This window comes from Streptomyces cyaneochromogenes, from assembly GCF_003963535.1.
GTDB classification, from domain to species: Bacteria; Actinomycetota; Actinomycetes; order Streptomycetales; family Streptomycetaceae; genus Streptomyces; species Streptomyces shaanxiensis.
On record NZ_CP034539.1, the window covers coordinates 1597937 to 1712246 of the forward strand.

General features: G+C 71.0%; 102 protein-coding genes and 3 pseudogenes (1 of these 105 only partly in view). 38 read left to right on the forward strand and 67 right to left on the reverse strand.

Annotated elements, in window-relative coordinates; all coding sequences use genetic code 11:
* The first annotated feature begins 114 nt into the window (after nucleotides 1-114).
* From EJ357_RS06895 to EJ357_RS06910, 4 genes are all read left to right on the forward strand, one after another.
* Nucleotides 115-1689 carry an alkaline phosphatase D family protein gene (locus tag EJ357_RS06895; protein ID WP_126389680.1) on the forward strand — a complete coding sequence of 525 codons (1575 nt, stop codon included), beginning with the start codon at nucleotides 115-117 and terminating at the stop codon, nucleotides 1687-1689.
* A gap of 143 nt (nucleotides 1690-1832) precedes the next feature.
* Complete coding sequence (locus EJ357_RS06900; RefSeq protein WP_126389683.1) at nucleotides 1833-3242, forward strand: SWIM zinc finger domain-containing protein; 1410 nt, start codon at nucleotides 1833-1835, stop codon at nucleotides 3240-3242.
* Nucleotides 3239-5878, forward strand: coding sequence for a DUF6493 family protein (locus tag EJ357_RS06905; RefSeq protein WP_126389685.1), 2640 nt, complete (start codon nucleotides 3239-3241; stop codon nucleotides 5876-5878). Before EJ357_RS06900 ends, EJ357_RS06905 begins: the two co-directional genes overlap by 4 nt.
* Before the next feature lie 130 nt (nucleotides 5879-6008).
* Nucleotides 6009-7442, forward strand: coding sequence for a GNAT family N-acetyltransferase (locus EJ357_RS06910; RefSeq protein ID WP_126389688.1), 1434 nt, complete (start codon nucleotides 6009-6011; stop codon nucleotides 7440-7442).
* 12 nt (nucleotides 7443-7454) lie between these two features.
* On the opposite strand, the gene EJ357_RS06915 is transcribed toward EJ357_RS06910, so the two are convergent.
* A complete protein-coding gene (locus EJ357_RS06915) occupies nucleotides 7455-8687 on the reverse strand; it encodes a trans-sulfuration enzyme family protein (protein WP_126399260.1) in 1233 nt (410 codons plus the stop codon).
* A gap of 92 nt (nucleotides 8688-8779) precedes the next feature.
* Here EJ357_RS06915 and EJ357_RS06920 point away from each other — a divergent pair, with 92 nt between their 5' ends.
* The gene (locus EJ357_RS06920; RefSeq protein ID WP_126389691.1) at nucleotides 8780-9286 is read left to right on the forward strand and encodes an Lrp/AsnC family transcriptional regulator; all 507 of its coding nucleotides are present in this window, start codon (nucleotides 8780-8782) and stop codon (nucleotides 9284-9286) included.
* 63 nt (nucleotides 9287-9349) lie between these two features.
* Nucleotides 9350-11038: a DUF885 domain-containing protein gene (locus tag EJ357_RS06925; protein WP_126389693.1), complete on the forward strand. Its 1689-nt coding sequence runs from the start codon at nucleotides 9350-9352 to the stop codon at nucleotides 11036-11038.
* Between the two features lie 27 nt (nucleotides 11039-11065).
* Here the strand turns inward: EJ357_RS06925 and EJ357_RS06930 are convergent, their stop codons facing one another.
* From EJ357_RS06930 to EJ357_RS06940, 3 genes and pseudogenes are all read right to left on the reverse strand, one after another.
* Nucleotides 11066-11899, reverse strand: a complete 834-nt coding sequence (locus EJ357_RS06930; RefSeq protein ID WP_126389695.1) for an SDR family oxidoreductase — start codon at nucleotides 11897-11899, stop codon at nucleotides 11066-11068.
* Between the two features lie 93 nt (nucleotides 11900-11992).
* The gene (locus tag EJ357_RS06935) at nucleotides 11993-12508 is read right to left on the reverse strand and encodes an immunity 21 family protein (RefSeq protein ID WP_126389697.1); all 516 of its coding nucleotides are present in this window, start codon (nucleotides 12506-12508) and stop codon (nucleotides 11993-11995) included.
* Nucleotides 12509-12565: 57 nt separating this feature from the next.
* Nucleotides 12566-13052: pseudogene (locus EJ357_RS06940) on the reverse strand (rhodanese-like domain-containing protein).
* A gap of 94 nt (nucleotides 13053-13146) precedes the next feature.
* Between EJ357_RS06940 and EJ357_RS06945 the strand changes: the two are divergent.
* The 3 genes from EJ357_RS06945 to EJ357_RS50175 all read left to right on the forward strand — a co-directional run bounded on the left by EJ357_RS06945 (nucleotide 13147) and on the right by EJ357_RS50175 (nucleotide 17494).
* Nucleotides 13147-13593 (forward strand): Lrp/AsnC family transcriptional regulator, encoded by a 447-nt coding sequence (locus EJ357_RS06945; RefSeq protein ID WP_126389699.1) that lies wholly within the window; start codon nucleotides 13147-13149, stop codon nucleotides 13591-13593.
* A 104-nt stretch (nucleotides 13594-13697) separates the two neighbouring features.
* Nucleotides 13698-14114 carry a hypothetical protein gene (locus tag EJ357_RS06950; protein WP_126389701.1) on the forward strand — a complete coding sequence of 139 codons (417 nt, stop codon included), beginning with the start codon at nucleotides 13698-13700 and terminating at the stop codon, nucleotides 14112-14114.
* 11 nt (nucleotides 14115-14125) lie between these two features.
* On the forward strand, nucleotides 14126-17494 hold the full coding sequence (locus EJ357_RS50175) for a tetratricopeptide repeat protein (protein WP_126389703.1): 3369 nt from the start codon (nucleotides 14126-14128) through the stop codon (nucleotides 17492-17494).
* Between the two features lie 61 nt (nucleotides 17495-17555).
* On the opposite strand, the gene EJ357_RS06960 is transcribed toward EJ357_RS50175, so the two are convergent.
* Together EJ357_RS06960 and EJ357_RS06965 are read right to left on the reverse strand one after the other, a co-directional pair.
* Entirely contained in the window at nucleotides 17556-20546 is a 2991-nt protein-coding gene (locus EJ357_RS06960) for an AAA family ATPase (RefSeq protein ID WP_126389705.1), read from the reverse strand.
* Nucleotides 20543-21706 carry an exonuclease SbcCD subunit D gene (locus EJ357_RS06965; RefSeq protein WP_126389707.1) on the reverse strand — a complete coding sequence of 388 codons (1164 nt, stop codon included), beginning with the start codon at nucleotides 21704-21706 and terminating at the stop codon, nucleotides 20543-20545. Before EJ357_RS06965 ends, EJ357_RS06960 begins: the two co-directional genes overlap by 4 nt.
* Before the next feature lie 935 nt (nucleotides 21707-22641).
* On the opposite strand from EJ357_RS06965, the gene EJ357_RS06975 reads away from it, so the two are divergent.
* From EJ357_RS06975 to EJ357_RS06985, 3 genes are all read left to right on the forward strand, one after another.
* Nucleotides 22642-23133 carry a DUF6174 domain-containing protein gene (locus EJ357_RS06975; protein ID WP_126389712.1) on the forward strand — a complete coding sequence of 164 codons (492 nt, stop codon included), beginning with the start codon at nucleotides 22642-22644 and terminating at the stop codon, nucleotides 23131-23133.
* Between the two features lie 319 nt (nucleotides 23134-23452).
* Complete coding sequence (locus tag EJ357_RS06980) at nucleotides 23453-23986, forward strand: zinc metalloprotease (RefSeq protein ID WP_126389714.1); 534 nt, start codon at nucleotides 23453-23455, stop codon at nucleotides 23984-23986.
* Nucleotides 23987-24264: 278 nt separating this feature from the next.
* The gene (locus tag EJ357_RS06985) at nucleotides 24265-24618 is read left to right on the forward strand and encodes a hypothetical protein (protein ID WP_126389717.1); all 354 of its coding nucleotides are present in this window, start codon (nucleotides 24265-24267) and stop codon (nucleotides 24616-24618) included.
* A 521-nt stretch (nucleotides 24619-25139) separates the two neighbouring features.
* Here the strand turns inward: EJ357_RS06985 and EJ357_RS06990 are convergent.
* From EJ357_RS06990 to EJ357_RS07005, 4 genes and pseudogenes are all read right to left on the reverse strand, one after another.
* Nucleotides 25140-25911 (reverse strand): annotated as a pseudogene (locus EJ357_RS06990) (IS5 family transposase).
* A 258-nt stretch (nucleotides 25912-26169) separates the two neighbouring features.
* Nucleotides 26170-27492, reverse strand: coding sequence for a helix-turn-helix domain-containing protein (locus EJ357_RS06995; protein WP_126389719.1), 1323 nt, complete (start codon nucleotides 27490-27492; stop codon nucleotides 26170-26172).
* 65 nt (nucleotides 27493-27557) lie between these two features.
* Nucleotides 27558-28148 carry an RNA polymerase sigma factor gene (locus tag EJ357_RS07000; protein WP_126389721.1) on the reverse strand — a complete coding sequence of 197 codons (591 nt, stop codon included), beginning with the start codon at nucleotides 28146-28148 and terminating at the stop codon, nucleotides 27558-27560.
* Complete coding sequence (locus EJ357_RS07005) at nucleotides 28145-28402, reverse strand: hypothetical protein (protein ID WP_126389723.1); 258 nt, start codon at nucleotides 28400-28402, stop codon at nucleotides 28145-28147. Before EJ357_RS07005 ends, EJ357_RS07000 begins: the two co-directional genes overlap by 4 nt.
* A 225-nt stretch (nucleotides 28403-28627) precedes the next feature.
* Here EJ357_RS07005 and EJ357_RS07010 point away from each other — a divergent pair, with 225 nt between their 5' ends.
* Nucleotides 28628-28861, forward strand: coding sequence for a KUP/HAK/KT family potassium transporter (locus tag EJ357_RS07010; protein WP_228473000.1), 234 nt, complete (start codon nucleotides 28628-28630; stop codon nucleotides 28859-28861).
* A gap of 1095 nt (nucleotides 28862-29956) precedes the next feature.
* Here EJ357_RS07010 and EJ357_RS07015 read toward each other — a convergent pair.
* From EJ357_RS07015 to EJ357_RS07060, 10 genes are all read right to left on the reverse strand, one after another.
* Nucleotides 29957-30583, reverse strand: a complete 627-nt coding sequence (locus EJ357_RS07015) for a YigZ family protein (RefSeq protein ID WP_126389725.1) — start codon at nucleotides 30581-30583, stop codon at nucleotides 29957-29959.
* Between the two features lie 47 nt (nucleotides 30584-30630).
* On the reverse strand, nucleotides 30631-31176 hold the full coding sequence (locus tag EJ357_RS07020; RefSeq protein ID WP_126389727.1) for a SixA phosphatase family protein: 546 nt from the start codon (nucleotides 31174-31176) through the stop codon (nucleotides 30631-30633).
* Nucleotides 31173-31931 carry a hypothetical protein gene (locus EJ357_RS07025; protein WP_126389729.1) on the reverse strand — a complete coding sequence of 253 codons (759 nt, stop codon included), beginning with the start codon at nucleotides 31929-31931 and terminating at the stop codon, nucleotides 31173-31175. The genes EJ357_RS07020 and EJ357_RS07025 overlap by 4 nt, the downstream gene beginning before the upstream one ends.
* Before the next feature lie 187 nt (nucleotides 31932-32118).
* A complete protein-coding gene (locus EJ357_RS07030; protein ID WP_228473001.1) occupies nucleotides 32119-33387 on the reverse strand; it encodes a glycosyltransferase in 1269 nt (422 codons plus the stop codon).
* Nucleotides 33384-34244: a formate dehydrogenase accessory sulfurtransferase FdhD gene (gene fdhD, locus EJ357_RS07035; RefSeq protein WP_126389731.1), complete on the reverse strand. Its 861-nt coding sequence runs from the start codon at nucleotides 34242-34244 to the stop codon at nucleotides 33384-33386. The genes EJ357_RS07030 and fdhD overlap by 4 nt, the downstream gene beginning before the upstream one ends.
* A 27-nt stretch (nucleotides 34245-34271) precedes the next feature.
* Entirely contained in the window at nucleotides 34272-35654 is a 1383-nt protein-coding gene (locus tag EJ357_RS07040) for an L-serine ammonia-lyase (protein ID WP_126389733.1), read from the reverse strand.
* 68 nt (nucleotides 35655-35722) lie between these two features.
* Nucleotides 35723-36997 (reverse strand): serine hydroxymethyltransferase, encoded by a 1275-nt coding sequence (glyA, locus tag EJ357_RS07045; protein WP_126389735.1) that lies wholly within the window; start codon nucleotides 36995-36997, stop codon nucleotides 35723-35725.
* Entirely contained in the window at nucleotides 36994-37431 is a 438-nt protein-coding gene (gene gcvH, locus EJ357_RS07050) for a glycine cleavage system protein GcvH (protein ID WP_126389737.1), read from the reverse strand. Before gcvH ends, glyA begins: the two co-directional genes overlap by 4 nt.
* A complete protein-coding gene (locus tag EJ357_RS07055; protein WP_126389739.1) occupies nucleotides 37428-38609 on the reverse strand; it encodes an NAD(P)/FAD-dependent oxidoreductase in 1182 nt (393 codons plus the stop codon). Before EJ357_RS07055 ends, gcvH begins: the two co-directional genes overlap by 4 nt.
* Nucleotides 38610-38764: 155 nt before the next feature.
* Complete coding sequence (locus tag EJ357_RS07060) at nucleotides 38765-39898, reverse strand: aromatic ring-hydroxylating oxygenase subunit alpha (protein WP_126389741.1); 1134 nt, start codon at nucleotides 39896-39898, stop codon at nucleotides 38765-38767.
* Nucleotides 39899-40366: 468 nt separating this feature from the next.
* On the opposite strand from EJ357_RS07060, the gene EJ357_RS07065 reads away from it, so the two are divergent.
* Nucleotides 40367-41164 (forward strand): IclR family transcriptional regulator, encoded by a 798-nt coding sequence (locus tag EJ357_RS07065; protein WP_126389743.1) that lies wholly within the window; start codon nucleotides 40367-40369, stop codon nucleotides 41162-41164.
* A gap of 178 nt (nucleotides 41165-41342) precedes the next feature.
* Here the strand turns inward: EJ357_RS07065 and EJ357_RS07070 are convergent, their stop codons facing one another.
* The 9 genes from EJ357_RS07070 to EJ357_RS07110 all read right to left on the reverse strand — a co-directional run bounded on the left by EJ357_RS07070 (nucleotide 41343) and on the right by EJ357_RS07110 (nucleotide 55615).
* A complete protein-coding gene (locus tag EJ357_RS07070) occupies nucleotides 41343-41945 on the reverse strand; it encodes a sarcosine oxidase subunit gamma (protein ID WP_126389745.1) in 603 nt (200 codons plus the stop codon).
* Nucleotides 41938-45183, reverse strand: coding sequence for a sarcosine oxidase subunit alpha family protein (locus tag EJ357_RS07075; RefSeq protein ID WP_126389747.1), 3246 nt, complete (start codon nucleotides 45181-45183; stop codon nucleotides 41938-41940). The genes EJ357_RS07070 and EJ357_RS07075 overlap by 8 nt, the downstream gene beginning before the upstream one ends.
* 28 nt (nucleotides 45184-45211) lie before the next feature.
* Entirely contained in the window at nucleotides 45212-46444 is a 1233-nt protein-coding gene (locus tag EJ357_RS07080; protein WP_126389750.1) for a sarcosine oxidase subunit beta family protein, read from the reverse strand.
* A 31-nt stretch (nucleotides 46445-46475) separates the two neighbouring features.
* Nucleotides 46476-47336 (reverse strand): bifunctional methylenetetrahydrofolate dehydrogenase/methenyltetrahydrofolate cyclohydrolase, encoded by an 861-nt coding sequence (locus tag EJ357_RS07085; RefSeq protein WP_126389752.1) that lies wholly within the window; start codon nucleotides 47334-47336, stop codon nucleotides 46476-46478.
* Between the two features lie 36 nt (nucleotides 47337-47372).
* Nucleotides 47373-49811: a GcvT family protein gene (locus EJ357_RS07090; protein ID WP_126389754.1), complete on the reverse strand. Its 2439-nt coding sequence runs from the start codon at nucleotides 49809-49811 to the stop codon at nucleotides 47373-47375.
* Nucleotides 49812-50038: 227 nt separating this feature from the next.
* Nucleotides 50039-51001, reverse strand: coding sequence for an ABC transporter substrate-binding protein (locus EJ357_RS07095; RefSeq protein WP_126389756.1), 963 nt, complete (start codon nucleotides 50999-51001; stop codon nucleotides 50039-50041).
* Nucleotides 51002-51012: 11 nt separating this feature from the next.
* A complete protein-coding gene (locus EJ357_RS07100; RefSeq protein WP_126389758.1) occupies nucleotides 51013-53040 on the reverse strand; it encodes an ABC transporter permease in 2028 nt (675 codons plus the stop codon).
* On the reverse strand, nucleotides 53040-54125 hold the full coding sequence (locus EJ357_RS07105) for a quaternary amine ABC transporter ATP-binding protein (RefSeq protein ID WP_126389760.1): 1086 nt from the start codon (nucleotides 54123-54125) through the stop codon (nucleotides 53040-53042). Before EJ357_RS07105 ends, EJ357_RS07100 begins: the two co-directional genes overlap by 1 nt.
* 20 nt (nucleotides 54126-54145) lie before the next feature.
* On the reverse strand, nucleotides 54146-55615 hold the full coding sequence (locus tag EJ357_RS07110) for an aldehyde dehydrogenase family protein (RefSeq protein ID WP_126389762.1): 1470 nt from the start codon (nucleotides 55613-55615) through the stop codon (nucleotides 54146-54148).
* 218 nt (nucleotides 55616-55833) lie between these two features.
* Here EJ357_RS07110 and purU point away from each other — a divergent pair, with 218 nt between their 5' ends.
* Nucleotides 55834-56706: a formyltetrahydrofolate deformylase gene (purU, locus tag EJ357_RS07115; RefSeq protein ID WP_126389764.1), complete on the forward strand. Its 873-nt coding sequence runs from the start codon at nucleotides 55834-55836 to the stop codon at nucleotides 56704-56706.
* Between the two features lie 94 nt (nucleotides 56707-56800).
* Here purU and EJ357_RS07120 read toward each other — a convergent pair whose 3' ends face one another.
* Genes EJ357_RS07120 through betA form a run of 3 tightly spaced genes read right to left on the reverse strand, consistent with a single transcriptional unit; the run spans nucleotide 56801 to nucleotide 60166 of the window.
* Nucleotides 56801-57643: an alpha/beta fold hydrolase gene (locus tag EJ357_RS07120; protein ID WP_126389766.1), complete on the reverse strand. Its 843-nt coding sequence runs from the start codon at nucleotides 57641-57643 to the stop codon at nucleotides 56801-56803.
* Nucleotides 57644-57655: 12 nt separating this feature from the next.
* Nucleotides 57656-58492 (reverse strand): methylenetetrahydrofolate reductase, encoded by an 837-nt coding sequence (locus EJ357_RS07125; protein WP_126389768.1) that lies wholly within the window; start codon nucleotides 58490-58492, stop codon nucleotides 57656-57658.
* A 3-nt stretch (nucleotides 58493-58495) separates the two neighbouring features.
* Nucleotides 58496-60166, reverse strand: a complete 1671-nt coding sequence (betA, locus tag EJ357_RS07130; protein ID WP_126389770.1) for a choline dehydrogenase — start codon at nucleotides 60164-60166, stop codon at nucleotides 58496-58498.
* A 150-nt stretch (nucleotides 60167-60316) separates the two neighbouring features.
* Here betA and EJ357_RS07135 point away from each other — a divergent pair, with 150 nt between their 5' ends.
* On the forward strand, nucleotides 60317-61114 hold the full coding sequence (locus EJ357_RS07135; RefSeq protein ID WP_175647327.1) for an IclR family transcriptional regulator: 798 nt from the start codon (nucleotides 60317-60319) through the stop codon (nucleotides 61112-61114).
* Nucleotide 61115: 1 nt separating this feature from the next.
* Here the strand turns inward: EJ357_RS07135 and EJ357_RS07140 are convergent, their stop codons facing one another.
* From EJ357_RS07140 to EJ357_RS07165, 6 genes and pseudogenes are all read right to left on the reverse strand, one after another.
* Nucleotides 61116-62246 (reverse strand): aromatic ring-hydroxylating oxygenase subunit alpha, encoded by a 1131-nt coding sequence (locus tag EJ357_RS07140; RefSeq protein ID WP_126389772.1) that lies wholly within the window; start codon nucleotides 62244-62246, stop codon nucleotides 61116-61118.
* A 148-nt stretch (nucleotides 62247-62394) separates the two neighbouring features.
* Nucleotides 62395-63558, reverse strand: a complete 1164-nt coding sequence (locus tag EJ357_RS07145) for an NAD(P)/FAD-dependent oxidoreductase (RefSeq protein WP_126389775.1) — start codon at nucleotides 63556-63558, stop codon at nucleotides 62395-62397.
* Nucleotides 63555-63917, reverse strand: coding sequence for a bifunctional 3-phenylpropionate/cinnamic acid dioxygenase ferredoxin subunit (locus tag EJ357_RS07150; protein ID WP_126389777.1), 363 nt, complete (start codon nucleotides 63915-63917; stop codon nucleotides 63555-63557). Before EJ357_RS07150 ends, EJ357_RS07145 begins: the two co-directional genes overlap by 4 nt.
* A 214-nt stretch (nucleotides 63918-64131) precedes the next feature.
* Entirely contained in the window at nucleotides 64132-64761 is a 630-nt protein-coding gene (locus tag EJ357_RS07155; RefSeq protein ID WP_126389778.1) for an MBL fold metallo-hydrolase, read from the reverse strand.
* A complete protein-coding gene (locus tag EJ357_RS07160) occupies nucleotides 64761-65846 on the reverse strand; it encodes an S-(hydroxymethyl)mycothiol dehydrogenase (RefSeq protein ID WP_126389780.1) in 1086 nt (361 codons plus the stop codon). The genes EJ357_RS07155 and EJ357_RS07160 overlap by 1 nt, the downstream gene beginning before the upstream one ends.
* Before the next feature lie 222 nt (nucleotides 65847-66068).
* Nucleotides 66069-67254 (reverse strand): annotated as a pseudogene (locus EJ357_RS07165) (BCCT family transporter); the annotation flags it as partial.
* 135 nt (nucleotides 67255-67389) lie between these two features.
* On the opposite strand from EJ357_RS07165, the gene EJ357_RS07170 reads away from it, so the two are divergent.
* The 3 genes from EJ357_RS07170 to EJ357_RS07180 all read left to right on the forward strand — a co-directional run bounded on the left by EJ357_RS07170 (nucleotide 67390) and on the right by EJ357_RS07180 (nucleotide 70405).
* Entirely contained in the window at nucleotides 67390-67797 is a 408-nt protein-coding gene (locus EJ357_RS07170; protein WP_126389782.1) for a CoA-binding protein, read from the forward strand.
* A gap of 82 nt (nucleotides 67798-67879) precedes the next feature.
* Nucleotides 67880-69103, forward strand: a complete 1224-nt coding sequence (locus tag EJ357_RS07175) for a 4-hydroxybenzoate 3-monooxygenase (RefSeq protein ID WP_126389784.1) — start codon at nucleotides 67880-67882, stop codon at nucleotides 69101-69103.
* A gap of 159 nt (nucleotides 69104-69262) precedes the next feature.
* Nucleotides 69263-70405: a cation diffusion facilitator family transporter gene (locus tag EJ357_RS07180; RefSeq protein ID WP_126389786.1), complete on the forward strand. Its 1143-nt coding sequence runs from the start codon at nucleotides 69263-69265 to the stop codon at nucleotides 70403-70405.
* Nucleotides 70406-70415: 10 nt separating this feature from the next.
* On the opposite strand, the gene EJ357_RS07185 is transcribed toward EJ357_RS07180, so the two are convergent.
* The gene (locus tag EJ357_RS07185) at nucleotides 70416-70973 is read right to left on the reverse strand and encodes a YbaK/EbsC family protein (RefSeq protein WP_126389788.1); all 558 of its coding nucleotides are present in this window, start codon (nucleotides 70971-70973) and stop codon (nucleotides 70416-70418) included.
* 43 nt (nucleotides 70974-71016) lie between these two features.
* On the reverse strand, nucleotides 71017-71589 hold the full coding sequence (locus EJ357_RS07190) for a helix-turn-helix domain-containing protein (RefSeq protein WP_126389790.1): 573 nt from the start codon (nucleotides 71587-71589) through the stop codon (nucleotides 71017-71019).
* Nucleotides 71590-71696: 107 nt separating this feature from the next.
* Here EJ357_RS07190 and EJ357_RS07195 point away from each other — a divergent pair, with 107 nt between their 5' ends.
* Nucleotides 71697-72554, forward strand: a complete 858-nt coding sequence (locus EJ357_RS07195) for a DMT family transporter (RefSeq protein WP_126389792.1) — start codon at nucleotides 71697-71699, stop codon at nucleotides 72552-72554.
* Between the two features lie 8 nt (nucleotides 72555-72562).
* On the opposite strand, the gene EJ357_RS07200 is transcribed toward EJ357_RS07195, so the two are convergent.
* A complete protein-coding gene (locus EJ357_RS07200; RefSeq protein ID WP_126389794.1) occupies nucleotides 72563-73360 on the reverse strand; it encodes an acyltransferase in 798 nt (265 codons plus the stop codon).
* A gap of 110 nt (nucleotides 73361-73470) precedes the next feature.
* On the opposite strand from EJ357_RS07200, the gene EJ357_RS07205 reads away from it, so the two are divergent.
* On the forward strand, nucleotides 73471-74001 hold the full coding sequence (locus tag EJ357_RS07205; protein WP_126399267.1) for a gamma carbonic anhydrase family protein: 531 nt from the start codon (nucleotides 73471-73473) through the stop codon (nucleotides 73999-74001).
* A 36-nt stretch (nucleotides 74002-74037) separates the two neighbouring features.
* Here the strand turns inward: EJ357_RS07205 and EJ357_RS07210 are convergent, their stop codons facing one another.
* The 3 genes from EJ357_RS07210 to EJ357_RS07220 form a co-directional block, all read right to left on the reverse strand.
* Entirely contained in the window at nucleotides 74038-74682 is a 645-nt protein-coding gene (locus tag EJ357_RS07210) for a DedA family protein (RefSeq protein ID WP_126389796.1), read from the reverse strand.
* 74 nt (nucleotides 74683-74756) lie between these two features.
* Complete coding sequence (locus EJ357_RS07215) at nucleotides 74757-76337, reverse strand: carboxylesterase/lipase family protein (RefSeq protein WP_228473003.1); 1581 nt, start codon at nucleotides 76335-76337, stop codon at nucleotides 74757-74759.
* Between the two features lie 140 nt (nucleotides 76338-76477).
* Nucleotides 76478-78331: a ricin-type beta-trefoil lectin domain protein gene (locus tag EJ357_RS07220; protein WP_407698470.1), complete on the reverse strand. Its 1854-nt coding sequence runs from the start codon at nucleotides 78329-78331 to the stop codon at nucleotides 76478-76480.
* Nucleotides 78332-78693: 362 nt separating this feature from the next.
* Here EJ357_RS07220 and galU point away from each other — a divergent pair, with 362 nt between their 5' ends.
* Nucleotides 78694-79650 (forward strand): UTP--glucose-1-phosphate uridylyltransferase GalU, encoded by a 957-nt coding sequence (gene galU / locus EJ357_RS07225; protein ID WP_126389798.1) that lies wholly within the window; start codon nucleotides 78694-78696, stop codon nucleotides 79648-79650.
* Nucleotides 79651-79717: 67 nt separating this feature from the next.
* Here galU and EJ357_RS07230 read toward each other — a convergent pair whose 3' ends face one another.
* Nucleotides 79718-80170 (reverse strand): DUF4442 domain-containing protein, encoded by a 453-nt coding sequence (locus EJ357_RS07230; RefSeq protein WP_175647328.1) that lies wholly within the window; start codon nucleotides 80168-80170, stop codon nucleotides 79718-79720.
* Between the two features lie 174 nt (nucleotides 80171-80344).
* Between EJ357_RS07230 and EJ357_RS07235 the strand changes: the two genes are divergently transcribed.
* Complete coding sequence (locus EJ357_RS07235; RefSeq protein ID WP_175647329.1) at nucleotides 80345-81658, forward strand: MFS transporter; 1314 nt, start codon at nucleotides 80345-80347, stop codon at nucleotides 81656-81658.
* Here the strand turns inward: EJ357_RS07235 and EJ357_RS07240 are convergent.
* The 3 genes from EJ357_RS07240 to EJ357_RS07250 form a co-directional block, all read right to left on the reverse strand.
* Nucleotides 81620-82465 carry a spermidine synthase gene (locus tag EJ357_RS07240; protein ID WP_175647330.1) on the reverse strand — a complete coding sequence of 282 codons (846 nt, stop codon included), beginning with the start codon at nucleotides 82463-82465 and terminating at the stop codon, nucleotides 81620-81622. The two genes, EJ357_RS07235 and EJ357_RS07240, sit on opposite strands and share 39 nt — an antisense overlap.
* A gap of 114 nt (nucleotides 82466-82579) precedes the next feature.
* Complete coding sequence (gene tuf, locus EJ357_RS07245; RefSeq protein WP_126389802.1) at nucleotides 82580-83749, reverse strand: elongation factor Tu; 1170 nt, start codon at nucleotides 83747-83749, stop codon at nucleotides 82580-82582.
* A 317-nt stretch (nucleotides 83750-84066) separates the two neighbouring features.
* Nucleotides 84067-84789, reverse strand: coding sequence for a DNA alkylation repair protein (locus tag EJ357_RS07250; RefSeq protein ID WP_126389804.1), 723 nt, complete (start codon nucleotides 84787-84789; stop codon nucleotides 84067-84069).
* A gap of 49 nt (nucleotides 84790-84838) precedes the next feature.
* On the opposite strand from EJ357_RS07250, the gene EJ357_RS07255 reads away from it, so the two are divergent.
* Complete coding sequence (locus tag EJ357_RS07255) at nucleotides 84839-85618, forward strand: TVP38/TMEM64 family protein (RefSeq protein ID WP_126389806.1); 780 nt, start codon at nucleotides 84839-84841, stop codon at nucleotides 85616-85618.
* A gap of 49 nt (nucleotides 85619-85667) precedes the next feature.
* On the opposite strand, the gene EJ357_RS07260 is transcribed toward EJ357_RS07255, so the two are convergent.
* Nucleotides 85668-86837, reverse strand: a complete 1170-nt coding sequence (locus EJ357_RS07260; protein WP_126389808.1) for a thiolase family protein — start codon at nucleotides 86835-86837, stop codon at nucleotides 85668-85670.
* Between the two features lie 117 nt (nucleotides 86838-86954).
* Here EJ357_RS07260 and EJ357_RS07265 point away from each other — a divergent pair, with 117 nt between their 5' ends.
* Nucleotides 86955-87425, forward strand: coding sequence for a winged helix-turn-helix transcriptional regulator (locus EJ357_RS07265; protein ID WP_126389810.1), 471 nt, complete (start codon nucleotides 86955-86957; stop codon nucleotides 87423-87425).
* Nucleotides 87426-87452: 27 nt separating this feature from the next.
* Here the strand turns inward: EJ357_RS07265 and EJ357_RS07270 are convergent, their stop codons facing one another.
* Together EJ357_RS07270 and EJ357_RS07275 are read right to left on the reverse strand one after the other, a co-directional pair.
* Nucleotides 87453-88382 carry a DUF6807 domain-containing protein gene (locus EJ357_RS07270; RefSeq protein WP_126389812.1) on the reverse strand — a complete coding sequence of 310 codons (930 nt, stop codon included), beginning with the start codon at nucleotides 88380-88382 and terminating at the stop codon, nucleotides 87453-87455.
* Nucleotides 88379-89569 carry a Gfo/Idh/MocA family protein gene (locus EJ357_RS07275; RefSeq protein WP_126389814.1) on the reverse strand — a complete coding sequence of 397 codons (1191 nt, stop codon included), beginning with the start codon at nucleotides 89567-89569 and terminating at the stop codon, nucleotides 88379-88381. The genes EJ357_RS07270 and EJ357_RS07275 overlap by 4 nt, the downstream gene beginning before the upstream one ends.
* Before the next feature lie 257 nt (nucleotides 89570-89826).
* Between EJ357_RS07275 and EJ357_RS07280 the strand changes: the two genes are divergently transcribed.
* The 3 genes from EJ357_RS07280 (at nucleotide 89827) to EJ357_RS07295 (ending at nucleotide 91975) form a co-directional block, all read left to right on the forward strand.
* On the forward strand, nucleotides 89827-90702 hold the full coding sequence (locus EJ357_RS07280; protein ID WP_126389816.1) for an undecaprenyl-diphosphate phosphatase: 876 nt from the start codon (nucleotides 89827-89829) through the stop codon (nucleotides 90700-90702).
* A 443-nt stretch (nucleotides 90703-91145) separates the two neighbouring features.
* On the forward strand, nucleotides 91146-91325 hold the full coding sequence (locus EJ357_RS07290; RefSeq protein WP_126389818.1) for a hypothetical protein: 180 nt from the start codon (nucleotides 91146-91148) through the stop codon (nucleotides 91323-91325).
* Between the two features lie 50 nt (nucleotides 91326-91375).
* Nucleotides 91376-91975 (forward strand): chloramphenicol phosphotransferase CPT family protein, encoded by a 600-nt coding sequence (locus EJ357_RS07295; protein WP_126389820.1) that lies wholly within the window; start codon nucleotides 91376-91378, stop codon nucleotides 91973-91975.
* Here the strand turns inward: EJ357_RS07295 and EJ357_RS07300 are convergent.
* Nucleotides 91952-92593, reverse strand: coding sequence for a DUF4291 domain-containing protein (locus EJ357_RS07300; RefSeq protein WP_126389822.1), 642 nt, complete (start codon nucleotides 92591-92593; stop codon nucleotides 91952-91954). The genes EJ357_RS07295 and EJ357_RS07300 overlap by 24 nt on opposite strands.
* Nucleotides 92594-92694: 101 nt before the next feature.
* Here EJ357_RS07300 and EJ357_RS07305 point away from each other — a divergent pair, with 101 nt between their 5' ends.
* Nucleotides 92695-93180: a nuclear transport factor 2 family protein gene (locus EJ357_RS07305; RefSeq protein WP_126389824.1), complete on the forward strand. Its 486-nt coding sequence runs from the start codon at nucleotides 92695-92697 to the stop codon at nucleotides 93178-93180.
* A gap of 70 nt (nucleotides 93181-93250) precedes the next feature.
* Complete coding sequence (lnt, locus tag EJ357_RS07310) at nucleotides 93251-94831, forward strand: apolipoprotein N-acyltransferase (protein WP_126389826.1); 1581 nt, start codon at nucleotides 93251-93253, stop codon at nucleotides 94829-94831.
* Here the strand turns inward: lnt and EJ357_RS07315 are convergent.
* Both EJ357_RS07315 and EJ357_RS07320 read right to left on the reverse strand, forming a co-directional pair.
* Entirely contained in the window at nucleotides 94752-95660 is a 909-nt protein-coding gene (locus EJ357_RS07315; protein ID WP_126389828.1) for a Gfo/Idh/MocA family protein, read from the reverse strand. The genes lnt and EJ357_RS07315 overlap by 80 nt on opposite strands.
* The gene (locus EJ357_RS07320) at nucleotides 95632-96891 is read right to left on the reverse strand and encodes an FAD-dependent monooxygenase (protein WP_126389830.1); all 1260 of its coding nucleotides are present in this window, start codon (nucleotides 96889-96891) and stop codon (nucleotides 95632-95634) included. Before EJ357_RS07320 ends, EJ357_RS07315 begins: the two co-directional genes overlap by 29 nt.
* Before the next feature lie 109 nt (nucleotides 96892-97000).
* Between EJ357_RS07320 and EJ357_RS07325 the strand changes: the two genes are divergently transcribed.
* The 3 genes from EJ357_RS07325 to EJ357_RS07335 all read left to right on the forward strand — a co-directional run bounded on the left by EJ357_RS07325 (nucleotide 97001) and on the right by EJ357_RS07335 (nucleotide 98809).
* A complete protein-coding gene (locus EJ357_RS07325; protein WP_126389832.1) occupies nucleotides 97001-97594 on the forward strand; it encodes a TetR/AcrR family transcriptional regulator in 594 nt (197 codons plus the stop codon).
* Between the two features lie 83 nt (nucleotides 97595-97677).
* The gene (locus tag EJ357_RS07330; protein WP_126389834.1) at nucleotides 97678-98190 is read left to right on the forward strand and encodes a DinB family protein; all 513 of its coding nucleotides are present in this window, start codon (nucleotides 97678-97680) and stop codon (nucleotides 98188-98190) included.
* 112 nt (nucleotides 98191-98302) lie between these two features.
* Nucleotides 98303-98809, forward strand: coding sequence for a hypothetical protein (locus EJ357_RS07335; protein ID WP_126389836.1), 507 nt, complete (start codon nucleotides 98303-98305; stop codon nucleotides 98807-98809).
* A gap of 61 nt (nucleotides 98810-98870) precedes the next feature.
* On the opposite strand, the gene EJ357_RS07340 is transcribed toward EJ357_RS07335, so the two are convergent.
* The 7 genes from EJ357_RS07340 to EJ357_RS07370 all read right to left on the reverse strand — a co-directional run bounded on the left by EJ357_RS07340 (nucleotide 98871) and on the right by EJ357_RS07370 (nucleotide 104925).
* Nucleotides 98871-99326, reverse strand: a complete 456-nt coding sequence (locus EJ357_RS07340) for a hypothetical protein (protein ID WP_126389838.1) — start codon at nucleotides 99324-99326, stop codon at nucleotides 98871-98873.
* Between the two features lie 121 nt (nucleotides 99327-99447).
* Entirely contained in the window at nucleotides 99448-100131 is a 684-nt protein-coding gene (ung, locus tag EJ357_RS07345) for a uracil-DNA glycosylase (RefSeq protein WP_126389840.1), read from the reverse strand.
* Nucleotides 100132-100272: 141 nt separating this feature from the next.
* Complete coding sequence (locus tag EJ357_RS07350) at nucleotides 100273-101853, reverse strand: ABC transporter substrate-binding protein (RefSeq protein ID WP_126389842.1); 1581 nt, start codon at nucleotides 101851-101853, stop codon at nucleotides 100273-100275.
* Nucleotides 101854-102056: 203 nt separating this feature from the next.
* Nucleotides 102057-102818: an SDR family oxidoreductase gene (locus EJ357_RS07355; RefSeq protein ID WP_126389843.1), complete on the reverse strand. Its 762-nt coding sequence runs from the start codon at nucleotides 102816-102818 to the stop codon at nucleotides 102057-102059.
* A gap of 20 nt (nucleotides 102819-102838) precedes the next feature.
* Entirely contained in the window at nucleotides 102839-103600 is a 762-nt protein-coding gene (gene fabG, locus EJ357_RS07360; protein WP_126389845.1) for a 3-oxoacyl-ACP reductase FabG, read from the reverse strand.
* 114 nt (nucleotides 103601-103714) lie between these two features.
* Nucleotides 103715-104164: a DUF3037 domain-containing protein gene (locus EJ357_RS07365; protein WP_126389847.1), complete on the reverse strand. Its 450-nt coding sequence runs from the start codon at nucleotides 104162-104164 to the stop codon at nucleotides 103715-103717.
* Nucleotides 104161-104925: a HipA family kinase gene (locus EJ357_RS07370; protein WP_126389849.1), complete on the reverse strand. Its 765-nt coding sequence runs from the start codon at nucleotides 104923-104925 to the stop codon at nucleotides 104161-104163. The genes EJ357_RS07365 and EJ357_RS07370 overlap by 4 nt, the downstream gene beginning before the upstream one ends.
* Nucleotides 104926-105145: 220 nt before the next feature.
* Here EJ357_RS07370 and EJ357_RS07375 point away from each other — a divergent pair, with 220 nt between their 5' ends.
* Nucleotides 105146-105556 carry a Rieske (2Fe-2S) protein gene (locus tag EJ357_RS07375; protein WP_126389851.1) on the forward strand — a complete coding sequence of 137 codons (411 nt, stop codon included), beginning with the start codon at nucleotides 105146-105148 and terminating at the stop codon, nucleotides 105554-105556.
* A gap of 20 nt (nucleotides 105557-105576) precedes the next feature.
* On the opposite strand, the gene EJ357_RS07380 is transcribed toward EJ357_RS07375, so the two are convergent.
* Nucleotides 105577-106227, reverse strand: coding sequence for a cysteine hydrolase (locus EJ357_RS07380; protein ID WP_126389853.1), 651 nt, complete (start codon nucleotides 106225-106227; stop codon nucleotides 105577-105579).
* 160 nt (nucleotides 106228-106387) lie between these two features.
* Between EJ357_RS07380 and EJ357_RS07385 the strand changes: the two genes are divergently transcribed.
* Complete coding sequence (locus EJ357_RS07385) at nucleotides 106388-106855, forward strand: pyridoxamine 5'-phosphate oxidase family protein (protein WP_126389855.1); 468 nt, start codon at nucleotides 106388-106390, stop codon at nucleotides 106853-106855.
* A gap of 22 nt (nucleotides 106856-106877) precedes the next feature.
* On the opposite strand, the gene EJ357_RS07390 is transcribed toward EJ357_RS07385, so the two are convergent.
* On the reverse strand, nucleotides 106878-107780 hold the full coding sequence (locus EJ357_RS07390) for a LysR family transcriptional regulator (RefSeq protein WP_126389857.1): 903 nt from the start codon (nucleotides 107778-107780) through the stop codon (nucleotides 106878-106880).
* A 74-nt stretch (nucleotides 107781-107854) separates the two neighbouring features.
* On the opposite strand from EJ357_RS07390, the gene EJ357_RS07395 reads away from it, so the two are divergent.
* Nucleotides 107855-108793, forward strand: a complete 939-nt coding sequence (locus EJ357_RS07395) for a DMT family transporter (protein WP_407698471.1) — start codon at nucleotides 107855-107857, stop codon at nucleotides 108791-108793.
* A gap of 152 nt (nucleotides 108794-108945) precedes the next feature.
* Here EJ357_RS07395 and EJ357_RS07400 read toward each other — a convergent pair whose 3' ends face one another.
* The gene (locus tag EJ357_RS07400) at nucleotides 108946-110277 is read right to left on the reverse strand and encodes an aminotransferase class I/II-fold pyridoxal phosphate-dependent enzyme (RefSeq protein WP_126389861.1); all 1332 of its coding nucleotides are present in this window, start codon (nucleotides 110275-110277) and stop codon (nucleotides 108946-108948) included.
* 35 nt (nucleotides 110278-110312) lie between these two features.
* On the opposite strand from EJ357_RS07400, the gene EJ357_RS07405 reads away from it, so the two are divergent.
* A complete protein-coding gene (locus EJ357_RS07405; RefSeq protein WP_126389863.1) occupies nucleotides 110313-110996 on the forward strand; it encodes a pyridoxamine 5'-phosphate oxidase family protein in 684 nt (227 codons plus the stop codon).
* Nucleotides 110996-111628 (forward strand): FMN-binding negative transcriptional regulator, encoded by a 633-nt coding sequence (locus tag EJ357_RS07410; protein WP_126389864.1) that lies wholly within the window; start codon nucleotides 110996-110998, stop codon nucleotides 111626-111628. The genes EJ357_RS07405 and EJ357_RS07410 overlap by 1 nt, the downstream gene beginning before the upstream one ends.
* Nucleotides 111629-111668: 40 nt before the next feature.
* Here the strand turns inward: EJ357_RS07410 and EJ357_RS07415 are convergent, their stop codons facing one another.
* The 3 genes from EJ357_RS07415 to EJ357_RS07425 form a co-directional block, all read right to left on the reverse strand.
* Entirely contained in the window at nucleotides 111669-112613 is a 945-nt protein-coding gene (locus tag EJ357_RS07415; RefSeq protein WP_126389867.1) for a DMT family transporter, read from the reverse strand.
* 177 nt (nucleotides 112614-112790) lie between these two features.
* On the reverse strand, nucleotides 112791-113795 hold the full coding sequence (locus tag EJ357_RS07420; RefSeq protein WP_126389869.1) for an EamA family transporter: 1005 nt from the start codon (nucleotides 113793-113795) through the stop codon (nucleotides 112791-112793).
* A 132-nt stretch (nucleotides 113796-113927) separates the two neighbouring features.
* Nucleotides 113928-114310 carry the 3' portion of a Clp protease N-terminal domain-containing protein gene (locus EJ357_RS07425; RefSeq protein ID WP_126389872.1) on the reverse strand. Its footprint extends 175 nt past the window's final position, so the window shows 383 of its 558 coding nt (coding positions 176-558); its start codon lies beyond the right edge, outside the window; it ends in the stop codon at nucleotides 113928-113930.

The following is a 114310-nucleotide window of genomic DNA, read 5'->3' on the forward strand; positions in this document are numbered from 1 at the left end:
CACCAGTTCCCCCGCGGATGCGGTCAGTTGTTCACTTGTGGTTTCCGTGTGCGCTGCGGCGCCCCAGTAGTTGTGGCACTGCACACTGGCCGGATCCCGCCCCTGGAGGCCTCCATGTCACACCGTCCGTTCCCGGGTCGTCGCAGCGTGCTGCGCGGCTCGCTCGCCGCGTCGGCGGCCCTGACCCTGCCCACCGCCCTCGGCTCGGCACCGGCCTTCGCCCTGTCGGGGCGTCCCAAGGCGGGCTGGGGCGTGCAGACGGGGGACGTGACCTGCGACTCGGGGCTGGTGTGGGTGCGGTCCGACCGTCCGGCCCGGATGATCGTCGAGACGTCCGCGACCGAGTCGTTCCGGGGCGCGCGCAGATGGCAGGGCCCGCTGCTCGGCGCGGACACCGATTTCACCGGCACGACCCGGCTGCGCGGCCTGCCGTCCGGTGAGCAGATCCACTACCGCGTGCTGCTCGCCGACCCGGACGACCCGCGCCGCACCGGCGAGCCGGTCACCGGCACGTTCCGGACGGCCTCCGCACGGCGGCGCGACGGGGTGCGTTTCGTGTGGTCCGGCGACCTGGCCGGGCAGGGCTGGGGCATCAACCCGGACTTCGGCGGCTACCGGATCTACAACGCGATGGCCGCGCTGGACCCGGACTTCTTCATCTGCAGCGGCGACAACATCTACGCCGACGGACCGATCGCGGCCTCGGTCACCCTGCCCGACGGCAGCACCTGGCGGAACGTCACGACCGAGGAGAAGTCCAAGGTCGCCGAGACCCTGGCCGAGTTCCGCGGCAACTTCCGCTACAACCTGCTGGACGACAACCTCAAGCGGTTCAACGCCCAGGTGCCCTCGATCATCCAGTGGGACGACCACGAGGTGACCAACAACTGGTACCCGGGCGAGATCCTCGGCGACACCCGCTACACCGAGAAGAACGTCGACGTGCTGGCTGCACGCGCCCGGCAGGCCTTCTCGGAGTACTACCCGATCTCGACCCTGCGCCGCCCCGACGGACGGGTCTACCGGGTCGTCAACCACGGTCCGCTGCTGGACGTGTTCGTGCTGGACATGCGCACCTACCGCAACGCCAACTCCACGGACAACCAGCCCACCGACGCCCAGGGCATTCTCGGCGCCGAGCAGTTGGCGTGGCTCAAACGCGAGCTGGCCCGCTCCCGGGCGGTGTGGAAGGTGATCGCGTCGGACATGCCGCTCGGCCTGGTGGTGCCGGACACCGGCGACGGCAAGCCGAACATCGAGGCCGTGGCGCAGGGCGACCCCGGGGCACCGCTGGGGCGGGAGCTGCAGATCGCCGAGCTGCTGCGGTTCATCAAGCACCGCAGGATCACCGGCACGGTGTGGCTGACGGCCGACGTGCACTACACCTCGGCCCAGCACTACCAGCCGTCGCGGGCGGCCTTCACCGACTTCGAGCCGTTCTGGGAGTTCGTCTCCGGCCCGCTCAACGCGGGCGCGTTCCCGGCGAACACCCTGGACAACACCTTCGGCCCCGAGCGGGTGTTCATCAAGGCGCCGACGACGGCCAACGTCTCGCCCGCCGGCGGTTACCAGTTCTTCGGCGAGGTCGACATCGACGGTGACAGCGGCGAGCTGACGGTGCGGCTGCGCGAGTCGGACGGCACCGTCCTGTTCACACAGGTCCTGCAGCCGGGCCGGGTCGGCCAGTGATTCCCGTAGCCTGAGACGCGTGCCGCGTACCCGCGTCATCCCCGGGTACGCGGCACAGTCGCAGCCGCCGGGCGAACACCCTCCGGCAGAGGGCTTTTTTGCAGGTCAGCGCGATTGTCAGTGGTCGCCTCTACGGTTTTTCCATGACGCGATCTCTACAGGCCGTGGCCTATTGCCGACCCTCCGTGCTGGAGTCCGCAGCGAGCGGACAGCGCCTGGGACTCGAGACCTCACGGGGTGCGACGCCATCGGGTGTCGAGGACCATCCGCGGTTCTTCGCGGGCTTCCTGACGTCTCCTCAGGTGGCCTCCGCCGGGCTGCTCGCGGTGGCCGACGTGGCGGCCGCGCGCTACTACCAGCGGCAGCTGCGCGCCTCCCTCGACCCGGTGGTCACGGGCAACGGCGACCGCCTGCGGTTCGAGTCCTTCTCCGGCTGCGGCGGGGTGTACGCCCGCCTCGACGTGCTGGAGTCCGGCCTCGACGGCGGCGAGGTGGGCCACGGCACGACGAACGTCGACGTCAACAACCCCCTGCGCGAGGCGCTGTCCAGGATCGGCGCGGACGATCCGCTCCACCTGCGGGTGGGCCCCGAGGAGCTGGCCGTGACCACGCTGGACGGCCCGGTCGTGGAGAAGAAGGTGCCGCTTCCGGACCGCTGGCTGCGGGGCTTCGCCGAGGCGCAGGTGACAGCGGCCGGCTTCGATCTGCGGGCCGAGCTGCCGGCCGCGGAGGCCCTTCGGTTCCTGCGCGCTCTGCCGCGTAGCGGGGGGCGGGGTGCCTCGACAGGTCCGCGCTGGGTGGTGGCCTCGGGCAGCGGACTGCGGCCGACCACGCGCGCGGTGCGGGGCGCGGTGTGCCTGCCCGGCCCGGAGCGGCTGGTCGCGCTGCAGCGGGTGCTGCGGTTCGCCACGGCCCTGCGGGTGTACGGCCCCGGGGTCGTCGGCGGTTCGGCCGCCACGGCGAGTGCCTGGGAGGCGGTGCTGCCGGGCATGCGGCTGACGCTCACGCTGTCGCCGGACGCCTCGCGCGGCTTCTCCGGCGAGGGTGGCGTCCTCGACGCGCTCGCCACCGACGAGGCCGCCGAGGACGCCGAGTTGATCGCGGTGCTCCTCGCGTGGGAGCCCCGCATCGACGTCGGTGACCTGGCCGCCGCGTCGGGCCTCACGCCCGAGCGCGCCCGGGCGGCACTGATCCGCTTGGGGACGTCGGGGCGGGTCGGGTACGACACGGCGGAGGCCGCGTACTTCCACCGGGAGCTGCCGTACGACGCCGAGCGGGTGGAGCGCCACAATCCGCGGTTGCGTTCGGCCCGGGCGCTGGTGGCGGCGGGGGCGGTCGTGCTGGGCGGCGGCATCGGGACGGTGACGGCCGAGGACGGCCACGTGCACCGGGTGCGCGACGAGGCGGGGGTGTTCAGCTGCTCCTGTCTGTGGTGGGCGAAGTACCGGGGCGGGCGCGGGCCGTGCAAGCACGCGCTGGCGGTGCGGATGGTACGGCGAGGCGTCGCCGCGGCGGAGCGGGACTTGGCGGGGGTCGACGGGGGTGCGCGATGAGTTCGCTGATGGATGCGGTACGGGCGGGGCGGACGGCCGAGGTGGTGAGTCTGCTGGACGGGATGACGGACGCCGAACGACGGGCGTTCTTCCCGGAGTTGAGGGCCTTGCGCAAGGAGCTGAGGACGGATCAGTGGACCTCGGGGGCCCGCCGCGCCTACCCCGCCCTGCATGCCGCGGGGGCGGCGTGCCAGACCGGCGCGGCCGGTGTGGCGAGTTGGCTGGCCGCCTCCGACATGCGCTGGTGGCCGGCCTCGCCGGGTGTGCTGATCGATGTCCTGGGCGACCGGGCGCCGGGCTGGCTCGCCGATGTGGCGCACCGGATCGCCGAGCGGCCGGTCAACGCGCTTGTGCCGTATGAGCTGATGGCGGGTCTGGTGCGGCTGTCCGGCTGCCCGGTGCCGACGACCGAGGCCTACGTCCATGGGTGGGTGCAGCACATCGGCCACGTCTGGCAGCGCGGCGACACGGTCCTGGACCGACTGCGCAAGGACCCGCATCTCGCCCAGCTCACGGCGGCGCTCTTCGAGACGAACGACATCGGCGGCCGACTGGCCTGGTCCGCTGCCGAGGGTCCGGACAGCTGGGCCGACGCGCTCGCCCAGCTCACCGCCGAGGGCAGCCTGGACCGGAAGGCGACGGTCGGCGCGTGCCTGGCCCGGCTGCTGCGCGGCGGCCCGGCGGCCGATCACCGGGTGTTCCTGCGGATGCTGCAGGCGTTCGCCCTCACCCGGGACGAGCAGCGGGAGCACACGGCCGACTGGCTGGCACTGGCCTCCGACGCCGCTTCCGTCGTGGCCGGGCACGCCCAGTCGGTGCTCGGCTCGCTCGCCCTGGACGGTGAACTGACCACGCGCCAACTGGTCGAGATGTCGGGCGCGGTCCTCTTCCGTACCGAGAAGAAGCTGGTGCGTGCCCAGTTGGTCCTGCTGGGCAAGGTGCTCATTCGCGAGCCGTCCGCCGTGGAGGAGCTGCTGCCCGCCGCCACGCAGGCGTTCGGGCACGAGGACTCGGACGTACAGGAGCGGGCGCTCAAGCTGGTGGAACGGCATGTCGGCAAGGTCCGCAGCGTCCAGGTACGGGACGAACTCGCGTCGGCCGCCGCGCAGTTGATCCCGGTTCTGCGTGCGCGGGCGGTCCGGAGCCTGGGGGCCTCCCCCGCGTCCCCGGAGCAGATGACGTACGAGGAGGTCCTGCCGCCCGCGCCCGAGCCGGTGCGGCTGGCGGCCGCCCCGCGGTCGGTGGCCGAACTCGCGGAAGAGGTCGGAGCGTTGCTGGCGTCCGGCGCGGACGTGGCTACGTTCGAGCGCACCCTGGACGGGTTGGTGCGCCAGGCCCACGAGAACAAGGACGCGCTGGTGGAGGCACTCGCCCCCGTGGTGGCGCGCCTGTGGTGGGTCACCGCCGATTCCCCGCACATCCGGATGGACACCTACTTCGGCAACCGGCCGCACAGCCTGGAAATCGTCCTCGCGACGCTGCTGGACAAGGTGCCGACGGCCGATCTCCATGCCGCGGTCCAGCGCGGGACGTCGGGTTTCGAGTGCGTCCACGGAGCCCTCTCTCGTGCCGTCAACGCCCGTGTCTGGGAGGTGGCGTACCGGATCCGTACGGAACCGCTGCCGTTCCTGCTGTCCACGCCGACCTGGGGCACGGGCCTGCTGGAGCCTGACGAGCTCGTGGCCCGTCTCGACGAGTACCGGCGCCTGGGCGCCCGGGTCTCGGCGGCCGACTTCGCGCAGGCGCTGCTGCGGGTGCGCCGCGACGACCGTGCGACGGCCGAGGCTGCCGCGCTCCGGGCGGCCTCACTCGGCACCGCGGAAGGGGAACGCCTGGCCAAGTGGCTCACCGCGGCCGGCCCGGCCCTGTCGACGGCGAGGCGGCGGACCGCCGGCCGGCGCATCCTGCTGGAGTGCGGTGAACTCCTGGAGTTGCAGGAGGACTTCCCGAGCGAGTTCCGGCCCCTCGGCCGGCCGGTGAGCGTCTACGGCGAGCGCCGGTACTGCTACCACTGGGACGACGACATACGGCAGCACTGGCTAGCCGTCCTTCCCGAACGGCGTGAACTGATCGCGGTCAGGTTGCTGCACGACCTGTCCACGGTCGCCGTGGACGATTCCCGGGGGGCCGCCGCGATACTCCCGCTCCTCGCCGAGTCCGGCGGGGAGGCCGGTGAGGCCGTCCACCTGTCCGTGGCGTACGGGCTCGGTGCGCGGCACCCGGAGGACCGGCTCGCCGCCGTGGACGCTCTGCTGGTGCTGGCTGCGCGGGGGCAGCTCGACGCGGCCCGGCTGGGCGCGGATCTCGGGCAGCTGGTGCGGCGCGGGGCCGTGAAGCCGTCACGGCTGGTGGAGTCGGCGCGGACGGCGGCGGCCACGGGGGCGAACGCCACCGTCTGGGAGATGCTCCGGCACACCCTGCCCGTCCTGCTCGCCGACCTCGCGACGGGCGGGGCGGCCGCGCCGGCCCGGGGACTGGCGGACCTTCTGGCGGTCGCCGCGGAGTGCGCCGAGCGGACGGGGGCGCGCGAGGAACTGCCGCATCTGGCGGGGACGGCGGAGCGCCGTGGCTCGTCACGGCTCGTGACCCAGGCCCGGCGACTGCGCAGTGCACTGGCGGAGGGGGTGGCTGCCTGACTCGGGCTGCCCGACGGACTATCTGACCGGCTGGATCGCAAACCAGACATAATGGCTCTTTACCGCCCGGTCACAAAGCGTTCGTGATCACGCAACACCCTTCCTTCACAGTGGGTGTATGAGTCGAGACATGTCTGATGTGACGCGTGCAAAACATGGCCGTCCTGTACACCACTGGCGGCGCGACGTCGTCGAGCTCGCCGCGCTCTTCACGGCGGTGGCGGTGGCCGACGCCGTGGCCAACCTGATCGGGCACGGGCCCGACGGACCGACACTGCTGCTGGCCTCGGCGGCCGTGCTGGTCGGTACGGTGGGGTTCCACACATGGTGGGCACGCCGCCACGGTCACGCACCGCCGAAGAGCGATACCGGTGCCCGGCCGCGCTCCGAGGAGCAGGCCGGGCCGTCGGACCAGTCACGGGACGCGTCCGCGACGGTGTCCGAGGAGAGTGCGCTGTGGCGGATGCGGACGACGGTGAAGGACGAACCGGGGTCACTGGCAGCGCTGTGCGCGGCGCTCGCCGGGCTGCGGGTGGACATCCTGAGCCTGCAGACGCATCCGCTGGCCGAGGGCACGGTGGACGAGTTCCTGCTGCGAGCCCCGGGCGGGCTCGCGGCGGCCGACATCACCCGAGCGGTGTCGGTGGCCGGTGGCGCCGGCACCTGGATCGAGCGGGCGGACGCCCATGATCTGGTGGACGCGCCGACCCGGGTGCTCGGCCTCGCCACCCGCACCGCCCTGGACGCGGCGGAACTTCCGCTGGCGCTGCGGCAGTTGCTGGGCCGGTGCACCATCCGGTCACTGCCCGCCGTCCCGGCCGTGGGCAGCCGGGCTCCGGAGCCGGTGCCCGTGGAAGGGGCTCTCGAGGACACCGTGATGCGGCTGCGTGCGCCGGAAGGTGGAGTGATCACTGTGGAGCGGCCGCATCTGCCGTTCACGCCGACCGAGTTCGCGCGGGCACGGGCGCTGGTGGAGCTGGACGCCCGGCTGGGCCCGCGTGTGCCGCGCAGCCAGGACGTACTGACGCTGCCCGAGGGCAATGACATCATCGTGCGCCGGGCGGACATCGGTGATCTGGCGGCCGCGAAGGAGATGCACGAGCGGTGCTCGACGCGGACGCTCGGGATGCGGTACCACGGGCCGATCGGCGACGCGGACCGCTACCTCAACCATCTGCTGAGCCCCCGGTTCGGCCGCACGCTCGCCGTGCAGACCGCGTCGGGTCGCGTCGTCGCCCTCGGCCACCTGCTGTGGGACGGTGACGAGACCGAGGTCGCGCTGCTCATCGAGGACGCGTGGCAGCGGCGGGGCGTGGGCAGCGAGTTGCTCCGCAGGTTGGTGGGGATGGCGGTCGAGGCGGGCTGCGAGAGTGTGTACGCCGTGACGCAGTCGTCCAACACCGGAATGGTCGCCGCGATGCGGGGATTGGGGCTCCCCCTCGACTATCAGATCGAGGAGGGGACCCTGGTCATCACGGCGCGGCTGGCTCCGCCGGTTGAGCCGGGGGGCGCCGCGGGGGTTGCGGAGCGGCTGTCGAGCGCGGCTGAACTGGGGAAGGCCTGAGTGCCGTAAGAGCTACTGCGCGCCTGCGGCCGCAGGCGCGTTGTGGCTGGTCGCGCCCCGCGGCGGAGCCGCTTGTCGACACTGCCCCGCGCCCCTGACGGGGCGCTCCAGCGCACCGTCCAGATCAGCCCACAGGTCCTCCACGTCCTCCAGACCCACCGACATCCGCAGCAACCGGTCACTCACCCCGGCGTCCCGTCGGTCGTCCGCGTCCACGATGCGGTGGCTGATGGACGCCGGGTGCTGGATGAGCGTGTCGACGCTGCCCAGGCTGACGGCGGGGGTGATGAGGCGGACGCCGGCGATGACCTCGTGCGGGTCACCGTGGATCTCGAAGGCGATCATCGCGCCGCCGATGCGCGGGTAGTGGACGCGGGCGACGCGCGGGTCGGCCGCGAGACGGCGGGCGAGTTCGGCGGCGGTCGCGGAGGCGGCCCGGACCCGCACCGGAAGGGTGGACAGGCCGCGCAGCAGCAGGTATCCGGCGAGAGGGTGCAGGACGCCCCCTGTGGCGAAACGTATCTGCCGCAGCCGTCCGGCGAACTCCTCGTCGCAGGCGACGACTCCTGCCATCACGTCCCCGTGACCGCCGAGGTACTTGGTCGCGCTGTGCAGAACCAGCCGGGCCCCGTGTTCGGCGGGGCGCTGGAGCACCGGCGTGGCGAAGGTGTTGTCCGCGAGCAGCGGGACGGAGCCGCAGGCATGGGCCACCGCCCGCAGGTCCACCTCGGCGAGCGTGGGGTTGGCCGGGGACTCGACCATCACCAGGCCGGTGTCGGGGCGCAGGGCGTCCGCGATGCCCGCCGGATCGGTCCAGGTCACCTCCGAGCCCAGCAGTCCGGCGGTCAGCAGGTGGTCGCTGCAGCCGTACAGGGGGCGTACGGCGACGACGTGGCGCAGTCCCATCGAGGACCGTACGAGGAGGACCGCGCTCAGCGCCGCCATTCCGCTGGCGAAGGCGACCGCCGCCTCGGTGCCCTCCAGCTTGGCCAGGGCCGTCTCGAAACGGCCGACGGTCGGGTTGCCGAGCCGGCCGTAGACAGGCGGGCCGTCCGGCTCCGCGCCGGTCGTGGCGAACGCGTCGATGCGGGCGGCCTCGCCGCGGCTGTCGTAGGAGGGGTAGGTGGTGGACAGGTCTATCGGCGGGGCGTGCAGTCCCTGCCGGGCCAGGTCGTCCCGGCCCGCGTGCACGGCCTCGGTGGCGAGTGCTCTGGATGCGGTGCGTGCGTCGTCGTACCCGGGCATGCCGTCGTATGCCTCACTGCTCGCGATGTCCATGGCGGAAGGGTGAACATCGGCCGGGGTCCGAAGGCCATTCACCGTGTTACGTTCGACCAATGGCCGAATCTGTCGTACTGGACCCGGTCGATCTGCATCTGCTGCGGCTTCTGCAGAACGACGCCCGGGCCACCTACCGCGACCTCGCCGCACAGGTCGGGGTGGCGCCGTCGACGTGTCTGGACCGGGTGACCCGGCTGCGCCGCTCGGGCGTGATCCTCGGCCATCAGCTGCGGCTCGATCCGGCCAAGCTGGGCCGGGGGCTTCAGGCGCTGCTGTCCGTACAGGTCAGGCCGCATCGGCGGGAGCTGGTGGGGCCGTTCGTGGAGCGGATCCGGGCGTTGCCGGAGTCGCTGGCCGTCTTCCATCTCACCGGGCCGGACGACTACCTCGTGCATGTCGCGGTCGCGGACATGGCGGATCTGCAGCGGCTGGTGCTGGACGACTTCACCGCCCACCGCGAGGTGGCGCGGGTGGAGACTCGGCTGATCTTCCAGCAGTGGGACTGCGGGCCGCTGCTGCCACGCGGCGCGCCGGGAGACAAGCCCTCAGCGAAATCGGCCTGACGGGGACGGCGGCCGGTGGAACCGGGCTGACGCGGCGCCGGTCGCCGTATGAGGATGGACCGCATGTCACAGACCAAGAGCCCGCTGCCCCGTGAGGTCGCCGACGCCTATGTCGACGAGCTCATCGCCCTCGACCCGATCACCGGTACGTATCTCGGCGTGAAGGAGAGTTCCGGCAAGCTCCCCGACCTCTCGCCCGCGGGCCAGGAGGCGCTCGCGCAGCTCCAGCGGGCCACGCTCGCCCGGCTCGACGAGGCCGAGAGCCTGCCCGGCGCGGACAGTGACATCGAGCGCCGGTGCGCGCGCCTGCTGCGCGAGCGGCTCACCGCGGAGATCGCCGTGCACGAGGCCGAGGAGGGCCTGCGCACGGTCGGCAACATGGCCACGCCCGCCCACTCGGTGCGCGAGATCTTCACCGTCACGCCGAACCAGACCGACGAGGACTGGGCGGCGATCGCCGAGCGGCTGCGCGCGGTACCGGGTGCGTACGCGGGCTACCGCGAGTCCCTCGCGCTGGGTCTGGAGCGCAAGCTGCACGCGGCGCCGCGCCCGACCGCCACCTTCGTGGAGCAGCTCACCGAGTGGGCGGACACCGGTGAGGGACGCGGCTGGTTCGAGGACTTCGCGTCGGCCGGTCCCGAGGCGCTGCGCACGGAGCTGGACGAGGCCGCCCGCGCGGCGACGGCCGCCGTGGTGGAGCTGCGGGACTGGATGCGCGACGTGTACACGCCCGCGATCGAGGGCGCTCCGAACACGGTGGGCCGCGAGCGCTACGCCCGCTCTGCCCGCTACTTCAACGGCATCGACCTCGACCTCGACGAGGCGTACGCGTACGGCTGGTCCGAGTACCACCGGCTGCTCGGCGAGATGAAGAAGGAGGCCGAGAAGATCCTTCCCGGCGCCGCGACGCCATGGGTGGCGCTGGCGCACCTCGACGAGCACGGCAAGCACATCGAGGGCGTCGACGAGGTCCGCGACTGGCTCCAGGGCCTGATGGACGAGGCCATCGAGAAGCTGGACGGCACGCACTTCGAACTCGCCGAGCCGGTACGCAAGGTGGAGTCGTGCATCGCGCCGCCCGGCGGTGCGGCAGCGCCGTACTACACGCCCCCGACGGAGGACTTCTCGCGACCGGGCCGCACCTGGCTGCCGACGATGGGCCAGACCCGCTTCCCGGTCTACGACCTGGTCTCGACCTGGTACCACGAGGGCGTGCCGGGCCATCACCTGCAGCTCGCGCAGTGGACGTACGTCGCCGGGAACCTCTCCCGCTACCAGGCCACCATCGGCGGGGTCAGCGCCAACGCCGAGGGCTGGGCGCTGTACGCGGAGCGGCTCATGGACGAGCTCGGCTTCCTCACCGACCCGGAGCACCGGCTCGGCTACCTCGACGCGCAGATGATGCGGGCCGCCCGCGTCATCGTCGACATCGGCATGCACCTGGAGCTGGAGATCCCGGCCGACTCCCCGTTCCACCCGGGCGAGCGGTGGACTCCGGAACTGGCCCAGGAGTTCTTCGGCGCGCACAGCAGCCGTCCCGCGGACTTCGTGGAGAGCGAGCTGACCAGGTACCTGACGATCCCGGGCCAGGCCATCGGCTACAAGCTCGGCGAGCGGGCGTGGCTGCTGGGCCGTCAGAAGGCGAGCGAGCGGCACGGCGACGCCTTCGATCTCAAGGCCTGGCACATGGCGGCCCTGTCCCAGGGTTCGCTGGGCCTGGACGACCTGGTGGACGAGCTGGCCCGGCTCTGACGCGGCAGGGTCGTCGAACGCCACGCCTCAACGCCGGAACCCGCCCTCGGCGTTGATGACCTCACCGGTGATCCAGCCCGCCTCGTCCGTCGCCAGCCAGGCGATGAGGCGGGCCGGGTCGTCGGGCATCCCCCATCTGCCGACGGGGAAGCGGGCCGCCACGGCCTCGTACGCCTCACCGGTCAGGTAGTCCGTGTCCACGGGGCCGGGGTTGACGGTGTTCACCGTGATCCCCTGCTCGGCGAGCGTGGTCGACAGGGAGCGGGTGATGGAGGCGAGGGCGCCCTTCTGGAGGGCGTAGGCGATCTCGCCGGGCATGCCGCCGGCGATGTCCTGGCCGGAGGTCATCATCACGACCCGCCCGCCGGGCCCGGCCGGCCTCAGCCGGGCGTGGGCCTGGACGAGCAGCAGCACCGCACGGGTGTCCACCGCCCAGTGTGCGTCGAGCATGGCGGCGTCGATCTCGTCGAGGGTGCCGTCGGAGCCGCTCACCGCGTGGTTGGCGATCAGGATGTCGAGCCGCCCGCCGAGCGCCGAGGCGGCCGTGGCGACCAGCTCGGCGGGCGCGGCCGGGTCGGCGAGGTCGCCGGGACCCGCGAGGACCTGGCCATCCGGGTCGCCGAGCGCCTCACGCACGGAGGCGACGACGTCCTCGGGGCGGTCGGCTCCCCAGGGCATGGCAGCGTCGTGCGGCACATGGTGGTGCAGATAGACGCTCGCCCCGTAGGCGGCGAGCCGCCGGGCCACGGCATGACCGATGCCGGCCCGTCTGCTGGCCCCGGTCACCAGGGCGGTCCGGCCGCGCAGGGGCAGGGGGTCGCGACGCAGGTCTTCGGGGGCGGGGTGCGGGAGTCGGGGCATGGCAGTTCATGATGGGGAACGGCCGGGTCCGGCGCACCCGTTTATTCACGAGGGTCCCGGCTGTTCACGAAGGCCCTTCTGGCACTGAACCGTTCAGTGCGGCAGCCGTCGGAGCTGGACGAGCCCCAGCCAGGTCTCCGGCCCGGGCTGCACCCGTGCGGCGCGGACCGCGTACGCCCCCGGCTCCAGCTCCACCCGCAGATGCTCGGTCCGGTCCGTCTCCCGTCCCGGCCAGGCCGAGTCGAAGAGGATTACGGTTCCGGGCACCTTCCAGCGCACCTCGTGTCCCCAGTCCGCCGTGGCGAGGGCGGTCGGCACCCGGGCCAGCAGTTCCTCCTCGGAGTGGGCCGCGCACCACCGTACGAAGATGCCGTGGTCGGGCAGGTAAGAGGTGGACGCGGGCTCGTCACCGAGCACCAGCGCCGCGCTGTCCCCCACGGGCAGGAGTCCGACGAATCCGTCGACCTCGCAGGCCCGGTCGTAGTCGGACGCCGTCTCGTCGCCGTCGGCACCCGCCCAGAACGGCAGCACCGTCTCCGGCACCGCTATCAGCGGGCCGCCGCCCGACTCCACCCACTCCACCGCGCCCGGTTCCGCGTATCGCACCATGGCAGCAGAACCTACACGCCCCGGGACCTCACCAGGTCACCGTGGTCAACTCCTGCCTCAGCAGCCGCAGTTGTCGGCCCCGACCGGAGCGGTCAGCGGGTCGACGGGGATGTTCTCACGGCGCTGCCAGGTCTCGTACTCGAAGCCCTCCCGTGCCCAGTACTCGAAGCCGCCCAGCATCTCCTTGACCTGGTAGCCGAGTTCGGCGAGGGCGAGGGCGGCGCGGGCCGCGCCGTTGCAGCCAGGGCCCCAGCAGTACGTCACGACGGGCACCGACTTGTCGAGGAGCTGCTCGGCCTGCTCGGGGATGAGGGCGGTGGGGAGGTGGACCGCCCCGGGGATGTGGCCCTGGTCCCAGGACTCGGTGGAGCGGGAGTCCACGACGACGAACCCGGGGTCACCGCCGGAGGCGAGGGCCGCGGCGACGTCGGAGACGTCCGCGTGGAAGGCGAGGCTCGCCCGGAAGTAGGCGGCGGCCTCGGCCGGGGGGGGCGGGGGCGACGCGGAGAACGGGGTTGGCGGTGGTGGCTGCGGCAGTCGTCATGATCAGAAATCTACGGCCCGCGATCCGCTCCCTGAAGGGGAGATCCCCGGCGCCCCTCTTGATCCGCCGGGCATTCCCCTGCTATCCCTCGCCCATGACCGCGTTTTCCCCGGACGCCACCGACTGGCGCATCCTCGATGTCCTCCAGCGCGAGGGCCGCGCCAGCTTCGCCGAGCTCGCACGTGCCGTCTCCATGTCCGCGAGCGCGGTCACGGAACGGGTGCGGCGGCTGGAGGAGGCGGGTGTCATCCAGGGCTACGCGGCGGTCGTCGCCCCCGAGCGGCTGGGGCTGCCGATCCTGGCCTTCGTGCGCCTGCGCTACCCGAACGCCAACTACAAGCCCTTCCACGACCTGGTCGCCACCACGCCGGAGATCCTGGAGGCCCATCACGTCACCGGCGACGACTGCTTCGTCATCAAGGTCGCGGCCCGCTCGATGAGGCACTTGGAGGAGGTGTCCGGCAAGATCGGCACGCTGGGCTCGGTGACGACGAGTGTCGTCTACTCGTCACCACTGCCCCGCCGGCCGCTGGGCAACTGAGCCCCTGGGTAAATTACGGGACGTGGCCGACAACTGGCCTGGGGCTTACGGCAGTTGCCTGGGCGGTTGTGGGGCGGCATGCTGGCGGTGAGGAGGGGGCCACAGTGGAGCTTGAGTTACTGCTCGCCCAGACGGTGCCGGCGATCACCGCGGCGGTGGCACTGGACGGGGCGGATGTGCTGCGGCGCACCGAGGACGTCGCCGCGTCCGGCACCGCGCACCTGGGGCAGCGGCTGCTCGCCAGGCTGACAGGCAGTCGGCCGCAGGGCACCGACGGCGTGGCACGGGCCGTCACCGACCTGGCCGAGAGCAGGGGCGGCGAGGACGAACAGGCCGCGTTGCGCGTCGAGTTGCGCAAGCTGCTGCGGGACGACGAGGGCCTGCGGCGTGAACTCGCCCTGCTGCTGCCGCAGAACGCCGCCTACACGGCCTCGGGGGACCGCGCGGTCGCGGTCCAGCACAACGAGGGCATCATCTCCACCGGCGATGGCGCCCACAACGTCATCCGGCGGCAGGGGTGACACCCGAGCCGTTGCACATCGGGCAGAACGACGGGATCGTCTCCCTCGGCGATCACGCGGTCAACATGCTGTACCGCGCCGAGCGGATGACGGTCGTCCCCCCGGAGCTGCTGCGGCGGCCGGCCGAGGTGTCGCCGGTGGGCGGGGTGATCGGTCAGCCACCGCTCCCGGCACCGCTGTTCGTCGGCCGGGAGGCCGAACTGGCCGCGCTCGACGAGGCGCTCCGCGACGCCTCGGCCGGTCGTCGGCTGCACACGGTGTGCGGGCTCGACGGGCTCGGCAAGACGACCCTGACGGCGCGCTACGCGGCCACCCGCGGCGCGGAGTACGCCCAGGTCGGCTGGCTCCGCGCGGACAGCCCCGGCGCGGTCGAGGACGGGCTGAGCCGTATCGCGCTGGCCCTCGAACCACACCTCGCCGAGCTGCCGTCCGCCTTCCTGCGGGAGCGGGCGCTCAACTGGCTGAGCGCCCGCGGCGACTGGCTGCTGGTGCTCGACGAGGTCACCGACCGTGAGCACGTCTCCGAGCTTCTGGCCAGGGCGCCGGGTGGGGCCTTTCTGCTGACGACGGACAGCCGGTCGCTCGCGGCCGGCCTCGGCTCCTACTCCGCCCTGGGCCCGTTCCCCGCGGACACCGCGCAGTCGCTGCTCACCGCGCAGCTGCGCCAGGGCGGCCTGGCGGCCGAACCGTCCGTGCTCGCGGACATCTGCCGCGCACTGGGACACCTTCCCCTGGCCGTCGCGCAGGCCGGCGCCTTCCTCACCGAGACCAGGCTCGCGCCGGTCGAGTACCTGGCGAAACTGCGGTCGGATCCCCGCGGCGTCTACCACGAACCGGCGCCGGGAGCACCGGACAACCGGAGCCTCGTCACCGTCTGGCGCATGACCACCGAGCGGATCTCGGGCCATCCCCAGGCACTGCGCGTGCTGGCGTTCCTGTCCTGGCTCGCTCCCGAAGCGATCCCGCGGTGGCTGGTCGCGACCGCGGTCCCCAAGGAGGACGTCGACCCCGCCCTCGGAGTGCTGGCCGCGCACGGACTCATCGACCTGAGCCCCGAGACGATCTCCGTCCATCCGCTGCTGCAGGGCTGGTACCGCACCCGTACCCGGGCGGCCCGCCGAGGCGAGGAGCGGATCGACGAGGGGTTCACCGCCTGCTGTCTGGCCCTGGCGGCCACCCTGCCGCAGACCACGGATCCGGAGACCTGGCCGAGGTGGCGCGCGCTGCTGCCGCATGTCGAGGCCCTGCAGCGCAACGCACCGAGCCGACGCCACATGGCCATCGTGACCACCGCGAACAGCACGGGGGCCTATCTGACCGAACAGGGCGAGGTCGTCCGGTCCGTGGCCCTGCTGGAGCAGGCATGGGCCGACGCGTACACCTACTTCGGGATCGAGCACCCGTCCACCTACGTGGCGGAGCAGCAACTGGCCCAGGTCTACCAGGACGCCGGGCGGACCACCGACCTCCTCAAACTGCGCTCAAGGGTGCTCGGCGCGTGGGTGAACGCCAAGGGCAAGGAGGACGAGTTCACGCTCACCGCCATGGCGAACGTCGCCAAGGCCCACCTGCTCGACGGTGACCGTGAGAAGCCCACGGCCGTGTACCGGTTCGTGCTCGACACCCTGCTGCGCAAGCTCGGCCCGGACCACAAGCGGGTCCTGCGGGTCCGGGACGACCTGGCCGACGCCTACGACACGCTCGGTGACCTCCATGCCTGCCTCGCGGAGCTGGAGACCAACGCCGCCGCCTGGGTACGGGTACAGGGCCCCGCCCATCCGGAGTCCGTCCACTGCCGGCGTCACCTCGCCGACGTCCGGGCGTCGCTCGGGGACACGGCCGAGGCGGTGCGGATCCTCGAACAGCTCGTTCGGGACGTGGCGAAGGCCGAGGGGCACGATGCCCCGGGCACCCTCACGCTCCGCACGGATCTCGCCTTCGCCCGGCACCACGACAACGACCCGACCGGCGGCGTGGCCGAGCTGGATGCCGTGATCGCGGACAGCCGCCGGGTGCTCGGCGCCCGCCACCCCGACACGGTGTACCGGCGGCAACGGCTGGCCGACGCGTTGCTGGCCACCGGCGACACCGACCGGGGCGTCGCCGAGCATCGCCATGCGCATTCGGACCTGGAGGCCGAACTGGGTCCGGAACACCGCGACGTCCTGGAAGCCAAGGGTCTCGTAGGCGCCGCACTCGTGGTCGCGGGCGACTTCGACGCGGGCATCAGGACACTGGACGAGACGGTGGCCGAGCAGACGACCGCCCTCGGCGCCGATGACGAGGGCTCCCTGGACACCCGCGAGACGCTCGTCATGGCCCTGTTGGCAGCCGGGCAGGTCGACCGGGCACAGGACGCGGCCGCGTCGCTGGCCGCCGATTCCCACCGGGTCCTGGGACCCGGGCATCAACGGACACGGCATGCACAGGAGATGCTGGACGAGGCACGCGCCGGCCAGAAGACGGCCACGCCCCATCCCTCCTCCCCGCCGGCCCCTGCGGTCCCCCCTCCGGTCCCGCCGCACCCCTCAGTTCCCCTTCCGGCCCCGCCGCACCCCTCAGTCCCCCCTCCGATCCCGCCGCACCCCGCAGTCCCCCCTCCGGTCCCGCCGCCCCCTTCAGTACCTGCGGTCCCGCCTCTCCCTCCGATGCCACCCGGCCCGCCCCGGAGCGAGTCCCAGGCCCCGCACGGCGCCGTGACCGATCGGCTGGACGCCCTCTTCGAGCAGGCCGCGGCTCTGGAGACGGCCGGCGCACTGGCGGCGTCCGCGCCGCTGTGGCAGCAACTGATCACCGAGGGGACGAGTCACGTCGGCCCCGGCCACCCCAAAGTCGCCGGGTTCCGCCATCTGTTCGCACTCAACCGTTTCCATGCCGAGGACTACACGACGGCGATCGCGCTGCTCGTGGAGAACGACCCGTACAACACCGCCGCGTTCGGCGCGCTCCACCCGGAGACGCTCAAAGGACGGGTCCTCCTCGCCGGCGCGTATGTGGAGACCGGGCAGCCCGACCGTGGGATCCCCCTGTACGAGGCGGCCCTGCCCCACCTCGCGCCGGCCCTGGGCGAGGATCAGGTTGACACCTGGCGTGCGTTGTTCGGCCTGGGCACCGCGTACTCGCACACCGGCCGACACAACGAGGCCATCGCCCTCTACGAACGCTGCGTCGCCGCCCGCCCCCTCCCCGCACCCGGCGCCGCCCTCGCCATGACCTCCCTGGCCGTGGCCCACCACATGCTCGGCAACACCGGGCGAGCAGCCGACCTCTACACGCAGATCCTCCAGGCCCACCGCTCCCAGGGCCGCCCCGAGGACAACACCACCCGCAACCTCCGCCGTTACCTCAAGCGCGCCCAGAAGGGGCGCCCCCTCCCCTGAGACGTCGCTCTCGCGGAGCGGCCGCATCCGGTCCGGGCAGGCCTACGCAGGTTCGCGAGCCCTACGCGCCCCGCTGCCGCAGCACCGACCCCGATCTCCCCTTCACAACCTCCAACTGCGCATGGATCCGCCGCCGCAGATCGGCGACATGGCTGACGATCCCCACACTGCGGTCCCGCTCACGCAGTGAGTCGAGGACGTCGAGTACCTCGTCGAGGGTCTGGTCGTCGAGGCTGCCGAAGCCCTCGTCGATGAAGAGGGTGTCGAGCCGGACGCCGCCCGCCTCGTCGGTGACGACGTCCGCGAGGCCGAGGGCGAGGGCGAGGGAGGCGAAGAACGTCTCACCGCCCGACAGCGTCGCCGTGTCCCGCTCCCGCCCGGTCCAGGCATCGACCACGTGCAGCCCGAGCCCGCTGCGGCCACGGCCGGCCCGGTCGTCGGAGTGGACAAGGGTGTAGCGGCCTGACGACATGCGCTGCAGCCGTACGGTCGCGGCGGCGGCGACCTGTTCGAGGCGGGCCGCCAGCACGTAGGACTCCAGCCGCATCTTGCGTTCGTTGTCCGCCGAGGTGCCCGCGGCGAGCGCGGCGAGGCGGGCCACCCGGTCGTACTCGTCTCGCAGCGGGGCGAGTTGGCGTACGGCGGCGGCCACTCGGTGGGACAGCCGGTCGAGGTCGGTGCAGCGCCGGGCGGCGGCGTCGCGGGCGGACGCGGCGTCGCGGGCGCGCTGGGCGGCGGTCGAAGCGGTGCGCTCCGCGGACGCCGTGTCGGCGGTCGGTTGCTGGGCGGCGGCCGCGGTGTCGGCCTCGGCGAGGACGGCGCGTACGGCTGCCTCCTCGGACTGCCAGGCGTCCAGGCGTCGTTGGAGTTCGCGGTGGGCGGTGTCGTCGAGGAGAGCGGCGGCCGCGGCCTGCGGGGTGTCGAAGCCCGCACGGAAGGCGGCGTCGGCCAGACGGGCGTCTGCGTCCTTGAGCCGCTGGGCGGTGTCCTCGGCGGCGCGCGCGGTGTCGGCGGCCTCGGTGAGCAGCGCGACCTGCCGTTCCAGCTGCGCTGCCCGCGTGGCGACGCTGTCGGCGGCGCCGCGCGCTTGGGTCAGCTCCTCCTCCAGGACTGCTCTTTCCCGGTCGAGCCGCTCTCGATGGCCCACCCGGGAGGCCACTCTGACCGCCGCCTGCTGCCGGTCCGCGGTCCGCCGCTCGCGCTCCGCCTCGGCCCGGCGCAGCTCCTCGTGTGCCGGGTGCAGGGCGGACGCGTCCCGCCGGGCCTGTGCGTAGAGGCGCTCCAACTCGTCGCAATGCGCGGCGAGTTGCTCCGTCGGCGCGTCCCCGGCCTCGGCGGTGGCGGCGGCCAGTGCCTCGCGTACGACGCCCAGGTGCCGTTCCTTCTCCGTGTGCCGTTCCTCCGCCTGCTGGTAGGCGGCCAGGGCGCGCTCCTCCGCCTCCCGGTCCACGTGCCCGGCGTCCTTGCGGGCGGGGGCGGGGTGGTCGGTGGCCCCGCAGACCGCGCAGGGCTCTCCGTCCTCGAGCCGGGCGGCCAGTTCGGCGGCGATGCCGTTGAGGCGCTGCTCCTTGACGTCGAGCCAGTGCGCCTTGGCCTCGAGCACCTGTTCCTGTGCCAGGCGGGCCTGTTCGGCGGCCGCGTCCGTGTCACCGGCGAGCTGGTCGCGCATCCGCGCGGCACCGAGGCGCTGCTGCGCGGGCTCGCGCTGCACGGCGAGCTGCTCGGCGCGGGTCGCGGCCTCCTGGGCCGCGTCGATACGGCTCTGGAGCGCGCCGCGGCTCCCCTCCCACTCGGCGAGCCAGGCCTCTGCTTCCTGCAGCAGGCCCTCGTCGGCGCGTTCCTGACGGTCCAGCTCGTCACGCTCGTCGACCAGTGCGAGCAGCCGCTTCTCGGCGCGGCGGGCGGACTCCAGTCCGCCCAGTTCTTCGGCGGCCCGGCGCGCGGCGGTCGCGAGTCCGGCCGCGCCGGCCCCCACGAAGGCCTCCGGCAACACTCCACGCGCGCGTGCTTCGGCCGCGGCCGCCCGCCGGTGCTCCGCCTCGACCGCCTCACGCAGCTCCAGTGCGGGTGCCACGGCCTCCGCCTTGCGGGAGCGCTCCATCCTGACCTGCGCCTGCCGATAGCCGTCGGCCCGCTCCTCCAGCACCAGAGCCCGCTGCCGGGCTTCGGCGAACCGCCGCTGCAACCGGGCCACTTCGCGTACGTCGGCCAGGGCGCGGTCGGCGGCGGCCTGGGCGGACTCGGCGGCCAGGAGGCGGCAGTGGGCGACGGTCAGCTGTTCGCGGGCGGTGCTGCGGGCGACGGCAGCGGCATCCAGGATGGCCTCGGCCAGGCCCGGCTCGCCCGGTGCGAGGTCGGGCAACCGCATGGCGTCGTCCGCCGCCTGCTGCATCCGGTGCGCGTCGGCCAGCAGCGCGGCGTCGCCGTCCCGCACCTGCGCCTCGGCCGCCCGGCGGCGCTCGGTGAGGCGCTTCTCGACCTCGGCGAAGCGGTGGGTGTCGAAGAGCCGCCCCAGCAGCTTGCCGCGGGCCTCGGCGTCGGCGCGCAGGAAGCGGGCGAAGTCGCCCTGGGGCAACAGCACGACCTGGCAGAACTGCTCGCGGCTCATGCCGAGCAGCTGGGTGATCTCCTCGCCGATCTCCTGGTGCGAGCGGCTGAGGTCCTTCCAGGTCCCGGCCTGCGCGTCGTACTCGCGCAGCCAGCTCTGGGCCTTGTCGAGCGTCGTACCCGAACCGCGCTTCTTGGGGCGCTCCCAGGGTGGCTGCCGGGTGATCTCCAGCCGTCGCCCGGCGACGGTGAGTTCGAGGAGGACCTGCGTGCGCGTGCCGGCCGCGGCGTGGTCGCTGCGCAGGGTCATGCCCTGGCCGCTCTGCCGGGCGCCCGGCACGGAGCCGTAGAGGGCGTAGCAGACGGCGTCCAGGACGGAGGTCTTGCCGGCGCCGGTGGGGCCGTGCAGCAGGAAGAGCCCTGCGGTCGACAGCGCGTCGAAGTCGACGCTCTGGGAGCCGCCGAACGGCCCGAACGCCGTCACATCGAGGCGATGCAGCCTCACCGGGCCACCTCCCGCACCGCCTCGTCGGCCCGCACCGCGTCGAACGCGTCCCGCAGCACGCCCTGTTCGCGCTCGTCGGGCCCGGCCCCCCGCACATGCGCCACGAAGTCCTCCGCGATCTCCTGGTCGCTCCTGCCCGCGAGTCGCTGCGCATAGGACACGTCGGGGTCGTCCGGCGCCCGCTCGGGGTCGAAGACCAGGCTGAGCGTGTGCGGGAAGCGTTCGGCGAGGCGGGCCATGGGGTCCGCGGGGCGCACCGGGTCGGTGAGCGTCGCCTCGACCCACGCCTCCTCGTGCCGCGCGAGCCCCGGATCGGCGAGCAGTTCCTCCAGCGTCCCCCGGATCCGGGCCAGCGCACGGGGCACCGGGCAGTCGACGCGCTCGGCGGTGACCGCGCCGTCGGCGTCCAGGTCGACGAGCCACATGCTCTTGCGGTGGTCGGACTCCGAGAAGGAGTACGGCAGCGGCGAGCCCGAGTAGCGGACGCGCTCGGTGATGGTCTGGCAGCCGTGCAGATGGCCCAGGGCCGCGTAGTCGACGCCGTCGAAGACGCCGGCGGGCACCGCGGCCACCCCGCCGACGGTGATGTCCCGCTCGCTGTCGCTGGCCTCGCCCCCGGTGACGAAGGCGTGCGCGAGGACGACGGACCGTGTGCCCCCCGCGCGCGTGGCGAGGTCGGCGCGCACCCGGTCCATGGCGGCGGCGAGCACGGCCTCGTGCCCGGGCCTGTCCACCGCGAACTCGTCCTTCACCAGGGCGGGTTCGAGATAGGGCAGCCCGTAGAAGGCCACGTCACCGAAGTCGTCCCGGAGCACGACCGGCGTGCCGCACGCGGACGGCTCGGTGCGCAGATGGATGCCCGCCCGGCCGATCAGCCCGGCGCCGACGCCGAGCCGGCGTGCCGAGTCGTGGTTGCCGGAGATCATCACCGTGGGCACACCGAGGTCGGCGAGCCGGTGCAGGGCGTCGTCGAACAGCTCGACCGCGGCGAGCGGCGGGACCGCTCGGTCGTACACGTCTCCCGACACGACCACCGCGTCCACGCCGCGCTCACGCACGGTCGTGACGAGGTGGCCGATGAACTCGGCCTGTGCACCGAGCATGGCGACCCGGTGGAACGCCCGGCCGAGATGCCAGTCGGAAGTGTGCAGCAATTTCATAAAACGGCTCTGACCTGCATGTTTCTCTCGGTTACGCCCCAAAACCAGCACAAGCCAGCACGGGAATCCCGGGCTGGCACCCACCACGCTAGCGCCTGGGGGCACCTGATCCACCACGGACCTCATATTGCGGGCTCGCATCAGCCATCACGCCCAGAAAAATTGGTCGAGCAGACGCATAGTCGAAATGCTGAGCCCGACGAGTTCACGCTTCCCCTGCACTCCACGGAGTGGCAGTGCCTGACCGCACTGGTCCGCAACGCACAGCCCGCGGCGAGTTCGGCCGCCGTCACGCGCGTCGCTGCTTCGAGCGCGAGGGCCTGCAGACGAACCTTATGGGCGCCGAGTGGTCCGGCGCCTCCCCGGTTGTTGCCCCCCCCTTGGTATCCCACCACTCTTCCAGGTGGGCGTGGACGAGGTGCACGAGCTGCCCCAGTCGGTCGGGAGGGGGTGCGGGCGAGGTGAGCACATCCACCCAGGGCTTGTCGTCCCACGGGAAGGCGACCACCCAACATGCATCCGGGCGGCCTTGGCGGCCTACAGTCAGCCAGTACGTCAACCTCGCGCTGCCGTCCGGATGGTGCTCGACCGTCATTTTGGTGACGTCGGAACGGAGTCCGTCAGCCGTGGCGTACGAGCGGCTCAGGGCCTGCTCAGCTGGTGTCTGTTCCTCCACAGGGGCAACCACCCTTTCACCTCGGCCCATACCCCAACACCGCGTTTTAGCAACGAGCATCCCCGCGGCGGCCCGCTGATCGACCTTGCAGGTCGTCAGGAGGTTGCTGGTCCCGCGGGTACGTGAGCAGCTGCGACCTCAGGGAGGTTGAACGTCTGTGCGGCGTCTCGGTCGCCTAGGTGCTCGGGGACCGTGATCGCCTCGAACGTTCTGGGGAGGAGCGGCGTCATAGTCGTAACCGTTGAAGAAGGGGACCGCCATGGCTCTCGTACACTCCCGGGCCCGTTCCGTGCTCTCCGCTGCCGCGCTGATCGCGGGGATGGTGTGGGTGACCGCCGCCTGTGGCGGCGAGACGTCTCCAGAACCAGCCGAAGGGACTTCACCGAAGGGCACGACCACACAGAGCAACGCCACGTGGAACGAGCCTGCCTCCTACGTCTACACACTCACCTCGAACGAACAGGCCCTGGCGGGGAGCTTCCGGGTGACGGTCCGGGACGGCAAGGTGACCAAAGCGGTGGGCCTCGACGACAGCAGTCGGGAGGTGGTGGAGCGAGGACCTGGTCAGATCCCCAAGATCGGCGACCTGCTGGACAGGCTGGAGAAGGCCCGGCACGAGCAGGCGGACACGGCGGACGTGGAGTACGCCGCCGACGGGCATCCCTTGCGGATCATCCTGGACTGGGACGAGAACTCCATCGATGACGAAGCCAAGTACGTCATCAGCTCCTACGAACCGGCTGGCAGTTAGGTATCTCAACCCGTCGCCCCCGGCGCAGACGGACCGTACGTGGACCCGGACACCGTATGCCTGCCGACGAGCGCGGCCGGTCGAATGCGGAATTCGACCGGCCGAATAGTTCGACCGGACGAACGATCGGGATGAGACACCTGCGGTAAAGGCGCCCGTGCGCCAAAGAATGACTGAAAACCGGCCGGAATAAGTGGAACTCGTAATTCCAAAGAAAAACGTTGCGTCCATCCATTTCGGACACTTAGCATTCCTCAGGCACCACAGGAGGCACACAGGTTCCATGCCACGGCTCTTTCAGCCAGTGAGGAATGTAAGTATGCGCTCGATGCGTCCGGCCCGAAGCCTTGTCATCACGTCCCTGGCGACCGCTTGTACCATCGCGCTTTTCGCCGCACCCGCACACGGCACCTACTGGTCCGGAGGAATGCCCCGCGCTGATTTCTCGATAAGAACCTACTCCTATAACCCCACATGGCAGGGCCCGCTCGACAACGGAATTGTGAACTGGAACGGAACGCCCACTCCGGCGGCGATCGGCAAGCTGTCCAGCTCCCCCAACACCCTGACGGCGACGTCCTACTCTGACACCTGGTACGGCCTCTTCACCTCGTCTGGCCCGCGCGACAGCAGCCGCACTTTCACGATCAAGCTGAACAGCAGGACGATCTCCAGGGACGCCACAAACTTCAGCAACATGGTAACCCGCGTCTTCTCGCATGAGCTGGGCCACGGACTCAGCATGGCCGACAATCCGTCCACGTCCTCCTCGTCAATCATGAAATACACGGCGTGGAACACTCTGGTGAAACCAACGACGTACGACATCGCCGAAGTAAACCGAATCTACTGACGAGCGGGGGAAAAGTGAAGAAGAATCGGTTCCTCTCCCTGGCCTGCGCCGCAGGAATTCTTTCCTTAATTACGGCGTGTGGATCCGGAGCCAGTCAGTCGTCTACGCCCAACCAGGTCGCGTACCATGCCTCGTACCCCGATTTCTCCTCTTCCGAGGAGCTCTACGGAAAAGCAGACCTCGTCGTGCGAGCGGTAGTACAGCCGGGCACGGAAGTCCGAGAGCTTTCGTCCGGCGGAACGGACAGCGACGACCCCCGACTCAACCCTCAGGCCGGCGTGGACAGCGGCGAGCAGCCCGCCGAAGACCCCGTTGTGGTGACGGTCCGCAAGATCAAGATCACCAAGCTCCACAAGGGCGTCGGCAAGGTCGGGGACACCATCGAGGTCAAGGAACTCGGGGGCAACCTGGGCGGCACCGAGTACGTCTCCGACGAGTCCACGCCCCTCGTTCCCGGAAAGCCGTACTTGCTCTTCCTGACCACCTTCCCGGACCAGCCGGCCTCGGTAATCACGCCGGTGCAGGGCCAGTACCCCTTGGACGGCGCGGGAGAGCCGCAGTCCCTCCCCGACAACAAGCTCAAGATGACCACGAAGAATCTGGAGCAGCTCACCAGGGCGGCGAGCCAGTAGCCACCAGGGCGGGCACGCAAGAGCGGCCTGACAGACGGCTGCCAAGGCCAAGCCGCACTGCCTGACAGGCCGGGCGATCGGCGAGATACTCGGAGTACCGATACCGCCCCGCTCTAGGGAGAGTGCCCACCGTGGTCCTGGCGATGTCGCTGGCAGTCCTGTAGGGCTACTCCTTCACCTTGTTCGCGGTCCGCCGGGTCGGCTTGGACCTCAAGTCCGCGATCGAGCTGGCCCTCGCCACGCCGGTCAACAAGTGGATGATCGGCTGCGGCAAGAGCCGTCCCCCTACCACTGACAACCAACCCGACTGGTTCAAGGCCGGGGTACCCCGACACGACAGGGGTGCCCCGACCTCGTTTGCGTTGTGACGAGTGCCTGTGGCGTGAAGCAGTTACACGGCGCCGCTCGCCCCCTCGGGGAACTGCTCAACCTGAACATGCCCGGAGCGCCCGCGAAAGTCGGGTACCTGGCGTCTCGGTCGGTCCGCTTGCGTAGCGCCGGTGGCGCAGTAAGACCGTGTCCTACGTGGTGAGGCGGACGAGTCGCTTGTAGCAGCAGATGGCTGCGGCGAGCCCGAGAAAGGCCAGGTAGTTTCGGGGATGTCGCTCATAGCGGGGACTGAGCCTGCGGTAGCCCGACAGCCACGAGATGGTCCGCTCGATCACCCACCTGCGGCGACCCAGCCGTTCGCTGGACTCGATGCCCTTGCGCGCGATCCGCACTCCAATGCGCTTGCCGCGAAGCCATTTCCGCAGGTCGGGTCGGCCATACGCTTTGTCGGCGTGCAGGCGCTCGGGCTTGAAGTATCGGCCGCGGTGGGGGTCGTGTCTCGTTTTGGTGACCCCCCACCATCGGCTTCAAGCCCTCGCTGTCGTGGACGTTTGGCGGCCGAGATGCCGACGACCAGGGGCAGTCCGTTCGCGTCCGACAGGACGTGCATCTTGGAACCCGGCTTGCCGCGGTCCACGGGGCTCGGACCTGTGTGTTCGCCCCCTTTTTAGCCCTGACGTGGGCGGTGTCGAGGACGACGCGGGTGACGTCGATGAGGCCGGCGTCGTCGAGGCTGTGCAGCACGGCTTCGTGCAGACGGCCCCAGACACCGGCCCTCGACCAGATCACGAACCGACGGTGGGCGGTCGACTTCGACATGCCGAAGCAGGGCGGCAGTTGGCGCCAGGCGCATCCGCTGACCAGGACGTAGATGATGGCCGCGAAGAGCGTCTCATCAGGCGTGTCCTGCGTTCCGCCGCCTTGCGGCCGGACCTTCGACGGCGGGATGAGCGGCCTCGCGATCTCCTACAGCCCGTCCGGAACAATCCAACTCCACGCACCCCGCCCCATGTACGGCTCAACGTTCGCCTCACCACTTGGGACACGGTCTAAGCACATGCTCTATCGCTCACGACTCATTGCCCGCCTCGTGCGTGCCCGCGAGACCCTCGGCGCATGGACCGGCAGAAACATACGGTGCCCTTGCCTAATATCCTTCCCTCCCATTCGGAGAGGGGACGGTCAACGCCGCTGACGCGGCTCTTGTGCCCATCAACGTCCTCAGCTGCTGTTGGCGATGAGGCTGTCGAGGATCTCCTCCGTGCGGTTCGGGTGCGGAGCCTTGGCCGTGAGTCGTTCCATGAATCTTGTGTAGGCACCCGTGTCCGCGTCGGGCACGGTACTGCCTGGGGCCGTACCGGCGAGATCGAGGATTCGGCACAGGATGTCCGCGGTGCGGTGGGGCTTCTCGGCGGCAGTCGCCAGCTGATCCAACAGGCTCTGGTAACGGTTGCCGTCGTCCCACCTACTGAGGTATACGGCACCAGAGAGCTGTTCCAGGTAGACGACATCGGACAACACGGGTTCCGCGAATCGCAGGACGGTAACCGGCGCACCGATGTCCGCGGTAACAGCTTCTTGGAGCGGCAGAATTTGAAGCGCGATGTTAGGCAGGTTCGACATCCTCAAGAGGTGCTCTAGTTGCTCTCGCATTACATCTGATCCACCTACCGGCCGACGCAGGGCGCTCTCGTCCACTACAGCCCACAGCCTCGGCGCATCAGCGGTATGAAGCAGCTGCTGACGTTTCATGCGCAGCTGCACGCGGCGGTCAATGTCCTGTTCGGTGGCCGTCGGGTTTCCCATGCGGATGACCGCCCTTGCGTACTCCGGGGTCTGAAGCAGACCGGGTACGAACTGCACCTCGTAGGTCTTGATCAGGTCGGCGCTGCGTTCCAGGTCGAAGAACGTTTGCACCCATGAGGGCATGATGTCGCAGTACTCGTGCCACCAGCTCTTCTCCTTGGCCCCATGCCAAGCATCCAGAACGAAGCGTCGTTCCTCCGGCTTGTCGACCCCGTAGAGGGTGAGTAGTTGTTCCACCTCCTCCAAATTCGGCAGGACAGTCCCGCACTCCACTCGGCTGATTTTGCTCGCCGAGCAACGAATGGTCCGCGCGGAATGTTGGGACGTGAGCTGGCAGATCTGGCGCAGCTCCCGCAACCGAGCGCCCAGGACGATCCGTTGCGCGGCCGGGGTGAGGGGGGGGTGCTCGGGGCGGCGGACACCGGCCGGCGATGCCGCCGTAACGGCCGGTCGCCTGGGCTCGCAGACCACCCCTTCCCGCTCTCCTGCCTGGGGGTTTGCCGGTGCCCCTGCTTCGTCGTACACAACAGCGGACGTACCTCGGGGCCGCAGAGCCCGCTGCGCACCCGTCACGTGGTAGCGGGCCGCCGTGCGCAGCCAGCGCAGTGCCTGATCCCGGCGTCCAAGCTCGAGAAGTTCCAGGCCCAACGCATAAGCCTCATGGCCGAGTTCCGCCTGATCGGCCTGCAGGGCCACGGCGGCGCGCTCCTCGTCCGTGAGGCGGTCGATGCTGTCCATGACGGCGTCAAAGCCATCACCGCATCCAGCCGGGACAACGGACTGCCGACGCTGGTCCTCGGTGCTCACTTGTACACCCCCTCGCCCGTACCTTCTGGCCGATAGGCACTCAGAACAGCGGTATCGCGGAGCCGTTCCAGGGCCTTCTTCAGCAGCTTCTTGACTCCGTTCGAACCGATCCCCATGAGCACGGCTGTCTCGGCGATCGTCAGGCTGTCGATGTAGTGAAAATGCAGGGCCTCACGCTGCCTCGCGGGTAAACAGGCAAGCGCACGCCCGATGTCGACGCGGCGTTCGATGCCAGTGGGCAGGTCCGGCGCGATCGCATGGATCAGCAAGGTCACGTCCTCGCCTTCGAAAGGAACCTCTCGGGCGCGTCCGCGCCGCTGCCAGAGCTCTGCAATGCGGCACTTCGCGATCGCGTAGAGCACCTTCACTGGTTCGTCGTAGAACTCGACGTAGTGGTCGTATCTGCTGAAGAAGAGGCGCCAGACGTCCTGGCACAGATCCTCCGCCTCCGGCTTCCCCTCGACCCGCCGCGCCACGAACGCCATGAGCTTCGGGTGATGTGTCGTGTATACGGCCCGCATCTCATCGCGGCGCTCACGGCCCTCCGCAGCACGGGCGGAGGCATTGTCCTCCCGTGCCGGGCTCACCGGGCCTCTTCACCTTCTACCGCCCACCCGGAATGCACCGTGCGGCCGTCGGCGATGGTGCGGTCGGTGCCGATGTCGACGGACCACTTGGTCCCGGCGACCTGCTGACGCACGGTCACCGACCGGCCGGTGCCCCTGGCCGCGACGATCACGACGGCCATGGCTCGCCGCTGCTCCCGGGCGAGGGCCGTCCGTCCCCGGATCCGCAGCGCCGCGGCAGCCAGACCGCACAGACCTGAAATGACTGCGACCACTTCGCCGGGATTCACAGATTGCAGCACCGCGGGCGGGACCACCGGCCTTCACTCGATCAAAAACAGTGTCCCGTCTACATCCACGCACAGGGCGGTTTCGGGTACCCCCTGCGTCGTCGCGTTCGACTTTTCCTGGGAGGAGCGGATCGTCGTCGACCACCTCGGGTACGCCGACGACGGGATCATCCATGTCACCGCCCATTCGGCTACACGGAGACACCGGACGTGCCCGACACCCTGGCCATGCTCGACCCGGCCCGAACCGAAGGGCCGCTGCAACTCGACCAGACGTCCTATTTCCTGCCGAAGATCGAGCTCCGGCGCGGGAAGGCCCCGACGATGGCGCCCTGGCGCAAGCGACTGTTCATCGCCACCTCCTACATCACGGCCGATGCCGCCGAGCACTTCGGCCTGCCCCGCCACCGCACGGTCATCATGGGCTCGCACATCGAGGTGTAGCCGGGCCGGACGCCAAGGGCGAGTACGACACGGGCGACGCTCACACCCGTACGTACCTCGGCCGCCAGGGTGCGCCCATTCGGCTTGCGTGGACGGTCAGTTGCAGCAGGCGTAGCGAGCGCACACGGCAAGGTCACTGAGGTCGGGTACACGGCAGGCGACGCGGTCGGCGGCGGTCTTCTCCCTCCATTGCCGCGATCGCCGTCAAGGAAGGCCCCGACGCCTCGCAGGGCAAGGGCTGCTGATCGTGATCGCGACCGCCCCGACCGACAGCGCACCTACCTGCGACTGCGCGCGGAAACCCTCGCCATTCGCGCAGGTCAGCGGAGACCACCCACCCATCGCGGCAGCTCACGGCGTCGCCGGTCTCTTGCGAAACATCTCACCAGCAGGAGCCAGCGGCCCAGCGCACAACGTCGCCTGCCCTCGACACCCCACCGATACTGGCAACCTTGACCGGGCCTGACCTGCCCAACAGGACACCCGACCCCCATCAAAAACGAGCGTCAAATGAGCGTCACGAGCGTCATTTCGGCGTCAAGATATCGCCTGTAACGCCCACACCGCACATAATGCGCACTCGCAAAACCGCAGGTCAGGAGCCCTTTGCCACCGGCTCAAGGATGGCAACCCACTCCAAGTGATGCGTCATCGGAAACACGTGGAACCCCAGGTATCCGCACGAGAGCAAAGTCGGACCGATCCACTGCCCCGTTTGGTGATGGAGCGAGTGTGGCCGTCACCTTGTTCGCGAACTCGCAGCCCGCTCTACCCAGCACAGAACCAGCACGGGACAGGTCGCCAGGGATGGTGACGGATGCCCAGAGGTCAGCACCGAACCAGCACCGGCGCCACCGACGAACCCCTCATCAGCGAAATGACACCTGCCCTGACCTGCACCTTTGCCAAAATGGCCACAGTTATGACAGGAAGCGCCCCGAAAATGTGTGCAGCAGCCTCATGATCCCCGAGACTGACGGCCGGGTCTGACAGCACGGGCGGTTACTCCCGTATCGCCCCGTCATGACAGGCCCGCCATATGCCCGTTACGGACATTTCACCCGAGCCTGCCCGACGTGACCGCAGATCGGACCGTCACGCGTCCCCGTACGCCTCGCCCCCGAGCTCGAACCCCGCGGTCCCCGCCGTGACGTCCGCGAGCCACGCCCGGAACGCCTCCACCTCGGCGTCCGGCAGACCGACCTCGATGGTGACCGCCTCGGCGTACCGCACGTCGCGCACCTCGCGGCCGGTCGACCGCAGGTCGTTCTCCACCTTGCCGGCGCGCTGGTGGTCGACGGTGACCGTGGCCAGCCGGAAGCGCCGCCGCGTGAGCGTGCCGAGCGCGTCCAGGGCCTCGCCCACGGCTCCGCCGTACGCCCGGATGAGCCCGCCCGCGCCGAGCTTCACACCGCCGTAGTAGCGAGTGACGACGGCGACGACGTAGCGCATGTCGCGGCGCAGCAGCATCTGGAGCATGGGGACGCCGGCCGTGCCGCCCGGTTCGCCGTCGTCACTCGCCTTCTGGATCGCGGCGTCGGCGCCGATGACGTAGGCCCAGCAGTTGTGCGTGGCGTCCGCGTGCTCCTTGCGGACGGCGGCGAGGAACTCCTGGGCCTCCTGCTCGGTGGCGGCCGGGGCGAGCGCACAGATGAAGCGTGAGCGGTTGACCTCGGTCTCGTGCACGCCCGCGCGGGCGACTGTGCGGTACTCGTCCTGCATCGGGCCAGCCTATGCGCAGCGCCCACGCCCGCCCGCGCGGGAGGGGCTCACTTCTTCCTGCCCCGCGCCACCATCACGTCCGTCAGCAGCGCCGTGCCGGGCTCGAGGGCCCGCCAGGCGGCCCCGTGCCAGGCCAGTACGGCGATCGCCGACGTCGGGAACTTCGTGCGCACCTCGTCCAGGGTGTCGTCGAGACCGTCCCCGGCGAGGGCGAGGACGAGGTCCTCCAGGCCGGGGTTGTGCCCGACCAGCAGCAGTGTCTCGACCTCGGGGGGCACCTCGTGCACGACCTCCAGCAGGTCGGGTACGTCGGCCGCGTACAGCCGCCGGTCGTGGCGCACCGGCGGTGGGGTGCCCCACTCGGCTGACGCCAGTTCCCAGGTTGCACGCGCGCGTGCCGCGGTCGAGCACAGCGCGAGGTCCGGCAGGCAGTCGGCTTCGGCGAGCATCCGGCCCGCGACCGGGGCGTCCCGGCGGCCGCGCGGGGCGAGTGGGCGTTGGTGGTCGGCGACGCCCTCCGGCCACGCGGACTTGGCGTGCCGCAGGACGACCAGTCGGCGCAGCGGGCCGGCTCCGATGCGGGCGGCGGTCATGAGGAGGTTCCCAGGTCGTGGGTGAGGTCGAGGCCGAGGAGGCGGTCGGCATAGGCGTACGTCTCGAAGCGTGCGCCGTCCGGCAGGTCCGGCGCGCTCTCCACCCAGCGCAGGACTCCGAGGACCCCGGGCACGTCGAGATCGTCCTCCCAGGCGGTGCGCAGCTCTGTCCGCACCTCGTCGGGGATGGGCCGGGACGGCCGCTGCGCCCAGCCGGCGACGGCACGACGCCAGCGTACGAGGGTGTCGTGGGCGTCGGCGAGGGCGGCCGTGTCGAGCCGTACGGGCACGCTTCTGCGCCGGGAGAGCAGGGCGAGACGCAGCGCGGCGGGGTCGGCCTCGGCGGGGGGTGCCTCCGAGTGCACGGGCGCCACGGTGACCCGCACCCCGTCGGGCTCCGCGCCTCCCTCGCGCACGACATGGAGGACCTGCGCCTCGCCCAGTCCGGACGCGGCGTCCCGGCCGTCCTCGAAGGGCCGCACGCCCAGCGCCGCGGCGCCGGCCCGCAGTTCCGCCTGCTGCCGCTCCTCGTCGAGCAGCGCCCAGACCGGCGTACCGCCGAGCTCCAGGGCGCGCACGAGCAGATCGGCGACCAGCAGTATCCGCAGGGCGGTGACGTCGAAGCCCTCTGTATGCGCCTCGATGCGGGTCAGGCCCCGGCGGGCCGGGGCGGCGTCGACGGGCTCGCCGGTTCGGGCGTCGATGATGCGCAGCACGGAGCGAGCGTAGGCGGACGGTCCGCCCCGCGCAGCCATCCGACCCGCTTTCCGGACACCGTGGCGAGCCTCGGGTCTGCCGGGAGTCCGCTGGTCATCCATGGTTGTACGGCCCATCCACGCGCGCGACGCGCATGTCGTACCAGGACATCGCCACCCCCTGCCGTGCGCACTGCCCGCACGGTACTGCGCACCGGCCCGCCCGGACAGGAGTTCGGGGGCCGTGCTACCGGAGTCGTCCCTCGTGGAGCACGCCGGAACCGCTGCCCCGACGGAGCAGGGCCGCCGTGTACACGTCCGCGGCCGATGCCCAGCCGAAGGACCGGGCATGCCGGATGGCGGCCTCGCCCATCCGGGCCGAGCGGGCAGGGGTGTCGGCGAAGCCGTACAGGGCCCGCGCGTAGTCCGCCGGGTCGTGTCCGGGTACGAGAACGCCGCTCACCCCGTCCCGCACCGCCACCGGCAGGCCGCCGACCTGCGCGGCGATCACCGGGGTGCCGCAGGCCTGTGCCTCGACGGCGACCAGACCGAAGGACTCGCTGTGGGACGGCATGACCAGGACGGACGCCGCCCGGTACCAGTCGGCGAGCCGGTCCTGGCCGACCGGCGGCCGGAACAGCACGACATCCCCGATGCCCAGGCGGGCCGCCAGCTTCTGCAGCCCTTCCGGCTCGGCCAGGCCGCTGCCGCTGGGCCCGCCCACGACCGGCACCACGATCCGCTCACGCAGCCGCGGCCGCTCCGCCAGCAGCCGGGCCACCGCACGCAGCAGTACGTCCGGCGCCTTCAACGGCTGTATGCGGCCCACGAACAGGGGGATCAGCGCGTCCTGCGGGAGGCCGGGGCGGGACCGTGCCACGGCCCGTCCGGCCTCGACACCCCGGGCGTCGGACCGGAAGCGCTCCAGGTCGACACCGGGGTGGACGACGGCGACCCGGCCGGGGTCGGCGTCGTAGTGGCGGAGCAGGTCCTCCGCTTCCTTGCCGGTGTTCGCTGTCAACCGGTCGGCGGCCCGAACGACCTGGGTCTCGCCGAGCACGCGGGCCGCCGGTTCAGGGGTGTCGCCGTCGGCCAGGCCGGCGTTCTTGACCTTGGCCATGGTGTGCATGGCGTGGACGAGCGGGACGCCCCAACGCTCGGCGGCGAGCCGGCCGACGTGACCGGAGAGCCAGTAGTGGGAGTGGACCAGGTCGTAGTGGCCGGCCCAGCTGTGCGTCTTCACCCACGGCGTGACGCAGGCCTGGGCCGACCACCACCCCTCCACCTCTATGCCGAGGACGGCGAGGCGCTTGGCCAACTCGACGATGTAGACGTTCATTCCGCCCGCGTCGCCGGTACCGGGCTGGTGCAGCGGTGAGGTGTGCACGCTGAGCATCGCGACGCGGCGGGGGCGGTGGCGGGCGTCGGGTGGCCGCGACCGGGGTGGGCCGGCCGGCGTGCTGCCGTGGGCGCAGCCGTGCTGGAGCTCTTCGAGCCGGGTCCGGTACCGGCTCACCTCGCCGGCCCGCCCGCCATGGTCTCGGCCCGCAGGTCGAGGCGCTGCTCGCCCGCGTACACGTTCATGGAGCCGCCGCGCAGAAAGCCGACGAGCGTGAGCCCCGTCTCCGCCGCCAGGTCCACGGCGAGGGAGGACGGCGCCGAGACCGCCGCCAGCACCGGGATGCCCGCCATGACCGCTTTCTGCGCCAGCTCGAAGGACGCCCGCCCGGACACCAGCAGTATGTGCTGCGACAAGGGCAGTTGGCCGGACAGCAGCGCGCGGCCGATCAGCTTGTCGACGGCGTTGTGCCGGCCGACGTCCTCCTTCAGGTCCAGCGGCTGGCCCTCGGGCGAGAACAGTCCGGCGGCATGCAGGCCACCGGTGCGGTCGAACACCCGCTGCGCGGCGCGCAGTCGGTCCGGCAGGGTGGCCAGCAGTTCCGGGGTGACCCGGACCGGGGGTGTGTCGGCGATCGGCCAGCGCGTCGTGGTCCGTACGGCGTCGAGGCTTGCCTTGCCGCACAGGCCGCACGACGACGTGGTGTACACGTTCCGTTCGAGGGTGATGTCGGGCAGCGGTACGCCCGGGGCGAGTTGGATGTCGACGACGTTGTACGTGTTCGAACCGTCCTGGGTGGCACCGGCGCAGTACACGATGTTCGCCACGTCCTCGGCCCGGCTCACCCCCCCCTCGCTCACCAGGAATCCGACGGCGAGCGCGAAGTCGTCCCCGGGTGTGCGCATGGTGATCGCCAGCGGCTTGCCGCCGAGCCGTATCTCCAGTGGCTCCTCCGCCACCAGGGTGTCCGGGCGCGTGCTGCGCACACCGTCCCGGATGCGCACCACGCGGCGTCGTTCGGTGACCCGTCCCATGGCCTCACTCCCCGTTCTGTCGGCTCCTCAGCACTCGATGACGTTGACGGCGAGGCCGCCGCGGGCCGTCTCCTTGTACTTGACCTTCATGTCGGCACCGGTCTCCTTCATGGTCTTGATCACCTTGTCGAGGGAGACGTGGTGGCGGCCGTCGCCGCGCAGGGCCATCCGGGCCGCGGTCACGGCCTTGACCGCGGCCATGCCGTTGCGCTCGATGCAGGGGATCTGAACGAGGCCGCCGACGGGGTCGCAGGTGAGGCCCAGGTTGTGCTCCATGCCGATCTCGGCGGCGTTCTCGACCTGTTCGGGGCTGCCGCCGAGGACCTCGGCGAGACCTCCGGCGGCCATCGAGCAGGCGGAGCCGACCTCGCCCTGGCAGCCGACCTCGGCGCCGGAGATGGAGGCGTTCTCCTTGAAGAGCATGCCGATGGCCCCCGCCGCGAGGAGGAAGCGGACGATGCCGTCCTCGTCGGCGCCCGGCACGAAGTCGAGGAAGTACTGCAGGACGGCGGGGATGATGCCCGCCGCGCCGTTCGTCGGGGCGGTGACGACCCGGCCGCCCGCGGCGTTCTCCTCGTTGACCGCCATCGCGTACAGCGTCACCCACTCCATGGCGCGGCCCGCCGAGTCACCCTCGCTGCGCAGCGCCCTGGCCGCCGCCGCGGCCCGGCGACGGACCTTCAGACCGCCGGGGAGGATGCCCTCGCGGCCCAGCCCGCGTGCGACGCAGGCCTCCATGACCCGCCAGATCTCCAGCAGGCCCGCGCGGATCTCCTCCTCCGTGCGCCAGGCCTTCTCGTTCTCCAGCATCAGCGCGGAGATCGACAGGCCGGTCTCCTTCGTCAGCCGCAGCAGCTCGTCGCCGGTGCTGAACGGGTGGGCGAGCACCGTGTCGTCGGCCCTGATCCGGTCCGCGCCGACCGCGTCCTCGTCGACCACGAAGCCACCGCCCACCGAGTAGTACGTCTTCTCCAGCAACGGCAGACCGTCGGCGTCGTACGCGAAGAGGATCATGCCGTTGGCGTGGTACGGCAGCGAGCGTCGACGGTGCAGCACCAGCTGGGTCGAGGCGTCGAACTCGATCTCGTGGGCCGGACCGATCTCGGCACCGAGGAGGCGGATGCGCCCGGTGCCGCGGATCCGCTCGACGTCCAGGTCGGCCTGGGCGACATCGACCGTGTGCGGCTCGTGTCCCTCCAGGCCGAGCAGTACCGCTTTCGGTGTGCCGTGGCCGTGGCCGGTGGCGCCGAGCGAACCGAACAACTCCGCCCGTACCGCGGCGGTCTGGGCGAGCACGCCGTCCTGCTTCAGCCGGGCGACGAACATCCCGGCTGCGCGCATCGGGCCGACGGTGTGCGAGCTGGACGGGCCGATGCCTATGGAGAACAGGTCGAAGACGCTGATTGCCACGCCATACTCCGGGGGTTGGAGGGGCGTGCCGAGCAGTCACGGGCTCGCCCTTGCGGGAAGGTTGTCGGTTACAGACCGGGGTACAGCGGGTGCTTGTCGGCCAGTGCCTTGACGCGGGCCTTGAGTGCTGCGGCGTCGGCGGTCCCGAAGGGAGAGGGCGCCTTCAGCGTCTCGGCGATGACGTCGGCGACCTCGGTGAAGTCCTCGGCGGTGAAGCCGCGGGTGGCCAGTGCCGGGGTGCCGATGCGCAGGCCCGAGGTGACCATCGGCGGGCGCGGGTCGTTGGGGACCGCGTTGCGGTTGACCGTGATGCCGACCTCGTGCAGACGGTCCTCGGCCTGCTGCCCGTCCAGCTCGGACGCACGCAGGTCGACCAGGATCAGGTGCACGTCGGTGCCGCCGGACAGCACGTTCACGCCCGCCTCGCGCGCGTCGGTGGCGGTCAGACGCGCGGCGAGGATCTGCGCGCCCTCGACCGTGCGGCGCTGACGCTCCTTGAACTCCTCCGAGGCGGCGACCTTGAAGGAGACCGCCTTGGCCGCGATCACGTGCTCCAGGGGGCCGCCCTGGAAGCCCGGGAAGACGGAGGAGTTCAGCTTCTTCGCGAAGGCCTGCTTGGCGAGGATGATGCCGCCGCGCGGCCCGCCGAGGGTCTTGTGCGTGGTGGAGGTGACCACGTCCGCGTACTCGACCGGGTTGGGGTGCAGCCCCGCCGCGACCAGCCCGGCGAAGTGCGCCATGTCGACCCACAGGTACGCCTCGACCTCGTCGGCGATCCGCCGGAACTCGGCGAAGTCCAGCCGGCGCGGGTACGCCGACCAGCCGGCGATGATCACCTTCGGCCGGTGCTCCTTGGCCAGCCGCTCCAGCTCGGCCATGTCGACCAGGCCGGTGGCGGTGTCGACGTGGTAGGCGACCACGTTGAACTGCTTGCCGGAGAAGTTCAGCCGCATGCCGTGGGTGAGGTGGCCGCCGTGGGCCAGGTCCAGGCCGAGGATGGTGTCGCCGGGCTGGGCCAGGGCGAACAGGGCGGCCTGGTTGGCGGAGGCGCCGGAGTGGGGCTGGACGTTGGCGTACTCGGCGCCGAACAGCTCCTTGACCCGGTCGATGGCGATCTGCTCGGCGACGTCGACGTGCTCGCAGCCGCCGTAGTAACGCCGGCCGGGGTAGCCCTCGGCGTACTTGTTCGTGGCGACCGAGCCCTGCGCCTCCATGACCGCGACCGGCGCGAAGTTCTCGGAGGCGATCATCTCCAGGGTGGACTGCTGGCGCTCCAGCTCGGCGTCGAGCGCGGCGGCGATCGCCGGGTCCAGCTCGTGCAGGGGCTGGTTGAACAGGGTCATCGGCGGTCTCCTCGGGTGTGGGCGCAGTGAGCGGCGTAGGCATCGGCGGACAGCGCGCCGGCGATGTTCTCGACCCGCAGCCTGAACAGCCGGCCGCCGGTGTAGGGGGCGGCGTTGACGACGCCGGGATCGTCGGCCGGCGCGGTGTTGACTTCCAGGACCCGGCCGGAGGCGGGGGCGTACAGGCGGCTGGAGGCGGTCAGTGACTCGATCCGCCCGCAGCTCTCCCCCGCCTCGACCCGGGTGCCCACTTCGGGCAGGCGGAGTTCGACGACGTCGCCGAGGGACTTCGCCGCGAACGCGGTGATGCCGACGGTGGCGTTGCCCTCGTCCACGACCAGCCACTCGTGGTCCCAGGTGTACCGCAGGTGCCGCGGGATGCTCGTGGCGGTGTCCCCTGCGGATTCGGGGGAGAGCCGGGGCGCGGAGCTCATGACACGACGGCCGCGGCGGCGGGGACGAGGGTGCGGCGGAGGCGGTTGAAGAACTTCGGCTGGTTGAGGGAGAGCACGGCGACGGGGGTGCCCTCGCGCCGGTAGACGGCCGTGAAGGTGCGGCTGTCGACGTCGCCTTCGACGACCTCGGGCACGGCGCCGGGGGCGACGTGTCCGGCGACCTGGAGGCGTACCTGGTACTGGTCGGACCAGAAGTACGGCGCGGTGAGCGGGGCGGTGGCCGACACGCCGGTCAGCAGGGTGCGGGCGGCGGTCTTCGCCTGCTCGGTGGCGTTGCTCCAGTGTTCGATGCGGGCGTGCCGTCCGGTGAACGGGTTGGGGCAGCGGGCGACGTCACCGACGGCGACCACACCCGGGACGCCGGTCGAGCAGCCGGTGTCGCACACGACGCCGTCGTCCACCCGCACTCCGGAACCGGCGAGCCAGTCGGTGTTGGGCCGGACGCCGACCCCGACGACGACGATGTCGGCGGGCAGCAGCCGTCCGTCCGCCAGCCGTACGCCCGTGACCCGGCCCTCGCCGACGAGTGCGGCCACGCCGGTTCCGCACAGCAGCCGAACCCCGTGGTCACTGTGGAGCGAGGAGCACACCAGCCCCATCTCGCGCCCGAGTTGGCGCTCCAGGGGTACGTCCAGGGCCTCGACGACTGTGACGTGGAGCCCGAGCCGGTGCGCGGTGGACGCCACCTCGGCGCCGACGAACCCGGCGCCGATGACGACGACCCGGGGCAGGCCGTCCAGCAGTTCGGCGCGCAGGGCCTGGGCGTCGTCCAGGGTGCGCAGGGTGTGGACGCCCGCCAGCCCGTCCGTGCCGGGGAGGGTGCGAGGGTTGGCGCCGGTCGCGACGACGACGCCGTCGGTGCGCACATGCCGTCCGCCGGTCAGGGTGACGGTGCGGGCGACGGGGTCGAGCCGCACGGCGCGCTCGCCGAGCAGCCACTGCACGTCCAGGGCCTCGTATTCGTCCGCGTCGCCCAGCGCGAGCGCGTCGGCGTCGATGTCGCCCTTCAGGAAGCTTTTGGACAGCGGGGGGCGGTCGTAGGGAGTGTGGCGCTCCTCCCCCACGACGACGATCTCGCCGTCGTAGCCCTCTGCGCGCAGCGCGCGGACCGTGCTCAGTCCTGCCAGCGACGCTCCGACGACGGTGATGCTCCTCATGCCGGCTCCAGATCGGGGTTGTCTCGCATAACACAACGACGCTCGCTATACGCAACATGCTGTTCGCGCAGCGCAGGCATTGTCAAGGGAGGCGTCGCATATGAATTTCCGATGACGCTCCGAGTTGCGCGATCCGCAACTTCAGGAGAGGTGGATCAGTGCGGGGGCCGCACTTCCAGCTTGTTCTGCAGCCAGGTGTGGAACTCGCCTATGTGGTGCTCACTGGGCACCAGGACACCGCCGCCGGCGTACGCCTTCGAGCTCATCGCCGGCTGGGTGCGCTCACAGGCGTCGAAGTCCTGCTGGTTGACCCGGTGGAACAGCTCCACCGAACGCTCCACGTCCTTGCCGCTCTCCACGACGTGCGGCAGGTAGAGCCAGTCGCACTCGACGACCGTGCGGTCGGGTGCCATCGGGTACATCCGGTGGAAGATCACGTGGTCGGGCACCAGGTTGACGAAGACCTGCGGCCGGACGGTGATGGCGTAGTAGCGGCGGTCCTGATCCTCGGCGACACCCGGGATGCGGTCCAAGCCCTCGGAGCCGTCGACGGTGAAGCCCTGGACCTCGTCGCCGAACTCGGCGCCGTGGCCGACGTAGTACTGGGCGGCGTAGCCGTCCGCGAACTCCGGGAGCACTTCGGTGAGTTCGGGGTGGATGGTGGCGCAGTGGTAGCACTCCATGAAGTTCTCGATGATGAGCTTCCAGTTGGCCTTCACGTCGTAGGTGATACGGCGGCCCACCTTCAGCTCGTCGATGCCGTAGCGCTCGATCGACTCGACGTCGCCGAGCCGCTCGACGATCGCGCCCTGCACGACGGCCTCGAAGGAGGGCGGCTCGTCGGCGAGGCACACCCACACATACCCGAGCCACTCCCGCACATGGACGTTGATCAGCCCGTACGCGGTGCGGTCGAGGTCCGGCATCGACGTGAGGTTCGGCGCGGCGACGAGCTTGCCGTCCAGGCCGTAGGTCCAGGCGTGGTACGGACACTGGAAGGCCCGCCTGACCTCGCCGGACTCCTCGGTGCAGAGCTTGGCGCCGCGGTGTCGGCAGATGTTGAGGAACGCCTTGACCGAGCCGTCCCGCGAGCGGGAGATCAGCACGCTCTCGCGGCCCACCTGGTAGGTGCGGAAGGCGCCGGGCTTGTCCAGCTCGGCGGCGCGGGCCACACAGAACCACATGGCCTCGAAGACCCGCTCCTGCTCCTGGGCGAAGACCCCGGGGTCGGTGTAGTACTCACCGGGCAGCGTGGGGATCAGGCTCGGCGGCAGGTTCGTGCTGGTCATCGTGTCACCTTCGGAGAATGTCGGACGCGCACCCGGCGGGGGTCGAAGAGGGCGATGGGAACATGCATGCCGAGCCCGCGAGGAAGCGGCCGGGCAGGGTGGGGATGCGCGGGCGCAGGTACTCGGCGATGGCCGCGATCTCGTTGACGCCGATCGCCCCCAAGGCGGCCGAGCCGCCAGGTAAGTTGCGCTATACGCAACTTCCTTCGCTATGAGCAACAACTCTCAAACTGTCTCCCCGTGGGCACCCACTGTCAAGGGGTTGCCGGAGCGACGTTGCCACCCGGCGCAAAACGGACACCGGACGCCCATAGGTGTGACGCCGAGGGTGCTGGTCAACGAGAACTGCACAATGGCCTTCCGCCGAGCGGGCGGGCCGTGCGACCATGCGGGCGCCCGATTCCGGCCGCCCCATCCGCCTTCCGCAACCCCTGGGGAAACCTGGGCCGCCTTGCGTATAGTTGCGCTATGAGCAACTACACCGCAGAGAGCGAAACAACGGGTCCCGCGGTGGGTGGGGTGCAGTCCGTCGATCGCGCCGTCAGCGTCCTGGAGATCCTCGCCCAGCGCGGCGAGGCGGGCGTCAGCGAGGTCGCCGCCGAGATCGACGTCCACAAGTCGACCGCGTTCCGTCTGCTCGGGGCACTGGAGTCGCGCGGCCTGGTCGAGCAGACGGCCGAGCGGGGCAAGTACCGGCTGGGCTTCGGGATCGTCCGCCTGGCCGGCGCGGTCACGGGCCGACTCGACATCACCCAGCAGGGCCGGCCGGTGTGCGAGCGGCTCAGCGAGGAGATCGGCGAGACGGTCAACATCGCGGTCCTTCAGGAGCACTACGCGGTCAACCTCTACCAGGTGTACGGCCCCGGCGCCGTCGGCACGCACAACTGGGTCGGGCAGCTCACCCCGGTCTACGCCACGTCGAGCGGCAAGATCCTGCTGGCCCACCTGACGGCGGAGGAGCGCGCCGACGTGCTCGCGGAGTCCGGGGTGCACAAGCTGACGCCGCACACCCTGACGGCCCGGACGAAGCTGGAGAAGGACCTCGCCGAGGCGCGGGAGCGCGGGTACGCGGTGACGCTGGAGGAACTCGAGATCGGGCTGCACGCCCTGGCGGCGCCGATCCGCTCCCGCGACGGCGAGGTCGTCGCCGCACTCAGCGCCTCCGGCCCCGCGTACCGCCTCACCGAGGACCGCATCCACGAGCTCGCCCCCCTGCTGATCAGCGGCGCGGAGGAGATCAGCCGCCGGATGGGCCACTTGGGCTGAGGCTCCCGTCCGGTCCCGTCGGCAGAACGGCCCCCTGTGACGTCGTCGACCAGCCGTGCGCCCACGTCCGGTGCGCGGACGGCGACCTCGGCACGAAGGTCCATGCACAAACCCCTGTGGGAGCCCCTCGGCGGAGCTCCCACAGTGCTGACGGGACAACCAGTCCCGCTCAGGTCGCTCAGACGTACTCCGTCGCCGCGTCGAGCACCCAGTCCGCCAGATAGCCGGCGAACGACGAGCGGACCAGGACCCAGAATCCGGCCCGGGGTTCGTCCCGGGCGACCAGGACGATCTGCGTGCGGCCCAGGGTCGTCTGGGCACAGCGCCCGGGTCCGAAGGCCCGCGGGTGCAGGTCCAGCGGGCAGCCGTGGGCCAGCAGGTCGTGGGCGCGGGGGCCCGTGACAAGGAGCGTGGTGCGCTGCGCGGAGACGTCGATGACGGAGACCGGCTCGTCCCCTGCCGCCTCCCGGATACGACTCTCCAGGTCCCGCTCACTGCCCGGAGGCCCCACCAGCAACCACTCGTCGGGGCCGAGCCACAGCGCGGTCAACTCCCCCGCGCGGACGACGGTGTTCGGTTGGAGGGGAAGTTGGAGGTCGAGTGCGAGCCCTACGGCCTCCGCAGCCGCCCCCTTCGCGTCGAGACGCACGCTGATCTGGGCCAGGAAGGGCAGTTCGGCCAGCCGGATCGCGCCCCCGGACGTGCGGGTCGCGGCGGCAAGGCGGTCGGCGATGTGCGACAGAGGGCTGCGGAGCGGGGCGGTAAGGGCGGTGTCAGCCATCGCGGCGGGCTCCCTCGGGGTCGTAGAGGACGGGACTGGCGACGGTCACCGGGACCAGCCGGTCGCCCACGGGTGCGTACAGCCGCTCGCCGATACGGTCCCGGCCGCCCTTGACCAGGGCGAGCGCGAACGTCCGGCCGAGGGCCGCGCTGCGATAGCTGGACGTGACATGGCCGAGCATCGGCACGGGCGGGGTCAGCAGCACACCGTCGGCGATCAGGTGGGTGCCCTCCGGGAGGAAGGTGCCCGGGTCCTCGGGGAGCAGGCCGACCAGGTGCTTGCGGTCGGGGCGGGAGGTGTCCGCGCGGGCGTAGGACCGCTTGCCGATGAAGTCGGGCTTCTTCTTCGACACCACCCAGCTCATGCCGAGGTCCTGCGGGGTGACCGTGCCGTCGGTGTCCTGGCCGATGATCGGGTAGCCCTTCTCGGCCCGCAGGACGTGCATGGTCTCCGTGCCGTAGGGGGTGATGCCGTACGGGGCGCCGGCCTCGTACACGGCCTCCCACAGGGCGAGGCCCTGCCAAGGTGACACGTTGATCTCGTAGGCGAGTTCGCCGGAGAAGCTGATCCGGCAGACCCGGGCCTCGATGCCGGCGACGGTCGTCTCACGCCAGGCCATGAACGGGAAGTCGTCGTTGGCCACGGCGAGTTGGGGCGCGAGCGAGCCGAGGACCTCGCGGGACTTCGGACCGACCAGGGCGACCGTGGCCCACTGCTCGGTCACCGAGGTGCAGTGGACCTTCAGCTCGGGCCACTCGGTCTGGAGCCACTCCTCCATCCAGTCGAGTACGGCGGCGGCGTTGCCCGTCGTCGTGGTGACCAGGAAGCGGTCCTGGGCGACGCGGATGACCGTGCCGTCGTCGAAGACCATGCCGTCCGGGCGGCACATGACGCCGTAGCGGATCATGCCGACCTTCAGGGTGCTCATCATGTTGGTGTAGAGACGGTCGAGGAAGACCCCGGCGTCCGGACCCTGCACGTCGATCTTGCCGAGTGTGGAGGCATCCATGAAGCCGACGCTTTCGCGGGTGGCCCGGCACTCGCGCAGTACGGCGGCTTCCATGTCCTCGCCGTCCTGTGGGTAGTACCAGGGGCGCTTCCACTGGCCGACGTTCTCGAACAGGGCGCCGTGCGCGACATGCCACTCGTGGATGGCGGTCGTGCGGACCGGGTCGCTCAGCGCACCCCGGTCGCGGCCCGCGAGGGCGGCGAAGGAGACCGGTGTGTACGGCGGGCGGAACGTGGTCGTGCCGAGTGCCGAGATGTCCACGCCGAGCAGTTCGGCGACCACACCGCTGGCCAGGACGCCCGATGTCTTGCCCTGGTCGTTGGCGGTGCCGGCCGTGGTGTAGCGCTTGGTGTGCTCGACCGAGCGCAGGCCGGCGCCGGTCGCGCGGGCCAGGTCGTCGACGGTGACGTCGCGTTGGAGGTCGACGAAGCGGGGGGCGTCCGGGTCACCCGGGACGACGTACACGTGCATCGCCGCCGTCGGCCGCGGCTGCGCGGGCACCTCGGGGAGGCGGGGCGCCTCGGGGGTGTAGCCCTCGGCCTCGACGGCACGGGCACCGGCGGCCGCGCCCTGTGCCAGGACCGTGGCCGGGTCGAGGACGCCGCTCGCGCTGCCCGCGACCTCGACCGCCTGACGGCAGCTGTCGGGTACGAAGGAGCCCAGCGTCTGATCATGGCGCAGCTTGCCGCCGGACTGGCTGAACAGGTGCGCCACCGGGTTCCAGCCGCCGGAGACCAGCAGCAGGTCTGCGGCGAACTCCCGCTGCCCCGAGGACTCTCCGTACGGCGCGACGGTCACGGCGGTGAGCCGTGCCCCGCCCTGCGTGCCGGTGACGGCGTGCCCGGCCAGCACCTCGATGCCGGCCGCCCTCGCGCGCTCGGCCCACTCCCCCGGTTCGGGGCGGGTGTCGACGATCGCGGTGACGGCGAGGCCCGCCGAGGCCAGGTCCAGGGCCGCCGCGTACGCGCTGTCGTTGGTCGTGAAGACGACCGCGTGACGGCCGGGCAGGGCGCCATGGCGGTTGACGTGCGTGCGGGCCGAGGAGGCCAGCATCACGCCGGGGCGGTCGTTGTCCGCGAAGGCCAGCGAGCGCTCGTGGGCGCCGGTGGCGAGGACGACCCGGCGGGCACGGATGCGCCAGACGCGTTCGCGGGAGACGTTCTCGGGGGCTTGGGCGCCGAGGTGGTTGGTGCGGCGTTCGACGGCGAGGAGGTGGTTGTCGTCGTAGTAGCCGAAGACGGTGGTGCGGGACAGGACGCGGACCTCGGGGGCGGCGTCGAGCTGCTCGGTCACCTCCCGTACCCAGTCGAGGTGTTCGGCCGTGCCGAGGAGGCTGCCTCCGGGTTCCGGCTGGTCGTCGGCGAGGATGACGCGGGCGCCGCTTCTCGCTGCCGCCGCGGCTGCCGCGAGGCCGGCCGGGCCCGCGCCGACGATGAGCAGGTCGCAGTGGGCGTGTACGGCGTCGTAGCGGGCGGGGTCGGGGGCGGTGGCGAGGCGGCCCTGGCCGGGGAGGCTGGTCGCGACCAGGCCGTCGTAGAGCTCGACGGTCGTCGCGGGGAGCATGGGCTCCGGGAAGGGTTCCTCGATCTGGATGACCGCGTTGGGTTCTTCGACGCCGGCGGAGAAGATGCCCCGGGGGCGGCCGAGCTTGATGCTGGTACCGGCCTGGACGACGCCGTTCGCCAATAGTGCCGAGGCGAGGGTGTCGCCTCTGTAGCCCTGGTATTCGGTGCCGTCGAAGGTGAAGGTGAGGGGGGTGTCGCGGTCGACTCGGCCGCGGGTCGCGTGGCGGAAGGGCTGGGTTGTCTCGCCCCCGCCGCCCCTACCCGTCCCATCCTGAAGGGGCTCCGCCCCTTCGACCCCGGCTGGGGGCTCTGCCCCCAGACCCCCGATCGGCCCCGAAAGGGCCTCGTCCTCAAACGCCGGACGGGCTGAGACAGCCTGCCTCGGCTCAACAGTTGCCGGGCGTTCCTCGCCCGACCTGTACACCGCCAGCACCTCGTTCGTCGCCGTGTCCCGTACCGCGTTGAACCAGCGGCGGCAGCCGGCCGCGTGGCTCCAGCGCTCGGCGAAGGGGCCCTTCGGGTTGTCGCGGAAGAACAGGTAGCGGGCCCACTCCTGGTCGGAGAGGGACGCCGGGTCCTGCGGGTACGGCACGTGGGCCTGGCCGCCGTAGTGGAACTCGGCCTCGTCGCGGGGCCCGCACCACGGGCAGGGGATGAGCAGCATGGATCGGCTCCCAGAGCTTCCAGTGGTCCTAGTGGGCCACCGCGGCCGCGCCGTGCTCGTCGACGAGCGCGCCGGTGGTGAATCGGTCGAGCGAGAAGGGGGCGTTGAGGGCGTGCGGGGTGTCGTTGGCGATGGTGTGGGCGTAGACCCAGCCGACGCCCGGGGTGGCCTTGAAGCCGCCCGTTCCCCAGCCGCAGTTGAGGTAGAGGTTGTCGACGGGGGTGAGCCCGATGATCGGTGAGGCGTCGGGACTGGTGTCGACGATGCCGCCCCAGGTGCGCAGGACGTGGGCGCGGGCGAAGACCGGGAAGAGCTCCAGGGCCGCCGACATCTGCTCTTCGATGATGTGGAAGGCGCCGCGCTGGGTGTAGGAGTTGTACGCGTCGATGCCCGCGCCCATCACCAGCTCGCCCTTGTGGGCCTGGCTGACGTACACGTGGACCGCGTTGGACATCACGACCGTGGGGTGCACCGGTTCCAGGAGCTCGGAGACCAGGGCCTGCAACGGGTGGCTCTGGAGCGGGAGTTCGATTCCGGCCATGGCGGCGAGGACCGAGGTGTGGCCCGCGGAGCAGAGCGCCACCTTGCCGGCCGCGATGGGGCCGAGGTTCGTCTGCACGCCGACCACCCGGCCGCCGACCACGTCCAGGCCCGTGACCTCGCAGTTCTGGATGATGTCGATGCCCGCCGCGTCCGCCGAGCGGGCCAGGCCCCAGGCCACGTAGTCGTGCTTGGCGATGCCGGCGCGCGGCTGGTAGGTGGCGCCCAGGACCGGGTAGCGCACGTCCGGGGAGATGTTGACGATCGGGCAGACTTCCTTGACGCCGTCCGCGTCGAGCCATTCCGCGTCCACGCCGTTCAGGCGATTCGCCTCGACCCGGCGCACGCTGTCGCGGACGTCCTGGAGGCTGTGGGCCAGGTTCAGCACGCCCCGCTGGGAGAAGAGGATCGGGTAGTCGAGCTCCTCCGCCAGTCCCTCCCAGAGCTTGAGCGCGTGCTCGTAGATGCCGGCGCTCTCGTCCCACAGGTAGTTGGAGCGGATGATCGTGGTGTTGCGGGCCATGTTGCCGCCCGCGAGCCAGCCCTTCTCCAGGACGGCGACGTTGGTGATGCCGTGGTTCCTGGCGAGGTAGTGCGCGGTGGCCAGGCCGTGTCCGCCGCCGCCGACGATCACTACGTCGTACGACCGCTTGGGCTCGGGATTGCGCCACAGCCAGTCCGGGTGGTCGGGGAGGTCGGCGCCGGGGGTGCGGGGGCTCATCGGACGGCTCCGTCCTGGGGCAGGGACAGGTTCATACGGCGTTCGCGTTCCTCTCGGCGGCCTCGACGACGTTGGCCAGCAACATCGCCCGGGTCATGGGACCCACACCGCCGGGCATGGGCGCGAGCCATCCGGCGACCTGGGCGGCGTCGGGGTGGATGTCGCCCACCAGCCCCTGGTCGGTGCGGGTGATACCGACGTCCAGGACCGCCGCACCGGGGCGCAGCATGTCCTTGGTGACCAGCCCGGGCGAGCCGGCGGCGGCGATGACGATGTCGGCCTCGCGCACGTGCCAGGCCAGGCCCTTGGTGCCGGTGTGGCACAGGGTCACGGTGGCGTTCTCGGAGCGGCGGGTCAGGAGGAGGCCGATCGGGCGGCCCACCGTGATACCGCGGCCGATCACGCAGACGCGCGCTCCCGCGAGCGGCACCTCGTGGCGGCGGAGCAGTTCGACGATGCCGCGCGGGGTGCACGGCAGCGGGGCCTCGACGCCCAGGGTGAGCCGGCCGAGGTTGACGGGGTGCAGGCCGTCGGCATCCTTGGCCGGGTCCATGCGCTCCAGTACGGCATTGGCGTCCAGCCGGCGCGGCAGCGGGAGCTGGACGATGTAGCCGGTGCAGTCCGGGTCGGCGTTGAGCTCGTCGATCGTGTCCTCGACCTGTTGCTGCGAGGCGTCGGCGGGCAGGTCCCGGCGGATGGAGGCGATGCCGACCTGGGCGCAGTCGCGGTGCTTGCCGGAGACGTAGGCGCGGCTGCCGGGGTCGTCGCCGACCAGGACCGTGCCGAGGCCGGGCGGGCGACCGTCCGTCGCGGTCAACTTGGCCACGCGCTCCGCGAGTTCGCGTCGGATGTCGGCGGCGGTCGCCCTGCCGTCGAGCAGCTGTGCGTTCACCAGCGGTGTTCCTTCCCTCGGAGTCGAGGCTGAGGGTCAGCCACGCAGGCGGGACATGGTCGGGTCGAACAGGGGCTCCTCGGCGACGACCGCGTCGACGCGCCGGTCGAAGTAGCCGATCTGCACGCGCGTGCCGGGGGTGGCCTGCTCGGCCGGGAGCCACGCGTAGGCGATGCCCTTGCCGATCGTGTAGCCGTAGGCGGCGCTGGTGACATAGCCGACCGCGCGGTCGCCGTCGTACACCGGCTCCTTGCCCAGGACGACCGACCGCGGGTCGTCGATGGTCAGGCAGGTGAGCCTGCGCCGGACGTTCTCCTTGCGGCGCTCCAGCGCCGCCTTGCCGATGAAGTCGTCCTTGTCGAGCTTGACGGCGAAGCCGACGCCGGCCTCGTAGGGGTCGTGCTCGTAGGTCATGTCGGTGCCGAAGGAGCGGTAGCCCTTCTCCAGACGGAGGCTGTTGAAGGCGCCGCGGCCGGCGATGACGCCGCCGAGGGGCCTCGCCGCCTGCCACAGGGTGTCCCACAGCTTCTGGCCCTGGTCGGCGGTGGTGTACAGCTCCCAGCCGAGTTCGCCGACGTACGACAGCCGCATCGCGGTGACCGGGACGCTGCCGATGTAGGCGCGCTTGGCGCGGAAGTACTTCAGGCCGTCGTTGGTGAAGTCCTCGTCGGTCAGGGGCTGCAGGACCTTGCGGGCCAGCGGGCCCCACAGGCCGATGCAGCAGGTGCCGGGGGTGATGTCGCGGACCTGGACCGTGCCGTCGGCGGGGAGGTGACGGGTGAACCAGTCGAGGTCGAGGTTGCCGTTGGCGCCGACCTGGAAGAGGTCGCGGGCGAGGCGGGCCACGGTGATGTCGCTGCGGATGCCGCCGTCGTGGTCGAGGAGCAGGGTGTACGTGACCGAGCCGACGGACTTGGCGACCTTGCCGGTGCACAGGCGCTCCAGGAACTCGGCGGAGCCGGGACCGCTCACCTCCAGGCGCTTGAGGGCCGTCATGTCGTACATCGCGACGGTCTCGCGGGTGACCTGGGCCTCCGCGCCGACGATCGGCGACCAGAACTGGGCGGCCCAGTCGTTGGGAGTGGGGATGCTGCGGCCCTCGACCAGGCCCGCGTTGGCCTCGTACCACTGCGGGCGCTCCCAGCCGTTCGCCTCCAGGAAGAAGGCGCCGTGCTCCTGCTGGCGGGCGTGGAAGGGGCTGGTGCGGATCGGGCGCGGGTCGCCGGAGGGCTGCAGGGGGTGGAGGATGTCGTAGACCTCGACGAAGTTCTGGCAGTCGCGGGCCAGGACGTACTCCGGGGAGAGCTGGTGCGGCTCGAAGCGGTTGACGTCGCACTCGTGCAGGTCGAAGGACGAGCAGTGCCCGTCGACCAGCCATTCCGCCATGGCCCGGCCGACGCCCGCGGAGTGGGTGACCCAGACGGCCTCGGCGACCCAGAAGCCCTTGACGTCCGGGGACTCGCCGAGGAGCGGGAAGTTGTCGGTGGTGAAGGAGAACAGGCCGTTGATGCCCTCCTCGACCTTCGCCTCCTTGGTGGCGGGGAGGAGGGACTGGGTCTGCGTCCAGGCGTCCTCGAAGTCCTCCTCGGTGAACTTCAGGACGGACGGCATCTCGTCGGCCTCGTCCACGGAGAGGATGTCGTCGGCGGAGATCGGCATGGGGCGGTGGCCGTAGTAGCCGATGCCGATGCCATCGAAGCGGTCGCGGTAGTAGAGGTCGGCGTCCTGGTGGCGCAGGATCGGGCGGACCGCCTCCTCGGTCTGGCCGGCCAGGGCCGGGACGGGGCCGGTCCAGGCGAGCTGGTGGGCGAGCGGGGTCAGCGGGAGGTTCATGCCGACCATGCGGGCGATCTTCGGGCCCCAGATGCCGGCGCAGCACACGACGATGTCGGCCGGGATCTCGCCCTGGTCGGTCAGGACGCCGGTCACCTCGCCGTCGGCCCGGGTCACGTCGAGGACCTCGTGGCGGGCCAGGAAGCGGACGCCGCGCTCGGTGGCCCGGCGGATCTGGGCCTCCACGGCGAGGACGGCCTTGGCGAGGCCGTCGGTCGGGACGAGGAGGCCGCCGAGGACCTTGTCGCGGTCGACCAGCGGGTGCCGCTCGACGCACTCGTCGGGGGTCAGCAGCCGGGACTCGATGCCCCAGGCGGTGATCCAGCCGTGGCGGCGGTGCAGTTCCGTCAGGCGCTCCGGCGTGGTCGCCACTTCGAGGCCGCCGACCTGCAGGAAGCAGGGCTTGCCGTCGACGTCGAGCGAGCAGAACTTCTCGACGGTGTAGCGGGCCAGCTCGGTCATGGTCTTGGAGGAGTTGGTCTGGAAGACCAGACCCGGGGCGTGCGAGCTGGAGCCTCCGGTGGCGGGGAGCGGGCCCTGGTCGACCACGGTCACTTCGGTCCAGCCTCGCGCGGAGATCTCGTCCGCGAGGGCCGCGCCAACGACTCCCGCTCCGATGATGACCACTCGGGGTCCCGCCATCGCCGCACCTCCGGTTTTGTTTAACCAGTCGAGCAGATCGAGTTGCTTTCCACGCAACTTGATTCAGGTTGCGCAACTCAATGTGCCTTCCGCACAGGTGGGTGTCAAGGGCTGCGGGACCTAGGAAAACGGGCCGGAACACAGCGATGCCCGGCGGTCGGTGCGCGCGGGGTGCGCACCGACCGCCGGGCATGTTTCGACCGGCTCGCGACGTACGGTTCGCGGAGCTACTTGATCCAGGCCTCCACCTTGTCGCGGTTGGCCTCGACCCACTTCTTCGCCGCCGCCTCGGGGGTCATCTTGTCCACCGCGATGTACTTGGCCACGGTGTTCTGGTCGTCGTTGGTCCAGGTGAAGTTCTTCACCAGGTCATAGGCGGGGCTGCCCGACTCGGCGAACTTCGCACTGACGATCTTGTCCAGCTTGTACACGGGGTAGTCGCAGTTCACCTTCTCCGTGTCGGCGTCGCAGCCCTCCTTGTACTCGGGCAGCTTGACCTTCTCCAGCGGCACCTCGGACATGAACCACTGCGGCTCGTAGAAGTAGCCGATCACCCATTCCTTGTCCTTCTCCGCCTTGCGGAAGGCCTGGATGAGGGCGGTCTCACTGCCCGCGTACACGACCTTGTAGTCCAGCTTCAGGTTCTTCACCAGCGCCTCGTCGTTGGTGACGAACGACGGGTCGCCGTCGAGGAGCTGGCCCTTGCCGCCGGACTCGGACGTCTTGAACTCGGCGGCGTACTTGTTGAGGTTGTTCCAGTCGAGGATGTCCGGGTGGGCCTTGGCCAGCCACGGCGGCACGTACCAGCCGATGAGGCCTTCGTTGCCGGTCGCCCCGGCGTCGACGGCGGTCTTCTGGTCGGTGATGTACTTCTTCTTCAGGTCGTCGTGACCCCAGTTCTCGACGACGGCGTCGACCTCGCCCGTCCCGAAGCCCTGCCAGGCGATCTCTTCCTTCAGGTCCTTCTTGGTGACCTTGCAGCCGAGGTCCTGCTCCGCGACGTAGGCGATGACCGCCGCGTTGGCCTCGTACCCCACCCACGGGTTGACCGCGAGGTTGAAGGTGCCGCACTTGCCGGACTCGCCCGAGCCGCCGGCGCTGTCGTCACCGACCTTCGCGCCACCGCAGGCCGTGAGGGTGAGGCCGAGTATCGCTATGCCGGCCGCTCCGGCTCGCCAGTGTCTTGCCATGGTGGTGCTCCTTATGCGCTGGTGCGGCGAGCCGCCGCCTGAGTGATCCGGTCGAACATGACGCCGAGAAGGACGATGGCCAGCCCCGCGGCGAGCCCCTTCCCGTACAGCTGTCCCTGCGAGAAGCCGGCCACGACGTCGTAGCCGAGGGCGCCTGCTCCCACCAGGCCGCCCACCACAACCATCGACAGCACGTAGATCAGGCCCTGGTTGGTGGCGAGAGTCAGGGCGCCGCGTGCCATCGGCAGTTGAACCTTGGTGATGATCTGCCAGGTGTTGCACCCGGCGGAGGTGGCCGCCTCGACGGTGGTGGCGGGCACGTTCCGCACCCCGTCCGCGATGATCTTCATGGCGACGGGGGCGGCGTAGACGACGGCGGCGACGATCGCCGTGAAGCGGGTCGCGCCGAACAGTGCGAGGAACGGTACGAGGTAGACGAACGGCGGCATGACCTGTGCCGCGTCCAGGCTCGGCCTGACCAGCCGGTCCACGAGCGCGCTGCGTCCCATCCACACGCCGAAGACGATGCCGAGCAGCATCACGAGCACCGTGGCGACCACGGTCGAGGCCAGCGTCGTCATGCTGTCCGACCACACTCCGGTGCCGACCAGGAGGCCCACGCACACGGCCGTGGTGATGCCGGCGCGCCATCCGCCGAGGACGACGCCGAGCGCGACCAGGGCCGCGCCGACGAGCCACCACGGGGAGTCGGTGAGCAGTGTCTGGAACGGGTTGAGCAGACCGTTGGTGATGGCGTCGCGGAAGGCGTTGGTGATACCCGACAGGTTGTCCTGCGCCCAGGTGGTCACGGTGTCGGCCCCGCTGGAGATGGCACGGCCGGTGCCTGCCTCGCCGGGGAACTCCGCCGCCCAGATGTAGGTGTGGGACAGGTAGACCAGGACCGCCGTGACGGCCGCCCCCACGCCCAGGAGCGGGCGTCGCCAGGTCAGGAATCGGTTCTTCGAACGTCGGGCCGCCTCCGCGCGTCCGCTCGCCGCGGTGGTGACCCGGTCCAGGACGATGGCCATGACGACGATGGCCAGCCCCGCGTTGAAGGCCGTGCCGACGTCGAGCGACTGCAGTGCCTGGACGACGGTCTTGCCGAGGCCGGGCGCGTCGATCAGGGCGGCGATGGTCACCATGGCCAGGGCGGCCATGATGGTCTGGTTCACGCCCATCACCACGGTCCGCTTGGACATCGGCAGCAGCACCTTCGTCAGGGACTGCCGCCGGGTGGCGCCCAGCGAGTCGGCCGCCTCGACCGTGGTCTCGGGGACGGAACGGATGGCGTGCGCGGTGATGCGGATCGTCGGCGGCGCCGCGTAGATCAGCGTGGCGATCGTGGCGGAGGCCGGGCCGATCTGGAAGAACAGGGTCAGCGGTGCCAGGTAGACGAAGGTCGGCATCGTCTGCATGAGGTCCAGGAAGGGCGTCACGATCCGGTTGAACCGGTCGGACAGCCCCGCCCACACGCCCAGCGGGATCGCGAACAGCAGCGCCACGAAGACGGCCGAGACGGTGAGCGCCAGCGTGTCCATGCTCTCCTGCCACAGGCCCTGCAGGCCCAGGAAGGTGAAGCCGGCCACCGCCAGCAGCGCGACCCGCCAGTTGCCCAGGGCCCAGGAGACATAGCCGGCGATGCCGACGACACCGAGCCAGCCGATCTGCGGGACGGGGCGGTCGGCGGAGGGCTGTGAGATCAGTTCCTGGACGAAGGTCACCAGGGTGTCGATGACCAGGCGGATCTCGTTGAAGAAGTACAGGAACAGCGGGTTGGAGTTGCGGTTCGCGCCGATCGAGTCGTTGACGTCGTTGAACCACCGGTGCAGATCGGTCAGGTCCGCCGCCCCCAGGGCGAGGGTCTGCCGGCCGCGCAGCACCAGGAACAGCACCAGCCAGACGACCAGGATCGCGCCCACGACCATGGACCGGCTGACCTTGCGCACGCCCTTGGCCGGAGCGGGCCGCTCCACGGCCCCGCTCGCCCCCGTCTCGTCCGGTCCGTCCGGTTTCTCGGTCTTCTCCACGGCGACGGTCATCACGCGCCGCCTTCCTGCCCGGCGACCACCGCGAGGATCTCCTCGTCGCCGACGATGCCGAGCAGCTTGCCGTTCTCGACGACCTTGACCGGCTTGTCGGCCGCGAGCACCGCCCGGGTGGCCTCCTTGACCACGACGTCCGGTCCCAGCTCGGGACCGTCCAGGGCGTCGCCGTCGGCCGGCGGGCGCATGATCCAGCGCAGGGTGAGCACGTCGCCGCGGGGCACGTCCTTGACGAACTCGCGGACGTAGTCATCCGCCGGGGCGCCGACGAGTTCGTCGCCGGTGCCGCACTGGACCATCTTGCCGTCGCGCATGATGAGGATGCGGTCGCCCAGTTTGAGGGCCTCGGAGAGATCGTGGGTGATGAACACCATCGTCTTGCCGACCTCGTGGTGCAGCCGGATGACCTCGTTCTGCATGTCGCGGCGGATCAGCGGGTCCAGCGCCGAGAACGGCTCGTCGAAGAAGAGCACGTCCGGATCGCCGGCCAGCGCCCGGGCCAGGCCCACGCGCTGCTGCATACCGCCGGACAGCTGGTCGGGGTAGGAGTTCTCGTAGCCCGCGAGGCCGACCAGCTCGACGACCTCCTGGGCCCGCCTGGTGCGCTCCGCTCTGCCCAAGCCGCGGATCTCCAGACCGAACGCCACGTTGTCGACGACGCGGCGGTGGGGCAGCAGACCGAAGTGCTGGAAGACCATGGAGAACTTCTGGCGCCGCAGGTCGCGCAGGCGCTTGGCGTCCGCCTGGCGGATGTCCTCGCCCTCGAAGACGACCTCACCGGCGGTGGGTTCGATCAGCCGGGTCAGACATCGCACCAGCGTGGACTTGCCGGAGCCGGACAGGCCCATGACGACGAAGACCTCGCCGGGCGAGACGTCGAAGTGGACGTCGCGTACGGCGGCGGTGCAGCCGGTGCGGTCCATGAGTTCGCGGCGGGTGAGGCCGCACAACTCCTCGGAGTCCGGCACCTGGTCGGCCTTCGGCCCGAACACCTTCCACAGCCTGCGCACGGATATGACCGGGGTGGAGCCCGAGTCCTGGGGCGTGCCGCGCCGCTGCGGCACCTCGGTCTGTGTGGTCACGTTCGACCTTCTTTCGGCGTTCAGCCGCTGAACCAGCGCTGCGGCCGGGGTTGGATGTTCTGCCAGATGTGCTTAGGCTCTCGGTACTCGTTCAGGCCGGTCGGTCCCAGCTCCCGGCCCACGCCCGAGTGCCCGAAGCCACCCCATTCCGCTTGCGGCACATAGGGGTGGTAGTCGTTGATCCACACCGTGCCGTGGCGCAGCCGCCGGGCGACCCGCTGGGCCTTGCCGGCGTCCTGGGTCCAGACGGCTCCGGCGAGTCCGTACTCGGTGTCGTTGGCGATGCGTACGGCGTCGTCCTCGTCGGTGAAGCGCTCCACGGTGAGCACGGGCCCGAAGGACTCCTCGTGCACCACGCGCATGTCCTGCCGGCACTCGTCGAGCACGGTGGGCAGGTAGTAGTGGCCGTCGGCCAGCGCGGGGTCGTCGGGCCGTGCGCCGCCGCAGCGCAGTACGGCGCCCTCGGCGAGGCCGGACGCGACGTACGCCTCGACCTTGTCCCGGTGCTGTGCGGAGATCAGGGCTCCGGTCTCGGCGTCGGGGTCGAAGGGACCGCCGAGCCGGATCTGCCGGGCGCGGCGGACGACCTCGTCGACGAAGCGGTCGTGCAGGGAGTCCTCGACGATCAGCCGGGCGCCGGCCGAGCAGACCTGTCCCGAGTGCAGGAAGACGGCCGTGAGGGCGAAGTCGACGGCCGTCTCGAAGTCGGCGTCGGCGAAGACGACGTTGGGGTTCTTGCCGCCGAGTTCCAGCGCGACCTTCTTCACGGTCGCGGCGGCGGTGGCCATGATCCGCTTGCCGGTCTCCAGGCCTCCGGTGAAGGAGACCATGTCGACGGCGGGGTCCTCGCAGAGCGGTGCGCCCACCTCGGGGCCGGTGCCCAGGACGAGGTTGGCGACGCCGGCCGGGAGCCCTGCCTCCTGAAGTGCCTTCATCAGCAGGATGGAGGTGGAGGGAGTGAGTTCGCTGGGCTTGAGGACGATCGTGTTGCCGGCGAGGAGCGCCGGGGCGACCTTCCAACTGGCTTGCAGCAGCGGGTAGTTCCAGGGGGTGATCAGTCCGCACACACCGATGGGCTCGTGGACGACCCGGCTGACGGCGTCGTCGCGGCCGGTGTCGATCACACGGCCCGCGTCGGTGCCCGCGAGCCCGCCGTAGTAGCGGAAGCAGGAGACGACATCGGCGATGTCGTACTCGCTCTCCACCAGCCGTTTGCCGGTGTCCAGGGACTCGGCGCGGGCGAAATCCTTGGCATCGCGCTCGAGTATGTCGGCGGTGCGCAGCAGCAGGGTGCCGCGCTCACGCTCGGGGGTGTTCGGCCAGTGCCCCGCGTCGAAGGCACGGCGGGCCGCCGCGATCGCGGCCTCGGTGTCGGGGCGTGTCGCCTCCGAGACGGTCGCCGCGAGCGTGCCGTCAGCGGGACATCGGATCTCCCGGTGCCCGCCGGCCACCGGATCCCGCCATTCACCATCCACGTACAGGTCTGCCACGCGCCGAGCCTTTCAACCGAAATTCGTTGCGCATCGTGCACCCGATTGCTTGTGGTGGAACACCCTGGCGAATGTGCAGACCGGCGTCAAGGGGTTGGCCGGTGACGATTTGACCATGCGATCACTTGCCCGGCCACCCTTGACCGCAAGCGGCACCGAGCCGACCATGTTGCGTATCGCTCACCATGTTGTGCAATGCGCACCGACGGAGGCCGCACATGTCCCCTCGCCCACAACCCGGCCGTGAGTACGTCCTCACTCTCTCCTGCCCCGACAGCGCGGGACTGGTTCACGCCGTGAGCGGCTTTCTCGTCAGGAACTCCGGCAACATCCTGGAAAGCCAGCAGTTCGACGACCGACTTCAGAACCGTTTCTTCATGAGGGTTCACTTCGACGTTTCCGACCCGAACGTCGATCTGGAGCAGCTGCGCTACCGGTTCGGTCCCGTGGCCCAGGCCTACGGCATCACCTGGGCCCTGAGCGAGGCGGCCACGCCCACCCGGACCCTGATCATGGTGTCCAAGTTCGGGCACTGCCTGAACGACCTGCTCTTCCGCCGGCGGACCGGCGCCCTCAACATCGAGATCCCCGCGATCGTCTCCAACCACCGGGACTTCGAGGGGCTCGCGGAGACCTACGGCGTCCCCTTCCACCACATCCCGGTGACCAGGGACACCAAGCCCGAGGCCGAGGCGCGGCTGATGGAGCTCGTGCGTGAGCTGGACGTCGACCTGGTGGTGTTGGCCCGCTACATGCAGGTCCTCTCCGACGACCTGTGCAAGCAGCTGGAGGGCCGCGCCATCAACATCCACCACTCCTTCCTCCCCAGTTTCAAGGGCGCGCGCCCCTACGACCAGGCCTACACCCGGGGCGTGAAGCTCGTCGGCGCGACGGCGCACTATGTGACGCCGGACCTGGACGAGGGGCAGATCATCGAGCAGGACGTGATCCGGGTGGACCACTCGCTCGACCCCGGCGACCTGGTCACGGTCGGGCGGGACGTCGAGGCGCAGGTGCTCGCACACGCGGTGAAGTGGCACAGTGAGAGCCGCGTGATGCTGGACGGCAACCGCACGGTGGTCTTCCGCTGAACCACGGCCACACAGGGGCGGGACCGGATTCCGGTCCCGCCCTTTTCGTAGGTCCCGCCCTTTTCGTATACGACGCCGGGCGCGCCGCCCCCGCTCACCACGGCTGCCGGAGGAAGGCGAGGAGCGCGGCCGTGAGTTCCGCGGGGGCGTCCTCCTGGACGAGGTGGCCCGCACCGCCGATCGGTTCGAACCGCGCGCCGGGGACGAGGGCGGCGAGCTCGCGCCCCTTCGCCACCGGGATCCAGGTGTCGTCCTCGCCCCAGCAGACGAGCGTGGGCATGCCGATTTCGCCGTACCGGCCCTGGATCTCGTCGGTGTAGCGCTGGTCGGCCTGGGCGATCTGCCGGTAGAAGGCCGCTTGGCCGGGGCCGTCCAGCCAGGGCTCGACGAGCCGGTCGAGGACCGCGGGGTGCAGGCCGGGGCTGCTGGCGGAACCGACGTACTCGCGCACCAGGGCGCCGTGCAGCGCGGGCGGCAACCGCTCGAACACGTCGGCGTGCTCGCCGACGAGCCGGAAGAACGGCGAGCCCCAGGGCGCCAGCGCGACCGGATCCACCAGGGCGAGGGCACGGTAGCGGGCACCGTGCAGCAGATGCGCCCGCAGGGCGACCGCACCGCCGAAGTCATGGGCGACCACGAGCGGCTCCACCAGGCCCCAGTGGCCCAGGAGTTCGGTGAAGACCCGGCCCTGCGCCGCCAGGGACACATCCTGCCCCGCCGTCTTCTCTGAGGCCCCGTAGCCGGGCATGTCCCAGACGAACACCTGGTGGTCCCGGGCGACCGAGCGGGCCACGGAACGCCAGACGTACGACGAGAAGGGCGTGCCGTGCAGCAGGACGACCGGTGGGCGGCCGGACGGCCCCAGGCGGTCCCAGCGGACGTCGCCCGATGCGCCGGTGAAAGTTCGGGTCAGCTGCCAGTCGGTGTCGGTCGTCATCCTTCTCCCGGTTCAGCCGCCCAACCGGTCCAGCAGCGCGCGGCGCCACCGCTCCGTCTCGGCGATCTGGTTGAACGTGAACAGGTGCAGCCCGGCCACCCCCGCCGAGGGGGCGGTGAGAGCCTCCTGCGTGCGGGACAGCAGCCGCTCGGGTGCATACCCGCCGGGGGCCGCGAAACGCACGAACCACGAGGCGTGTTTCGTCAGGAAGCGCGTCGACTCCCCCACCCCGATCTTCGTGGCCATGGCCAGCAGCTTCGCGCGCTGGACGGGGCCCGCGACGCCCACGTGGACCGGCAGGGTGACGCCCCTGCGCCGTATACGAGCGAGCCAGTCCCCCAGGACCCGCGGGTCGAAGCACAGGTTGCTCACGATGTACGTGGCGTGCTCGCGCTTGTCCCACATCGCCTGGACGGTGACGTCGTCGTGGATGAGCGGATGGCTCTCCGGGTAGCCGGTGATGCCGACGCGGGCGAAGGGGCTGCCCAGCTCGCTCAGCCCGCGCAGCACCGGCAGCGCCCCGTCGTAGACCCCGGCAGGCGGGTCGGAGTCGCCGGCCGGGACGAAGACGTCGTCCACGCCCGACTCGCGGAGCCGGCCCGTGACCTCTTTGAGGTGTACGTCGTCCCGCAGCAGCCGCGCCGGCACGTGCGGGACGACCCGGTAGCCGTGCGCCGCGAGCCGGCCGGCGAGGTCGAGGGTCGGCTCCAGGCCCTTGACCGGCGACGCCGTCACGGTGACGACGACGTCGCGCGGGACATGGGCGAGGACCTTGTCCTCGGTCGCCTTCGCGGGCAGCACCTCGTAGCGGACGCTGTTCAGCAGCGCCCGGAGTCCTGCGGTGCCCAACGCCTACTCCGCCTGCTTCTGGGCGTCGGGGTGGCGGTAGTACGCGGCCTTCGACGGCGCGAGCGGCTCGTTGCCGAGGATCAGGTCGGCGGCCTTCTCGGCGATCATCATCACCGGTGCGTAGATGTTGCCGTTGGTGACGTACGGCATGACGGAGGCGTCCACCACACGCAGTCCCTCGACTCCGTGCACCCGCATGCTGGTGGGGTCGACCACCGCCATCTCGTCGGTACCCATCTTGCAGGTGCAGGACGGATGCAGGGCGGTCTCGCCGTCCTTGGCGACCCAGGCGAGGATCTCCTCGTCGGTCTCCACGGACGGTCCGGGCGAGACCTCCCCGTCGTTGTAGGGCGCGAGCGCGGGCTGGTTGAGCAGCTTGCGGGCCACTCTGATCGCCTCGACCCATTCGCGGCGGTCCTGCTCGGTGGAGAGGTAGTTGAAGCGCAGGGCAGGATGCTCGCGCGGGTCCTTGCTCTTGATCTTCACGGAGCCGATCGCGTCGGAGTACATGGGGCCCACGTGGACCTGGTAGCCGTGTCCGCCCGCGGGCACGGAGCCGTCGTAACGGACCGCGATGGGCAGGAAGTGGAACATCAGGTTGGGGTAGTCCACGTCCTCGTTGCTGCGGGCGAAGCCGCCGGCCTCGAAGTGGTTGGTGGCGGCCGGCCCCTTCCGGAACAGCCACTGCAGGCCGATGAAGGGGGCCCGCCACTTCGCCAGGTACGGCTGCATGGAGACGGGCTGCTTGCAGGCGTACTGGATGTACACCTCCAAGTGGTCCTGCATGTTCTCGCCGACGCCGGGAAGGTCGTGGACGACATCGATCCCGAGGGCGCGCAGTTCCTCGGCATTGCCGACGCCGGAAAGCTGGAGCAGTTGCGGGGAGTTGATGGCGCCACCGCAGAGGATGACCTCCTTGGCGCGGACCTGCTGGAGCGCGCCCCGGCCCCGCCGGTACTCGACACCGACGGCGCGCTTGCCCTCGAAGAGGACGCGGGTGACGAGGGCGCGGGTCCTGACGGTGAGGTTCGGTCGCTTCGTCGCGGGCTTGAGGTACGCCTTCGAGGCCGAGAGCCGACGCCCGCGATGGACATTCCGGTCGAACTTGGCGAAACCTTCCTGCCGGTAGCCGTTGACATCGTCGGTGGGTGCGTACCCCGCCTCCTCGGTGGCCTTGAGGAAGGCTCCGAACAGGGGGTTGGTCGCCGGGCCGCGTTCGAGGACGAGGGGGCCGTCGTGACCGCGGAACTCGTCGTCCGGATCGGCCGCCAGACAGTTCTCCATACGCCGGAAGTACGGCAGACAGTGCGCGTAGTCCCAGGTCTCCATGCCCGGGTCGGCCGCCCAGCGCTCGTAGTCCATGGGGTTGCCGCGCTGGAAGATCATTCCGTTGATGCTGCTCGAACCGCCGAGCACCTTGCCGCGGGCGTGGTAGATACGCCGGCCGCCCATGTGGGGCTCGGGCTCGGACTCGTACTTCCAGTCGTAGAACCGGCTGCCGATGGGGTAGGTCAGCGCCGCGGGCATGTGGATGAAGACATCCCACGGGTAGTCGGACCGGCCCGCCTCCAGGACCAGCACCCGGTTCGCCGGGTCAGCGGAGAGTCTGTTCGCCAGTGCGCTGCCGGCCGAACCGCCACCGACGATGACGAAGTCGTACTGCAGGGGAGCCATGATGCCTCGTCTCGCTCGCGCCGTAGATGTGCGAGGCATGCTAAACCCGGTAGCGCTATACGCACCAGGTTGCGAACCGCGCAACTTCTGGGTCTTCGTTTCGACGGCGTTACTTGCAGTGGTGTTGTTTACTGCGCGTATAGTTGCACTGTGAGCAACTACAGCCCTGACACAGAAACGTCGAATTCACAAGCAGGCGGCGTCCAGTCGGTGGACCGCGCCATCAGCGTCCTGGAGATCCTCGCCCAGCGTGGCGAGGCGGGCGTCAGCGAGGTGGCGGCCGAGATCGAGGTGCACAAGTCCACCGCGTTCCGTCTTCTCGGTGCCCTGGAGGCGCGCGGCCTGGTGGAGCAGGCCGGCGAGCGCGGCAAGTACCGGCTCGGTTTCGGGATCGTCCGGCTGGCCGGCGCCGTCACCGGCCGTATCGACATCACCCAGCAGGGCCGTCCGGTCTGCGAGCGCCTCGCCGAGGAGATCGGCGAGACCGTCAACATCGCCGTGATGCAGGAGCACTACGCGATCAACCTGTACCAGGTGCGCGGTCCCGGAGCCATCACCGCCCACAACTGGGTCGGCCAGCTGACTCCCCTGCACGCCACGTCGAGCGGCAAGATCCTGTTGGCGTATCTGCCGACCAAGGAGCGCACGACCCTGCTGACCGAGGCCGGCATGAAGAAGGTCACACAGCGCACCATCACCGCCAAGACGAAGCTCGAGAAGAACCTCGCCGAGACGCGGGAGCGGAACTACTCCATCACTCTGGAGGAGCTGGAGATCGGCCTGCACGCCATGGCCGCACCGGTCCGCAACCGGGACGGCGACGTCATCGCCGCGCTCAGCGCCTCCGGTCCCGCCTACCGGCTCACCGAGGATCGCATGCACAAGCTCTCCCCGGTGCTGCTCAAGGGCGCCGAGGAGATCAGCCACCGGATGGGCTACCTGGGCTGAGTCACGCCTGAGGAGTGCCCAGGCGCTCGTTCACCCAGTCGTGGAACGCGCCGATGTGATGCTCACTGGGCACGAGTACGCCACCCTTGGCGTACATCCGGGAGCTCATACCGGGCTGGGTGCGCTCGCAGGCGTCGAAGTCCTGCTGATTGACCCGGTGGAAGAGTTCCACCGACCGACTGACGTCCTTGCCGCTGTCGACGACGTGCGGCAGGTAGAGCCAGTCGCACTCGACGATCGTGCGGTCCACGGACACCGGATACATCCGGTGGAAGATCACATGGTCGGGGACGAGATTGATGAACACCTGGGGCTTGACGGTGATCGCGTAGTAGCGGCGGTCCTGGTCGTCCGCGACCCCGGGAATGCGGTCCAGACCCTCGGAGCCGTCGACGGTGAAGCCCTGGACGTCCTCGCCGAACTCGGCGCCGTGACCGACGTAGTACTGGGCGGCGTAACCGTCCGCGAACTCCGGGAGCACCTCGGTCAGTTCCGGGTGGATGGTGGCGCAGTGGTAGCACTCCATGAAGTTCTCGATGATGAGCTTCCAGTTCGACTTGACGTCGTAGACGATCCGCTTGCCGACGGAGAGACTGTCGATGTCGTAGCGCTCGATCGACTCGACGTCGCCGAGCCGGGCCACGACCTCCCCTATGACGTCCTCCTCGAAGGAGGGCGGGTTCTCCGCGAGGCAGACCCACACATAGCCGAGCCATTCACGCACGGCCACACTCACCAGGCCGTACTCGGTCCGGCCCACGTCGGGCATCTTGGTGAGGTTGGGCGCCGCGACGAGCTTGCCGTCCAGGCCGTACGTCCAGGCGTGGTACGGGCACTGGAAGGCCCGCTTGACCTCGCCGGACTCCTCGGTGCAGAGCTTGGCGCCGCGGTGCCGGCACACATTGAAGTACGCACGGATGCTGTTGTCCCTCGCCCGGGTGACGAGGATGCTCTCGCGGCCCACGTCGACGGTGCGGAAGGCGCCGGGCTTCGCCAGTTCGGAAGCGCGGGCCACGCAGAACCACATGGTCTCGAATATGTGCTCCTGCTCCTGGGCGAAGATCCCCGGGTCCGTGTAGGAGGAGCCGGGGAGAGTGGCGATCAGGCTGTCCGGCAGGCTGGTCGAGGTCACGGTGCACTCCTCGGGAGAACGTCGTGGAGGGGTCGGTCACGCGCCGGGAAGAGCGACTCCGGACGGCGTTGTACATGGAGCAACACCGCGTGCCATGCGCAACCGCAGCATGGGCTGCCGCTGGGGCGGTGTCAAGATGCGAGGGGTGTCAGGATGCGGTGGCGGCGAGCTGCTTGCGCCAGCGCGTGAACAGCCGCGGCTGGTTCATCCCGAGCACGGCGACCGGGTTCCCGGCCCGCCGGTAGACGGCCAGCACGTCGCGGTCGTCCGCGGCGCCCGCCTCGATGGTCACGCTGTCCGCTCCGGCCGCATGACCGGCGAACTGGATCTTCACGCCGTACTGGTCGGACCAGAAGTACGGCGGCCGGGGCACACCCGGTTCCACCGCACCGCCCGCCAGCAGCGCGGCGACCGCGGCGTCGGGGCGCTCGCGCGCGCCGGTCCAGTGCTCGACGCGGCGATGGAAACCCGCGCGCGGGTCGTACCAGTTGGCGCAGTCACCGACCGCGACCACACCGGCCAGGCTGGTGCGGCCGTCGGCGCCGCACTTGACGCCGTTGTCGAGAGCGATGCCGGAGCCTTCCAGCCACTCGACGTTCGGGCGTGCGCCCACACCGACGACCACGATGTCGGCGGGGATGCCACGGCCGTCCTCCAGCAGGACGGCGTCGACACGGTTCTCCCCGCTCAGCCCCTTGACGCCCACACCGCACTCCAGCCGTACGCCGTGGTCGGCGTGGAGGGCGGAGACGATGGCGCCCATGGTCTCGCCGAGAGGTCCGGCGAGCGGGGTCGGGGCCGCTTCGACGACGGTCACGTCGAGCCCCAGGGCGTACGCGGTGGAGGCGACCTCGGCTCCGATGAAGCCTCCGCCGATCACCACCAGCCGTCCGCCGCGGGCCAGTTCGTCCCGCAGGGCGCGGGCGTCGTCCAGGGTGCGCAGGGTGTGCACTCCGGCCAGGCCTTCGGAACCGGGAAGGGTACGCGCCGCGGCGCCGGTCGCGATGACGACACCGTCGGCGGACACCTCCCGCCCGTCATCGAGCCGGACGGCACGCCGCGCGTGGTCGAGTCCGGTGGCGCGGACGCCCAGCAGCCACTCCGCCCGCAGGTCCTCGTCGTCCGTCTCCAGTGCGAGTTCGGCCTCGCCGAGCGTGCCGGAGAGGAACTCCTTGGACAGCGGGGGCCTGTCGTACGGGCGGTGGAGTTCGTCCCCGATGACGACCAGCCGACCCTCGTAGCCCTGCTTGCGCAGTGAGCGCGCCGCCGACAGTCCGGCCAGCGAGGCCCCGACCACGGCGACGGTCCTCACGCGGGACCTCCGGCGAGCCGGGCGGCGATGCAGGGCGGCAGGTTGGGCGCGTCCGTGGACAGCCGGACGTAGACGACGCCGTCCTCGACGATGACCTCGTGCGTCCGGACCGGAAGCTTGGCCGGCGGGGCGTCCACCGCGCCGGACCTCAGGTCGAACTTCGAAGCATGCAGCGGGCATTCCACCTCGCGCCCCTCCAGCCAGCCGTCGGCGAGCGACGCGTCCTGGTGGGTGCAGGTGTCGTCGATGGCGAAGAGCTCGCCGTCGTCGGTGTGGAACACCGAGACCGGCGGATCGATGTCGAGCCGGTGGGCCTCGCCTCGGGGGAGATCCTCGAGACGGCACGCGGGAATCATCATGACACCTCGGTGCGTATAACGAAACGGATTGCGGTAAGCGCAACATCAGTCTGAGGTCGCCCAGAACCCTTGTCAAGGCATTCAGAGGGCACTCTGAGCCGTACTCTGACGTTGCGCCATAGAGAACTCGCTTCATATAGGACAACAACGGCCCGCCGCATCGACTCGCGGGGCCGCGAGCCGAGGGCGGGCGCGTGAGGGTCGCCGAGGGGCGTCAGAAGCCGCGGTCGATCCACTCCTGGAGGTGCGGCGCCTCGGCGCCGATGGTGGTCGTGTCGCCGTGTCCGGTGTGCACGACGGTGTCGCCCGGCAGGGTCAGCAGCCGGTCCCGGATCGAGTCGACGATGGTCGGGAAGTGGCTGTACGACCGTCCCGTCGCCCCCGGCCCGCCCGCGAACAGCGTGTCGCCGCTGAAGAGGGCGTTCAGGTCCGGCGCGTACAGGCAGACGGCTCCCGGCGCGTGACCGGGCGTGTGCAGCACGGTCAGTTCGATCCCGGCCACCGCGAGGCCCTGCCCGTCGGTCAGTTCGGCGTCCGGTGCCCGGTCGGGGTGGGTCTGCTTCCACAGCGGCAGGTCGTCCGGATGCAGGAGGACCGGGGCACCGGTGCGTTCCGCGAGGGCGGGTGCGGCGTCGATGTGGTCGTTGTGGGCGTGGGTGCACACGATGGCCCGCAGGGTGCGCCCGCCGACGGCTCGGGCGATGGCGTCGGCGTCGTGTGCGGCGTCGATGACGATCACCTCGTGGTCGTCGCCGACGATCCACACGTTGTTGTCGACGTCCCAGGTGCCGCCGTCCAGCGAGAACGTGCCCGAGGTGACGAGACGCTCGATACGCGCGGCCATCACAGCACCACCACCGAGCGCAGCACGTCGCCGCCGTGCATCCGCTCGAAGGCCTTCTCGACCTCGTCCAGCGCGATGGTCTCCGTGACGAAGGCGTCCAGGTCGAGCCGGCCCTGGAGATAGAGGTCGATGAGCATCGGGAAGTCCCGGGAGGGCAGGCAGTCGCCGTACCAACTCGACTTCAGCGCCCCGCCCCGGCCGAAGACGTCCAGCAGCGGCAGCTCCAGCTTCATCTCCGGGGTCGGCACGCCGACCAGGACGACCGTGCCGGCGAGGTCCCGGGCGTAGAAGGCCTGCTGGTACGTCTCCGGACGACCGACCGCCTCGATGACCACGTCCGCACCATGGCCGCCGGTCAGCTCACGGATCGCCTCCACCGCGTCGGCGTTCCTGGAGTTGACGGTGTGGGTCGCACCCAGCTTCTCCGCCGTGGCCAGTTTCCGGTCGTCGATGTCGACCGCGATGACCTTCGCCGCGCCCGCAAGATTCGCCCCGGCGATCGCCGCCGCCCCCACGCCACCGCAGCCGATCACGGCGACCGAGTCACCCCGGCCGACGTTGCCGGTGTTGATGGCCGCACCGATGCCCGCCATCACACCGCACCCCAGCAGACCCGCGGCAGCAGCCGACGCGGTCGGGTCGACCTTCGTGCACTGCCCCGCCGCCACCAGCGTCTTCTCCGCGAACGCGCCGATGCCCAGCGCGGGCGAGAGCTCGGTGCCGTCCAGCAGGGTCATTTTCTGCTTGGCGTTGTGGGTGTTGAAGCAGTACCACGGACGACCGCGCAGACAGGCCCGGCACTGACCACACACGGCGCGCCAGTTGAGGATGACGAAGTCGCCGGGCGCGACGTCGGTCACCCCCTCCCCCACCGACTCCACGATGCCCGCGGCCTCATGGCCGAGCAGGAAGGGGAAGTCGTCGTTGATGCCGCCCTCGCGATAGTGCAGATCGGTGTGGCAGACCCCGCAGGCCTCGATCTTCACCAGCGCCTCACCCGGACCCGGGTCCGGCACGACGATCGTCTCCAGGCTGACGGGGGCGCCCTTGCCCCGCGCGACGACAGCACGGACCTGGTGCGTCATGGCCACTCCTCGGCTGATCGAGACTTGAATCAGATGTTGCTCATTACGGCACACATCTCACGTGTCGCAACACAGCATCCTTGAGCGCGAACCGGCGGTCAAGGAGCGCGACGAGGGTTCCCTCAGCCGGTCGGAATCCCGGCGCGACAGCACGAACGCCCGGCCGGGTCGTGGCCGCACCGGGACGGTTCCACGACCCCGCCGGGCGCGGGTCCGCCGGCGTCAGCCGGCGGATGAGGATGAGGAATGCGTGGGCTGCGTCGACTGCGGCGCCTGTGCGGACTTCGCGCCGTCCGTGGACGTGCCTTTGCGTCCGCGGATGATGAGCGGGTCCTGGCGCAGATCGCGGGTGAGCGCGATACACAGGCCGATCATCACCAGGGTGAAGGGGGCCGCCGCCAGAATGGTGAGGTTCTGCAGCCCGGTGAGCGCGTCGCCCTTGCCGCCGCCGATGAGCAGCATGATCGCGGCGACCGCTCCGGTCAGCACACCCCAGAACACCACGACGGTCCGGGTCGGCTCCAGGGATCCACGCTGCGAGAGCGTGCCCATGACGATCGAGGCGGCGTCGGCGCCGGAGACGAAGAAGATTCCGACGAGGATCACCACCACGATGCTCGTCACCCTCGCGATCGGGTACTGCTGGAGCACGTCGAGGAGCTGCCCCTGGGCCGTCCCGGCGGGCGCCACTGAGGCGGTCCTCCTCCTGCAGGTGCATCGCCGAGCCGCCGAAGATCGCGAACCACAGCAGGCTGACGGTGCTGGGCACCAGGATGACCCCGCCCACGAACTGCCGGATGGTCCGGCCGCGGCTGATGCGCGCGATGAACATGCCGACGAACAGCGTCCAGGAGATCCACCAGGCCCAGCAGAAGACCGTCCAGCCGGCCAGCCAATCGGCGACCCCCTCACCGCTCGACGCCTCGGTGCGCTCTGCCATCTGGGTCAGGTCGCCGAGGAAGGCGCCGATGGAGGTGGGCAGCAGGTCGAGGATGAAGATGGTCGGCCCGACGAGGAACACGAAGACCGCCAGGGTCACCGCCAGAACCATGTTGATGTTGGACAGCCACTGGATGCCCTTGGTGATCCCGGACACGGCCGAGGCGACGAACGCCACGGTCAGCACCGCGATCACGGCGACCAGCAGGCCGGTGCCGACGGATCCCATCCAGCCGAGCCCGGTGAAGCCGCTGCCGATCTGCAGGGCGCCGAGCCCCAGGGAGGCCGCGGACCCGAAGAGGGTGGCGAAGATGGCGAGGATGTCGATGCCCCTGCCGCCCCAGCCGTTCGCCCGCTGCTCACCGATCAGCGGGGTGAACACGGCGCTGATCAGCTGCCGGCGTCCGCGCCGGAAGGTGCTGTAGGCGATGGCCAGCCCGACCACCGCGTACATCGCCCACGGGTGGAGCTGGGTCGGACGTGCGGAGTTGCCCGACCTCGACGGACCTGACCCGCGAACGGCCGCGCGCGTTGGGGAATCAGCGCACACGGACCGCTGTTGCCCGGAACAGCAGCCCTTGCACGATCCCCAAGGAGGCCCAGCGTGTACGGCGACCCGGCGACAGTCCGCAAGATCCTCACCGAGCTCGGCGACACCTGGGCCGTCGTGGGCCTGTCGACCAACCAGCGGCGTGCGGCCTACGGGGTCGCCGACGTCCTCCAGCGTTTCGGCAAGCGCATCGTGCCCGTGCACCCGAAGGCGGAGACGGTCCACGGGGAACAGGGATACCCCTCTCTGGAAGCGATCCCCTTCGAAGTCGACGTCGTCGACGTGTTCGTCAACAGCGACCTCGCCGGGGCCGTCGCCGACGAGGCCGCGGCCATCGGCGCGAAGGCCGTCTGGTTCCAGCTCGGCGTCATCGACGTGGCCGCCTACGACCGCACGCGCGCCGCCGGCCTCGACATGGTCATGGACCGCTGCCCGGCGATCGAGATCCCGCGCCTGGGCTGACCGGCTGACGGCACGTCGCCGAGCCACCGAGCCCGCCCCGGAGCCCTCCCCTCCCCACATCACCGGCCCCCATAATGCTCGGGTGACTGCGACCTCCCCCCACACCAACTCCGGTGCCCCGCAACGCTTCCCGGTCGTCATCGTGGGCGCCGGGCCGGCCGGCCTCACCATCGGCAACATCCTGCGGGCGGCGTCCGTCGACTGTCTGGTCCTGGAGACCGAGACACGTCAGTTCATCGAGCAGCGGCCGCGGGCCGGGGTCATCGAGGAGTGGGCGGTACGCGGACTGGAGCGGCGGGGCCTCGCGGACACGCTGCTGGCGCGGGCGCAGCGGCACACGGAGTGCGAGTTCAGGTTCGCCGGGGAGCGCTACCGGTTCGCGTACGCCGAGCTGACGGGACAGCACCACTGGATCTATCCGCAGCAGTTGCTGGTGACGGACCTGGTGCGCGAGTACGCGGATGTCCGCGGCGGAGCCATACGCTTCGGCGTTCAGGACGTGGAACCACGCGGCCTCGACACCGACCACCCCTCAGTGTCGTACACCTGCCCGCAGACAGGTCGACGCGAGGTCGTGTACTGCGACTTCGTGGCCGGCTGCGACGGGGCGCGCGGGGTGACGCGCGCCGCGGTGTCCGACGGCCGTGCCCACATCTCCCGCAGCGACTACGGCATCGGCTGGCTGGCGCTGCTCGCCGAGGCACCGCCGTCCTCCGACTGCGTGCTGTTCGGCATGCATCCGAACGGGTTCGCCGGACACATGCCGCGCAGCGCCGAGGTGACCCGCTACTACCTCGAGTGCCCGCCCGGCGACGACCCGGAGACCTGGTCGCACGACAGGGTCTGGACGGAGCTGCAGCAGCGGCTCGGGGCGAACGGCGCGCCGCCGCTGACCGAGGGGCGGCTGATCGAGAAGCGCGTCCTCGACATGCACAACTACGTGGTCGAACCCATGGTGTTCGGCCGCCTCTTCCTGGCCGGCGACGCCGCCCACCTGACCGCCCCGATCGCCGCGAAGGGCATGAATCTCGCCCTGCACGACGCCTTCCTGCTCGGCGACGCGATGGTCGCGTACCTCACGAAGGGCGACGGCACCGGCCTGGACGGCTACTCGGCGGCCTGCCTGGGCCGGGTGTGGGACTACCAGGAGTTCTCCCACTGGCTCTCCGAGGTCTACCACGGCGCGTCCTCGGGCGACCCCTACCGCGCGGGCACCACTCTCGCCCGCCTCCGCCGCCTCTTCGGCTCCCCGACCGCGGCGATGGCGTTCGCGGAGCAGTACCTGGGCACGAACGCCGACTACTGAGTCACAGCCGGCCGTCGCTGAGGGAGCGGATCTGCCGGCGGCCCTCTCTGCGCGGGTGCGCATCGTACGCAGGTGATAGGTGCATGCGTGCGCTCATACGCACATAATGGCGTCGTGGGTGGTCACCAGTCCACTCCCACGCACCGGAAGGGGAGCGCCGTGAGCGACGGGCACTCGCACGAGCACCAGGGCCATCACGGCCACCCTCACGAGCACGAGCACCACCACGGCCACAGCCACGGTCACGGAAACGGCCACGGTCACGGAAACGGCCACAGGCACGGCCACGGCCACCACGAGCACTCCCACACCCCGTCCCCCCTCCGCCACCGCCTCACCCACCTCCTCCGCCCCCACTCCCACGAAACCGCCGACAAGCTCGACTCCGCCCTGGAGTCCTCGGCCCGCGGCATGCGCGCACTGTGGGTCTCGCTGGCCGTGCTCGGGGTGACGGCGCTCGTTCAGGCGGTCGTGGTGGTCGTCTCCGGATCGGTCGCGCTGCTCGGCGACACGGTGCACAACACCGCGGACGCGCTGACCGCGGTACCGCTGGGCATCGCCTTCGTGCTCGGCCGGCGCGCGGCGACCCGTCGCTTCACGTACGGCTACGGGCGGGCCGAGGACCTCGCGGGCATCGCCATCGTGCTGACGATCGCCGCGTCCGCGGCGTTCGCGGCGTGGACGGCCGTCGACCGCCTGCTCGACCCGCGCCCGATGCAGCAGATCCCGGCCGTGGCCGCGGCGGCGCTCGTCGGGTTCGCGGGGAACGAATGGGTGGCCCGGTACCGGATCCGGGTGGGCCGCTCGATCGGCTCGGCCGCGCTGGTCGCGGACGGACTGCACGCCCGTACCGACGGATTCACGTCACTCGCCGTCCTGTTGAGTGCCGGGGGTGCGGCGCTCGGGTGGCAACTCGCGGACCCCATCGTGGGGTTGGCGATCACGGCCGCGATCACGCTGGTACTGCGGGACGCGGCACGCGAGGTCTTCCGGCGGGTGATGGACGCCGTGGACCCGGCCCTGGTGGACCGGGCCGAGGGGGCGCTTCGGGAGGTCGCGGGCGTGCGCGAGGTGGGCGAGCTGCGGCTGCGCTGGATCGGGCACCGGCTGCGCGCCGAGGTGGCGGTGGTCGTGGACGGCGAGGCGACAGTACGCCAGGCGCACGCCATCGCCGTCGACGCCGAACACGCCCTGCTGCACGCCGTCCCCCGGCTCACCGCGGCCCTGGTCCATGCCGACCCGGCACCGGCGCCGGGCGAGGCGGATCCGCATCTGGCCCTCGCCCACCACGCCACGGCCTGAGCCCAGGACCTCAGGCGACGCCGAGTCCTTCCAGTACGACCGCCCCCGGCAGCTCCGCGAACGCCTTGCCCGGCACCAGCAGCTTGCCCCGTCGGCGCCCGCTGCCGACCAGGACGTACGGCAGGTCGACGACGGCCGAGTCCACCAGCACCGGCCAGCCGTCGGGCAGCCCGATCGGGGTGATGCCGCCGTACTCCATGCCGGTCTCGCCGGTCGCCGTGTCCATCGAGGCGAACGACGCCTTGCGGGCGCCGAGTTGGCGGCGGACGACACCGTTCACGTCGACCCGGGTGGTGGAGAGCACGACGCACGCGGCCAGCGTGCTCTCGCCACCGCGCTTGCCCGCGACGACCACGCAGTTCGCGGACTGTTCCAGCAGTTCCTGCCCGTAGTGCTCGACGAAGACGGCGGTGTCCGCCCACTGCGGGTCGGTCTCGACGTAGACGATCTGGTCGGCGGGGACGCTGCCACGCCAGTGGCGTACGGCTTCGGCGACCGGGCCGATGAGTTCGTCGAGGCAGTCGGGGGCGGGGGTGGCGTTGTCGAAGTGTCCGATCGGCGCGTCCATGACCGCACGCTAACAGGCCCGCCGACACCGCCGGAGCGGGATCTCAGCGGGCGGGCGGGACCGAGACGGCCAGCATCCACTCGGTCGGGACGTCGCCCTGATTGCCGTACGAGTGCGGGGCGTCGGCCTCGAAGGTGGCGCTCGCGCCGGCCGGGACGCGGTACTCCGTGCCGTCGACGGTGAGGGTCAGTTCGCCCTCCGTGACGTGGACGATCTCGACGGTGCCGACGGGGTGCGGGTCCGAGTCGCTGCTCTCGCCCGGCATCATCCGCCAGTGCCACATCTCCAGCGGGCCGGGCGCCTCGGCACCGGCGAGGAGCCGGCTGTGACTGCCCGCGTCGGTGTGCCACAGCCGCACGACCTGGTCGGCCGGGACGACCCGCACCTTCGGCCCCTGCTCGTAGTCGAGCAGGGTGGTGATGCTGACCCCGAGCGCGTCACCGATCTTGACCACCGTGCCGAGGCTGGGGTTGGTGCGCGCCTGCTCGATCTGGATGAGCATGCCGCGGCTGACACCTGCCCGGGCGGCGAGCACGTCCAGCGTGAAGCCGCGGGCCGCACGCCAGTGCTTGACGTTGCGCGCCAGGGACTGGGTCAACAGGTCGAGGTCCGACACATTCCGTCCAAATTCCGGAGTTCAATATTCTGGATGACAGGGTCCAGCGTGCTGCACTACGGTGGGGTGCACCCGATCGTTCACCGAACTGTACTGCGAGGCACCCCGTGACAGCACTCTTCGCCCTGGCCACCAGCCTGCTGTGGGGACTGGCCGACTTCGGCGGCGGACTGCTGACCCGGCGCACCCCCGCGCTCACGGTGGTCGTCGTCTCGCAGGGAATCGCCGCGGTCGTACTCGGTGTGATCGTGATCGCCACCGGCGGCTGGAGCGAGGCCGGATCCCAGCTGTGGTTCGCGGTCGCCGCCGGTGTGGTGGGGCCGGTCGCCCTGCTCTGCTTCTACAAGGCGCTCGCGCTCGGTCCCATGGGCGTGGTCTCCCCGCTCGGCACCGTGGGCGTGGCCGTCCCGGTCGGTGTGGGCCTCTTCCTCGGCGAGCGGCCAGGTCTGATTCAGGTCGCGGGCATCGCGGTCGCCGTACTCGGCGTCGTGCTCGCGGGCGGACCGCAGCTGCGGGGCGCGCCCGTGCAGCGGCAGGCCATCCTGCTCACGCTGATCGCGGCCTTCGGCTTCGGCACGGTGTTCGCGCTGATCGCGGAGGCGTCGACCACCGTCACCGGCCTGTTCCTCGCCCTCTTCGTGCAGCGCGTGGTCAACGTCGCGGCGGGCGGCCTCGCGCTGTACGCCTCCGTGCGGCGGGGCGCCGCGGCCCTCCCGGAGGACGGCTTTCCCTGGCGCTCGCTGCCCGCGTTCGCCTTCGTCGGCCTCGCCGACGTCGCGGCGAACGGCACCTATGTGGTCGCCGCCCAGCACGGCCCGGTCACCGTGGCCGCCGTCCTGGCCTCGCTCTACCCGGTGGTGACCGCCCTGGCGGCACGTGGCTTCCTCAGCGAGCGGCTGCGTGGGATGCAGGCCGCGGGCGCGGGGCTCGCGCTGGTGGGCACGGTGCTGTTGGCGGCCGGCTGACGGCCGACTCAGGACTCCGCGGCAGGCTCGGCGAGTTCGGCGGCCGCCTTCTCGTCCAGCTCCGCCAGCCTCGCCGCCGTCTCCTCGTCCAGCTCGGCCAGCGCCTGCAGCTGCTCGGGGGTGATCCCGTCGGGTATCGGCACCGGCGCCGGGGTCCGAAGAGGCGGCTGCCAGCCGTCGCCGGGCGTCCAGCGCCGTACGACACGGGCGGGCGCCCCCGCCACGACGGCGTGGTCGGGCACCGTGCCCCGGACCACCGCACCGGCCGCGACCACGACGTTCCGCCCGATCCGCGCGCCCGGCAGGATCACGGCACCGGTGCCGATCCAGCACCCCGGGCCGATCTCCACCGCCTCCATCCGCGGCCACTGCTTGCCGATGGGCTCGTGCGGATCGTCGTACGAGTGGTTGGTGGACGTGACGTAGACGTACGGCCCGAAGTAGCAGTCGCTGCCGATGGTGACCGTCGTGTCGGCGATGACATGGCTGCCGCGACCCAGCACCACGCCGTCCCCTATGCGCAGGATCGGCTCCGGGCCCAGGTCGAGGTCGGGCATCAGACCGGCGGTCAGCGTCACCTGCTCGCCGACGATGCAGTGGGAGCCGAGGTGGATCCAGGGTTCGCCGAACACGGTGCCCAGCGGAAAGGCCAGGCGAGTGGCTTCGCCGATCGAGCCGAAGCGGAGGCGGCCGGGGTTCTCGGCGGTCACCGAACCCGTGCGCTGCGCCCAGGCCCAGGCCGCGTGGACGGCGCGCTGGGCGAGGCCGCGCCGCCAGGATGAGAACGTGTTCTTGCGCTTGGGCACGCGTTCACCGTACTGAGCATGCGGCGCACTGATGGGGTGGGAGGCCTGTGATCTTCGCCCTACCGGGTGGCGTAGCGTGCGTCTACGACGTGCGTGGTGAGGAGAGGGCGATGACGCAGAGAGCGCTGATCATGGGTATCGGGGGACGGGCACCGAAGATCGATGAGGCGGCATTCGTGGCCCCTATGTCGTCAGTGATCGGGGATGTGACGCTGGAGGCGGGCGCGAGCGTTTGGTACGGGGCCGTGCTGCGCGGCGACGTCGAGAGGATCTCCGTCGGCGCGAGCAGCAACGTGCAGGACAACTGCACGCTTCATGCCGATCCCGGCTTCCCCGTGACCGTCGGCGAGCGGGTGTCCATCGGGCACAACGCCGTGGTGCATGGGGCGACCGTTGGAGACGACTGTCTGATCGGGATGGGCGCGACTGTGCTGAATGGCGCCGTGATCGGGGCGGGGTCTTTGGTCGCCGCTCAGGCTCTGGTGCCGCAGGGGATGCAGGTGCCGCCCGGGTCGCTCGTCGCGGGGGTGCCGGCGAAGGTGAAGCGGGAGCTCACGGAGGAGGAGCGGCAGGGTGTGACGCTCAACGGGACCATGTATGCGGAGTTGGCGAAGGCACACCGGGACGCGCACGGGGCGTGAGGCCGTGCGCGGTCCGCGGGTTCCTTGCGGGGCGCTTCACTCCCCCGCGGCTACCGGTTCCGGTTCCTGATGGGCCACCTGGGCCTTCTTCGCCTTGCGCTTGATGATCAGCATCGACGTCAGGCCGATCAGGACCGCCGCCACCAGGCCCAGCCACGAGAAGCGCTTCAGCCAGGACTCGGCGACCACGCCCACGTAGTAGATGACCGCGGTCGTGCCGCCCGCCCAGAGGATGCCGCCGAAGACGTTGGCGATCAGGAACTTCCAGTACGGCATCCGCAGGACGCCCGCGAGGGGGCCGGCGAAGATGCGCAGGAGGGCGACGAAGCGGCCGAAGAAGACGGCCCACATGCCCCACTTCTGGAAGGAGCGCTCGGCGGTGGCGATATGGCCCTCGCTGAAGTGCTTGGGGAACTTCGTGCCCAGCCAGGCCAGGAGTGGGCGACCGCCCTTGCGGCCGATGGCATAGCCGATGGAGTCACCGATGATCGCGCCCGCGGTCGCGCAGGCGCCGAGCACGACGGGGTCGATCTCACCGTGCTGTGAGGCGAGCAGCGCCGAGGAGACCAGGATGATCTCGCCGGGCAGTGGGATGCCCAGGCTTTCCAGGCCGATGACCACGCCGACCAGCAGATAGATCGCCAGTGGGGGCACCGTTTCGAGCCATTCCTGGACGTGCAACGCCGCTTCCTCTCGTCTCCTGGACCCTGCGTTCCCGGCGCACGCTCACGGCCGTGAGCGTGCGCCGGGGCAGCCTACCCGTTCTGAGTGACGGTCTCGGCGTCCCAGAGGTTGCACCGGTGCTCACTGTGCACGGTGGCGCTCGTCTCATTCCCGCCGGCGGACGTGGTGCGCAGGGCCAGCACCGCCCCCGGCCGGGACGGCATCGCGGGCTGTCCCGCCGCGCGCGGCACCCCGTCCCGGACGAAGGAGCCCCAGTACTGGACCATCTGCCGCGCCAGCCTCCGCTGCTCGGCGTTCAGCGGTGACGGGAGGCCGAAGTGCTTGAAGAGGTACTGCACCTCGTTGACATGGGTCGCGCCGAAGTCGAAGTCCGTGCCGAGGTTGCGCAGGGACGCGAAGGGCGGGGAGGTGCGGTCGGCGAACTCGTACGCGTAGACCTTGCCGCGTCCGGCGAGTGTGGAGTCGAGGCGGAGGGCCGGGCAGGCGAACAGCTGGTCGCCCTGGGCCGTGGCGTAGGCGATGGTCGGTGCGGGGTAGGAAGACAGGGGGTAGCGCGCGAGCGCCTCGTCGCCGTAGTCCGCCCGCATGACCGTCGGGTACCGGTCGGCGGTGAGCGGGGTGCCGCTCAGGTCGAAGCGGGCGAATGCGAAGAGGCGCCCCTCGTCCTGGTTCGCGCCGTTCATGACCGGTACGCCGGCAGCGGCGCCCTGCGCGAACGCCTCCTTCGGCTGCCTCGGCAGGAACGCGCCGCCGGTCACCGGCGCCCAGTCGAACCCGCTCTGCGCCGCCAGGATCTCGGCGGGCGGCTTGGCCCGCAGACAGGCGACGTCGGCACAGCCGAGCTTCTGCGCGAAGGCGGCTCCCTGGGCCACGGCCGTCTCGTGCGTGCGCGCACCGCAGTCGCCGTACGCCCCGCTCTGGATGATCCCGGCCCGGAACAGACCCTTCGCCGTCGGCGAGGCCAGCTGGGTGCAGACCGAGCGGCCGCCCGCCGACTCGCCCGCGATGGTCACACGGCCCGGGTCACCGCCGAAACGGCCGATGTTGGCACGGGTCCAGCGCAGCGCGGCCTGCTGGTCGAGCATGCCGAAGTTGCCGGACACCTTGTCGCGGGCCTCTCCGTCGAGGCCGGCCGTCGCGAGGAAACCCATCGCCCCGAGGCGGTAGTTGACGGTCACGACGACCGTGCCGGTCTGCCGGGCGAAGGTGTCGGGGACGACGTCCTGGCCGGCCCCGGCGGTGAGCCCTCCGCCGTGGAACCAGACCAGGACCGCCCGGCGGGCGGAACCTTCGGGTGTACGGGCCTTTTCGGGGACGTACACATTGAGGTCGAGGCAGTCCTCGGTGTGGCTCGGCCGCTCGTAGCCGGGGTCCCAACTCGCCGCCTGCACACACTTGTCGCCGAAGTCCTGTGCCGTACGAACGCCTTGCCAGGGCTTGACCGGCCGCGGCTCCCGCCAGCGGAGTCCCGCGACGGGCGGCTCGGCGTAGGGGATGCCGAGGAACTGCCGTCCCTCGGCGGTGGTTTCACCCTGTACCCAGCCCGCGTCCGTGCGGACCACGGGGTCCTCGGTGGCCTGCGCATGCGCGGGCACGGGAATGATGAGCGGCGCCGCGAGGGCCAGCAGCGCGATGGACAAACGACGTAACACCGGTCCACCTCCACATTCGTCCGCAGTTGAAGGAACCACGTTGTGAGGCGCTGGTGACGCGTGTCAACGAGGCGGACGAGAAACGGCCGAATGATGGCAGCACGAGAAGGAGGGGTCACCCCGGCGGGGTGACCCCTCGACTAGCGGACGGCGGTGCCGAGCGCCGTCGTGGCGGTGTCCACGACGGCGGACACCGTGGCCGGCACCTCGGCCGGCAGGGCCACGACGGCATCGACGGGGTCGGCCGGGGCGGCGGGCTCGGCCACCTCACCGGAATCGTCCTGGACGTACCGGGTCTCGTACTGCGGCTCCGGATGGTCCGACGGCCCGTCCGGCTCGCCCTTCGGGGACTCGGGCTTGGGCGGCCCGGGGACCGCGGCACCCGGCTTCTCGGACTCGGACTCGGGCTCGGGCTCGGACGCCGCGGGCTCGCCGCCCTCCCCTTCCTCGTCCGGCTTCCCCTTCTCGGCTTTCAGCTCGGGCGTCGTCTCGCCCACGCCGGCCGGCCCGCCGCCGAGCAGCCAGCGCTGCGCCTCGGATCCGTCCCGTTCGGCGAGCACCACGCTGTCGTCGTCACCGGAGGCGACCGCCAGCCCTCCGGACCGGCGCGGCAGCAGCTCCCCATGGACGGTGAGGTCGTAGCGCACCTCGCCGGCGTGCGCGAGGCAGTTGGCGAGGACGACCGTGCCCTTGTCGGCGTCGGAGTCCAGGCAGAGGGTGGGGTCGGCGGCGCTGCGCAGCAGGCCGCTGTCCTGGTACGACCACTGCTGGGACGCGGCGGACGAGCACTGCGCCAGCTCGGCCCGGGCACCGGTGCGGATCTCGCCCTTGCGGAGGTCCAGGCACAGGCCCCGGTCGACATTGCGCAGCCTGCCCAGGGCGATCTCGACGGGGTCCTCGGCCGAGGCGGCCGACGGTGAACCGCCTGTCGAGGGTCTGGCCACCGTGCCCGGGCTGACGGACTTGCCGCTGGGCACACCCCAGGTCGCCTGCGCGTCGGGGACACCGCTCTCCTCGGACCAGCCCTTGGCGGTGAGCACCGTGACGAGCAGGGCGAGGGAGGTCAGACCCACGCCCAGGGCGAGGCCCTTCGCGCGTCCGCGCGGCGCGACGCGCTGGTCCGGACGGTGCCGTCCGCCGCGTCGGGGGCGGTCGCACGACGCGGGGCCCACGCCGCCCCGTCCGGGCCGGGAGCCGAGATAGCGCCGGGCGCCCCAGCCGAGCACGGTTTCGGCCAGCAGCACTTCGAGTCCGCCCTCGAAATGGCTGAGCTGCTCGGCGGCGTGACGGCAGTATCGGCATTCCATCAGGTGCTGTTGCACATCGGGCAACAGAGCCCCGCCGCGGCGAATGGGGACGTCGAGGAGGCGGTTGTAGTAACGGCATTCCCGGGTGGGTGCGAGTTCGCGGTGGGCGCGGACGCAACCCGCCCGGAATTGCTCCCGCACTCCCTCCATCGCGGCCGACGCGGTGCTTGTGTCCACCCCCAGCAGACCGGCGGGTACGGTTATCGGTTCCGCCTCGACCTCGGTGTGCCAGAGGAGACATTGCGAGGCGCCCGGAAGTGCCCGGAATGCGCGCTCGGCGATGTGGCGCCTTTCGGGCGTCACGGACCGTGCGGCGCGCAGCCCGCGCCCTCCGGTGGGTTTGCCGAGTTCCGGCATCAGGGCGGAAATTGCGCTGTCGGCCGCCCACTCCTTCACCAGGTCCCGTACGGCGGTGAGGAGTTGGGGGCGCAGCGCGCCGTCGCCCGGTCGGCCGAGCACGCGATGGAACGCCGCGGCGGCCACCAAGGAGGCCGAACTCTCGGTGGACACGAGGCAGATGGCCGCGTAGTCGTGAACGGCGCGCCAGTGGCGCGCCATCAGCAGCGCGACGGCATGGCCGTCCGTACCGGTTTTGCTCAGGTTCGCCAGGAGATCGCGGTCGGACCCTCCGGGGCTCACCCCGGGCCGTGGCGGGTACGGCGGTCGTGGGGGGTAAGGGGATTGCACTGAACCATTTCCTTCCCAGCCTCAGGACGCCCTGGGGAATGCGCGTCCGTCGGAAAGCAGGTGCGTGATTGGTGCGTACCTAGGCCGCGCGTCATCTGTGGAGCGGCTATCGGGCCGCTCACTTTCGCACAAGCGCTGCACAGGAAACAAGAAGTTCGAGTGACCATCGTTCAAGAGGCAGAGAATTCAGGAAAGTTACCGGCGGTATCCGCACCCGCATTCGAAGCCACGGTCAGGCCGTGCGCCAAGTTGTGTGCAGGTAAAGACCATTGGTCCACAGAATCTTCAACTCCGCGTACCGCACAGCAAGCTCCGAGGTTTCTCTCGGCCTGCTCTCATCCCCGTACTCCAGCATGGGCCGCATGATCGTCCCCCACACGACACCCACCCCCGATCCGGACCGCACGGCCCGTACGGTCCGCAAGGCGGTCGTCCCGGCGGCGGGCCTCGGCACCCGGTTCCTGCCCGCCACGAAGGCGACCCCGAAGGAGATGCTGCCGGTCGTCGACAAGCCGGCCATCCAGTACGTCGTCGAGGAGGCCGCGGCGGCCGGGCTCGACGACGTACTGATGATCACCGGCCGGCACAAGCGGGCCATCGAGGACCACTTCGACCACGCCTTCGAGCTGGAGCAGGCGCTCGCCGCCAAGGGCGACACCGTACGGCTGGACGCGGTGCGCGACCCGGCCCGGCTCGCCGACATCCACCACATCCGCCAGGGCGACCCGCTGAGCCTCGGCCACGCGGTGCTGTGCGCCCGCCATCACGTCGGCGACCAGCCCTTCGCCGTCCTGCTGAGCGACGACCTCATCGACCCGCGCGAGACCCTGCTGAGCCGGATGGTAGAGGTCCGCGAGCGCCGCGAGGGCAGTGTGGTCGCGCTCATGGAGGTCCCGCCGGAGCAGATCCACCTCTACGGCTGCGCGGCCGTGGAGCCGTCCGGTGAGGACGGCGTGGTCCGCGTCACGGGCCTGGTGGAGAAGCCGTCACGCGAGGACGCGCCGAGCCGCTACGCGGTCATCGGCCGCTACGTCCTCGACCCTTCCGTCTTCGACATCCTGGAGCACACCCCGCCCGGCCGCGGAGGCGAGATCCAGCTGACCGACGCGCTGCAGGAAATGGCGGCGGGCGGGACGGTCCACGGGGTCGTCTTCGACGGGCTGCGCTACGACACCGGCGACAAGGCGGACTATCTGCGCACGGTGGTGCGGCTGGCGTGCGACCGAGCGGACCTGGGGCCCGAGTTCACGGCCTGGCTGAAGGAGTTCGTCGCGGGTCTGGAGAACGCCGGGGCGGAACGCGAGCGGCTCGCCGCCTGAGCCGCAGCGGTCCGGAAAGCGATCAGGAGCCCCACACGGGGCCCCCGCTCGCTGCCGTGCGACCGGCTCAGCTGTTCGGACGCAGCGTCCAGACGACGATCATCTCGCCGGTGACGGCGCCGTCCCCGCGCTGGATCTCGATCGCCACGGGGAACTCCGGCCGCTCCCCTGCGTCCAGCTCCGCGACGACCTCGGCGGCCGGCCGGCCCAGGGTCGCGGTGGCGGTCACGGCGCCCATGGCGAGCTTCTTGTAGGAGATCTCGGCTCGCACGGCGAGCGGCACGGCACGCGAGAGCTGCTCGCCGAACGCGGCCAGCACGATGGCCCCGCTGGCGGACTCCCCGAGCGTGAACATCGCGCCGGCGTGCGGCCCGCCCACGTGGTTGTGGTAGTCGCTCTGGTCCGGCAGGGCCACCACGGCCTTCTCCGGCGTGGTCTCCAGGAACTCGAGGTTCAGGGTCCGGGCCATGGGCACGGTGGCGGCGAGCATCTCGCCGATGGACATCTGGTCTGCGCTCATGACGGTCATGTTACCCATGAGTAGGATCCAGGGAAGAGGCTGAACCCGATGTGACGAGCGTCGTATCCGCACCGGGCCCCGGCGCAGCCCGTCCGAGCCCGGCGAGTGGCCCCATCCGGCCCGTGACCTGCAAATCGATTGGCAAAACGGAGGCCGTACGGCGATAGTCGGCCGGTGACCTCCCCCGCCGACCTGCCCCGCCCCTCCCAGCGTCCCTCCCGCCGCCCCGCCTGGGCGGGCCGCAACTACAGCCTGCTGACCGCCGCCGCGTTCGTCACGAACCTCGGCAGTCACGGCGCGCTCGTCGCCGCCGCGTTCGCGGTGCTGGAGACGGGCGGCGACGGCGGTGACGTGGGTCTGGTGGCCGCCTCCCGCACCCTGCCCCTGGTGCTCTTCCTGCTGATCGGCGGCGCCGTCGCGGACCGGCTGCCCCGGCACCGGGTGATGGTCGCGGCCAACGCCCTCAACTGCGTCTCCCAGGCGGCCTTCGCCGTGCTGGTCCTCTCCGGGGAGGCGCGGCTGTGGCACATGATGCTGCTGACCGCCCTCGGCGGCACCGGCCAGGCGTTCTTCAGCCCCGCGGCCGAGGGCATGCTGCTGTCGTCGGTCAAGGGGGACGAGGCGAGCCGGGCGTTCGCCGTCTTCCGGATGGCGATGCAGGGGGCGTCGGTGGGCGGCGCGGCGCTCGGCGGTGCCATGGTGGCCGCGATCGGGCCCGGCTGGGTGCTGGCGGCGGACGCGGCGGCCTTCGCGATCGCCGGGGCCATGCGGGCTTTCCTCGACGTGCGTGACGTTCCCGAGCGCACGCCGGGCGGCGGCATGCTCGCCGATCTGCGGGAGGGCTGGCGGGAGTTCGCCGGCCGGCCGTGGCTGTGGGCCGTCGTCGTCCAGTTCTCCCTCGCCAACGCGGTCGTCGCCGCGGCCGACGCGGTCTACGGCCCGCTCGTCGCCCGGGACCACCTCGGGGGCGCGGCCCCGTGGGGCCTGGCCCTGGGCTTCTTCGGCGCGGGCACGGTCGCCGGCGCCCTGCTCATGACCCGCTGGAAGCCCCGCCGCCTGCTCCTCGCCGGCACCCTGTGCGTCTTCCCGCTCGCGCTCCCCTCCGCCGCGCTGGCCGTGCCGGTCCCGGTCACCGTCCTGTGCGCGGTGATGTTCGTGACCGGCGTGACGCTGGAGGTGTTCGGCGTCTCCTGGATGACCGCGCTCCATCAGGAGATACCGGAGGACAAGCTGTCCCGGGTCGCCGCGTACGACTGGTTCGGCTCCGTCGCCCTGGTCCCGCTGGCGACGGCACTGGCCGGCCCGGCGGAGACCGCGTTCGGGCGCACGACCGCGCTGTGGGGCTGTGCCACGCTGATCGTGGTCGTCACGGCGGCGGTCCTGTGCGTCCCGGACGTACGCAACCTCCGGCGCCGTACCAAGCAGGTGACCGCGGGCGGCCCGGTCGACTCAGCCGATACTGAAAGCCCCGTCCGGGGGCTCGGGTGACGCTACGGCGTCCTCGTCCCGCACCGGTCGCGCGCCGCCGATGAACTCCCGCAGGGCGGGCCCGTGTTCGACCCTCGCCGGAAAGGCGTCGGAGGCGGTGAGCCGGGCCAGGGCGGCCGTGTCGACGGGCCGGTGCGCGGCGACCAGCACCGCGTTGCCGAACCGCCGCCCGCGCAGCACACCGGGCTCGGCGATCAGCACGAGTTCCTCGAACAGCGTGGCGTAGGTGGCGAGTTGGGAGCGCAGGAAGGCGAAGGGCGCGGCGTCGGCGAGGTTCGCCAGATAGACGCCGCTCCCCCGCAGCACCCGCTCCGCGTGCCGGGCGTAGCCCACGGACGTCAGATGAGCCGGCACCCGTGACCCCCCGAAGACATCGGCGACCAGTACGTCGACGGAGTCGTCCGGCGCCGCTTCCAGCCACGCCCGGGCGTCCCCGGCGTGCAGCCGTACGCCGTCCCCGTCCGCGACCGGCAGATGCTCGACGACCAGCTCCATCAGCCCCCGGTCCGCCTCGACGACATCCTGCCGCGAACCGGGCCGGGTGGCCGCCAGATACCGGGGCAGCGTGAGTGCCCCACCCCCGAGATGCAGCACGTCCAGCGCCCGCCCCGCCTCGGCGACGGTGTCCAGCACATGCCCCAGCCGCCGCGCGTACTCGAACTCCAGATACGTCGGCTCGTCAAGATCGACGTACGACTGGGGCGCCCCGTCGACGGTGAGCAGCCAGGCCCGCTTCCGATCGACGTCGGGCATCAGCTTGGCGGTGCCGTAGTCGACGGGCCGGGTGACGGGTATGGGTTCGCTCACCACCTCATTGTGCCGGGCCTTTAGTCGCCGGGCCCTGGAGCGCCCCGTCAGGGGCGCGGGGAACTGCGCGACCAGCCACAACGGCCCCGCAGTCCCCCACGAACCGCACCACCCTCACACGACGGCGGTCACGGTCCCCGCGCCGACGGTCCTGCCACCCTCACGGATGGCGAATCCGAGCCCCGCCTCCAGCGGAACGTCACGCCCCAGCTCAACGGTCATCGTGACCGTCTCCCCGGGCCGCGCGACCCCCACCTCACCGAGGTCGATGTCACCGACCACATCCGCCGTACGGATGTAGAACTGCGGCCGATACCCGCTGGCGACCGCCGTCGTACGACCGCCCTCACGCGCGGACAGCACATACACCTGCGCGGTGAAGCGCCGACCCGGCACGACACTGCCCGGCACCACGACGACATGCCCCCGCCGGACGGCGTCCCGTGGAACCCCGCGCAGCAGCAGCGCCACGTTGTCCCCCGCCTGCGCCTCGTCCATCGGCTTGCCGAACGTCTCCAGGCCGGTGACCACGGACTCCAGTCCGGCCCCCAGCACTTCGACCCGGTCACCCACCCGCACGGTGCCCCGCTCGACCGCGCCGGTGACCACCGTCCCCCGTCCGGTGATGGTGAGCACGTTCTCGACGGGCAGCAGGAACGGCGCGTCCACATACCGCTCCGGCATCGGAACGTACGTGTCCACCGCGTCGAGCAGCGCCTCGATCGAAGCCGTCCACTTCGGGTCCCCTTCGAGGGCCTTCAGCCCCGAGACCCGTACGACGGGCGCGGCGTCGCCGCCGTAGCCGTGCTCGGTGAGCAGGTCGCGGACCTCCAGCTCGACGAGGTCGATGAGCTCCTCGTCGCCCGCGTCGGCCTTGTTGAGGGCGACGACGATGTGGTCGACGCCCACCTGCCGGGCGAGCAGCACGTGTTCGGCGGTCTGCGGCATGATGCCGTCGAGCGCGGAGACGACGAGGATCGCCCCGTCGAGCTGCGCGGCGCCGGTGACCATGTTCTTGACGTAGTCGGCGTGACCCGGCATGTCGACGTGCGCGTAGTGACGGGTGTCGGTCTCGTACTCGACGTGCGCGATGTTGATGGTGATGCCGCGCGCGGCCTCCTCGGGCGCCCGGTCGATGCGGTCGAAGGGCACGAACGTTCCCGACCCGCGCTCGGCGAGGACCTTGGTGATGGCGGCGGTCAACGTGGTCTTGCCGTGGTCGACATGACCCATCGTGCCGATGTTCAGGTGTGGTTTGGTGCGCACGTATGCCGTCTTGGACATGGCTGTACCTCGAAGTCTCTGCGAAGGAGAAGGGGACCCCAGCGATTCGCCGACCCTCCCCCTGCGGGGTCCGCCGGACTTTCCGGAGAGGGTCAGCTTCGGGCGCCGTCGACAGCAGCCAGGAAGACGGGAAAGGCAGCCTTCGGGGCATCCGCGACCGCGGATGCTGCGAGAAGGAAGGCGTACCGGAACATGACGTCGATCATTGCCGACGCTTTGCCCGACGTCGAATGGTTTTTCGCGGTACGGGACTGGGCGGTCTACAGGACTCGGCGGTACGGGACTGGGCGGTCCACAGGACTCGGCGGTACGGAACTTCAGGCGCCGACGTTCTTCAGCGCCTCCCGCACCGACAGCGGCGCGAACCGTCCCCGCTCCCGCGCCAGGAAGTCCCGTACGGCGTCCGGGTCGGTCTTGGCGTACTCGCGCAGGCACCAGCCGATCGCCTTGCGGATGAAGAAGTCGGGGTGGCCGGACTGGCGCAGGCAGTAGGCGAAGAGGCGTTCGGTGTCGGTGTTCTCCTTGTAGCGCAGCTGGTGGAGCAGGGCGGTGCGGGCGACCCACAGGTCGTCGTCGACGATCCAGGCGTCCATGTCCGCCGTGAGCTTCGGGTCCACTGTGACGAGCCCGCCGACGACATGCGCGGCAAGCAGGTCCACCGTGTCCCACCAGGAGACGGTGGTGATCAGGTGCCGGGTGACCGGCAGGAAGCCGGAGGAGCAGCGCCCCACATGGCGTCGCAGATAGTCGATGGCGAAGTAGTGGTACTCGCGCTCGGGCAGCTGCCAGCAGCGCAGGGCCACGGCGGTGCAGTCGGTCTCGTCGGGGCGGGGTGTGCCCTGGACGACGGTGCGGGACAGGGCGCGGCGCTCGGGCGTGGGGATGCCGAGGAACGGGGCCACGTCCTTCATGTACGCCCGGGCGGCGACGGCCCGCTCCGGGTCCGCGGCGGCGGCGTACGCGGCGGTGAGCCGCTCCAGGACCGTGTCGGCCAGAGCACTGCGGGGAACTTCCAACGTTCCCTCACCTGTGACGCGCATGAGACGAACCATACGGCGATCACACAACTTCGTCGGTTACTGTCGCCGAATGCTCGATGCCACCACCCGCTCTGGGGGCACCGCAACGGCCTCTTCTGCAGCCGCCGCCACGGAGCTCACCGTCCCCGCGCCGCTGCCGGTGCCCGCACCCGCGGGCTTCGCCACGCGCTGCACAAGAGTGCTGCTCTCGCCCTGGGCGCGGCTGTCCCTGCTCGTCCTCCTGCTCGCGGCGGCCGCGTCGTCGGTACTGCTCTTCGAGCCGCAAAAGCTCCTGGCGAACGGCTGGCCGCCTCAGGTCGAGGGCGCGGCCGCGGTGGTGTTGTTCGCGGTGGCGTACGGGCTGATCACGGTGGCGTTCGTGCCGCGGCCGCTGCTGAACCTCGCGGCGGGCGCGCTCTTCGGCTCCGAATGGGGCATCGGTACGGCCCTGGCGGGCACCGTGCTCGGCGCCGGTCTCGCCTTCGCCCTGGGCCGGCTGCTCGGCCAGGAGGCGCTGCGCCCGCTGCTGCGCGGCCGGTGGCTGACGGCGGCGGACAACCAGTTCAGCAAGCACGGTTTCCGCTCGATGCTGGCGGTGCGGCTGTTCCCCGGGGTGCCGTTCTGGGCCGCCAACTACGCCGCCGCCGTATCCCGCATGGGCATGCTTCCCTTCCTGCTCGCGACGGCACTCGGGTCGATCCCCAACGTCGCCGCGTACGTCGTCGCCGGCGCCCGGGCCTCCACACCGACGTCCCCGGTGTTCCTGATCGCGGTGGCCGCCATCGCGCTGCCGGCGCTGGCGGGCGCGGTGGTGGCCTGGCGCAAGCGCCACCACCTGCGCCGCCGCTGAGCCGGTCGGATCGAGCGCCGTCCGACGCGCCGCCGCCGAGTCGGACGGGTCAGACCGACTCGATGATCATCGCGTTGGCGAGTCCGCCCGCCTCGCACATCGTCTGCAGGGCGTAGCGGGCGCCGCGTTCGCGCATCGCGTGGACCAGGGTCGTCGTCAGCCGGGTGCCGCTCGCGCCGAGCGGGTGGCCGAGGGCGATGGCGCCGCCGTGCACGTTGACCTTGGCGAGATCGGCGCCGGTCTCCTGCTGCCAGGCCAGGACCACACTGGAAAAGGCCTCGTTCACCTCGAAGAGGTCGATGTCGTCGAGGCCCAGCCCCGCCCGACGCAGCACCTTCTCGGTCGCCGGGACGACTCCCGTGAGCATGAGGAGGGGGTCGGAGCCGGTGACGGCGAAGCTGTGCAGCCGGGCGAGGGGGCGCAGGCCGAGTCGGGCCGCCGTCTCACCGGAGGTGATCAGCACGGCGGAGGCGCCGTCGTTGACGGGGCTGGCGTTGCCCGCGGTGACGTTCCACTCGATCTGCGGGAAGCGTTCGGCGAAGGCCGGGTCGTGGTAGGCGGGCCTGAGGCCGGCGAGGATCTCAGGGGTGCTGCCGGGTCGTACGCACTCGTCGCGCGAGACGCCCTCCAGGGGCGCGACCTCGGCGTCGAACAGGCCCTTCTCCCAGGCCTCGGCCGCCTTGCGATGCGAGGAGACGGCGAAGGCGTCCATCCGCTCGCGCGTGAGTGACCACTTGGCGGCGATCAGCTCGGCGCTGATGCCCTGCGGGACGAGGCCCTCCGGGTAGCGCTCGGCGATGCCGGGACCGAAGGGGTCCTTGCCGGGCGGGACGTTCGACCACATCGGCACCCGGCTCATCGACTCGACGCCACAGGCGACGACCAGGTCGTACGCGCCCGAGATGACGCCCTGGGCGGCGAAGTGGACAGCCTGCTGGGAGGAACCGCACTGGCGGTCCACGGTGGTCGCCGGGACCGACTCCGGGAAGCCCGCCGACAGGGCGGCGTAGCGGGTGGTGTTCATGGCCTGCTCGCCGACCTGGTCGACGGTGCCGCCGATGACGTCGTCGATCAGCACCGGGTCGACGCCGGAGCGCTCGACGAGGGTGCGCAGGGTGTGGGCGAGGAGCTGGACGGGATGGACGTGCGCCAGGGAGCCGTTCGGCTTGCCCTTGCCTATCGGGGTGCGTACGGCTTCGACGATGACTGCGTCACGCATGGTGCGGGCCCTCTCGACTACCGGTGAGTAGGAAATCCGAACTCACCCTAGCCCGGCGAGTTTGAAAATCCAACCCACCAGGGTTGGAAAGTCGGACCCTCCCCTAAACTGAGCGCCATGGCCGCCACCAAAGACCCGCGCCCCTGTTCCATCGCCGACGCCCTGGCGCTCGTCGGCGAGAAGTACTCCCTGCTCGTCCTGCGCGAGGTATGCCTCGGCAACGGCCGCTTCGACCAGCTCGTGCGCAACATCGGCGCCCCGCGCGACATCCTGGCCACCCGGCTGCGCCGCCTCGTCGACGCCGGCATCCTGACCAAACGCACCTACAGCGAGCGCCCCCAGCGGTTCGAGTACCGGCCCACGCAGGCGGGGCTGGAACTGGAGCCGGTCCTGATGACGCTCATGGCATGGGGCGACCGCCATCTCCGCAAGGACGACGACCGCCCCATGGTGATCGAGCACATCTGCGGCAACGAGCTGATCCCGGTCGTCACCTGCCGGGCCTGCGGCGACGCGGTGCGCCACGAGGACCTCACGGCCCACCCCCAGGTGCCGGGATGGGCGGTGACGGGGCCGACGGCGGCGTGAAGCCGCGATGACGTCGGACGCCTGCGGTCAGCTCCAGGGATGCGTCCGCAGATACTTGGCGATCTCGTTCCGCTCCCACGCCCCGTCGGCCACGACGACCCGGTAGCGACGGGTGAGGGTGTCGCCGGGCGCCAGCTCCAGCTCGTCGTGGAACGCCCAGGACGGGGTCACACCCGCGAAAGGCTCGTTGCGTACGAACCAGTGGGCGGGGTGGGCGCCTCGCTCCCCCGCGTGGTCGTTCTCCGGGGCGTGCGCGAAGACGAGGGTCGCGTGGCCGTCGGCGCCGTCGTGCTCGCCCGAGTAGGCCAGCCAGGGCGCCTGTTCGCCCATCAATCCGGGGCCCTCGGCGTCCGGAGCGATGATCCGGCCACCCTGGAAGCCACGCGGGCCGCGCCAGAACAGGCCGGTGTACCCCGCCATTTCGCGTCCGGCGGTGGTGGGGCTGCCGAACCGCAGCGGCTCCTCGCGCCGGTTCGTCACGGAGCTCGTCCAGGTCAGGGCCCAGGATCCCGACTCGGGCTCGACGTCGTGCACCTCGACCGTGCGCAGTTCGTCGGCCCACAGCTCACCGCTGTGCGGCTGCCAGGCAAGCCGCTCGGCGATGACGACTCGGTCGCCGTCCGAGGAGACCTCGTCGAAGGCGACATGCGCCATCGACCCGACGCGCTCGGGGAGTTCGAGGTACCCCTGTCCATGGACGTAGGAGTTGCCGCCCCACAGGTTCGCACCCGACAGATGCGAGGCCGTGAGCGACAGGCCCTTGTGCCAGCGGTGGTCGTTGGGCCGGTAGTCGGTGACGACGTCGCCGGCGAGGGTCCGCAGCGGGTGGACGTAGGGCTTCGGCGCCTCCCAGGCGGCCTCCGGCCGGTAGACGTAGGAGAGCAGTTCGACGCCGCGGACCGGCTCGGTGACGGTGATGCGGTCGCCGTACGCATGGACGACCTCCAGCCCGGTCACGCGGCGGCCCCCTCGCCCACGACGGCTCCCTCACCGGCGCCGGCCTGCCCGCTCACGACGGGCGCCCAGCCGGGCGCGCCCCCGTGCATCGCCGAGTGGAACGGGTCGCCGGGACCGATCTCACCGGCACGCACCGTCGCGTCCGTGAACGCCGACTTGTACAGCGCGGCGATCAGTTCCAGGCTCGTCCGCCCGTCCGCGCCACTGCTGCGCGGCCGCTCCCCCGCGCGCATGCTCGCGACCAGCTCACGCAGCTGCTCCAGATGGGAACTGGGCAGGTCCGCGCCGAAGTCCTGCCAGGCCGCGGCCTCGGCGGCGGGCACGTCCCGGGCCGGGGTGATGCGCCAGTTGTCGTTGCCGTGGCCGTAGAGATGGGTGAGTTCGACGGTGGCGCGCTCGCAGTCGATGCGGATGCGGCTGACCTCGTCAGGGCTCAGCACACTGTTCACGACGGTCGCCATCGCACCGTTCGCGAAGCGCACGAGGGCGGTCGAGACGTCCTCCGTCTCCACGGCGTGCACCAGCCGGCCGGCCATGGCGCGCACCTCGCTCCACGGTCCGAGCAGGTCGAGCAGCAGATCCATCTGATGGATGCCGTGCCCCATCGCGGGACCGCCGCCCTCGGTCTGCCAGCGGCCGCGCCAGGGCACGGCGTAGTAGGCGGTGTCGCGGTACCAGGTCGTCTGGCAGTGCGCGACGAGCGGCCGTCCCATGGCCTGCTCGGCCAGCAGCCGCCGCACGTGCCGGCTGCCCGAGCCGAAGCGGTGCTGGAAGACGATCGAGGCGTACGGTCCGCCGTCCTTGCCTTCCTCCGCCTCGACGGCGTCGAAGTCGGCGAGGCTCGGCACGGGCGGTTTCTCGCACCACACCCAGGCACCGGCGCGCAGCGCGGCGACGGTCTGGTCGCGGTGCAGCGTGGGCGGGGTGCAGATGGTGACCAGGTCGGGCCGCTGCTCGCCGAGCATCCGGTCGAGATCGGTGTAGGCGTGGCAAGCGCCGCCCGCGAGAGCGCGGAAGGACTCGACCGACGCAGGATCGACGTCGACGGCGGCGACGAGTTCCGTCTCGCCCTCCTCGGCGAGCCTGGCGAGCGCGGGCAGGTGGGAGTCGCGCGCGATGGCTCCGGTGCCGATCACGGCGACCCTGATGCGGCGCCCGGTGAGCGGGGCGGACACGGATGCGGCCATGGACGTGATCAGACTCCTCCGGGGCACAGGCAAGAGAAACGGGACAGCAAGCGCTTTCCGTCCGCAGCAACGTAAGCGGCGGCCCCGCCGCAGGTCAACACCGGTATTGCGGGAGTGGGCGAACGCCCGCCCAGGCCCCTGTGCCGGAGCCGTCATCGAGGGGCGCTACGCTGCCCCTCGACACTCGCGATCACTGCGCCGCCGACGCGGTGTCCCCTTCGCCCCTCACCACGATCAGCACTGGACTCCGTAACTTCATGTCTTGGTTTGAATCGCTCATCCTCGGACTCGTCCAGGGGCTGACCGAGTTCCTCCCCGTGTCCTCCAGCGCGCATCTGCGGCTGACCGCGGCGTTCTCGGGCTGGGAGGACCCGGGTGCGGCCTTCACGGCGATCACGCAGATCGGCACGGAGGCCGCGGTACTGATCTACTTCCGCAAGGACATCGGGCGGATCATCCTGGCGTGGCTGAAGTCGCTGACGAACAAGGAGATGCGGCGCGACCACGACGCCCAGATGGGCTGGCTGGTGATCGTGGGCTCGATCCCGATCGGCGTCCTGGGCGTGACCCTCAAGGACCAGATCGAGGGTCCCTTCCGCGACCTGCGCATCACGGCGACGATGTTGATCGTCGTCGGCGTCATCATCGGCATCGCCGACCGGCTGGCGGCACGTGACGAGTCGGGCGGCCGGCATCGCGCCGCCAAGCAGCGCAAGGGGCTCGAGGACCTGAACGTGAAGGACGGCCTGATCTTCGGCCTGTGCCAGTCCGCGGCCCTCATCCCCGGCGTCTCCCGCTCCGGCGCCACCATCAGCGGCGGCCTCTTCATGGGCTACCAGCGCGAGGCCGCGGCCCGCTACTCCTTCCTCCTCGCGATCCCGGCCGTGCTCGCCTCCGGCCTCTTCGAGCTCAAGGACGCGATGGAGGGCGGCCACGTCTCCTGGGGTCCGACGATCTTCGCGACGGTGATCGCCTTCGCCACCGGTTACGCGGTCATCGCGTGGTTCATGAAGTACATCTCGACCAAGAGCTTCATGCCGTTCGTCTGGTACCGCATCGCGCTCGGCATCGTCATCATCGTCCTGGTGACGGCGGGCGTCCTCAGCCCGCACGCGGCGGAGTCGGCGGGCTGACAAGCGCCTCGACCCCACCCATGGCCCTGACCCAGCAGTTCGCCCGCGTCACCCCGGAACACCTCGAGCGCTGCAGTGGGGCCTCATCTCGTACTGCCGCACGACGGGAGTCGACCCGGCCCTGACCGCGCTGCTCGACCGGGCGGTCCGCGGGGACCCGGGCGGGGACATCGGCTTCCTCGATCATGACGAGGTGTACGACGGCAGGACGACGTCGAGGCCGACGCCGTAGATCTCGTCGAGCACTTCAGAGCGATGTGGGAGTTCTACGCCGAGGCAGCCCGGCGCCGCCACTGCGTGATCGTCTGGACCGACTGAGCGCGGGAGTTCGCCGACCCGACAGTCAGTAAACGCCCCCTCGCCCGAAATCCGTGACCAATCACATACGTTGCGCGTAGCCGTCCGGTAGCGCACTGTCAGCTCTTGCCCCTAGGCTTGCCCGCATGTCCCCCCATTCCTTAGACCCTGGTTCCGTGCGCTCTGCTGGCGAGGTGAACGAGGAGATACGCGCCCTGTGGCTGCGCGCGGGCGGCTCCTTGTCGGCTCAGGAGCGCGCGGAGTACGAACTGCTGGTGGTCGAGTGGGCGGCCGCCATCCGCGGTGAGGTCATCGAGGCGGCTTGAGGGCAGGGGCTGCGCACACAGCGTTCGGGTCTGCCCCTAAGATCCACTCCATGGAGCATCTCGACGACGTGCCGCCGCGCCGCGGCCTCATCATCTTCCTCAATGGCACGTCCAGTTCGGGCAAGTCGAGCATCGCGACCGAGCTGCTGCGGATCCTCCCCGAGCCGTACTTCCACATGCCCGTCGACGCCTTCCACGCGATGCGGTCCCAGGCCCCCGTCGCGCCGGACCAGCTCGCCACCGTCCTGCACCGCACCTGGCAGGGCTTCCACCGCGCGGTCGCGGGCATGGCCGCCGCCGGCAACAACGTCATCGTCGACCACGTGCTGAGCGCCGAGTGGCGCCTCAAAGACTGTCTGGCGCTCTTCGAGCCACAGGACGTCGTCCTGGTCAAAGTGCACTGCAGCCCAAAGGAGTTGGAGCGCAGGGAGCGCGAGCGCGGCGACCGGCCGCCCGGCCTCGCCGCCGGCCAGCTGGCGCGGGTGCACGCTCACGGCGACTACGACCTGGAGTGCGACACCGAACAGAGCACACCGCAGGAATGCGCCCGCCTCATCAAGGAGTTCCTGCCTGACCGGCCCAGCCCAACGGCGTTCGAACGGCTGCGACGATCATCAGCCGCTCGCTCATCGGTCGCTCTCGGCTCGTAGGTGCCCAAGGACATCGTCCTCCAGCGGAAACGGCCGCTCCTGCGGCAACAACTCGGCCGCGCGCTCCAGTTCACCCGCCCGCACACGCGCGTGGACCTCCGTGGCGAGCGGAGTCGCGTCCTCGATGCCGACGACCCACTCGTCCGCGTACCGGGCGGCCGCCTCTCCGGCCAGCCCCAGCTGCAGGGACCGGTACGGCAGGGGGTTGAGGCGCAGATCGCGTTCCGGATCCCACTGCACGCGCGCGGGTGCCGCCCTCAACTGCCGTTTCCAGGTGGCCTGGTCACCGTGCAGGGCGGGCACGTAGTGCGAGAGGCACGCGTTGCGCAGCGCCCAGACGAAGCCGTCCCGGCTGATCTCGACGGCGAGGACGGTCTCCTGGTTCTGCTTCGTGGCCCAGCCGCAGCGGTACATCATCCAGAGGAACGACGGCTTGATCCACGTCATGCGCTCGCGGCTCCACGATGACGGAAAGCGGCCGCCCCTGGCCGCGGCCAGGCCGATCCCCGGCTGGTAGGCCTGGTAGACGGTGACCGTGGACTCGGTGTGGAGAGCGCGTATGCGGAACCTCGGTTCCGGTCGGACGGCTGGTGCGGGCCGGTCGTTCTGATCGTTCACGCAGGACAGCCTCCCCGCTGCCCTCGCGGAGATCCACCGAATATCGCCGTATCGCTGCACGCCCCCTTGGCTCAACCCACCTCATGCCCAACACTGAGCCGATGACGCAGCGTGTGGAACTCGCCACCCTGAGGGACCGGCTCGCGGTGGACGAACTGATCACCGAGTACGCGGTGGCCGTGGACGACGGCGACTGGACGGCGTACCGGAACCTGTTCGCCCCCGCCGGCCGCGCGGACTACCGCTCGGCAGGGGGCATCGAGGGGGACGCCGGACAGGTCGCCGGGTGGCTCGCGGAGAGCATGGGGCTGTTCTCGATGCGGCAGCATCTCATCGTCAACCGCCGGGTGCGTTTCGGGGTCCTGGAGCAGGACACCGGTGACACGGCCCGGGTCCAGGCCGACTACGTCAACCCCATGCGGTTCGCCGAGAACGGCACGGGCTCCTCCGCCCCCGACTTCGTGTGCGGCGGCCGGTACTCCTTCGGACTGCTGCGGACCTACGACGGCTGGCGGCTGCGCGAGGTGGTCGTACAGGAGAAGTGGCGCCGCCTTCCCGAGCGGACCGCGCCTGCGGTGATCGACTGAGCGGACGCCCACTGTCCCACTGTCAGTGCCTGCGAGCACACTGGAAGCACCACGGGGTAGGGAGAGCCGCATGAAGACGATCAGCCACTGGCTCGCCTCGCCGTGGCGGCGCTCGACCGCCGCCACGCTGGCCGGTGCGCTGCCCGTGCTCGCCTTCCCGGAGCCGTCGCTGTGGTGGTTCGCGTATGTCGCCCTGGTTCCGTGGATCGCGCTGCTGCGCTCCGCGCCGACGGGGAAGCGGGCGCTGTACGACGGCTGGTGGGGCGGGTTCGGCTTCATGCTGGCGATGCACCACTGGCTGCTGCCGAACCTGCATGTGTTCACGTTCGTCATCGCCGCCCTGCTCGGCGCGCTGTGGGCCCCCTGGGGATGGCTGGTGCGCCGCTTCCTGGCCGGGAGACCGTCCGCGGGCCGGGTCACGGCGGCCCTCGCCGTCCTGCCGTCGGGCTGGCTGCTGATCGAGCTGGTCCGCTCCTGGCAGGGGCTCGGCGGGCCGTGGGGTGTGCTGGGCTCCAGTCAGTGGGAGGTGGAGCCCGCGCTGCGCCTCGCCTCGGTGGGCGGGGTGTGGCTGATCAGCTTCATGGTGGTGGCCGTCAATGTCGCGGCCGCCGTCCTCGTGACGGTGCGGAGAGTGTGGGTAACGGCGGTGGCGGGGCTTGTCGTCACGGCCGTCGTCACCTCGGCCGTGTGGGTGTGGTCCCCGCGACCCCACGTCGACGACCGGGTCCGGATCGCCGTCGTGCAGCCGGGTGTCGTCCCGGGCGGAGGCGCGGACCGGCGTTTCGACCGGGAGGAGCAGCTCACCCGCGAGCTGGCCGGTCAGGACGTCGACCTGGTCGTCTGGGGCGAGAGCAGCGTCGGCTACGACCTCGACGACCGGCCCGGCTTCGCCCGCCGGCTCGCCGCGCTGGCGCGCGAGACGGAGGCGAACATCCTGGTCAACGTGGACGCGCGGCGCTCCGACAGGCCCGGCATCTACAAGAGCTCGATTCTGGTCGGGCCGGACGGCGTGACCGGCGAGCGCTACGACAAGATGCGGCTGGTCCCCTTCGGGGAGTACATACCGGCCCGCTCGCTGCTGGGCTGGGCCACCTCCGTGGGCGAGGCGGCGGCCGAGGACCGCAGGCGCGGTACGCGGCAGGTCGTGATGGACGCCGGGCACGGGCTGCGCGTCGGCCCGATGGTCTGCTTCGAGTCCGCGTTCTCCGACATGAGCCGCAACCTCGCCGACGACGGCGCCGAGGTACTGATCGCCCAGTCCGCGACCTCGACGTTCCAGCAGAGCTGGGCCCCCGAGCAGCACGCCTCGCTCGCCGCGCTGCGCGCCGCCGAGACCGGCCGCCCGATGGTGCACGCGACGCTGACCGGCGTCTCCGCCGTGTACGGCCCGAGCGGGCAGCGCATCGGTTCCTGGCTGAGCACGAGCGCGAGCACGAGCGCCGTCTACGAGGTGCCGCTGTCCGCCGGTGTCACGCCGTACGTCCGCTTCGGCGAGTGGCCGGTGCAGGCGGCGCTGCTGATCATCGCCGTCTGGGGCGTGAGCGAGGGCATCCGGACCCTGCGGCCCCGGCTCAGGCGGCCCGCTGCTCCTGAACCGCCCGCACGACCCGCTCGCACAACTCATGGGTCGCCAGCGCGTCCCGGGCGCTGAGCACCTTGCCCGCGCGCACGGCGTCGAGGAAGGCCAGCACCGCCTGCTCGATGCCGCGTTGCCGGGCCACCGGCACCCAGTCCCCGCGCCGCCGCACGGTCGGCTGGCCCTTGTGGTCGACGACCTCGGCGAGGTTCAGCACCTGACGCTTGGTGTCCTGCCCGGAGACCTCGAGGATCTCCTCGGCCGAGCCGCTGAGCCGGTTCATCACGCCGAGCGCGGTGAAGCCGTCCCCGCAGAGCTGCAGCACGACATGGTGCAGCAGCCCGCCCTCGACGCGGGCCCGCACGGTCATGTCGTCGACCGGCCCGGGCACCAGGAAGCGCAGGGTGTCCACGACGTGGATGAAGTCGTCCAGGATCATCGAGCGCGGTTCCTCCGGCAGCCCGATCCGGTTCTTCTGCATCAGGATCAGCTCGCGAGGATGATCGGCGCACTGCACATAGCCGGGCGCGTAGCGCCGGTTGAAGCCGACGGCGAGGCTCACATCGCGCCGCTCGGCGAGCACCACCAGCCGCTCGGACTCGGCGAAGCGGTAGGCGAGCGGCTTGTCGACATACGTCGGCACACCCGCCTCCAGCAGCCGGGTCACGATCTCCGGGTGGGCGACGGTGGGCGCGTGCACGAAGGCGGCGTCGAGACCCTGGGCAAGGAGTGAGTCGAGGTCCTCGTGCCGCTGCTCCGGCGGCAGGTGGAGGCCGTCGGCGACCCGGGCGAGCGTGGCGGGCGTACGGGTCTGCAGATGCAGTTCGACCCCGGGCCGGCCGCCTAGCACCGGCAGGTAGGCCTTCTGCGCGATGTCACCGAGTCCGATGCAGCCGACTTTCACGGGGTGTCCTCCTCCAGCGGTTGCCTGCGGGGGCCTTCCCGGCAGCATACGGCGGCTGCGGCGGCCGCCAGTCCGCGATGCCGTCGAAGCCCCGGAGGAACAGCAGCGGCGCGGCCTTGGACAGCGCGGCGATCGTCGTGTTCCGTACGGCGATCCCGGCCCGGCCGGTCATCATGTTGAGCCGGCCGATCTTGACGGCCTGGCGGGCGATGGCGGTCGTACGCGGGAGGCGCTCCGCCGTGTAGGCGGCGAGGCCGTCGCCGACGGCGTTCCCCCGATCGGGACCAGGAGCCTGGGTGAGGGCCAGGACGACCGCGTCCTCGATGGCCTGGTTGCCGCCCTGCCCCAGCGTCGGCGGCATGGCGTGCGCGGCGTCCCCGACCAGGGCGACCCGGCCCCGGTGGTAGGCGGGCAGCGGCTCGGCGATGAGGTGGACGTCGTGGCGCAGCACGTCCTCGGGGCGGGCGGCGGCGAGGATCGCGGGGATCGGGTCGTGCCAGTCGCCGTACCGGCGCAGCAGTTCGGCCTTCTCGTCGTCGGCAGCGCGTTCTCCGCAGGGCGTGCGGGCGGCGGCGTACGCGTAGACCCTGCCGTCCTTGAGCGGGTGCGAGCCCCAGATACGGCCGCGGCCCCAGGTCTCGTGCGAGGCGAACTCGGCGCCGGGCACCGGGATGACGACCCGCCAGGTGGTGAACCCGGAGTAGACGGTCCCGGGGTGGTCCGGGAACAGTGCCCGGCGTACGGCCGACCGGATGCCGTCGGCGGCCACCACCAGGTCGGCCTCCAGGTCGCCGTCCGGGGTGCTCACGCGCGCGGGCCGGTCGGCGTCGCCCGGGTCGGCGACGACGGCAGCGGCTGCGGGACGTACGGCCTCGGCGGGAAGTCTTGCGGCGAGGCTGTTGATGAGAGTGGCCCGGTGCAGCAGGACGAGAGGGCCGCCGAAGCGTCGGGCCACGGCGTCGGCGTCCGTCCGGGAGAGCCAGCGCCCGGACGAGGTGCGCAGTCCTCCGTCCCCCTGCCAGGCCGCGAGGTCGCGGATCTCGTCGCCGAGCCCGATGACGTCCAGCGCCCGCAGGGAGTTGGGCGCCAGGGAGATGGCCGCGCCGACCGGCTCCAGCGACGGGGCCCGCTCCAGCACGGTGACGTCCCAGCCGCCGTGGTGCAGTGCGGCCGCCGCGGTCAGGCCGCCGATGCCGCCGCCGATCACGACGGCCCGCCTGGGCTGTGCCATGGCTCCTCCTCGCAAGGGATGCGGGTAGAGATCTCAAAGGAACTACAGGTGTAGTGAAGCAGTGCACCGACTGTACTACAGGCGTAGTGAAACGGGTAGGTTGATCTCCATGGCCGAACGCACCACCGTCGGCGGCACCCGCGCCGACCTCGTCGCCGACACCGCCCTCGCCCTGCTCGCCGAGCGCGGCATGCGCGGGCTCACGCACCGGGCGGTCGACGAGGCGGCCGGGCTGCCCCCGGGCTCCACCTCGAACCTCGCCCGCACCCGGCAGGCGCTGCTGGAGCTGGCGGTGCGTCGGCTCGCCCACCGCGAGGCGCGTGTCCTGGCCCTGGAGGAGATGCCGGACCCGCGCGGCGGCCTCGACGCGCTCGCGGCCGGCCTGGCCCTGGCGACGCACCGCGCCCTGACCCACGGCCGCGAACTGACCCTCGCCCGCTACGAACTGGCCCTGGAGGCGACGCGCCGCCCCGAGCTGCGCGCCTACTTCGACGCCACGGGCGCCCGCTTCCGCGACCAGCTCACCGCGCTGGTCACCGCGATGGGGTCGACCGATCCGGCCCGGCACGTACTGTCCCTGGTGGCCTGGGCCGACGGGCTGATGTTCAGCTGCGTGGCCGGGTCCTACAGCACGGAGGTGCCGAACCTGCAGGAGGTCCGGGCAGGCCTGCGCGAGCTGCTCGACGGGATGGTCGGCCGGTGAGCCCGGGCGGATGTTCGGCCTGCGAGCCCGGCGACCGGGAAAACTCCTCATGCCCCAGCCCCGCTTGAGCAAAGATTGCGGGCATGACAATCGAACGCCGTGAGCCCGCCACCACCGCCGATGAGCGCACGATGCTGGAGGGCTGGCTGGACTACCACCGGCAGACCCTCGCCTGGAAGTGCGAGGGTCTGACCGACGCCCAGCTCAGGACCGCCTCCGTGGAACCCTCCGCGTTCACCCTGATGGGGCTGGTGCGGCACATGGCGGAGGTGGAGCGGAGCTGGTTCCGCCGGGTGCTCGCAGCCGAGGACGCCGCCCCGATCTACTACACCGAGGAGGACCCGGACGGCGAGTTCCATCTCGCCGAGACGGACACCTGGCAGGAGGCGTACGCCACCTGGCAGGCCGAGATCGCGAGCGCCCGGCGCAACGCGTCCCGCTTCGGCCTCGACGACATCACCGAGGGCAAGCACCGGCGAACCGGCGAGCGGTACAACCTGCGCTGGATCTACACCCACATGATCGAGGAGTACGCCCGCCACAACGGCCACGCCGACCTGGTCCGCGAGCGCATCGACGGCGCCACGGGCGACTGACGTCAGCCGGGACGGGAGCGCGCCGCCCGTACGGGGTCAGAGATCACCCGTGCGGATCAACCTCCGCTCGTCCGGGGTCCCAACGGCCTCTGGACCCACCAGAGTTGCGCGCGTGCATCGAACGACGACCACCGCAACGCTCCTGGTCACCGTGGCCGTCACGGCCCTCTCCGGCTGTACGACGGTCCAGGGACCGAAGCCGCCCGGCCCACGGGTGCCGACACCGTCCCAGCCGCCGGCGCCGAGACCGGGCGTGCCGACGGAACGGCCGGTCGTACAGTCGCCGGCCCGCGAGGCCCTGACCCTCATCGACCCGTCCGGCCGCCCGGACCCCACGCCGTCCACCGCGCACTCCGCGTCCCCCGCCGCCGAGCTCCCGGCCAAGGGACACCCAGCCCCTCGCTCACACCCGCACCGCCCCCGCCCCGAACGCCACGAACCCCACCGCCCCGCCGCCGACCCCCCGAAGCGACCGCCTGCCAAGATCCCGGACGTGCCCGAGCCGATCCACCCCGAGGCCCCGAAGAACGCGGACGTCTGCGCGCTGGGCAGGAAGTACGGGAAGTGGCGGGCGGACAGCCCGGAGTCGAGGATCTGCGATCAGACGTACGGGCAGTAGGGGGAAGCGCGAGGCGGGGTCGAGCGGCTGGCGCAGCCTTCGGTCGGCCGTACAACGCGGCCTACGTCCCCTCCCCCAGCCACCCCTCCAACCGCCGGATCTCCGCCCGCACCCCGTCCCCGTACCCGTCGTCCCCCAACACCCCCGCCGCCCCCCGCGCCCGGCGCAGATGCACGCGCGCGGCCTCCGCGCGGCCGAGCTTCACGTAGTCGGCGGCCAGGTTCAGATGCAGCGAGGGATACAGCGCCCGCAGGCCCGGGGCACTACCCGCCCCCTCCGCCTCGGTCAGCGCCCGCAGATCCCACGCCAGCTCGTCCGAGGGGTCGTCCTGCGTGTCCGCCAGGTAGTGCGCGAGCGTGCACCGGTGCAGGGGGTCGCCGTCCTCGCCGAGCTCCGTCCACAGGTCCAGCAACCGGTGCCGGGCCTCTTCCCGGTCCCCCGCGTGATGGAGGATGACGACCTGTCCGATCCGCGTCAGCACCGCGTCCGGTGCCGCCTGCTCCCGCTGCTCCGCCACCGCGTCCTCCGGACCCCTCGTCGGATGATCCCTCCGACGCTAACGGCCCCCACCGGCGATCCGGGTCAGGCGGCTCCGTACGGCACCGGGCCGGTCCGTCGCGGAACCGGCCCCGCGGGGGTCAGCCCAGGTCCTGGATCTGCCAGTCGATCGGCTCGTGCCCCTGCCGGGCCACCGCCTCGTCGATCTGCGTGAACGGGCGGGAGCCGAAGAACTTCTTCGCCGACAGCGGCGAGGGGTGCGCCCCCTTGACCACCACGTGCCGTGTCTCGTCGATGAGCGGGAGCTTCTTCTGCGCGTAGTTGCCCCACAGCACGAACACCGCGGGGGCGGGCCGGTCGGCCACCGCGCGGATCACGGCGTCGGTGAACTTCTCCCAGCCCTTGCCCTTGTGCGAGTTCGCCTCGCCGCCGCGGACCGTCAGCACCGCGTTGAGCAGCAGGACGCCCTGCTCGGCCCACGGCATGAGATAGCCGTTGTCCGGGACGGGGTGGCCGAGCTCCTCCTTCATCTCCTTGTAGATGTTGCGCAGGGAGGGCGGCGTCTTCACTCCGGGGCGGACCGAGAAGCACAGGCCGTGGCCCTGGCCCTCGCCGTGATACGGGTCCTGGCCGAGGATCAGGACCTTGACCTTCTCGTAGGGCGTCGCCTCCAGCGCGGCGAAGACCTCCTCGCGCGGAGGGTAGACGGGACCCTTCGCCCGCTCCTCCTCGACGAACTCCGTCAGCTCCTTGAAGTAGGGCTGCTGCAGCTCGTCGCCCAGAACCCCGCGCCAGGACTCGGGCAGCATGGCGATGTCGGTCACGTCAACTTCCTTACGGTGTGCGGCAGACGATGTACGGTCCACGACCAGCGGTCGCTTCCAGGTCTCAGAACCTACAGGCGACCACTGACAATCGCTGCGCGGACCGCACATCCCGACAGGCCGCCCCGCCGGTGGGTCTCCCTACCAGCTGGTCTTGCGGTACAGCTCCCCCACCAGCATGATCGTCGACGGGTCCAGCGCCCGCTCCGCGCCGGAGATCTCCGAGCTCGCGGCCACGTACTGCCGGCCCTGCCACAGCGGCAGCAGCCGCGCGTCGTCGACGAGGATGCGCTGGGCGTCCTCGAAGTCCTTGACCACGTTGGCGCGGTCGCTCTGGGCGCGGGAGCTGGGCAGCAGAGTCTCGGTGATCTTGGGCGTCACGTAGGGCGTGCCGAGGGCGTTCTGCTTGCCGACGAAGGGCGCGATGAAGTTGTCCGCGTCCGGGAAGTCGGGGAACCAGCCGCGCCCGAACACCGGGTACTCGCCGTTCTGGTAGCCGGTGACATACGTCTTCCAGGGACGGCTCTTGAGGGTGATCTTGAAGAGCCCGGACTCCTCCAGCTGGCTCTTCAGCTCCTCGAACTCGCCCTTGGTGGCGGAGCCGTAACGGTCGCTGGTGTACCAGAACTCCAGCGGGACGGGGGCCGAGATGCCCGCCTCGGTGAGGATGTCGCGGGCCTTGGTCGCGCTGGGGTCGCCGTAGTCGTCGAAGAAGCCCGTGGTGTGGCCGGTCAGGCCCTTGGGGACCATGGAGTACAGCGGCTCGACGGTGTCCTTGTAGACCTTGTGGGCGATCGCCGGGCGGTCGACGAGCTGGGCGATGGCCTTGCGGACGGCGGACTTGCCGGCCATGGGGTCCTTGGGGTTGAACACCAGGTAGTTGATCTCGGTGCCGGAGCCCTCTATCAGCTGGAGTTCGTCCTTGTCGTCGGCCTGGAGGTCGACGATGTCATCGGCGTCGAGACCGCGGATGGCGACGTCGAGCTCCTTGTCGCGCAGCGCGCCGACCATGGTGGGCGAGTCCTGGAAGTACCGGATCGTCACCGCGTCGTTCTTGCGTTCCGCGTACCCCTGGTAGGTCTCGTTCTTGAGGAGCTCGGCCTCCTTCCCCTCGTCGTAGGACTCGAGGGTGTACGGCCCGGACCCGACGATGCTGTTGTCCTCGCGCAGCTTGTCCGCCGGGTAGTCCTCGGGGTCGACGATCGACATGGCGGGCGTGGCGAGCACGAACGGAAAGGTGGCGTCGGCCTTGTTGAGGTGGAAGACGACCTCGCGGTCGTTGAGCACCTGGACCCGGTCGAGACTGCCGAGCAGACCGGCGGGACCGCCGTTGACGTTGATCTCCCGGATGCGGTCGATCGAGTGCTTGACCGCCTTCGCGTCGAGCGCGTGCCCGTCGGAGAACTTCAGGCCCTCGCGCAGCTCGCACTTGTACTTCATGTTCGAGTTGTCGGTGAATTGGCAACTCTCGGCCGCGTCGGGCTCGGGCTCGCTCGCTCCGGCGGGGTAGCTGAGCAGCGTCTGGTAAATGTTGCGGAACAGTTCCCAGGAGCTGTCCCAGGCCGCGGCGGGATCAAGGGTGCTGGGGGCGGCGGTCGTCCCCACGACGATCGGTCCCGCCTCCTCCGTCGAATCGGACGAGAGAACACCGCACCCTGCCACCAGGGACGATATGGACGCGATGGCCGCCACCTGCCGCAGGCGTCGGATCCGGTTGAACACGCGCACGCTCCTCGATCTGCCATGCCAAGGGTCGGCAAAACATACCGCAGTGTTCCGGCCGGTGGGCCTCCGGTCTCAGGAGGTCTTGGACACCTCTTCGATGACTACGTTGTCAAAGGCCGTTGATCTCCCCATACGTCGACACGGGCGCCGCTCGTGTCCAGCGGCGCCCGTGTCGATATGTCGGTGTCACGTCCCGTGCGTCAGCCGACGCCGGCGTTGAGGAAGATGCCTCCGTCGACGACGAGCGTCTGCCCGGTGACCCAGGCCGACTGCTCCGAGGTGAGGAACGCGGCGGCGCCGCCGATGTCGGAGGGCACGCCGAGGCGGGCCAGCGGGTAGGCCGCGGCGGCCTCCTCCTCGCGGCCCTCGTACAGGGCCTGCGCGAACTTGGTCTTCACCACGGCCGGGGCGATCGCGTTGACCCGCACCTTGGGCGCGAACTCGTGCGCCATCTGCTGGGTGAGGTTGATCATCGCCGCCTTGCTGACGCCGTAGGCGGCGATGAAGGGCGAGGGCGCGATGCCCGCGACGGAGGCGATGTTGACGATCGCGCCGCCGTTGTCCTTCTGCCAGGCGTGCCAGGTCTTCTGCGCGAAGCCGAGCGCCGAGATCACGTTGGTCTCGAAGACCTTGCGCGCGACACCCAGATCGAGGTCGGCGAGCGGCCCGAACACCGGGTTGGTGCCGGCGTTGTTGACCAGGTAGTCGACCCGGCCGAAGGCCTCCATGGCGCGCTCGACGGCGACGGCCTGGTGGGCCTCGTCGTGCGCCTTGCCGGCCACGTAGACGGCGCGCTCGGCGCCGAGCTGCTCGACGGCCTCCTTGAGGGCGTCCTCGGTGCGGCCGGTGATGACGACGCGGTCGCCGCGCGCGACGAGCGCCTCGGCAACGCCGTAGCCGATGCCGCGGCTGGCGCCCGTGACGAGGGCGACCTTGCCGGAGAGTTCAGGCAGTGCAGTCATGTCCGTGTTCTCCCTGATCCCTAGTCGAGCGGTCCGCCGGCGACGTACAGGACCTGGCCGGAGACGAAGCCGGCCGCCTCGCCCGTGAAGAAGGCGATGGCGTTGGCGATGTCCTCCGGCTCGCCGACCCGCGCGACCGGGATCTGGGTGGCGGCGGCGGCCTTGAAGTCCTCGAAGCCCATGCCGACGCGGTCGGCGGTGGCCTTGGTCATCTCGGTGGCGATGAAGCCGGGGGCGACGGAGTTGGCGGTGACGCCGAACTTGCCGAGCTCCTTGGCGAGGGTCTTGGTGAAGCCCTGCAGACCGGCCTTGGCGGCGGAGTAGTTGACCTGGCCGCGGTTGCCGAGCGCGGAGGACGAGGAGAGGTTGACGATGCGGCCGAAGCCCGCGTCCACCATGTGCTTCTGACACGCCTTGGCCATCAGGAAGGCGCCGCGCAGGTGGACGTTCATGACGGTGTCCCAGTCGGAGACGCTCATCTTGAACAGCAGGTTGTCGCGGAGCACACCCGCGTTGTTGACCAGGATGGTCGGGGCGCCGAGCTCCTCGGCGATCCGCGCGACGGCCGCCTCGACCTGCGCCTCGTCGGAGACGTCGCAGCCGACCGCGATCGCCTTGCCGCCGGCCGCGGTGATCTTCTCCACGGTGTCCTTGCAGGCCGCCTCGTCGAGGTCGATCACGGCGACCGCGCGCCCTTCGGCGGCCAGCCGGACGGCGGTGGCGGCGCCGATGCCGCGCGCTCCGCCGGTGACCACGGCGACCCGCTGCTCAGTGGTGGACATCAGTGACTCTCCTCGGGTGAGCGACCGCTTAGTACCTTCGATGCACGTGACGCTAGAAGTCCTGGCACGCGGTGTCAACGGTGACCACGCGCATGTGATCCATTACCTGATCCGCTACTTCACCAACCGGTCGAGCAGCCGCTCCGCCTCGGCCGCCGGATCGGCGGTGAGCCCGGTGTGCACGGGGCCCGGCTGGACGACCGTCGAGCGGGGCGCGATCAGCCAGCGAAAGCGCCGCCCGGCGTCGTCACCGGCCGCCTGCCCCGCCGGCTCACCGCCGCCGCAGACGCGCTCGACGGCACTGAGGGCGGCCCGGACGCCGGCCACGTCCGCGTCCGGGTCGAGGGCGAGCAGCCGCGCCTCGTCGAGGTGGGTGCGGGCACCGACGTAGCCCCGGGCCCGGCAGTACACCAGCACGCCCGCGTTGACGCACTCGCCGCGTTCGACGCGGGGCACGACGCGCAGGAGCGCGTACTCGAAGACGTCCCGGTCGTTCCACTCGCCGCCCCGGATGATGTGGCGTTCGACCACATGGCCGGCCATGTGGATGTGTCGCTCGCTCACTTGCTCTCCTCGATTCCGGTGACGCGCTCGTGGACGACGGCGGCGCGGGCGAGCAGGGGCCGCGCATAGGCCCGGCGGAGATCGTCGGGTGTGCCGAAGCCCGGTTCGCCGGCCAGCCAGGCGTCCGGGATTGCGGCGGTCACCTCGGCGAGCAGTTCCTCGGTGACCAGCGGCGCCAACTCGGCTGCGGCGCCCCGTACTTCGGGAGCGAAGGAGGCGAGCGCGTGGTCGGAGGCGTCGTAGGGGCGCGCCGCCGACGCCTCGGCCCCGGGCCAGTTGTGGTGCCAGATCATGGTCGCGCCGTGGTCGATGAGCCACAGCGCGCCCTGCCACATCAGCAGGTTGGGGTTGCGCCAGGACCGGTCGACGTTGTTCACCAGGGCGTCGAACCAGACTATGCGGCCCGCCTCTTCGGAGCTCACCTCGAAGGCGAGAGGGTCGAACCCGAGCGCGCCGGAGAGGAAGTCCATGCCGAGGTTGGTGCCGCCGCTGGACCTGAGCAGCTCCTGTACCTGCTGGTCGGGTTCGCCGAGCCCCAGCACCGGGTCGAGCTCCATCGTCACCAGCCGGGGCACCCTGAGGCCCAGCCTTCGGGCGAGTTCACCGCAGACGACCTCCGCGACCAGGGTCTTGCGGCCCTGTCCGGCGCCGGTGAACTTCATGACGTACGTCCCGAAGTCGTCGGCCTCGACGAGCCCCGGCAGCGAGCCGCCCTCGCGCAGGGGCGTGATGTAGCGGGTCGCGATGACTTCCTTGAGCATCGTCCCAGGTTACTGGCGCAGGCGGGGCCGTCGGGGACGGCCCGGGCGGCGCCGGTGCTTTCGCGCCGACAGCGGACCGACAGCTTCGGACAGGGAACCGACAGGTCCGCTTTACCCACCTCTTCGCCGGACCGGGTCAGGATTCCGACATCGCCTGAACAGCCGGTCCCGAAGGACCGTACCTCTCGGCAGATCAAGAATCCGCGGAAGGAACGTCAGCATGACCAGCGAATCAGTTCAGCCGGTGTCGGGACCGAGCCGCCGTACCGTCGTGGCGGCGGTCGGCGCGGCGGGGCTCTCCGTCGCGCTGACCGCGTGCGGGTCTCAGGACGAACCCTCCACCGGCTCGGCGCTCGCGAAGACCTCCGACATACCGGAGGGCGGGGGCAAGGTCTTCAGCGACGAGAAGGTGGTGGTCTCCCAGCCGACGGCGGGCGACTACAAGGCCTTCTCGACGATCTGCACCCACCAGAACTGTCCGATGACGGACCTCAAGGAGGACACCCTGTCCTGCGCCTGCCACGGCAGCCAGTTCTCCGTCCTCGACGGCAGCGTGAAGAAGGGGCCGGCCACCCAGGCGCTGGCCGCCAAGGAGATCAGCGTGTCGGGCGACTCGATCGCGCTCGCCTGACCTTCGTCGTGCGCCAGGGCTCAGGCCCGGCCCGCTCGGCGTGGACGCTTGAAGCAGCCCAGGACCTCGTCCGTGGTCGCGACCGTGGCGACCAATGCGAGGGAGTGGCGGATCATCGCCAGGGTGTAGTCGGAGGGCACCCCGGCCACGGCGTCCCGTGGCACCACCACGACATACCCCCGGTTCACGGCGTCGAAGACGGCGCTCGGGATCGCCACGTTGGCCGAGACGCCGGTGACGATCAGCGTGCGGCAGCCGAGGTTGCGCAGCAGGGCGTCGACGTCGGTGCCCTGGATCGGTGACAGGCCGTGCAGCCGCCGTACGACGATGTCCTCCTCGGCGACCTCGATAGGCGCCGCCACCCGCACCGCCGTGGTGCCGGACAGCTGCTGGACGGGGAGCCGTTCGGCGGCGCGGAACAGGCGGGCGTTGTGGTTGGCACCGCGTCCGTCGGGACGGCGTTCGGCGATCGCGTGGATCACCTGGACGCCGCTGTCGTGGGCCGCCGCGACCAGCCGGGCGACGTGGGCGAGGGCACCCGAGGAGCGGGCCTCCTTGGCGAGTTCGGGCAGCGCGCTGTCCGGTCCGACGACGCCCTGCTGGCACTCGACGGTGAGCAGGACGGTGGTCGCGGGGTCGAGGAGTTCGCTGAGTTCGGCGTACGACGGCATGGGTCCCCCTGTGGCCGACGGCGGCGTGGGCGGGCGAGCGTAGCCACCATCACGTAAGGACGGAACCACCATTGCGTGTCGACGGAAGACGACTCATCCTTTTCTGACGTGATGTCAGAGGATCTCTCCTCTGGCACGACGTGAGAGAAGAGGGGGCCGCATGACCGTCACTCAGCGCCGGGGCCGCAAGATCATGATGACGCCAGGCGAGCTGGACGAGTTCCTCACCGAGCAGCGCACCTGCCGGGTCGCCACCGTGTCCACCGACGGCTTCCCGCATGTCAGCGCCCTGTGGTTCGCCTGGGACGGCCTCTCGCTGTGGCTGTACTCGGTCGTCCGCAGCAAGCGCTGGACCGATCTGCGCCGCGATCCACGCGTCGCGATCGTGATCGACACGGGCGAGGAGTACGAGCAGCTGCGCGGCGTCGAGCTGTCCGGCACCGTCGAGTTCGTGGGCGAGAGCCCGCGCGTCGGCGAGCTGCGGGCCGAACTCGACGTCCCCGAGACGCTGTTCGCCCGCAAGAACTTCGGCCTCGACGAGATGCCGCACGACGGCCGGCACGCGTGGGTGCGGCTGACGCCGGAGAAGATCGTGTCGTGGGACTTCCGGAAGCTGGGTTCCGTGTAGACGGCGTCATCCACAGGCGGCGTCAGGAGACGTTCTCCCCCGCTTCACGCAGCGCCCGCACCGCCGCCCGGATCGAGGGGCGGCGGTCGGCGTCGGCTCGCCAGACGACGTACACATGCCGCCGCACCCGCTGCTTGAGCGGCACGGTCACGACCGGCGAAGGCATCGGGTGGCGCCCCAGCAGCGGCACGATGCACACGCCGAGTCCGGCCGCGACCAGCGCGAGCTGGGTGTGTGTCTCGGGGGCGCGGTGGCCGACCAGGGGCTCGATGCCCTTGGAGCGCAGCGTGAACATCAGCCACTCGTGACAGAACTCGCCCTCGCCCCAGGTGATCCACTCGTCGTCGGCGAACTCGGTGAGGTCCACCTCGTCCCGATCGGCGAGCCGGTGCCCCTCGGGCAACGCCACGTCGGCCGGGTCGTCCAGGATGTGCGCCTTGACCAGGCCCTCGGGCAGCGCCATCGGCTTGTTGTACCAGTCGAGCACGACGGCCAGATCCAGGTCGCCGCGGATCACTCCGGCGATGCCTGCCTCAGGCTCGAGCTCGCAGGAGCGCACCCGCAGCGCGGGGTGCTCCGTGCGCAGGGCGGAGAGCGCGGACGGGAACAGCCCGCGCGCTGCGGTCGGGAACGCCGCGAGTCGCAGTTCGCCGACGACCTTTCCGCGCTGCGCCTCCAGGTCGGACTGGGCCAGCTCGACCTGCGACAGGATGCGCGCGGCATGCTCGGCGAGCAGCCGGCCGGCGTCGGTGAGCCGGACGCCCCGGCCGTTCTTGGCGAGGAGCTGCTGGCCGATCTCGCGCTCCAGCTTGGACATCTGCTGCGACACGGCGGACGTCGTGATGTGCAGCCCCTCGGCGGCGCCGCTGACCGAGCCGTGGCGGGCGAGGGCGTCCAGGGTGCGCAGGCGCTCCAGATTCAACATGTAAGCAATACTACGAGATATCGCGTGCGAAATCTCGATTGTGCTACGAGATCGTGTGCAGCATCGTTGCCGCCATGACCACCGCCACCGCCTCGCGCGCCCCGGCCGCAGCGCCTGTCCGTCCTCGCCCCCGCCCCCGCCTCGACTGGCGGCTGCGCTTCGCCGCGCTCTCCCTGATCTGGGGCTTCAGCTTCCTGCTCATCAAGGTGGGCACCGACGGCTACGCACCCTTCCAAGTCACGCTCGGGCGACTGGTGTTCGGTACGGCGGTGCTGGCCGCGGCGATGGCGGTGAAGCGGGAGCGGCTGCCGCGAGGGGCGCGTACGTGGGGGCATCTGACGGTTGCCGCGTTCCTGTTGAACGCGCTGCCGTTCTCGCTGTTCGCGTACTCCGAGTTGACCATTCCGTCCACGCTGGCGGGTATCTGCAACGCGACCTCGCCGCTGTGGGGCATGGCCCTGTCGCTGGTCGCGCTCTCGGAGGACCGGCCGACGCGGGTGAGGGTGGCCGGGCTCGGTATCGGATTTCTCGGTGTGCTGACGGTGTTGGGCGCGTGGCAGGGGTTCGCCGGACTGGACGCCACGGGTACGGCGATGGCGCTGCTGGCCTCACTGAGCTACCCGATCGGCTGGATATACGTCCGCCGGACGCTGGCGGGATCCGGTGCGTCGCATCTGTCGCTGACCGGGGCGCAGTTGTTGCTGGCGACGGTTCAACTGGCCGTTGTGACACCGCTGTTCACGTCACTTCCGACGCAGGTGTCGCTGGTACCTTTGCTGGCCATCGTGGCCCTGGGGGCGCTTGGCACCGGGCTCGCGGTGTTGATCCAGTACGGGCTGGTGGCCGAAGTGGGGCCGACGACGGCACAGATGGTCACGTACTTCATCCCGGTCATCGCGACGGGTGCGGGGGTTGCCCTGTTGGGGGAGTCGTTGAGCTGGTCCACGCCGGTGGGGGCGGTGGTCGTGTTGGCAGGGGCGGCGCTGACTCAGGTGCGGCGGAAGAGCGCCTAGGTGTATTGATCACGAGCGTTGTCAACTCGCGGGGAGGCGCGGAATGATCGTGCGCGACTGCGGGTGCGTTGTGGCTTGCCGTGCCCACGCGGCGGAGCCGCAAATCGATACAGCCCCGCTCCCCAAAAAGCGGGTTGGCTGTCCTCCCGGCACTACACGTATCGCCTCGCCGGTGCCGGGGCCACCGCCGACGCCACCGCGTCCGCCAAGGGGGCGGCCTCTGTCGGCGTCAGCGTCGAGACCGTGACCCTGATGCCCGGCGGTGCGCTCGCCCGGAAGCGGGCCCCTGGAGCCACCGCCCAGCCGGCGTGCAGGAGGCGGGCGACCGTGGTCGTCTCGTCCGGCACCGGGATCCAGACGTTCAGGCCGCTGCGGCCGTGGGCCTCGACGCCGCGTTCGGCCAGGGCCGCAAGGAGCAGGTCACGGCGGCTGCCGTACGCCCTCGCCACGGCCGTCGGGTCCAGGGCGCCGTCGGCCCACAGCCGCGCCACGGCCCGCTGCTGGAGGCGGCTCACCCAGCCCGGCCCGAGCCGCTGCCGGCCGCGTACCCGGTCGAGCGTGACCGGATCCCCGGTGAGGACGGCGAGCCGCAGGTCGGGGCCGTAGGCCTTGGCGACCGAGCGGACGAAGGCCCAGGTGTGGGTGGTGCCGGACAGGGGGTGCAGGGGGAGGTCGACGATGCCGTGGCCGTGGTCGTCCTCGACCAGCAGGATCTCCGGGTGCTCGCGGAGTACGGAACGCAGGCCACGCGCGCGCGTGGCGCTCACCGCGGCGCCGGTGGGGTTCTGGGCGCGGCAGGTGACGATCAGGGCGCGAGCCCCGGCTGCCAGGGCTCGCCGGACGTCGTCCACCAACGGCCCTTCGTCGTCGACGGCGACCGGGGCGGTGCGCAGCCCGAGCGCGGGGATCAGATCGAGGAGACTGCCCCAGCCGGGGTCCTCCACGGCGACGGTGTCTCCCGGCTTGAGGTGGGCCGCGAGCACGCGCTCGATGGCGTCGAGCGAACCGGAGACGACGGCCAGGGGACCTTCCGGCACCCCGGCGGCGTCCAGCTCGGCCCGTGCCATCCGGCCCAGCTCCGGCTCCACGGGGTCGGCTCCGTACAGCACCGGTTCCCGGTCGCCCTGTTCGGCGGCGGCCGCGAAGGCCTTCGCCAGCGAGGGCAGCAGCGCCGGGTCGGGATTGCCGTTCGCCACGTCGCGTACACCCTCGGGCACGACCACCCGGGCGTGCTCACGCCCGGTCGTGGCCGGCCTCGGCCGCACCCGGCTGCCCCGGCGCCCCGCGGTCTCGATCACCCCGCGCTCGCGCAAGGTGCGGTACGCGGCGGCGACGGTATTGGGATTCACCCCCAGCTCGACCGCCAACTCCCGCATGGGTGGGAGAAGTTGACCGGGTTCCAGCTCTCCGGCACCCACCGCGCGCTCGACGCTCGCCGCAATCTCCGCTGCGCGTCGCCCTTCGATCCGATATCCTCCTAGCACAAACATGATTATGCACTAGTGCAATGGAGAAGGCAATGCAGGGGACCCAGCAGCCGACGTCGCCGACCGCCGCCTACACGCCGACCGACCGCACCGTCCCCACCCGCTCACCGGACCGGGCGTCCTACGACAAGGAACTGGTGCACTCGATACTCGACGAGGCCTACGTCTGCCATCTCGGCTTCGTCCGCGACGGCGCTCCGGTCGTGCTGCCCACCCTGTTCGGCCGGGTCGGCCAGACGCTCTACGTCCACGGCTCGACGGGCTCGCGCCCGCTGCGGATGACCGGCCAGGCCGACCCCGGGCTGCCGGTGTGCCTGACCGTCACGCACGTCGACGCGCTGATCCTGGCCCGCTCGGCCTTCCACCACTCGATCAACTACCGGTCGGTGGTGGTGCACGGCCTCGCGTACGACGTGACGGACCCCGAGGAGAAGCGGGTCGCCCTCGACGCGCTGGTCGACCATGTGGTGCCGGGCCGGGCGGCGGACTCCCGCCCCGCCAACAAGAAGGAACTGGCCGCCACCGCGGTGATCCGCCTCGACCTGAACGAGGTCTCCGCCAAGCTGCGCACCGGCGGCGTGAACGACGAGCCCGAGGACCTCGCCCTCCCCCACTGGGCCGGCGTCGTCCCGCTGCGCAAGGGCTACGAGGCGCCGGTCGGCGACCCGGACCTGGCCCCCGGCACCCAGCTCCCCGGCTACCTCGGAGCCCTGTGATGCTGATCCACCCCTGGGACGCGCCCCACGACGACACCGAGTGGCAGCGGTGGCTGGCCGTGCACGACTTCGGGCAGCTCGTCGTCAACGGCCTGGACGGGGAGCCGCCCCATGTCCAGCCGCTGCACTTCGTGTACGACGCCGAGCGCGGCGAGGTGGTCACGCACCTGGCCCGCCCCAACCCGATGTGGCCGGCCCTGCTGGCCCACCCCGAGGTCGTCCTGAGCGTGGTCGACGACTACGTGTACGTACCGGGCCCCTGGCAGGCGGCACCGGAGGAACCGCCCGAGCACGGCACTCCGACCAGCTTCTACGCCGCGGTCCAACTCCGGTGCCGGGCCCATGTCGTGGACGACCCGGCCGAGAAGGCCGAGCTGCTGGGCCGCCAGGTCGGCCACTTCCAGCCGGAGGGCGGCTCGGCACCGGTCGCGGTGGGCGAGGTCCCGTACGGCCGCCTGCTGTCCGGTCTCCGTGGGGTGCGGCTCGAAGTGACGGGCGTACGGGCCAAGTTCAAGTACGCCAATCACCGGACCGAACAGGTCAAGGACAGGGTCGCGGCCAGTCTGGCGCGGCGGAACGGCCCGCGGGACGCGGCGGCCCGCGACCACCTGCTCCGCCGGCGCAGGGGCTGAGCGAGGGGCCCGTCACCGTTGCGGTGCGGGCCCCTCCACGTCACGCCGGCAGCGGCTCGCGCCTCGCGCCGCGTGTCTCCGCCACCGCGAGACCGGCGACCGACCCGAGCATCAGCAAGGTGCCGGCGAGGGTCGGCGCCGTCAGGTGTTCGCCGAGCAGGGCGACGGCGAGCACCGCCGCGCCGACCGGCTCCAGCAGCATGATCACGGACACGGTGGCGGACCGTACGGCGGCCGCGCCCGCGAAGTAGAGGGCGTACGCGAGGGCCGTGGGCACGGCCGCGATGTACGCCACCAGCCAGCCGAGCCGGAGGGGGTCGACCGTGTGCGGCAGCAGGCCCTCGGCGAGGGCGAACGGCAGCAGGCACAGGCTGGTCACCGCGAAGGACCAGAGGGATGTGTCGGCTGCGTCGGCCCCACCGTCACGGCCCCACTTGCGGGTCAGCAGGGTCATCAGGGAGTACGCGGCCGCCGACACCAGCGCGAGCAGCACGCCCCACGGTCGTACGGTCGCGCCCTCGCCGCCGAGCGCCAGCACCGCGAGCCCGGTGAGCGCGCCGGCCACGGCTGCGACACCCCCGCGGCCGAGCCGCTCCCCCAGGGTCAACCGGGCGCCGAGCGCGATGAACACAGGGCCGGCGCCGAGGGTGACGACGGTGCCGACGGCGAGTCCGGTGGCGTCCACGGCCGCGAAGTAGGCCGTCTGGAACACCGCGAGCCCGAGCCCCGTGGCCGCTGCCCGCAGCGCCTTGCGGCCCAGGGGCTCGGATGGGACGGTTCGCGTGCGCGGCCGCAGGAGCCGGACGGCGAGCAGCAGCACGAATCCGACGGCGCAGCGCCAGAAGGAGAGGGCGATCGGCCCCATGTCACTGGTCCGGTAGACCAGCGAGGCGGCCGCGCCCGCGGTGCCCCAGGCGGCACCGGCGATGATCAGGTAGATGAGGCCTCGCCCGATGGGCAGGCCGGAGACAGAAGTGTTCGACACGAGTTGTTCTCCGCAGACATGCAGAAGTTCTGGGAGGAGCCCCGCTCAGCGGGGTCCGCGGACTTCGTCTGCGGGCAGCACCGTTCCGCCCGGCGGGATGCCGGGTCGATGTTCCGGAGGGCCCGCCTCAGGCGGCCGGAGGCGGAAGAACGAGTGTCGAAGGCATGATCGTGCAGCCTAGGCGACGTTTCCGCGGGCGGACAACTCGCGCTCGGGACCACCGCTCGCCACCGGTTCGGCCGGGCTCTTGGCGGGCGCGGAGGACTGCGCGATGAACGCCCCGACGAGGACGACCGCCCCGCCGGCGATCTGCGGCGCCGAGAGGTGCTCGCCGAGCAGGAACCAGGCGAGGACGGTCGCGATGACCGCCTCGAGGCAGGCCACGACTCCCGCGACCTGCGGCGACAGCCGTCGTACCGAGACCACGCCGGTGACGTACGCGATCACCGTCGCGACGAGCACGATCCAGGCCAGCAGCACGGCGGCCGCGACCGGGGTGCCGTTCATGTCGGCGGTGTCCGCGAGGACCGACCAGTCCATGTTCCAGGGGCGGGCCACGACGGTCAGGACGGCGGCGCCGACGAGCAGGCCGTAGGCGATGACGCCGAGCGGGTCCGGGGCCGCCTCTCCGGAGTCGCTGCCCTGGTCGGACAGGACGAAGTAGCCGACCTGGCAGCAGGCGGCGCCGAGCGCGAGGAGCAGGCCGAGGGCGTCGAAGCTCAGACCCGACCAGACCTCGACGACACAGGCGAGGCCGCCGACCGCGAGGACCACACCGACGGCGGCGGCACGCGTCACCGGCCGGCGCTGCACGAACCGCACCCAGACGAGGACGAGGGCCGGCGCCAGGTACTCGACGAGCAGCGCGACGCCGACCGGGATCCGGGATATCGAGGCGAAGTAGAACGCCTGCACACCGGCCACACCGAGCAGCCCGAACCCGGCGAGCAGCGCGGGACGGCTGCGCAGCAGGGCACGGTGGCGCACCGCGAGCGGCAGCATCACGAGGGCGGCGCCGGCCACGCGCAGCCACACCACGTGCAGCGGGTCGAGCCCCGCCTCGATCAGCGGCTTGGCCGCGACACCGGATCCTCCGAAGGCGACCGCGGAACCCATCGCCAGACCCAGCCCGACGCCCTTGCCGCGGCCGGCCCGACTGCTCTCATACGTACGCACCGGCACATGATGACAGGCGATGACAGGAGCGTCACCCCCTATGGCACCTGTCTCAACGGGTGGACGGGTGCCCCGGCGAGGACCGCATGAAGGAGGTGAGAGGTTGCTGGAGCCGCTTGCGCGGGGGTTCGTGCGCGCCTAGCGGGCGGTGTCGCCGCCGACGTACTCGTCACGCCGCCCGTCGATCCGGGCCCGGACCGTGTTCGCGTCGATGCCGGCGCGGTCGAGCACCTCGACGGCGCGCGCCTGCGGGTCCAGCAGGATCGCCGCGAGCAGGTCGATGCAGCGGGCCTGGGTGTCGCCGCGCCCGGCGGCGCGTCGACGGGCATGTTCCATGGCGCTCGCGGCCAGCGGGGACAAGCCCTCGCCGTCCGCCATGACGGGCACGGCGCCGGAGTCCTCGACGCTGCCCTGCCAGCGCAGGCCGTAGCCGATGGTGCGCTGCACGAGATAGCCGAGCAGGCGGGCGATCTGGGGGCCGTCGCCGAAGACGTCGTACACGTCCGGATCGTGCTCCAGGA

Coding starts and splice junctions, on each gene's coding strand:
- EJ357_RS06895 (WP_126389680.1), top strand. CDS start 115: ATGTCACACCGTCCGTTCCCGGGTCGTCGCAGCGTGCTGCGCGGCTCG.
- EJ357_RS06900 (WP_126389683.1), top strand. CDS start 1,833: ATGACGCGATCTCTACAGGCCGTGGCCTATTGCCGACCCTCCGTGCTG.
- EJ357_RS06905 (WP_126389685.1), top strand. CDS start 3,239: ATGAGTTCGCTGATGGATGCGGTACGGGCGGGGCGGACGGCCGAGGTG.
- EJ357_RS06910 (WP_126389688.1), top strand. CDS start 6,009: ATGTCTGATGTGACGCGTGCAAAACATGGCCGTCCTGTACACCACTGG.
- EJ357_RS06915 (WP_126399260.1), bottom strand. CDS start 8,687: ATGCCCGGGTACGACGACGCACGCACCGCATCCAGAGCACTCGCCACC.
- EJ357_RS06920 (WP_126389691.1), top strand. CDS start 8,780: ATGGCCGAATCTGTCGTACTGGACCCGGTCGATCTGCATCTGCTGCGG.
- EJ357_RS06925 (WP_126389693.1), top strand. CDS start 9,350: ATGTCACAGACCAAGAGCCCGCTGCCCCGTGAGGTCGCCGACGCCTAT.
- EJ357_RS06930 (WP_126389695.1), bottom strand. CDS start 11,899: ATGCCCCGACTCCCGCACCCCGCCCCCGAAGACCTGCGTCGCGACCCC.
- EJ357_RS06935 (WP_126389697.1), bottom strand. CDS start 12,508: ATGGTGCGATACGCGGAACCGGGCGCGGTGGAGTGGGTGGAGTCGGGC.
- EJ357_RS06945 (WP_126389699.1), top strand. CDS start 13,147: ATGACCGCGTTTTCCCCGGACGCCACCGACTGGCGCATCCTCGATGTC.
- EJ357_RS06965 (WP_126389707.1), bottom strand. CDS start 21,706: ATGAAATTGCTGCACACTTCCGACTGGCATCTCGGCCGGGCGTTCCAC.
- EJ357_RS06975 (WP_126389712.1), top strand. CDS start 22,642: ATGGCTCTCGTACACTCCCGGGCCCGTTCCGTGCTCTCCGCTGCCGCG.
- EJ357_RS06980 (WP_126389714.1), top strand. CDS start 23,453: ATGCGCTCGATGCGTCCGGCCCGAAGCCTTGTCATCACGTCCCTGGCG.
- EJ357_RS06995 (WP_126389719.1), bottom strand. CDS start 27,492: ATGGACAGCATCGACCGCCTCACGGACGAGGAGCGCGCCGCCGTGGCC.
- EJ357_RS07015 (WP_126389725.1), bottom strand. CDS start 30,583: ATGCAGGACGAGTACCGCACAGTCGCCCGCGCGGGCGTGCACGAGACC.
- EJ357_RS07020 (WP_126389727.1), bottom strand. CDS start 31,176: ATGACCGCCGCCCGCATCGGAGCCGGCCCGCTGCGCCGACTGGTCGTC.
- EJ357_RS07025 (WP_126389729.1), bottom strand. CDS start 31,931: ATGGCTGCGCGGGGCGGACCGTCCGCCTACGCTCGCTCCGTGCTGCGC.
- fdhD (WP_126389731.1), bottom strand. CDS start 34,244: ATGGGACGGGTCACCGAACGACGCCGCGTGGTGCGCATCCGGGACGGT.
- glyA (WP_126389735.1), bottom strand. CDS start 36,997: ATGACCCTGTTCAACCAGCCCCTGCACGAGCTGGACCCGGCGATCGCC.
- gcvH (WP_126389737.1), bottom strand. CDS start 37,431: ATGAGCTCCGCGCCCCGGCTCTCCCCCGAATCCGCAGGGGACACCGCC.
- EJ357_RS07055 (WP_126389739.1), bottom strand. CDS start 38,609: ATGAGGAGCATCACCGTCGTCGGAGCGTCGCTGGCAGGACTGAGCACG.
- EJ357_RS07060 (WP_126389741.1), bottom strand. CDS start 39,898: ATGACCAGCACGAACCTGCCGCCGAGCCTGATCCCCACGCTGCCCGGT.
- EJ357_RS07065 (WP_126389743.1), top strand. CDS start 40,367: ATGAGCAACTACACCGCAGAGAGCGAAACAACGGGTCCCGCGGTGGGT.
- EJ357_RS07070 (WP_126389745.1), bottom strand. CDS start 41,945: ATGGCTGACACCGCCCTTACCGCCCCGCTCCGCAGCCCTCTGTCGCAC.
- EJ357_RS07075 (WP_126389747.1), bottom strand. CDS start 45,183: ATGCTGCTCATCCCCTGCCCGTGGTGCGGGCCCCGCGACGAGGCCGAG.
- EJ357_RS07080 (WP_126389750.1), bottom strand. CDS start 46,444: ATGAGCCCCCGCACCCCCGGCGCCGACCTCCCCGACCACCCGGACTGG.
- EJ357_RS07090 (WP_126389754.1), bottom strand. CDS start 49,811: ATGGCGGGACCCCGAGTGGTCATCATCGGAGCGGGAGTCGTTGGCGCG.
- EJ357_RS07095 (WP_126389756.1), bottom strand. CDS start 51,001: ATGGCAAGACACTGGCGAGCCGGAGCGGCCGGCATAGCGATACTCGGC.
- EJ357_RS07100 (WP_126389758.1), bottom strand. CDS start 53,040: ATGACCGTCGCCGTGGAGAAGACCGAGAAACCGGACGGACCGGACGAG.
- purU (WP_126389764.1), top strand. CDS start 55,834: ATGTCCCCTCGCCCACAACCCGGCCGTGAGTACGTCCTCACTCTCTCC.
- EJ357_RS07120 (WP_126389766.1), bottom strand. CDS start 57,643: ATGACGACCGACACCGACTGGCAGCTGACCCGAACTTTCACCGGCGCA.
- betA (WP_126389770.1), bottom strand. CDS start 60,166: ATGGCTCCCCTGCAGTACGACTTCGTCATCGTCGGTGGCGGTTCGGCC.
- EJ357_RS07150 (WP_126389777.1), bottom strand. CDS start 63,917: ATGATGATTCCCGCGTGCCGTCTCGAGGATCTCCCCCGAGGCGAGGCC.
- EJ357_RS07155 (WP_126389778.1), bottom strand. CDS start 64,761: ATGGCCGCGCGTATCGAGCGTCTCGTCACCTCGGGCACGTTCTCGCTG.
- EJ357_RS07160 (WP_126389780.1), bottom strand. CDS start 65,846: ATGACGCACCAGGTCCGTGCTGTCGTCGCGCGGGGCAAGGGCGCCCCC.
- EJ357_RS07185 (WP_126389788.1), bottom strand. CDS start 70,973: ATGGACGCGCCGATCGGACACTTCGACAACGCCACCCCCGCCCCCGAC.
- EJ357_RS07205 (WP_126399267.1), top strand. CDS start 73,471: ATGACGCAGAGAGCGCTGATCATGGGTATCGGGGGACGGGCACCGAAG.
- galU (WP_126389798.1), top strand. CDS start 78,694: ATGATCGTCCCCCACACGACACCCACCCCCGATCCGGACCGCACGGCC.
- EJ357_RS07230 (WP_175647328.1), bottom strand. CDS start 80,170: ATGAGCGCAGACCAGATGTCCATCGGCGAGATGCTCGCCGCCACCGTG.
- tuf (WP_126389802.1), bottom strand. CDS start 83,749: ATGTCCAAGACGGCATACGTGCGCACCAAACCACACCTGAACATCGGC.
- EJ357_RS07250 (WP_126389804.1), bottom strand. CDS start 84,789: ATGCGCGTCACAGGTGAGGGAACGTTGGAAGTTCCCCGCAGTGCTCTG.
- EJ357_RS07255 (WP_126389806.1), top strand. CDS start 84,839: ATGCTCGATGCCACCACCCGCTCTGGGGGCACCGCAACGGCCTCTTCT.
- EJ357_RS07260 (WP_126389808.1), bottom strand. CDS start 86,837: ATGCGTGACGCAGTCATCGTCGAAGCCGTACGCACCCCGATAGGCAAG.
- EJ357_RS07265 (WP_126389810.1), top strand. CDS start 86,955: ATGGCCGCCACCAAAGACCCGCGCCCCTGTTCCATCGCCGACGCCCTG.
- EJ357_RS07275 (WP_126389814.1), bottom strand. CDS start 89,569: ATGGCCGCATCCGTGTCCGCCCCGCTCACCGGGCGCCGCATCAGGGTC.
- EJ357_RS07280 (WP_126389816.1), top strand. CDS start 89,827: ATGTCTTGGTTTGAATCGCTCATCCTCGGACTCGTCCAGGGGCTGACC.
- EJ357_RS07290 (WP_126389818.1), top strand. CDS start 91,146: ATGTCCCCCCATTCCTTAGACCCTGGTTCCGTGCGCTCTGCTGGCGAG.
- EJ357_RS07295 (WP_126389820.1), top strand. CDS start 91,376: ATGGAGCATCTCGACGACGTGCCGCCGCGCCGCGGCCTCATCATCTTC.
- EJ357_RS07305 (WP_126389824.1), top strand. CDS start 92,695: ATGACGCAGCGTGTGGAACTCGCCACCCTGAGGGACCGGCTCGCGGTG.
- lnt (WP_126389826.1), top strand. CDS start 93,251: ATGAAGACGATCAGCCACTGGCTCGCCTCGCCGTGGCGGCGCTCGACC.
- EJ357_RS07320 (WP_126389830.1), bottom strand. CDS start 96,891: ATGGCACAGCCCAGGCGGGCCGTCGTGATCGGCGGCGGCATCGGCGGC.
- EJ357_RS07325 (WP_126389832.1), top strand. CDS start 97,001: ATGGCCGAACGCACCACCGTCGGCGGCACCCGCGCCGACCTCGTCGCC.
- EJ357_RS07330 (WP_126389834.1), top strand. CDS start 97,678: ATGACAATCGAACGCCGTGAGCCCGCCACCACCGCCGATGAGCGCACG.
- EJ357_RS07355 (WP_126389843.1), bottom strand. CDS start 102,818: ATGACTGCACTGCCTGAACTCTCCGGCAAGGTCGCCCTCGTCACGGGC.
- fabG (WP_126389845.1), bottom strand. CDS start 103,600: ATGTCCACCACTGAGCAGCGGGTCGCCGTGGTCACCGGCGGAGCGCGC.
- EJ357_RS07370 (WP_126389849.1), bottom strand. CDS start 104,925: ATGCTCAAGGAAGTCATCGCGACCCGCTACATCACGCCCCTGCGCGAG.
- EJ357_RS07375 (WP_126389851.1), top strand. CDS start 105,146: ATGACCAGCGAATCAGTTCAGCCGGTGTCGGGACCGAGCCGCCGTACC.
- EJ357_RS07380 (WP_126389853.1), bottom strand. CDS start 106,227: ATGCCGTCGTACGCCGAACTCAGCGAACTCCTCGACCCCGCGACCACC.
- EJ357_RS07385 (WP_126389855.1), top strand. CDS start 106,388: ATGACCGTCACTCAGCGCCGGGGCCGCAAGATCATGATGACGCCAGGC.
- EJ357_RS07390 (WP_126389857.1), bottom strand. CDS start 107,780: ATGTTGAATCTGGAGCGCCTGCGCACCCTGGACGCCCTCGCCCGCCAC.
- EJ357_RS07395 (WP_407698471.1), top strand. CDS start 107,855: ATGACCACCGCCACCGCCTCGCGCGCCCCGGCCGCAGCGCCTGTCCGT.
- EJ357_RS07405 (WP_126389863.1), top strand. CDS start 110,313: ATGCAGGGGACCCAGCAGCCGACGTCGCCGACCGCCGCCTACACGCCG.
- EJ357_RS07410 (WP_126389864.1), top strand. CDS start 110,996: ATGCTGATCCACCCCTGGGACGCGCCCCACGACGACACCGAGTGGCAG.